Source organism: Streptomyces sp. NPDC006332 (assembly GCF_040612855.1).
Classification (GTDB): domain Bacteria; phylum Actinomycetota; class Actinomycetes; order Streptomycetales; family Streptomycetaceae; genus Streptomyces.
Genome location: NZ_JBEXRA010000037.1, coordinates 1 through 97,475 on the forward strand (window position 1 = coordinate 1; position 97,475 = coordinate 97,475).

Sequence of the window (97,475 nt, forward strand, 5' to 3'; positions counted from 1 at the left end):
GGCAGGGCTTCGGTGGGTACCGGCGCGAGAGCAGGATCGGTCAGCCACGGCGTCACCGATCCGCCCGAGACCGGAACGGACCAGATGGTGCCCTTGAGGCTGTCGGCGATGTAGAGGGTGCGTCCGGCGACGGCCAGCCCGTTGGGGCCCGAGTCGGCGGGCAGCGCGGCGACGCGCTGCGGGGTGCCGTCCGCACGCAGCTTGTACACGCCGTTGCGGTCCGCGTTGCCCGGGGCCCACAACGCGTAGTAGACGGTGCCGTCACTGCCGCGGGCGTTGCCGCTGATCGCCTCGCCCACCTGCCCGGTGACGAGCACCGGGCGCTCTCCGGAGGCGGAGATGCGCATCAGCTCCGGACCGTGGGTGCGCTGGCACACCGCGCAGCTGCCGAGCATGGACAGGGTCACCGAGCCGTCGGGGTTGGCCGTGATGTTCTCGGGGATCTCGCCGGCCGCGAAGTCGAACGTCGCCGCCGTCCGTACGTCGCTCACCACGGAGCCGCGATACGTGTGTCCCGTCCCTGCGGACGCGGACGGCGCCGAGACCAGGACGGCCGCCGTCGCGGTGACCGCCAGCGCGATGCCGACGTTCTTCTTCAGGAAACGCTGTGCGCTCGATGCGCTGCGCCGGGCCGTGTGCCGCTGTTGCATGGCTCTCCTCGGTAAATCAACGAGTTACTGATCAGTGGACATTCGGGAAGATCGGAGCTGCCGGTGACGGCGTCTGCATCAGAGGCACTCGGGGGAAAGGCCACGCTTTTGAGGCCGGGCCGGGATATCAGGCGGGCGGGCGATTGTTCTTGCGGATCTGCTTGCCGAAGGCTCCCGCGGGGACGAGTCGGCGCCCTGCGGTGACGCGGGGCCGGCGGTGCAGCGCGGCTTCGGCCTCTCGCCGGTGGCCGCGTGACGATCACCTGGGCGACGGCGGCGGGGGCGTTGCCCTTCTCCACCGCGTCCGCGATCATCTCGCCGAAGACGCGCCGTCGTGTTCGGGCGGGTTCGGGCACGCGAAAGGTGGGCCTCAGTTCGGCATCCGGTTGAACCTGCGGACGATGCGGTCGAAGATCCGGGCCGGAAGGACGCGGTGGAACACGCTGATGCCTGCGGCCGTCGTGCCGGCGGTGCGCCGCAGTTTCGGCTTCTTGTCGGTGGCCGCCGCGACGATGACCTTGGCCACGGTGGCGGGATCGTCGCCGCCGCTGGTGTTCTTCGCCAGCACCTCGTCGAAGGTGCGCCGTCCCGACGCGTAGAGCGCCAACGGGGTGTCGCCCTGCACGCTGTGGTCCCCGAACGGGGTGTTGATCGGGCCGGGCTCGACGAGCAGGATCCGCACGCCGTGCTCGCGGACCTCGTGGTCCAGCGACCCGGAGTAGCCCTCGACCGCGTGCTTGGTCGAGGTGTAGATGGACATGAACGGGCTGGGGACGAACCCGCTGAGGGAGGAGACGTTGATGACGCGTCCGCGCCGCTGGGTGCGCATGTGCGGCAGAACCGCCTTGGTCATCCGCATGATGCCGTAGACGTTGACGTCGAAGACCTCCTGCGTCCGGGCGACGGAGAACTCCTCGGCGGCGCCGTTGGCGCCGACGCCGGCGTTGTTGACCAGGACGTCGATGCGCCCGAACCGGTCGATCACCTGCTTGACCACGGAGGCGACCGATTCGTCGCTGGTCACGTCGAGGTCGAGGTAGGTCACCCCGGCAGGCGGGGTGACCCGCGCGGTGTTGCGAGCGGTTCCGATCACCTCGAAGCCCGCCGCGGCGAAGGCGAGGGCTGTCTCCTTACCGACCCCCGATGACGCACCTGTCACGAGCACTACCTGCCGAGTTGCCGCCATCACGAGCTCCCTCAATTTTGACGTACGTACGTATGTCTTACGCTCGTATGTCTTACGTTCATACGATCATACGGGGGTGGTCGGTCGATGGCAAGTGGTCACGCCCGGCGATCCGAGAAAGGTCTGAGCCGGGTCAGCACCGGCATCGTGTACGGCGAGGCATCCCACCCCTCGCCGTACGCGAAGTACGGGAAGTGTCCGAAGTGATCGCAGTACCCGAAGTGCCGGGCGCCCCCGGTGTACGGGCCGTCAGTGGGCGATCACGGGAATCTTCGCCTCGTCCTCGGCACCCTCGCCGGAGGCCGGACCGACTTCCGGCCTGCCGGTGTTGATGAAGGTGTAGGCGATCGTCGCGGCGAGCACGAGGATGCCGACGGCGAACCAGATCGCGTTGGTGTAACCGTGCACCTGGCCCTCCAGCTGGACCAGCTGCTGCTGGGCCTGGGAACCGGCACCGCCGATGTGGTCCTTGATGTACGCGGTCGTCGCCGAGGCGGCGATCGTGTTCAGCAGGGCGGTGCCGATCGCGCCGCCGACCTGCTGCGAGGTGTTGACCATTGCGGAGGCGACACCGGAGTCACGCGGCTCGACACCGTGCGTGGACAGGGAGAGGGCGGGCATGAACGCCGTACCCATGCCGAGGCCGAGGAGCACCAGCCCCGGCAGGATGACACCGGCGTACGAGGTGCCGATCTCCAGCTGGGTGAGGAAGAGCATGCCGGTCCCGGCGACCAGGAAGCCCGGAGCCATCAGCAGGCGCGGGGGAACCCGGGTCAACAGGCGGGTGCCGATCTGCGTGGAGCCCACCATCAGGCCGCCGATCAACGGCAGGAAGGCGAGGCCGGTCTTGACCGGCGAGTAGCCCAGCACGAGCTGCAGGTAGTAGGTCAGGAAGAGGAACAGGCCGAACAACGCGATGATCGCCAGGCCGAGGGAGAGGTAGACGCCTCCGCGGTTGCGCTCGGTGATGACGCGCAACGGCAGCAGCGGGGCCTTGACCTTGGACTCGGTGAAGACGAACGCGGCGAGCAGCACCGCCGCGGCGACGAACAGGCCGACGGTGGTGGAGTCGCCCCAACCGGCGGACTCGGCGCGGGTGAAGGCGTAGACGAGCGTGACCAGACCGAGGATGGACAGAACGACGCCCGGGATGTCGAGCGGCGAGCGGTTGCGGCTGCCGGACGGCTCACGGATGACCAAGTACGCACCCGCGGCCGCGATGACCGCGAACGGGATGTTCACGAAGAACGTCCAGCGCCAGTCGAGGTACTCGGTGAGCAGGCCGCCGAGGATGAAGCCCACGGCGCCGCCGCCACCGGCGATCGCACCGTAGATGCCGAACGCCTTGGCGCGCTCCTTGGGCTCCGTGAACGTCACGGCGAGCAGGGAGAGAGCGGCGGGCGCGAGCAGTGCGCCGAACGCGCCCTGGAGGGCACGGGCGCCGAGCATCATGGCCTCGTTGGTGGCCGCGCCGCCGAGCGCGGAGGCGACGGCGAAGCCGATGAGACCGGCGACGAAGGTGCGCTTGCGGCCCCAGAGGTCCGCGATCCGGCCGCCGAAGAGCAGCAGACCGCCGAAGGCGAGAGCGTAGGCGGTGATGACCCACTGGCGGTTGCCGTCGGAGATGCCCAGGTCCTGCTGTGCGGACGGCAATGCGATGTTCACGATGGTGGCGTCCAGCACGACCATCAGCTGGGCGAGCGCGATGAAGCTGAGCGCTTTCCAGCGGTTGGAATGGGAGTCGGCTGCCGCCTTGGCGGTGGCCTGAGCTGTTTCAGACATGGGGATACCCACTTCGGGACTTCGTGGTGAAAAACGATGAGAGAAGTTCACAGCGACAAAGCTGGAGACGAAGAGCGAGACAGCGAGACAGGGTCAGGGACGGCTCGTCATCGTCGACGGCTGAAAGCGTTGTACGAGGTGGTGACTGGTTACGACATCGATCTGACCGACCCCGATCAGTCACCCTCGGCGCATGTCTTCCACGGTCACGGCCTATCCGGGCACTACGGAGCGGGCGCGTGCCCGCAGACCGTCCAGGAACATCTGCAGATGACGGTGCACGAAGCGGTCGATGCCCTCGCGGTGCCTGGCAGCGGCCCGGTGAACTGGCTGACGGTGACCTTCAGATCGCCGGACTCCACATCGGGGCGCAACTGCCCGGCCTCTCGGGCGCGCTGCATCATTTGCCCGACCAGTTCCATCAGCCGCTCGCGTGCGACGAACAGGTCGGGGTGGTCCTGGTCAAAGTTCACCGCGAGCATCGGACACAGCGCGTCGATCCGCTCGTCCGCCGCCATGTGCCCGAAGCCGCTCAGTGCCCGACCACGCGTCTCCTGGTGGCGTCCACGGCTACTCGGCTCCACCCACCTCGGGGCAGTCCGGAGCCTGCACCGATATCGGAGCGGTCACTGTCTGCAGGTCTCAGCCGGGGAGCTTGTTGCTCTTGCGGATCTGTCCGTCGAAGACCCCGGTGGGGAGGATGCGGTGCGCCGCGCTGAGGAGCCGGGCGCTGCGGCCGGCGGTGTAGCGCACCTGCGGCTTGGAGTCGGTGGCGGCCGCGACGATCGTCTTCGCGACGGTGGCGGGGTCGTCGCCGTCTTCGTTGACCGCCAACGCCACCTGGTCGGCGATACGCCGCTGCTCCGCATAGATCTGCATGGGCATGTCGGGTGCGACGGTGTTCGCCTCGAATGAGGATTTGGTACCGCCCGGCTGGACGATGAGGGCCCGGACGCCGTGTTCGCGGATCTCGTGGTCCAGGGACTCGGTGTACCCCTCGAGCGCGTGCTTGGACGCCGAGTAGTTGGCCATGTAGGGCGCGGGGAGGAACCCGAGGACGGACGAGATGTTGATGATGCGCCCGCTTCCCTGGGCGCGCATGTGCGGGAGGACGGCCTTGGTCATGCGCATCACACCGAAGACATTGATGTTGAAGAGGCGCTGGGCCTGGGCGAGAGAGTTTTCCTCGTCGGCGCCCGAGGAGCCGATGCCCGCGTTGTTGACCAGGACGTCGATCCGCCCGAACCGCTCGATCACCTGCTTGACCGCGGCAGCGACCGAGTCGTCGCTGCCTACGTCGAGGGCGAGGAACGTCACGCCGTCGCGACGGTCGGCTGCCGATGTCTTCCGGCTCGTTCCCACCGTCTCGAAGCCCGCTGCGGCAAGCGCGAGGGCGGCCGCCTTTCCGATTCCGGTGGACGCGCCTGTCACGAGTGCCACCGGCCGAGTTGTCGCCATCACGAGCTCCCTTGATTTTGAATTACGTACGTATGTCTTACGTTCGTACGACCATACGGATCTCGTCGGTCGATGGCAAGGGGGCGCGTCCGGTGATTCGAGAAGGGAGCGGGAAACGTGGGGTGCAGTACGGGAAAGACCACGAGTAGACGGCGAGCCGGAACCGCCGGCTGACGTCTGCGCACTCGCCACCGGCACCGGCACCGGGTGCGGGAAACCGCGCGGGAACGCTTTCTGGGGACTCGAACTCGAAGGGCTGCCCAGGTTCGTCACCCTCGACTCAGCCACGACCGCACCAGCGGCCCGCTGAATCCGTTTCCTTCGCGCAGGTCATCGGTGCCGCGCCGACGGCAACACGGCCTATTTTTTTCCTGCTTCGGCTCCCCGAACCATCGGCGGCGAACGCGCCTTGTCTGCAGAGGGTGCGCCGCCTGAGACACCTTGGGTCTGAGACGCCCATACAGGTCACATAACGCCGTACGTGGCCTCGCTTGATGGCAGCCATGCAGGATGTGTCGTACCGCTCGGCGGGAAGGCTCGACTCGGCGGGGTGGCGAGGCGGTGCGACACGGTCCGGGTCTGCTGTGTGGACGCGGTTGTTCTGGTTGGCCTCCGCCGGTGCTCTCCGTGGCTACTTCTGGGTGTCCTGTGGTGTGTCGGCGGTCTGCAGTGTGGTGATCCATTGGGTGACGACGGTGTCGATGAAGGCGTCGGTGACCTGGCCGCGGTCGAGGAAGAGGCGGGCGAGGACGGGTCCGTACAGGAGGGTGAACTCGTCTTCGCTGATCTGGATGCCCGCGGGCTCCAGCAGCTTGTTGAAGCCGGCGTGGCGGTCCTCGCCGATGCGGACGAGCGCCTGGGCGCTGTCGGGGTCGTGGTCGGCCTGGGCGGTGACGGCTAGGGCGGCGGTGCGCACGGCCGGCACGCTGACTCCGGCGCGCAGACTCTTGAGCCAGGCGGTGGCCACCTTCCGCACGTCGCTGCCCGGTTGGGGGTAGGTGCCGAGGTCGGGGCCTTCGAGGATGAGGTCGAAGAGGAGTGCGGCTCGGGTGGGCCAGTGCCGGTAGAGGGTCTGGCGGGTGACGTCCGAGCGCTCGGCCAGCAGGGCGTAGGTGAGCCCGGCCGGTCCGACCTGGGGCAGCAGTTCCCGTGCGACGGCCAGGACACGGTTGCGGGTGCGCTGCACGCGCGGGTTGCTCTGGGTCGGCTGTCGGCGATGGAGGGGCTGCTTCATGCCGGCCACTCTACCGGCACATCATACGGCGCGTGTGATTGAGGTCACAAGTCTAAATCATACGGTGCGTGTGATACAACTGAAGGGCAATCACACGCACCGGATGATTCTCGTGTGTCGGCGCATTCGAAAGGCAGACCGCCATGTCACCTCGCACCCTGACCGCACCCACGTTCTCGCGCACCCGCCTCGGCTCCGGCCCCGGCCTGCTCCTCGCCCACGGCGCCGGCAGCAGCCTGGCCGGCACCTACGGCCCCGTCCTGGAAGCCCTCGCCGCCCGCCACACGATCGTCGGAATCGACTACCCCGGCAGCGGCGACACCCCCCGCTCCACCACTGCGCTGTCCGTCGACGACCTCGCCGACCAGCTCGTCGCCGCCGCCGACGCAGAGGGCCTGGACCGCTTCGCCGTGTCCGGCTACTCCCTCGGCGGCCCGGTCGCCATCCGAGCCGCCGCCCGCCACCCCGAACGCGTCACCGCCCTCGTCCTGACCGCCGCCTTCCCGCACCGCGACAACCGGCTCGCCCTCGCCTCCTCGATCCAGAGCAAGATCGCCGCAACCGGCGACCGCCAACTGCTCGCCGAATTCCTCCTCATGACAGCCCTGGGTACCCAGGCACTGGAGTCGATGCCGTCCGAGCACCTGCAGCAGACCCTCGGCTACACCGCCGCCTCCATCGCCGACGGCAGCGCCGAGCAGGCCGACCTCGTCAGCCATGTCGACGTCCGTGACGACCTTCCCCGCATCACGGTCCCCACCCTGGTCGTCTCGACCACCGACGACCGCCTCGTCTCCACCGACCTGCACCGCCACCTCGCCGAGACCATCCCCGGCGCCCAGCTCGCCGAAATCGGCACCGGTCACCTCCCGATGCTGGAGCGCACCGAGGAATGGCTGCAGCTCATCACCGACTTCCTCGACAACCACCACGCCTGAACACACACCCCGAGCGGCGCCACGCAGCGAGCGGCAGCCCAGCCCCTCACCCGGACCCGCCCCGGTCCCTGATCACTTGCAACTCCGCGGGTTCGCACACCCGCTTCCCCCTCGATCTCCAGGAGAACTCATGCTCAGCTTCGGCCACCTCGACGAGTCCACCCAGTTCCGCGACCAGCAGAAGGAAAAGGCCGGCCCGGTCACCATCATCAACACCTTCGTCGCCCCCGAAGGCAAGGAGGACGAGGTGGTGGCCGCCTGGACCGACGACGCCGAGTACATGAAGAAGTCGGGTCACCTGCTCTCGGTGCAGCTCTACCAGGGCATCGCAGGCAGCCGCCTGTTCACCAACGTCGCAGTCTGGCGATCCACCGAGCACCTCCGTGCCGCACTCGGCACGCCGGAGTTCGCCTCCCACCTGGCGGGCTACCCGGCCGGCACCGTCGCCTACCCGCACCTCTACCAGAAGTTCGCCGTCGAAGGCATCTGCGAAGGCGAATGACCACCGCTACCCGATTTCCGGGCTGCCGTTCGCCACGCACACACGTATAGCGACGAATAGCCCTTTGGTCTGCAGACAAACTCACCCCGATGACACACGCTGATCTGTTTCCTTTGACCGACCGGCCGGTGCGCAAAGCATTCGGCCTGGTCGGCGCAGAGACGACGCAGCAGCAGGATGTACGCGAAACGACTGGCCGATGTGGAATGGAAGTTCATCGATCCATGCTGGCCGATCGGCGAGTATGGCCCATACTCCGAGCGGTTGCGGCAGCAGTTCCAGGGTGTTATCTAGGCTTTCAAAACCGGCGGACAGCGGCAGGAGATGCCGAATGAATTAGACGCCTAGTCGACCGTCCTAGCCAACAGGAGCGACGGTTGGCCCTCGTCCTGCCCCAATTTCGAAAATACTTCACGACACAGAACGTAAAGTCTTCATTAGTACCTCCTTGAAAACTGGAGGCTTCCCGTGCGTAATATGGGCAAATTCGTAGCTACGGTCCTGATGGCGACAGCCGTCGTTATCGCACTGCCCGCCGCCGCTCAGGCCGCAGTCCCATCGGTGAAACTCCGGATCTGCAACGATACGAGCAGGGAGCTGTGGGTGAGCATCAGGGGATTGAACCAGAACTCCCAGACCAGCTTCTACAACTTCGACGGAATACTCCGCTCCGGCACCTGCAAGACTGCCGACTGCTACTGGTGGGCGGCGATCGACCAGAACGCGGAGATCCGCTGGTGGACGTCGGGATCTTCCATCAGTAAGTACACCAACTACACCGTCCAGTCGAACTTCCCGAACGGTTCCACGCAGAGACACAGGATCACGACCCTGCGACGGCCAACGGCACAGGTTGCGCCTGAGCGTGAGGTCCGCCGGGTCAGGGAATGTGCGGCTGGTCGGCCGGGGCTCGGGCGTCGCGGTACAGCTTGAACGCGACTACGTAGGTCGGGCCCGCCTCGCACTGCGAGGCCGGCCCGACCTCGCTGACGGAGTAGGCGTAGGCGGGTGGGCCGGTGTACGCAACTCCCTCACCCCGCCCATCACCTCCCTTCGCGGCCCGCGGGAAGGAGGCGGGCTTGGCCTGCCGGGCGGTGGCTGCCGACCTCCGGCCCACATGTGCGGTCGCGGTGCCGTCCTCGCGGTCCCCGGGGTCGTCGAGCACGATGACCCCGCCGTCGTGCGGAGCGGTCGCCGGTTCCTTGCGTACCAGGTCAAGCAGTCCATCTTTTGACCTGCTGGGTCTGTGCTTTGGCCTAGTGGTTTTCGGTTGGTCCGACAGCCCTGTACCGCCGTCCACTGTGTGCCTGTTGCCTCCCTGGGGCATCGCGGATGGGCAGTCAGGATCGCTGGAGGACGTTTACCGCGAGCACGGACTTGATCCGGACAGCGTCGTCCGCGCAGCCCTCGACCTGACCTACCGATCCCCAAGCGCCTGCCTGACATCAAACGCTTGACATCAATCCACTAGATTGATTATCTAGTACTTGCCAAGGCCCTTAGGTCATCGCTGAAGTCATTCGCGCTGGCGCGCCCCTGCTGCCACATGGCGGCCCTTCATCGCGCCGAGCGCAACGTCCGTCACCTGCCCATCACCCTCGGGGTGCTGCTCGGATGCAGGCGGTCGTAAGAAAGTGGGAGAAACCATGACCAACAACACTCCAACGATCACGCGTGACGGAGTCATCGGACAGGACGGGAGCGAGGTGGTCACCGTTGACCAGGCCACCGGGGTCGAGTTCGCCCGGTACCCCGTGGCCGGCAAGGAAGAGGCCGCCGCGGCTGTCGCTGCCGCACGCTCGTCCGCCGGGCCCTGGTGGGACCTCGGATTCGAGGGCCGTGCGGAGCGACTGCGCGCATGGCGGCGGGAGATAGCCCTAGGCGGCGAGGAGGGGGCCGCCCTCATCCACGCCGAAAACGGCAAGCCCCTGGACGAAGCCCGCGTTGAAGTGCTCGGGATTCTGGAGCACGTGCAGTACGCCGTCGAGAACGCCGAGCGCGTGCTGGGCCGCCGGGACGTCCCCGCCAGCCCCACCGTGCCCAACCAGCGAGCTTGGGTCGAATACCAGCCCTACGGCGTCGTCGGTGTCATCGGTCCGTGGAACTTCCCCCTGCTCACACCGGGGGCCATCCTGATCGAGGCGGTCGCGGCCGGAAACGCGGCCATCCTCAAGCCCAGCCAGATCACGCCAGGCGTCGGGGAGTGGCTCGTGCGGACCTGGCAGCGTGCGGTCCCCGACCTTCCGAACGTCCTCCAGTGTCTCAACGGGTTCGGGGCCACCGGCGGAGCGCTCATCGAGGCCGGTCTGAACAAGCTCGCGTTCACCGGCAGTGTCGCCACGGGCAAGACGGTGGCCGCCCAGTGCGCGCAGACCCTGACCCCCGTTCTGCTGGAACTCGGCGGAAAGGACGGCGTCGTCGTTGCCGAAGACGCCGACCTGGACGAAGCCGCCAAGCATGTGGTCTGGGGCGCCATGCAGAACACCGGACACGGCTGCATCAGCCTCGAGGTGGCCTACGTCGTCGAGTCGGTTCACGACGAGTTCGTCGAGAAGATCAGCGACCTCGCCAAGCAGGTACGCGTCGGCAGCGACGAGGACGCGGAGATCGGTCCGGTTCCCCTGCCCACCCAGATCCCGATCATCCGGGAGCACATCCAGGATGCTCTCGATCGCGGCGCGACAGCCGCCGTCGGCGGCATCGAGGCAGTGGGGGAGCGCTATGTCACTCCCACCATCCTCGTCGGCGTGAGCCCCGACGCCCTGGCGGTGACCGAGGAGACGTTCGGACCCACGCTCGCCGTCGTCAAGGTCACCGACACCCAGGAAGCCATCGCGCACATCAACGCCAGCCGCTACGGACTGGGCAGCGCCGTCTTCAGCCGCGACCGCGGCGAAGCCATCGCCCGTCAACTCCGCGTCGGAATGACCAGCATCAACGACGCCCTGGTGTTCTCCATCAACCCCGCCGTGCCCTTCGGCGGTCGCGGCGACAGCGGCTACGGGCGCAAGCAGGGAGAGGAAGGACTCCGGGAGTTCGCCTACCCGCACTCCTTCACCGCCAAGACCGGCCCCGCCCAGTTCCCGGCCACCACCTTCGGCAGGCCCGCTGGCGCGATGGCGGGAGCCCTCGCCGGCGTACGCGACAGGATCCTGGCCGAGGGCGGCAAGTAGCCTGCCTGACCAATCGGCGGCCAGAAGCGCACAGGCCGGTCCGTCATCCCTCCCGCCACCAGACCTGTTGCTGACTGACGGCAACGAGTCCGCGAGGGCGGCGCCCGCCTCGGACACGGTCGTCCGACCCAACCCTTCGACAGCGCGAGAGTCACCGGTCCACCAACGAGGGAGAGCGGACATGTCCGACGAAGACCCTTTCCGAGTCGCGACTCCACCAGTCGAGCCCGCCGAGGCCTCCCGGCGAAGATTCATCGCCGCGACCGCTGCTGCTGGAGGGGCTGCTGTGGTCGGCGGTCTGGTCGCGGGGCAGCCCGCGTTCTCCGCCGGGGCGGCCAGTGGCCGTGCCTCCACGGCGGTCGGTGGCTCGAAGAATCATCGGAATGCCAAGAAGGAGAAGAAGATGCGCGTTGTGGCCGTGGAAGAGGCGTTCTCGATTCCTGGAGCGATCCGGCAGGAGGCGGCGATCCGTCAGCGCATGGACGTGCCGGAGGCGATCAAGCAGGAGTGGTTTAGGCGTCTGGATGATCTGACCGAGCTGCGGCTTGCGGACATGGACGCCAACGGCGTCGATGTCCAGGTCCTGTCGTATTCCACGCCGGGTCTGGAGGTGATCGAGGATCCGGCGGAGGCGGTGGCTGTCGCGCGGCGGGTCAACGATTTTCTGGCCAAGGCGGTGGCCGGCCATCCGGACCGGTTCGCGGGTTTCGCGGTTCTTCCGTTGCAGGATCCGAAGGCCGCGGTCGTGGAGCTGCGCCGGGCGGTGGAGGAACTCGGGCTCAAGGGTGTGCTGTACAACGACCATGTGCGGGGTCATTACCTGGACGAGCCGCAGTTCAGGCCGGTGTGGGCGGAGCTGGAGCGCCTGGGTGTGACGTTGTATCTGCATCCGGCTGTGATCCCGGCCGACAACTGGCGTGTCTTTGACGGGTATCCGGTGCTGGTGGGGCCGTCGTGGGGCTGGACGGCGACGACGGGTGCCCATGCGCTGCGTTTGATCTATGGCGGGGTGTTCGACGAGTTCCCGCGCGCGTCGGTGATGCTGGGGCACATGGGTGAGCTGCTGCCGTTCCAGATGGCCCGGCTCGACAGCCGCTACGACCAGGTTCCCGCTGAGCACCGGTTGCAGCATCTGCCCTCGTACTACCTGCGCAACAACGTGTACGTCACGACCAGCGGAGTCATGTCGCATGCCGCGCTGCTGGGAGCCGTCCATGCCGTGGGCGCCGACCGGGTGCTGTTCTCCATCGACTACCCGTTCGAGTCCAGCGCCGAAGCGGTGGCGTTCCTGCGTTCCGCCCCGTACGCACCGGCCGACCTCGCGCGCATCGCGCACGGCAACGCCGACCGCGTACTGGGACTGTAGGCAGCCACGATGCCGAAAGCAGTGCGATTCACGGAGTACGGGGGCTTAGACGTACTGAACGTGGTCGACGTCGAACGGCCCGAGCCCGGTGCACGGCAGGTGCTCGTCAAGGTGGTGGCCGCCGGGATCAACCCGGGGGAGGCCGTGATCCGGCGGGGGTTCTTGCACGACAGGTTTCCGTCGACGTTTCCGTCTGGGCAGGGCAGCGACCTGGCCGGGATCGTCGAGGAACTCGGCGCGGGAGCCACGGGATTCGCCGTCGGTGACGAAGTGATCGGCTTCACCCACAACAGGGCCAGCCACGCCGAGTACGTGATCGTGGACGATGACCACCTCACCCCTCGACCCGCGGGTGTCCCGTGGGAACAGGCCGGCGCGCTCTACGTCGCCGGTACCACGGCGTACGCGGCGGTAAACGCCCTCAGCGTCAAGCGCGGCGAGACCGTCGTCGTCTCCGGGGCCGCCGGCGGGGTGGGCTCACTCGCCGTACAACTCGCCCGACACGCCGGAGCCACCGTCATCGGTCTGGCGAGCGAACCCCACCACGCATGGCTTGCCGGGCACGGAGTGATTCCGGTGACCTACGGCGCGGGCGTCGCCGACCGCGTCCGCACCGCGGCGTACGGCACGGTCGACGACTTCATCGACACCTACGGCTCTCCCTACATCGAACTGGCGCTGGAACTCGGCGTACCCAGTGGACGGATCAACACGATCATCGACTTCGCGGGCGCGGCGAGGCACGGCACCAAGGCGGAGGGCAGCTCGGCGGCATCAAGCGCCTACGTACTACGGGAGCTCGCCGCGCTGATGGCCGATGGGGATCTGGAGATCCCCATCGCAGGCGTCTACCGGCTCGACGAAGTCCGGGAGGCCTTCCGAGAGCTGGAGCACCGACACACGAACGGCAAGATCGTTCTCAGGCCCTGACGGTCCGCCATCGGCCGGCTGCCACCGCCTCGTGCGAGCGAGCCGTCAAACCAAGCACATCCCTGAACGGAGCAAGACCGTGGCTAAGTCGTCACCACACGAGATCCGCACGCGGTGGTCCTCCAAGGACTCCGCCGATCAGTTCACCGTCGACAACCCCGCGACCGGCGCGCCATTGGCCGTCGTGCACGGCGCCGGCGACAAGGAAGTCGATCAGGCCATGCAGGCGGCCTACGACGCGCACTTCTCCTGGAAGGCCCGCACCGCCCGCGAGCGCGGCAGCTGGCTGCGGAAGATAGCGCAGGCGGTGCGCGAGCACGCCGACGAGATCGCGGCCCTGGAGTGCAGCGACAACGGCAAGCCCCTGACCCAGGCGCGCAACGGGGACGTGAACGCGGCGATCGGGATCTTCGAGTTCTTCGCGAGCCTGTGCGACTCCATGCCGGGCCAGGTCAATGATGGCGGAAGTCTGCTGGATATCACGGTGCTCGAACCCTACGGTGTCGTCGCCGCGATCGTGCCGTTCAACTGGCCGCCGATTCACACCGCCAGCAAGCTGGCCCCGGCACTGGCTGTCGGCAACGCGGTGGTGATCAAGCCGCCGGAGCAGGCACCGCTCTCATCCATGCGCATGGTGGAGATCATCCAGTCCGTCCTGCCCGACGACGTGGTCCACATCATTCCTGGCACCGGCTCGATCGGGTCGCGGCTGGCCGGCCACCCGCTCGTCGGCAAAATCTCGTTCACCGGGTCACCCACCACCGGCGTCTCGGTCATCAAGACCGCGGCCGACAACCTGACGCCGACTCTGATGGAGCTCGGTGGCAAGGACCCGTTCATCATCTTCGAGGACGCGGACCTCGACCTGGCGCTGCCGTGGGCGATCGAGGGCGGTCTCTACAACCAGGGTGAGGCTTGCACCTCGGCATCCCGGGTGCTGGTACACACCGACATCTACGACGAGGTCGCGCGCCGCTACGGCGACGCGGTGAAGCGGCTCCGCGTCGGCAACGGCGTCGATCCCGGCACGCACATCGGCCCGATGGTGTCCGCCGCCCAGCGCAAGCGGGTGCTGGACTACATCGACATCGGCGTCCAGGAGGGCGCCACGATCGCGGCGCAGGCGCCTCTCCCCAACGACCCCGAACTGGCGGGCGGCTTCTACGTCGCGCCGACACTGTTCACCGGCGTACGCCCGGACATGCGCATCGCCCAGGAGGAGATCTTCGGCCCGGTCATCTCGATGATCCCCTTCCACGACGAGGACGAGGCCGTGAGGATCGCCAACGGGACCGACTTCGGCCTGGTCGCCGCAGTGTTCACGCCGGATTCCGAGCGCGCGCTGCGGGTCAGCCGCGCCCTGCACACCGGGTTCGTCTTCGTGAACAACTACAACCGGAACTTCACGGGCACGCCGTTCGGCGGAGTCGGTGCGAGCGGCTACGGCCGGGAGACCTCGGCGCAAACCCTGCAGGAGTACGGCTACAGCAAGAACATCCGCCTGGTCTCAGGGATGGGTGAGATGCCGCGCTGGGCTCCGTCCTTCGAAGTCACCGGACGAGCCCAGTGAACAAGCTGCTCGGTTCGAACTGGTCCGGATGCCAAGGGCTGCCCTGGGAGCACGCACTCAACACGCGATTCTTCCAACGGAGGGGCCCGGAAGATCGCGGACACGGCCCGCTGACCAGACGCAAGATCAACTAACTTCGCAACAGTCCTGCGCGGGCGTTGCGGCCGGGACTGCCCCGTTGGGCCGGGCAGACGGAAAACCAGATGCATGACGGCCGCGGGCAGGTGCCCGCCAACCGTCGACGCTGTGGAAGCGGTACTTCGGCACCTTGGCTGGCTTCAGTTCGAGGGCGTCAGCGTGGCATGCGAAGCGCTCAGATGTGAACGAGTGGCCGCGTTCGGATCGGAATGCTCTGGTCCGGTAGGCGGGGCTGCCCGCAGTCATGGAGTGGAGCGCGGTCGTCGACGGCTGTGCTGACGGAAGGACAGGAAGCATGACGTTGGTCAATGGGTGGGTGGATGTTCACGCGCACTTCTTGCCGCCGCTCACGGAAGAGCAGCGGCTCAAGCAGTGGGAAGGCCTGCGAGCGATGCGGTTCCTGGCGACGCAGCCGTATGGCTGGAGTCCGGAGTCCGCCTTGGATTACATGGACCGGACCGGTGTCGCCATGCAGCTGCTCAGCAACATCCACACCCCCTCCCTGCAGGCATTGCGTGATTCCAACGACTACGGAGCGAAGGTCGTCGCAGACCATCCGACCAGGTTCGGATTGTTGGCAGCACTTCCCACCGACGATCCTGAGGCGGCGCTGGCCGAGATCGAACGGGCCCAATCGGACCTGCACGCTGACGGATACGCGGTGAGCGCCCGGTACAACGGGGTGTTTCTCGGTGACGAGAGCCTGGAACCGGTGTGGGCCGAGCTGAACCGCCGCCGTGCCGTTGTCTTCGCCCACCCGAATACGATCGCGCCGGCGCAACTCGGCCTCCCTGCCGTCTTGATGGACGTGGCGTTCGAGACCGCCCGGAGCGTTGTCGACATGCTCTACGCCGGGGTCTTCCGCCGTTACCCTGACCTGACTGTGATCCTTGCCCATGGCGGTGGAGCGCTGCCTGCGATGTCCGGACGGCTGGGGCAGTTGGGGGCGGAGCCCTGGGTGCCCAACTCGCAGAACGTCACCCGGGATGAGATCCGCGAGCATCTGGCCAGGCTGTACCTGGACACCGGCAACGCGGGAGCCGACGCCAGTCTCGCGCCGGCGCTCGCCATGGTCCCGCGTGAACACCTGGTCTACGGCTCCGACAGCGGCGCGCCGTGCAATACGGACGAGACGTTGGCGGCCAATATTCGGGCGCTCCGTGACTCCCGCGTGCTGGTCGAAGGCGAGGCCGACCAACTCGGCCATCGGGGCTGGGACCTGTTCCCGACTGCCAGCCGCCGCGCCGGCAGAAGCTGAACCGCTGGTCCAGCCGCCTGCCGCCTGTCGCCGGAAACGGGGAGCGGACCCGCTGCGTCCTGGGCAGGAGAAAACCCGTCTGGATTGCTGCCGTCCCCGCACCCGACTCCGGCCCGCCCAACGCGTGAGCGGGGGCGACTCTACACCTCGGACTCCTTGTGCGCGGTCGGAAAGGTCACGGGAACTCGACGACGAGCGGCCGGCCAGGTGGCGGCTCGGCATGGCGCCGCCGTGTCGCAGCTCGGCCTGGCCTGGCTGCTGGCCTCCTCGCCGACGACCCTGGCCATTCCTGGCACAGGCTCTCTGTCACACCTGCAGGACAACATGGCCGTCCCTGGGATCACCCTTAGCGAGGAAGACCTCGCCAGCCCCTCCCGACACCGAGGGCTGTCGAAACGCCTCGGGGGCAACCGTCACCAGAATCGCCGTGATGACGGGTGTGAGCGCAGCGAACTGCGTCAGGGCCGTGGTCATCGGCTCCTCATCATCCAGCATTGCGTGACGGAGCGTCAGCTACGCCTGGTAGAGCGCGGAACGAATGGGCCCAGTGCGCCGCACGTGCCGGGGCGCCAAGTGTGGCGTCAGCGGGTCGCACTCCTCGGTGGCCGGATGCCTGCTGCGACCACCTCGGAGCCGACGCGGACGGAAAGTACCGCAGGTGGGCGCGTAGTACCGCGGTACCACGCGGAGGGCGCAGATCAGCCTCCCGGTACCACCGGGCCGGGGTGATTCGGCACTTAGCGTTGCCAGTGAGGCGTCGAAGTGACGGACGCCGGAGCCCGACAGAAAGAACGCGAATGATCGACGCACGGCAGTTGACCAAGAAATACGGGGAGAAGACGGCCGTTGACGGGCTGGACTTCGTCGTGAAGCCGGGCACGGTGACGGGCTTTCTGGGGCCCAACGGGGCGGGCAAGTCCACGACCATGCGGATGATCGTCGGCCTCGACGCCCCGACGAGCGGCTCCGTCACCGTGAACGGCCACCACTACGCCGAGCACCGGGCACCGCTCCAGGAGGTCGGCGCCCTCCTGGAGGCGAAGTCGATCCATCCGGGCCGCTCGGCGTACAACCACCTCAAAGCCCTCGCGCTGACCCATGGCATTCCGGGCCGCCGGGTCGACGAGGTCATCGGCCTCGCCGGGCTGGGCAGCGTGGCGAAGAAGCGGGCCGGTGCCTTCTCCCTCGGCATGGGCCAGCGGCTCGGCATCGCCGCGGCCCTGCTGGGCGATCCGCAGACCGTGATGCTGGACGAACCGGTCAACGGGCTGGACCCGGAGGGCGTGCTCTGGATCCGCAACCTCCTCAAGGGCCTCGCCGACGAGGGCCGGACCGTGTTCGTGTCCTCGCACCTGATGAGCGAGATGGCCCTGGTCGCGGACCACCTGATCGTCGTCGGGCGCGGCCGGCTGCTGGCCGACACGACCGTGGCGGACCTGATCCGCGAGGCGGGCGGCGACACGGTGAAGGTGGCGACGCAGGACCCGGCGCGGCTGCGGGACGTCTTGGCCGGGCCGGGCGTCGACGTCACCGGCCAGGTCGGCTCCGAGGAGCTCCAGGTGACCGGGCTGACCGCCCGCGAGATTGGGCTGAAGGCGGCCGAGCACGGGATCGCCCTGTTCGAGCTGAGCGCTCGGACCGTATCGCTGGAGGAGGCTTTCATGGACCTGACCAGGGACGCCGTGGAGTACCACGGCTCCACGACCGGGATCGAAACCCTTGAGGCCGTCGGGAGGACCGCATGAGCACCCTCACCGCAACCGCCGAGGAACCCCGGACCACCCCCGCCCGGCCCGTCTACCGGGTGACCGGACGGCGCGTGCTGTCCTCCGAGTGGGCCAAGCTGTGGTCTCTGCGCTCGACCTGGATCACCTTGGGTCTGGGTCTGCTGTTCGTGGTGGCCTTCGGCTTGATCGCCGCGAGCCGCTACAAGTCGGGGATCGACTCGGGCAATCTCGACTCGGACTTCGCCGATTCGACGACCGTGAGTCTGTCCCTCTTCGGTACGAACTTCGCCCAGCTGGCCCTGGGCGTCCTCGGCGTGCTGGTCACGGCGGGCGAGTACTCGACCGGCATGATCCGCTCGACGCTGGCGGCGGTGCCCCGCCGACTGCCCGTGCTGTGGTCCAAGGCGGCCGTGTTCGGGCTGGTCGCGCTGGTGGTGGGGACGCTGGGTGGGTTCCTCACCTTCCTGATCGGGAGCGGAATCGTCTCGGGCACGCCCGCGGCCATGAGCCTCTCGCACCCGGGTGTCCTGCGGAGTCTGCTGGGCGCCGGGCTCTACCTCGGCCTGGTCGGGGTGATCGGCACCGCCCTGGGCGCAATGCTGCGGTCGGTGGCCGGCGGGATCTCGGTCCTGGTGGCCTCCCTGATGCTGATCCCCGGCCTGATCTCCCTGCTGCCCAGCTCCTGGCAGGACGGCATCAGCCCCTACCTGCCGTCGAACGCGGGGCAGGCGATGTTCTCCCTGACCCACGACTCCACGACCCTGTCGCCGGGCGCCGGGCTGCTGGTGTTCCTGTGCTGGACCGTGCTGGCGTTGGGCGGCGCGGCGTACCGGCTCGTGCGCAGTGACGTCTGACGCCCGCACCATGGACAGGTGACGTCCGTGACCACCGATGACATCAGCGGGATGGGACCGCTGGTCGCCCGACTTTCCCGGGGCGGCCAGCGGCTGCGCCATGCCGACCGGACACATCCCTGGGTCCTGGACACCGCGGTCGTCGTCCTGGTCTTCCTGATGTTCTGCCTGCCCGACCTGATCCACGACGGCGTCGGTGACGCCGACAGCCCGCCCCGTGTCCGGGTCGCCTTCACTCACCTGCCCATCGCGGGAATGCTGGTCCTGCAGGTCGGTCTGGTACTGCCCCTGCTGTGGCGGCGGCGCAAGCCCGTGGTGGCCTTCGGTGTCATCGCCGTGGTGTTCGTCCTGCAGTGGTCCCTGGGTGCCGCGATGCGCGCGGACATCGCCCTGTTGATCGCGCTGTACAGCCTGGCCCTGCACGGGCGGCTGCGGCAGCTGCCCTGGGCCTGTGCGGTCACGGCGGGCGCCATGGTGCTGGTCGCGGTGCGCGCCTCCGCGGCCGTGTCCGTGTGGGAGGCGCTGTTCTTTCTGCTGAGCACGGCGACCGCAGCCCTCGCGCTCGGCCTGATGGTCCGCATCCGCCGGGCCCAACTGGCCGGACTGCGCGAGCGGGCGGCCCGGCTGGAGATCGAGCGCGACCAGCGCAGCAGACTGGCCACGGCCACCGAACGCACCCGTGTCGCCCGCGAGATGCACGACATCGTCGGCCACAACCTGTCCGTCATCATCACCCTCGCCGACGCCGGCGCATACGCCAGTGACCTCCAGCCCGCGCGGGGCAAGGAGGCCCTGCAGCTCATCGGCGACACCGGCCGACAGGCCCTCGGCGAGCTGCGGCGGGTGCTCGGTGTGCTGCGCGAGGCCGCGGGCGGGCCCCCGGACGGGCCCGAACTCAGCCCGCAGCCAGGCGTCGTGGACATCGGCGCGTTGTGCGCCACAGTGCGCTCCGCCGGGCTGGAGGTGGTCTACCGGACCTCCGGGGAGCTGGACGCCCTGGACAGCGGGGTGCAGCTGACGGTGTACCGCATCGTCCAGGAAGCCCTCACCAACACCCTGAAGCACGCCGACTCCGGCACCCGGGTGCACTTGGCGATCCTCGTCGAGGACAGCCGGCTGACCATCCGGGTCCAGGACACCGGCCCGGCCGCACCGTCCGGACCGCCGAACGAGGAAGGACACGGCCTGGTGGGCATGCGGGAGAGAGCGGCCCTGTACGGCGGCACTGTCAGCGCGGGACCGGCGGACGACGGAGGGTGGAGCGTCGAGGCCGTCCTCGACCTCACGCCGGGAAGCGGCGGTGACCGGTGACCACCGTGCTCATCGTGGACGACCAGCCACTGCAACGCTACGGCTTCCACCTGCTCCTGGACTCCGTCCCCGAGACCGACGTCGTCGGTGAGGCCGCCCACGGCGCCGAAGCGGTCCGCAAGACGGCCGAACTGCGCCCGGACGTCGTCCTGATGGACGTCCGTATGCCGGGTATGGACGGCATCGAGGCCACCCGCCGCATCGTCGCCGCCGGCGGTCGCTCACATGTCCTCGTCCTCACCACCTTCGACCTCGACGAGTACGTCCACGCGGCCCTGCGGGCCGGCGCGAGCGGGTTCCTCCTCAAGGACGCGCGCCCCGAGGAACTCCTCGCCGGGATCCGCGCGGTCGCCTCCGGCGACGCCGTCATCGCGCCCGCCCTCACCCGCCGCCTCCTCGAGGAGTTCGCCCAGTACGTCCCCTCGCACCGCTCCGACCCCGCCGAGGACCCGAGACTCACCTCGCTGACCGAGCGTGAACGCGAGATCCTCGTAGCGGTCGGCAAAGGCTGGACCAACGGGGAGATCGCCACGCGGTTCGTGCTGTCCGAGTCCACCGTCAAGACGCACGTCGGCCGTGTCCTGGCCAAGATCGGCGCCCGTGACCGCATCCAGGCCGTGATCTTCGCCTACGACCACGGCCTCGCCCGTCCCACTGTGGAGTGAAGCGACGGGCGGCGGCCTGGAGGAACGTCGTTGGCCTAGTAACTCAGCGCCGATTGCAAGGTGCCTTGTGTTGTGCCACCGGTGACCACAGGGGCTCCTGGCTGGGGCCCGGTGGGCACAGCACTCCTTCTCCTGGGGCGGGGGCGGTCTGCCGGGTGTCTAGACTCACGTGAGATGGGGTGAACTCACGGGAGGAGTCGGGATGCCGCGGAACCGCCAACAGATTCCCCGGGAGGAGCGCACGGGTGATCTGCTAGCCGCGGCCACTGAGCTCTTTCTGGCGAAGGGCTACGACAAGACGACGATGGCGGACATCAGTTCCGCCGCCGGCGTGGCCCGGGGCAACGTCTATTGGTACTTCGACTCCAAGGACCACATCTTCGCCGCCGTCATCAACCGCATGCTCAGTCGCGAGATCCGCATCCTGAACGAGGAGCAGGCCGGTGCCGACCCGCTGAGCCGCCTGGTGCGCGGGCTGTCCGACATGCGCTATTCCCGGCCGTTGCACCAGGCCATGCACGACCGGCTTCCCCATTCCGAGGCAGTTCGCGAGGCCCACAACACCTTCCTGAAATGGATCGTCGGCCTGGTCGACGAGTTCATGGCCGAGCGCGGCCTCGACGACACCCCTGACATCGATGCCGAGCTCGTCCGCGATGTCGCGATCGCCGTCTTCGAAGGGGCGCACGTACCCAACGACTGGAACAGACCGGCCCACGAGATGATCCGGTTTCTGCTGGAGTCCGTCGTGGCCAGAAGTTCAGCGACCAAGGGGCGCAAGCGCTGAGCGCGGTACCTCAGACGAGGTGAGTCCCGGCTCCTGCTGGTACCACCTGCCCTGCACCGGCCGCATTGGCCTCCTGGGACGGTAGCGTCGCCCCGCGGAGCATGTCGAGCACGGCTACAGGATCCACGGGAGCCTGCCGACCCCGCCAGCCGACGTGGCCGTCCGGGCGGACGAGGACGAGTGGCCGCTCGTACAGCTCCGCGGCAGCTGGATCGGCGAGGCGCAGCACTGTCAACGGCACACCACACCCGCGGGCGGCCTGCACCAGCGGCGTCGGGTCCGCGGAGCCCGAGACCACGAGCGTGAACCCGCGTCCGAAGTGGTCGAGCACCGACGTGCCGTCGGGCAGCCAGACGTGCGGTGCGCGGCAGCCGGGCCACGTCGACGGCACGTACTCGTCCGGCTCGTCGGGCGGCTCCGGACTGCCGTCAGGCAGGCAGATCGGGGAGCCGCTGTAGCGGTAGCCGAGCTGGACCCCCGTGCAGCGGAACTCCTTGGCCCGGGACCGGCGGATCTCCTCGCCCAGCTCGCGGCGGAGCCGTTCGCCCTCCGCGTCCATGCGGTCGAGCACCGGATCGGGGACGAGTTGCGCGTCGGCTCTCCAGTTGCTGGAGGCTTCCGTGACATTGCGGACGGCGATCGGCCGCCGCTCCTGTTCGTAGCTGTCCAGGAGCGCCGGGCCTCCCCATCCCTGCAGGGTCGCGGCGAGCTTCCAGCCGAGGTCCACGGCGTCGCCGATCCCGGTGTTGGCGCCGAAGCCGCCCTTGGGCCACAACAGATGCCCCGCGTCGCCCGCGAGGAAGACCCGCCCGTCACGGTAGGTGCGGGCCACGACGCAATGTCCGCTCCAGGGCTGTGCCGCGAGGATCTCCACGTCGATCGGCGCACCGGCGGCCTCGTGCACCCAGGCGACCGCGTCGTCGAGGTCGGGCTCCTCGTCCAGGTAGACCGAGAGCCGCCATTCGTCCACGCCGTTGACGACAGTGATGTAAGGCCTGCGTGCCGATGACAGGGTGTGGATCTGTACCGCGGGGCCGCCCAGCCGCTCCCGCAGCAGGTCCAGTAGCTGCGGCGCACGGAAGTGCACAGCGAAATTGTGCCCCTGGGCGAACATGCCCTCGAACTCGATGCCGAGCGCTCGGCGGATGCCGCTGCGGCCTCCGTCGCAGGCCACCAGGTACGCGCCGGCGAGCGTCTCGGTGGCGCCGCTCGCCACGTCGCGCACCACGGCCCGGACGCCCTCCAAGTCCTGCTCCATCGTCTCCAGGCGAGTGCCGTACCTGATCTCGACGCCCGGCAGTTCGCTGGCCGTGCGGGCGAGCAACGGAACGAAGGAGAACTTGGACAGGAACGCGGGACCCTCCGGCGTCAGCGGGGTGTACACGCCCGCGGACTGGTTGCTGACCCCGTAGTCGAATTCGGTGAGGACGTGTCCCGTGGCGGAGGTGGCGAACACCGTGCGGTGCGGGTAGTCCGGGGGCGGTGCGGACTCCGTGCGTGCTTCTTCCGCGCAGCCCCAGCGGCGCAGGTGTTCCATGGTGCGCGAAAAAATCGCCTCGCCTGCGGGAAAGGGCACGTGGCCGTCGCCCTGATCGATCACGGTGACCGGTATACCACGCCATCCCAACTCGGTCGCGAGGGCGAGGCCTACAGGCCCTGCTCCCACGACCAGGACGCGCCGGGATGCGGCTCTCTCGTGCTGATCGGACATTGAAGATCTGCCTTCCTGAGTAAGGGTCGGAGCGTTAATGGCCCCATCTCTTGAACCGGGGTCAGAGTTACACGAGCATGTCGTCATAGGGAAGACCTGGAAAAACACAAGACTTCTGACCGCTCGTGTGCGGTGCTAAGCTCGTCTTGGGTTCAAGAGAGAGGGAGCGTCTTGGTGACTCCCACTGAGTGCAGCGATGCCGGGAGCTGTCGCCTGGCTCTGGTTGTCGGATACCACCACGACTTCGACGGAGGCCGGGCCTCTGCCGGGATCGACCTGCTCGCAGACGGCGGAGCGTCCACGTGACTGCCGATATGCGGCAGCCCGATGGTGCTTAAGTCCTGGACCGCGGCGAGCGGTGCATCACGCGCCGTACCTCAAGGCCGTTGCGCCCCAAAGATTGACGGGCAAGGAGGCCCTCACGATGACGACGACCCCTCAGGCCGAGACAGGGGCCGGCGGGACGCAAGCCGTCGCGCTGCAGCTCACAGAGCTGGTGCTCAAGACCGCGCGCTACGACGACATGGCTGCCTTCTACAGGCACGTCCTCGGGCACGGCCCGTTCTACGAGCGGATCCCCGACCCGGACGCCCTGCCGCGCCCCGCCGGCATGCCCGAGCGGGCGGTCGACGTCCGGCTGGGCTTCTTCCGCATCACGGACGCCCCGCACAGCCAGGTGTTCGCCCTGTTCGGCGTCGAAAGCCTGAGCGAGACGGAGTCCTCCGGACCCGGTCTGCACCACTTCCAGTTCGGCGTCAGCGCCCTGGGCGACCTCATCTCCCAGCACGGACACATGGCCTCCATCGGAGTGCGGCCGCACCGTGCGGCCAACCACGGCCAGGCCACCAGCTTCTACTACCGCGACCCGGACCGGAACATCGTGGAGTTCTCCTGCCCCAACTTCGCCACCTTCGAGGAGGAGGTGGCCTTCATGTCCGGGCCCGCATTCGCCGCAAATCCCTCCGGGCTGGAACTGGACCCCGACCGCTTCGCCGCCCGCTACCGTGCCGGCGATCCCGAGCGCGAGCTGCTACGTCTCGACAACCGGGCGGTGGCCCTGTGACCAGGCTCGTCAGCACGGTCAAGGGAATTGGCAGGCTGGAGGACGACGGCGAGAGCATCGCCTTGCTCGACGTCGACACGACCGACCTCGGTACGGCTTTGCAGGGCGGCCTCGACCTCGGCGCCCTGGTCGTGGCCGCGGTCCGCGACCGTGCGCCTACGACGCAGATCCAGCTCCTCGCTCCCGTCCCCCGGCCCTCGAAGATCTGGGCGGTGGGCTACGCGTACGCCGACCACCGCACCGAGGTGGACTACAACGGCGCGGCGGAGGAGCCGGTCGTCTTCCTGAAGGCGCCGTCATCGGTCATCGGCACGGGCGAACAGATCCGCTTCCCGAAGGCGGCCCCCGACGAGGTCGACTACGAAGGCGAGCTCGCGGTCGTCATCGGCCGACGCGCGACCGACGTGTCCGAGGCGGAGGCGTACGCCTTCGTCGCCGGCTTCACGATCGTCAACGACGTCAGCGCCCGTGACGTGCAGAAGGGCCGGATCCCCGGCCGGGCGGCAGATGTCACCGCCGCCAAGAGCTTCGACACCTTCACCCCCATGGGGCCCGCCCTGGTCACACTCGACGAATTCCCCGACCCCGACGACCTGCACTTGCGCACCTGGGTCGATGGCGAGCTGCGGCAGGACGCACGCACCTCGCAGCTCATCCACCCTGTTCCCGCGCTGGTCTCCTATCTCTCTCGGCAGACGACCCTCGAACCCGGCGACGTGATCAGCACCGGAACCCCCGCCGGTGTCGGCCACAAGCAGGGACTCTTCCTGCGGTCCGGCACCGAGGTGCGTATCGAGATCGAAGGCATCGGCACCCTCGGCAACATCTGCGCTTGACGGACAGGGCGCTGCGAGGCGGCATTCCAGCCGGAGAAATGCCGCCTTCATCACACGATTCCGGCAGGCTACGGAGGCCATGACATGAGTACACAAGCCGAGGACAGCTTCGGCGGCGGAGACCCCTGGAAATACATCCAGCCGTGGGACGAGGAGCGTTTCGGCTCGGTAATCCACGACGTCGACCAGCGGGTGAAATGGGAGATGGCCATGGCCATCGCCGGTGGGCTGCCGTACATCTGGCAGGAGCTGGCCCGGCCGATCTCCGAGATCGTCTACGGTCTCCTCGAACTCCGTGCCGGAGACCGGGTTCTGCTCATCGGTGAGGGCATCGCGCCCGCCGGATGGGTCGAGGACATGCAGGCCATTGTGGGGCCGGACGGCGTCATCGACACCGTGGAGATCATCAAGGACGGACGGAACGCCGTCCTGGGCAAGGTCCCCGGCCGGAACGGCCAGATCGGCTGTTGGCGCTGGTCGTACACGGACGCGGTGGACGATGAGGCATACGACTGCGTCGCCGTGTTGCAGGCCACACAACACTCCGACGACTGGCACGAGACGGCCGCGGACCTGCTGCGAGTGATGAAGCCCGGCCGACGCATCGTGCTGGCCGAAGCGGTCCTCAAGGGAACGACGTTCACCTCCCGTATCAACTCTGACGTCCACCTTCGGCAGTGGTTCGACAAACTCTTCGCGCACGTCCCCGTGGACGACATCCCCTACTACTCCGGAGAGCAGATCCGCGAGGCGTTCGGGGACAAGGTCGACAGCCCTCAGCTGATGGAATGGAAGGGCATCGAGATGTACTGGGGCCGAAAGAGGTGACCACTGCCACAGGCTTGGGGCAAGGGGCTGCGGCACGCGTTCCCACCCCGTCACCAGAGTCGATCCACCCCTTCACCCAAGGACAAGGAGGTCCCCGTGAGTGTCGTTGAAGACGTCATGGTTCTGGGCTCCGACCATCCGTTGCGCAGTATCGTCCGCGACGAGCACCTGCTGCTCTCGCCGCCGCATCCCCCGAAGGTGCCCGTCAAGTTGTGGGGGGAGCACCCACCGCTGACCGTGGTGCACTATCCGCAGCAGTACGAGCCGGAGGCGTTCGCCCCGCCGCGCGGTGTCTACGAGAACGATGAGATCCGTGTCGAGTGGCAGAAAATGGACGGCCGGCAGCCGTTCTACCACCGCAACTGCGACGTCGACGAAATCTCCTACCAGATCGGCGGCGAGCGGACGCTTATGTCCGAGCTCGGTGTGATCGAGTTCCAGACCGGCGAGTTCTCCCGCATCCCGCGCGGCGTCGCCCACGACAACTACGGCCGCGAGGACAGCCACTTGCTGTTCTACATCCCCGCACCGGTCACCGAACTCGCAACGGCCCAGCGGGAGTCAGAGGCCATGATCCCGCCGTTCCCCGGTTGGCAGCCCGGCGAGACCAACGAGGCGATCACGCAGTGCATGGCCGCGGCGGGCCACGACATCACCGTCTTCGGGGCCGACGAACAGCTCCTGCTCGAGCAGGTGCACCAGGAGGACCGGCGGATGACGGTGCTGCGGGCCGATCCCGGTCAGGACGTGACCTGGTTGTATTCGACCGATCGCATCCGCCTCGGCATGGTCACCACCGTTCCTGGCGGGCAGCGCCGCTACCGGCGCACCCTCGATGCCGACGAGATCCAGTACCAGGCCCATGGTCACCGCACGCTGATCACCCAGCGGGGCATCGTCGACCTCGAGCCGGGTGATTTCGTGCGCATCCCGCTCGGCATCTCCCACAGCAGCGTCGTGACCGAGCCCGGTGACTACGTCAGTCTTCTCTCGCACCAGGAACTGCCCCAGGTCGCCGAGACCGCGCGTACGGCGGACGCGTACACGCCGGAACGGCTCCCGAGCCTCACCGTGGAGGTCCGCTGATGGCCACGATGCTTGCCCTGCGTGCGCACCAGGGTGCCGAAGCACTCGTCCTGGAGGAGGTGCCCGTCCCCGACCCGGGTCCGCTCGACGTGGTCGTGAAGGTCGCCTCCGCCGGCCTGGCGCCGGGCATCATGCGCCTGCTGCGGATGGGAGCGCTCAAGCACCTGCCCACCACACTCGGCCACGAGGCCGCAGGCGTCATCTCCGCCGTCGGCCGCGACGTCACCGGCCACGCGGTCGGCGACCGGGTGCGGGTGCACCCCCTGCTGAACTGCCGTGAGTGCGAGTACTGCCGTACCGACCGGGACATGATGTGCGCCCAGCAGGCCATGCTCGGCCACGCCGCCTTCGGCGATGCTCCGATGCCCCTGTACGAGCAGTACCACAACGGCGGACTCGCGGAGTACGTCCGTGTCCCGCACTGGCTGATCGATTCCCTGCCGGACTCCGTCGGCTTCGACGTCGCGGCCAAGGTCCAGGACCTGGCCAACGCCGTGCGCGCACTCAAGTGCGCCGACCTTCCGGAACGGGCCACGCTCGTGGTCACCGCCGCGACAGGCACCATGGGAACCGCGACGGTCAAACTCGCGGAGCACTTCGGTGTTGCCCGTCTGATCCTCGTCGGCCGCGACGCCGACCGTCTCCACCGCGTCGCCGGACTCGCCGGCGACATACCGGTCGGCGTCGTCGCACTCGACGAACTCCCCGAGAAATGGCCGACCGACGGCACCCTCACCCGTCGGCTGCGTAAGCTGGCACCCGAGGGCGCCCATGCCGTCATCGACTTCATCCCGGAGGGTCCCGCCCTCGGCCAGACGATGGCCGCCATGGCCACCGGCGGCACCCTCGTGCACATGGGCGGCAACACCACCCCGCTGGCGCTGCCCCCCATCGCCCTGATGATGCACTGCTGGCGCTTCGTCTCCACGCGCGCCTACACCCGCCAGGACGCCACGGACGTCCTGAGTCTGCTGGCGACGGGAGCCCTCACGGCAGACGAACTCATCACTCACCGGTTCCCGCTCACCGAAGCGCTCAAGGCCATGGACGCGATACAGCAACGCGTCGACGACCCCATGTGGATGACCGTCATCAATCCCTGACCCGACGCACCAGCGCGTCACGGCTCCGCGGAGTCGGCTCACAACAGCGGGAGGAAGCCGGAAAGTGTCCGAATCAGAAGCCGTACGCAGCAAGGAGCCGCCCCTGATCGCGGTGATCGGGGCGGCCGGGCTCTGCGGTACATACGTGCTGGAGGCCGCCCTGCGAGCGCCGTTCCGGGTCCGGGCCATGGTGCACGGCCCGGCAGGGCGGGACCGAGTGGCTGCCCTGGGCGTGGACGACATCGTCGAGGCCGACCTGGAGAAGCCGGACACCGTCCGTCAGGCGCTGGAGAGCGCCGACTTCGTGTTCATGATTCCGCCGGCGTTCCACCCGGAGGAAGACGTGCTCGCGATCAGGGCACTTGAGGCGGCTGAGCACGCGAGCGCGCGCCGGTTCGTGTACCTGTCCGTCCTCCACCCGCACACCCCCGGGCTGCGCCACCACCTGCGCAAGGCGAACGCCGAGGCCGCCGTGCGGGCCTCGGGGCTGAACTGGACGATTCTCCAGCCCTCGATGTTCGCGCAGATCGTCCTGTCGACGTGGGGGAGGGCTCCGGCCGGCCCCGTCCAGGTGCCGTTCAACGTCGACAACGAGTTCTCGTTCATCGACTTGCGTGACCTCGGGGAAGCAGGCGTCAAGGTGCTCTCCGAGCAGGGGCACGACTCGGCGACTTACGAAGTAGCCGGACCTGCCCAGACGTTGGCCGAAGCGGTGCGCGTCGCCGGGCGGGCACGAGGCGTGGACCTGGAGGCGCGGACGGTGCACTGGGCGGACGCACCGCTCCCGCCGGGAGTGGCGGACTCCGCGTCCCAGGCCTCGGACATGCGCGCCATGTGGCAGGACTACGACCGGCACGGCCTGCGCGGGAACAGCAACGTCCTGCGGATGCTACTCGGCCGGGAACCCACATCCTTCGCGGAAGCGGCCACCGCGTTCGCCGCGCGAGGCTGAGCGTTCTCGACGCAGTCGGGGACCTCCCAGGTGGAGGGAAGACACCTCTCGGGTTCGCGCTCCAACCGGGTGCCAGGCGGCGGACGAGGGTGGCAGCGGCCGTGCTTTCGGGTGCCTACGCCTTTAATTGCGCGGGGAGCTGACAGGCCGTAGGCCGTGGAGGACGACGTCGACGATCTGTTCGGGCAGTCCATCCGGGAGGTCGGGGTCGTGGCGTATGAACGAGCGGATGAGCAGAGGGCCGACGAGCATGTCGATGGCCAGTTCCAAGTCGACGTCCTGACGGAGTTCCCCGTTCAGCCGGCCTCGCCGGAGGACCTTCAGCCCGAGGTCGCGCCGGGGGGTGATCACGCCGGCGTGGTAGGCGGCCCAGATTTTCGGGCTGCTTCTCATCTGGGTGTGCGCGTTGTGCAGGATCGCCGACGAGCGGCTGGCCAGAGTGCGTTGGCGCAGTGACTCCAGCAGAACGACCAGATCGCCCCGCATCGACCTACCGGGGAGTTCTCGTTCGGCGGGCTCGGCGGCGCGGATGACATCGACGAAGAGATCCTCCTTGTCGCTCCAGCGGCGGTATATGGCTGCCTTGCCGACGCCGGCGGTGCGAGCGATGCGCTCGACGGAGAGGTCGGCCAACGGGACGCCGTCCTCGAAAAGCTTCATCACGGCTTCCAGGATGGCCTGTCCCACGGCCTTGCTGCGGGGACGACCGCGGATGGAACCGCAGGACGGCGGACGGCTTTCGGCATGGCTCATGGCTTTCCGTCCTTTCGCTCGCGGCGCACCGGTGCACGTCGCGCGGTCCGCGTGGTGACTCCGCCTGCGTCGACGCACCGGATCCGGAAGTGGCATCCGCTGGACGGCCGGGCCTGGTTCAGGGATCGAGTATCGATGGCGAGGGCGTCGGGGTTCAGTTCCTCGACCAGACGGTGAATCGTGTTCCTCGTCGTCCGGGGAGAGCGGCGAGGTCGCTTCCCGTTCGATCTCCCTCGCGATCGACGTGGCACGAGCGGCCGCCGTGTCCGTCGGCGGTCGCAGGCGCATGCTGCGGCGGCTGGTCGGATGCGGTTCGCGTCGCAGCAGTTCTCGCTCGACGAGTTGGTTCACTGCGGCTCCCATGGACTGGGCCGTGATGCCGGAGCGGCGCGCCGCACGCACCGTGCGCAGCCTGGCCCGACCGGCCGCAGCGGGAGAGGGCGTTCGGCCTGCCCGCATCGCCGCCCTCGCCGACACCACCTCGTCCGCGGCAACGTCCCCGTACTGCCCGGCACGGTGGTGGTCACCGTCGTCTCAACCTGTTACTGGAGAGCGCCTGAACGCACACCACGGGTGGGGCCGCGCAGCGAGCAGCGGTGGGGCCCCACGACTTCCCACGAGTCCCACGGCAGGTGAGGGCATGACCCTCACCGTCGCCCAACTCCTCGCCTTCAGCGCGGGCCTCATGGACCCGCGAGCACGTGGCGACAGAGTGGAACAGTGGCGCCGGCCGCAGCGTCCCCGAAGGTCAGGACTCCGCCCTGGACGCCTGGCTCACCGAGGAGACCGCCTTTGGCGAGGGTGGCAACCGGCCCACACCGGGAGTATCAGGGCAGGAGGATGACTTTTCCGGTCTGGCGCTGGCTTTCCAGGTATGCGTGGGCCTGCGCCGCTTCCTCCAGGGGGTAGGCGCGGTCGATGATCGGGTTGATCTTTCCGGCCGCCAACAGTTCCAGACACAGCTGCTGGTCCCGCAGGGTGGCGCCGCGCACGCTGGCGATTGTCACCTGCTGGCCGATGAGGGCGAGTGCGTCCAGCTCCAGCCGGGATCCCTGGTCGGTCGGTGTGCCCAGCACGATGACCGTGCCACCGAGCCGTGTGCAGGAAAGCGAGAGCTGGAAGAAGTCATTGCCTCCGACACAGTCCCAGACGGCGTCGGCGCCCAGGCCGTGGGTCAGCTCTCTGACCTGTGCCGGGAGTCGGGGATCGGTGGAGTGCAGAATGTGGTCGTAGCCGAGCTTCCTGAGCGCTTCGTCGCGGTCCGGCTTGGTGGTGGTGCCTATGACGGTGGCTCCGCTCAGCTTCGCCAATTGTGCGCAGGCGATGGCCATCCCGCCGCTGGCGCCGGTGATGACCACTGTGTCGCCGGGACCGACGGGTGCTTGCCGCGCGCAGTTGAGTGGGGTGGTGTAGGTCCACATGGTGGCTGCGGCCGTCTCGTAGTCGACGCCGTCGGGGATGGGCAGGATGGCGTCCTGGCGGCGCACGACGTACTGGGCGTATCCGCCGAAGACCTGGTGTCCGGGGTAGGCGGTGTCGATGCACAGGTTTTCGAGCCCGCGGACGCACAGGGCGCAGATGCGGCAGGGCGGGTGCGGAAGCTGCACCGCCCGGTCGCCGGGGTGCCACCGCGTGACGTTCTCGCCGGTGGCGACGATCTCACCGGCCGCGTCCCGGCCGAGCTGGAACGGCAGGGGCCACGGTGGCCGTCCCGGGAGAGGCTGCGGCAGGTTGCCCGCGCGGTACCGGAGATCCCAGCTGTTTACGGCCGTGGCGTGTACGCGCATCAAGATGTCGTCGGGGCCGACCTCGGGCATCGGCGCCTCGATGTACTTGAGCACCTCGGGGCCGCCGTGTTCGAACAGGCGGACCGCCATCATGGTCTGTTCCACTCTCACGTTCCTTCAGATCGTTACGCGGTTCATCGCAGGCCCGGAGCAGCCGCCCGCACCACCCGCCCGGTGACACCGGGTGCGAGCGGATCACGGCCAGGAGGCTCATCCGGGGGCGGACCGGCAGACCGACCAGTCAGGTGGCCCGTTGTGTGGCCTGGCCGTGGTGGTCGGTGCGGGTTGGCAGACCGCCTCAGTTCTTGACTGCGAGTCATGAGAAAGGACCGAGCCTATCTGGCTTCAGTCACTGGTGTTGACTGGAAAGTACCCTAGAGCTAGCTTGGCTCCAGTTCAAGAGAGGGGAATGGGTCACAGCCCCACGTCACCCGGAGTGCTCTGGAGCGACAAGAGGCGACATCTCCGCTGTCCAGATGCTGATAGTCAGGTGAGATACAGGGGCACGCGCCAGCGACCCGCCGAGATGACCGTCTGACCTCGTTGGGTCTGGCCCCGGCCCAAGAGGGCCCACTCGCGCTCGGGTCCGGTCGCTACGCGGCCCCGCCGACTCTGCGGGCCGACCACGACCAGCCAGCAGCGATCAGCCGGTCCAGCCCACCGCCTGCCTTCCGCCGTGCCTTCAACGGCTATGACTCGAAGGGCCATGGGCCACTCGCGAACGACGCGCCCCCGCGCGGAGTGCAACAGCTATTGGCGCGGCCCTGACCATCATTCGCGCGCCCCAGAGGGAGAGTGGACATGCCTGACGACCGTTCCTTCCAAACGATGACTCCGCCCGGAGAGCCCCGCACCAAGCCTCCTGCCGAGTCCACCCGGCGAAGATTCATCGCCGCGACCGCCGCTGCGTCGGGAGCCGCCGTGGTTGGCGGTCTGGTCGCGGGATCGCCCGCGCAGGCAGCCGGGGCGGCACCCGGCAGCCGTGTATCGACGACGGTCGCCGGTGTCCGGGGAGCCGACCCCAAGCAGCAGCCGACGCCACACCCGACGACCCGACCCGGGGGTGGCTCGAAACACCACCCCCATACTCCGGAGGCAAAGATGCGCATTGTGGCCGTGGAAGAGGCGTTCTCCATTCCTGGAGCCATCCGGCAGGAGGAAGTGATCCGCCAGCACATGGCCGTGCCGGAGGAGATCAAGCAGGAGTGGTTCCGGCGCCTGGACGATCTGACCGAGCTGCGGCTTGCGGACATGGATGCCAACGGCGTCGATGTCCAGGTTCTCTCATATTCCACGCCGGGCGTGGAAGTGATCGAGGATCCCGCGGAGGCGGTGGCCGCCGCACGGCGGATCAACGACTACTTGGCCAAGGCGGTCGCCGCGCATCCGACCCGCTTCGCGGGCTTCGCCACCCTTCCCTTGCAGGACCCGAAGGCCGCGGTCGCGGAACTGCGCCGGGCGGTGGAGGAACTCGGGCTCAAGGGCGTGCTGTACAACGACCATGTCCGAGGGCACTACCTGGACGAGCCGCAGTTCAGGCCGGTGTGGGCGGAGCTGGAGCGCCTGGGTGTGACGCTGTATCTGCATCCGGCTGTCATCCCGGCCGACAACTGGCATGTCTTCGACGGGTATCCGGTGCTGGTCGGACCGTCCTGGGGCTGGACCGCGACGACGGGTGCCCATGCGCTCCGTTTGATCTACGGCGGCGTGTTCGACCAGTTCCCGCGCGCGTCGGTGATGCTGGGGCACATGGGTGAGCTGCTGCCGTTCCAGATGGCCCGGCTCGACAGCCGCTACGACCAGGTGCCCGCCGAGCACCGGTTGCAGCACCTGCCCTCGTACTACCTGCGGAACAACGTATACGTCACGACCAGCGGAGTCATGTCGCATGCCGCGCTGCTGGGAGCCGTCCATGCCGTGGGCGCCGACCGGGTGCTGTTCTCCATCGACTACCCGTTCGAGTCCAGCGCCGAAGCGGTGGCGTTCCTGCGCTCCGCACCGTACGCACCGGCCGACCTCGCGCGCATCGCGCACGGCAACGCCGAGCGAATTCTGGGGCTGTGAGGAGCCACCATGCCAAAATCAGTCCGATTCGCCGAGTACGGGACATCGACGTAGGTCCGACGTGTGGACCGCTTCCGGGCCGGCGTCGGTTGGGCTCTGGGCGCCGGCACCCAGGAAGAAGCCGAGCAGGTTGATGTTGTCCTCACTGCCCGTGGTGGAGGCCCAGCCCGGCTACAGACCCAGGGCATCCAGTGCATGCCGCGCTGGGCGGTCATGGTGGCGAAGTAGCTCAGAGTGGACGACTTGTCGCCGTTCTTGGTTCCGGAGTTGGTGAAGCCCGCGGCGAGCTTGTCCGTCCAGGCCTGCGAGTACCAGCGCTTGGTGCTCGCCTGGGCGAAGGCGTGGAAGGCGGCGGAGGCGGTGCCCATGTAGGTGGGGGCACCGAAGACGATAGCGTCAGTGGCGTCCAGCTGCGCCCACTGCTCGTCGGTGATGGTGTCCACGGTACGGAGACCACTCCGGCGGCGGCTTCCGCTGCGCCACGGCTTCTGCGATGACGGCCGTGTGGCCGTAGCCCGAGTTAAAGGCAATGGCGACCGGAATGAGACATGGTGATGAGGGCTCCTCGAATGCCTTGCTCGCTACGTGACCAAGCCTCGCATTGGAAGAGCGCGCTGTGAGGGGAAGGGATTTCCCCTGCAAGCCATTCTCCGGGTAACCGAATTTCCCCTTCAGGGGTGACGGACAGACATGGCTGGACGCAGCAGACGCGTGGAGTCCTCGACCGTGGGCTCCTCGGCGAGGGCTGTGCGCGCCTGGGTGACGAGCTGTTCCATTCCCACGATGCGCATCCGCCGAGTCGGCAGTTACTAGCAGGGTCAGGATGTTGACGGAGCCACTTCGCCCGTCAGCTTCGCTTGGAACACGCCCAGGCGAGGGTCTGGACCGGTGTGGGGGTGAAGTGGGGGCGGCGTTGCAGACCAGGACGTCGAGGCGCCCCTCGGCCGCGGTGCGCCGCGGCAGGTCGACAGCCTGTGGGGCCGCCTGCTTCGCCCTGCAGGGCGAAGGGCCGCCGTCGGCGGCCTCGATGTCCTTGACGACCTGCTCGGCCGATTGACGGTCCGAGAAGCAGTTGACGGTCGTGCGATACCCACGGGTCGTGAGCGCCCACGAAGTCGCCGCGCCTATTCCCGGCCGCCGCCGCTCACCAGCGGCGTCGGCCTGGTCTTTGTGTTCACGTGTTCCTCGGCGTAGCGAAACGATGGGTGTTGCAACTAATACGTCCAAGCGGAGCGCTCCTTTCGCATCGTCCGGGTTCCGACCGCCCGAGACGTGGGGGTGAGCCCAGGTCCCGGGCGATCGGAGAGGGGATCGAGGGCTCAGCCGATACGCGCGGGCGTGTGCAGAACCCTCGCGTGTCCGACGCGGCGGGTCGGACCGGTGAGGTGAAGGGCGCCGGTGAGCCTGATGTCGGTGCTGGAGGTGCCGACCATGACGGTGATCTCGCCGGGTTCGACGATGCGGTGCAGGTCGGGTCCGGTGTAGGCGAGGCGGTCGGCGTGCAGACGGAAGGTGACCGCGCGCTGCTCGCCGGGGGCGAGGTGGAGGCGGGCGAAGCCAGTCAACTGGGTGACGGGGCGGGGGAGTTGGGCGATCGGATCCGCAGTGTAGAGCTGGACGACTTCGGAGCCGGGGAGGTCGCCGGTGTTGCGGACCAGGCAGCTGATCTCGACCTCGCCGTCGGTGAGAATCTCCTCGGCGCTCAGCGCGAACCCGTCGTAGGCGAAACTCGTGTAGGACAGTCCGTGCCCGAAGGGGTAGGCCGGGGTGGGGTCGAGGTTGCTCACGCCCTGGGTGTTGCCGCCGAGCGGGGCGTGCAAGTAAGTGCCGGGCTGGCCGCCCGCCGTCCGCGGGACCTGCACTGGCAGCTTGCCCGACGGGTTGATGCGCCCGGAGAGCACTCCGGCCAGGGCGGGGCCGCCCTCTTCGCCGGGGAAGAACGCCTGGACGACGGCGGCCGCGCGGTCGGCGTAGGCGCCGAGTGCGTACGGGCGGCCGGAGACGACGACAAGGACGACCGGGGTGCCGGTGGCGAGCAGGGCCTCGACGAGTTCGTCCTGGACGCCGGGCAGGGAGAGGTCCTCCGCGTCACAGCCCTCGCCTGAGGTGCCGAGGCCGAAGAGGGCGGCGCGGTCACCGACCACGGCGACGCAGACGTCCGCCTGCCGGGCCGCCGCCACCGCCGTGTCGAACCCGCTGTGGTCGATGGCCTTGACCGGGCAGCCCTGTTCGTACGCGATACGGATGCCGGGCAGCTCCGTCGCCAGCGCGTCCAGCAGGGTGCGGGCCTCGATGCCATTGTCGTGGCCCGGGTGATGGGGCAGGACGTGGTTGGGGAAGGAGTAGCAGCCGAAGAAGGCGTTGGCGTCGCCGGCGCACGGGCCGATGAGGGCGAGGGACCCGGTGTCCGGCGCCAGGGGGAGGTGTCCGTCCCGGTTGTCGAGTAGCGCGATGCCCTGCTCGGCCAGCTCGCTGGCGATGGCCCGGTGCGTCGGGGGGTCCAGGTCGATGGGGCCGTCCGCGGTGGTGTCCGGGTCGAAGCCGACGTCCAGCAGGCCCAGTTCGATCTTCTGGCGCAGCACGCGTCGTACGGCCCGGTCGACGAGGTCCTCGGAGACGGTGCCCTCACGGACGAGTTCGGCGAGGGGTTCGCCGTAGCAGAGGGTGTCGGGGAGTTCGACGTCGATGCCCGCGGCGAGGGCGCGGGCTCCGGCCTCGCCCTCGGTGGCGGCGATGCGGTGCATGGTGCGCAGGAAGGCGATGGACCAGTAGTCGGAGACGACCGTGCCCTCGAATCCCCACTCCTCGCGAAGCAGCCGGGTGAGCAGGGAGGGGTCGGCCCCGGCCGGCATCCCGTCCACGTCGGCGTACGAGTTCATGACCGAGCGGGCGCCGCCTTCACGTATCGCCGTCTCGAACGGCGGCAGGATCACGTCGGCGAACTCCCGCGGGCCCATGGAGACGGGCGCGTGGTTGCGGGCGCCCTTCGAGGCGGAGTAGCCGGCGAAGTGCTTGAGGGTGGCGACGATCCCGGCGCCCTCCAGGCCGCGCACATAGGCAGTCCCGATGGTGGCGACCAGGTAGGGGTCCTCGCCGAGGGTCTCCTCGACGCGCCCCCAGCGGTAGTCGCGTACGACGTCGAGGACGGGGGAGAGGCCCTGGTGGACGCCGACCTGGCGCATGCTCGTGCCGATGGCGTGGGCCATGCGTTCGACGAGGTCCGGATTGAAGCTGGCCGCCCAGGCGAGCGCGGTGGGGAAGACGCTGGCGTGGTGGGTGGTGAAGCCCGTCAGGCACTCCTCGTGGGCGATGGCGGGCAGGCCCAGTCGGGTGCTGTCCATCAACTCACGCTGCAGGGAGGCGAGTTGCCGTGCTCCCTCGCTCGGATCGACCGGCTTGGTGCCGAACGGGCGGGTGAGGTGGCCGAGTCCGTCCTTCCTGGCCTCGGTGAAGTTGGTGTGGCGGGCGAAGACGTCCTGCATCGGGGCGACGTTGCCGCTGACGCGTTCGACGCCGGGCCAGGCGCTGCCGAGCTGCGCGAGCTTCTCCTCCAGGGTCATCTCCGCGAGCAGGGCCTCGACCCTGTCGTCACGCGGGCAGGCCGGATCGGCCCAAGGTGTGGTCATGATGCGTTCCTCGGGGTGGTGTGGGGCGCGGCGGATTCAGGAGTGGGCGGGCGGCGGCGCGGTCGAGGCCCGCACCACCAACTGGGTGGCCAGCTCCACCCGGTGGCTGTCCAGGGGCTCGCCGGCGGCGAGGCGCAGCAGCGTGCGCAGCGCGGCACGGCCGATCTCGATGAACGGCTGCCGGACGGTGGTCAGGGCAGGGGCGGAGGTGCGGGCCGCGGCGGTGTCGTCGAAACCGACGACGCTGACGTCGTCCGGTACCCGCAGCCCGTGGACGCGGGCGGCCTCGATGACGCCGAACGCCTCCAGGTCGTTGCCGGCGAACACGGCGGTGGGCGGCTCGTCCAGGGCGAAGAGTTCCAGGGCGGCCTGGTAGGCGGGTTCGAACCGGAAGGCACCCCGCTTGATGAGGCGGGGGTCGGGCGTGAGGCCGGCCCCGGTGAGTGCGGCCTGGTAGCCGTGCAGGCGGGCGGTGTTGCAGACGGCGTCGTGCCGCCCCTCGATCATCGCGATCCGCCGGTGGCCGAGCTTCAGCAGGTGCTCGGTCGCCGCCATGCCGCCGCTGAAGTTCGTCGCGCCGATGCTCGGAATGCTCTCGTCCGGCACGTTCATCGGGTCGATCAGCACCACGGGGACGCCGTGGTGCGCGAACTGCGCCCGCTGCCGAGCGGTCAGCTCCGACGTCACCAGGATGACGCCCTCCCGCCCGGCGTTCGTGATCTTCCGGGCCCAGGCGGCGCCCAGCGGGTCGTCGGGCGCCGTACCGATGACGACATCGACTCCGGCCTCGGCCGCGGCCTCCGTCACACCCTGCGTGATCACGAGGTTGTTGGGGTTGACCAGCTCGTCGAAGGTCAGGTCGATCGTGCGCACCGGTGACTGCGCACCGCCCGGCCCGCGAGCCACGTAGTCGTGCTCGACCAGCAGCCTCTCGATGCGCGCCCGGGTCTCGGGCGAGACGTCACTGCGGCCGTTGACCACCTTGGAGACCGTGGCCACCGAGACCCCGGCCGTCTCGGCGATACCGGTCAGGGTTGTCCGCTCGACGGCTCTCTTCGCCATGCTGGTCCTTTCGCTGGTTTACGGGGAAGGTAGCGCAACCTTTCGCGAGGTTCCAGCGCTGGGGGAAGGCAAAAATTCCTCGACACCTATGTCTTGACCGGCGACAGCCCCGCGCCTAATTTGTCGGCCAGAAAACGCAGAGGTTTCGAAAAATTTCGAGCCGCGCTCTCCGCTCCGCATCCGACGAGCCAGACGAGCCGTCCCGCGCGATCGAACCTCTGACGAGCCGAAGGAGCTCATGATGACCCCGAGAATGCCCTCCCGTGTCCTGATCACCGCCTCGGCGGCAGCCCTGACCCTCACCCTCTCCGCCTGCGGCAGCAGCGGGCGCACCGCGGGCGGCGGCGGAGCCGGAACGCTGGCCTGGGCGCTGACCCAGGGCTCAGAGGCGACCTTCCGGGCCTCGGCCACGGAGTGGAACAAGGAACACCCGGACAGCGAGATCACCTACCAGTACTTCCAGAACGACCCCTACAAGCAGAAGCTGCGGACGGCTGTCGGTGCCGGCAACGGTCCCGTGCTCTTCGAGAACTGGGGCGGTGGCGGGCTGAAGAGCTACGTGGACGCGGGCAAGGTCGCCGAGCTCACCTCCGATCTCGACGCCAACCCCGAGTGGAAGAACCGCATCTTCCCCTCGGTGCTGAAGTCCGCGACCTTCGACGGCAAGGTCTACGGCGTTCCCGTCAACGGCGTGCAGCCCGTGGTGCTCTACTACAACAAGGAGCTGTTCGAGAAGGCCGGCGCCCAGCCGCCGAAGACCTGGGACGACCTGCTGGCCCTGGTGAAGAAGCTGAAGGCCGAGGGCATCGCCCCCATCTCCATGGGCGGCGCGTCCAAGTGGCCGGACCTGATGTGGCTGGAGTACCTCGTCGACCGCGTCGGCGGACCCGAGACCTTCGCGAACATCGCCGCCGGCAAGAAGGGCGCCTGGTCCGACCCGGCTGTCCTCAAGGCCGCGGAGATGATCAAGCAGCTGGTGGACGTCGGCGGCTTCGCCAAGGGCTTCACCTCCGTCTCCGCCGACACCGGCCAGGCCGAGGCCCAGCTGTACACCGGCAAGGCCGCGATGATCCTCCAGGGCAGCTGGGGGTACGGCAGCATCAACAGCGGCTCGCCGAAGTTCGTCTCCGAGGGCTACCTGGGCTGGACCGGCTTCCCGGCCGTCGCCGGCGGCAAGGGCGACGCGACGAACATCGTCGGCAACACGGCCAACTTCTTCTCCCTGTCCGCACAGGCGAGTGCCAAGGAGAAGAAGGCAGCGGTGTCGTACCTCAAGGACGGCGTCTACAACGACACCTACGTCGACAACCTCCTCAAGAACGGCGACGTGCCGCCGGTGAAGGACCTGGACACCAAGCTCAAGGCCACCGACAACGCCGACTGGACGACGTACGTCTACCAACTCGCCCGCGACGCCAAGAGCTTCCAGCTCTCCTGGGACCAGGCCCTCACCCCTGAACTCGGCAACGACCTGCTCACCCACCTCGACCAGCTCTTCCTCGGTCAGATCAGCCCGCAGCAGTTCTGCGCGCAGATGGACAGGGCGGCGGCGAAGTGAGCACCGCCAAGGTGTCCCCGTCGGCTCGGCAGGGCGGCCCGCCCTTCCTCATGGCCCTGCCCGCCCTGCTGCTCTTCGCCCTCTTCGCGCTCGTCCCGATGGCGATCGTCGTCTACCTCAGCTTCACCCGCTGGGACGGACTTGGCAGCCCGGCGTGGGCGGGAGCCGACAACTGGCGTACGGCACTGACCAGCGACGTCACCCGGCACGCCCTGTGGCTCACCACCAAGATGATGGTGTTCTCCTGGATCGTGCAGACCCCGATCAGCCTCCTGCTGGGCATCTTCGTGGCCGGCAAACAGCGCTACCGCGCCCTGCTCGCCGTCTTCTACTTCGTCCCGCTGCTGATCTCCACGGCCGCCATCGCCGTCATCTTCAAGAACCTGCTCGATCCCAACTTCGGCCTGGGCGCGGCTCTGGATCTGCCGATCCTCGGACAGGACTGGCTGGGTGACCCCCAACTGGCCTTCTACGCCGCCGTGTTCGTCATCGCCTGGCAGTTCGTGCCCTTCCACACGCTGCTCTACCAGGCCGGAGCCCGGCAGATCCCGGCATCCCTGTACGAGGCCGCCTCGATCGACGGCGCGGGCCGGCTCAAGCAGTTCTGGCACATCACCCTGCCCCAGCTGCGTTACACCATCGTCACGTCGTCGACGTTGATGGTCGTCGGCTCGCTCACCTACTTCGACCTCGTCTTCGTGCTCACCGGCGGCGGCCCCGGCTACGCCACCCGCATCCTGCCGCTCGACATGTACATCACCGGCTTCCAGAGCAACGAGATGGGCCTCGCCAGCGCCATCTCCGTGGTGCTCGTCCTGGCAGGACTTCTGCTCTCCCTCGCCCTTCTCCGGTTCTCCGGCTTCAGCCGGATGCGCAGCCAGCAGGCAGGAATGTGATGTCCGCGCTCTCCCACGCCCCGTCCACCGGCTCCTCGGCCCGCCCGACACCGACGACCGCGGGGACACCCGGCCGTCCGGCCCGGCTGCGCGGCACCAACCCCCTCGGCGCCCTGGGCGGTGTGCTCTGGCTGGTGGTCGTCCTCGTCCCGGTCTACTGGGTCGTCGTCACCAGCCTGCGCACCCGCGAGGGCTTCTTCGACGCCAACCCGCTCGCCCTGCCGACCAGCCCCACCCTGGACAACTACCGCCTGGTCCTCGACAGCGGCTTCACCCACTACCTCCTCAACAGCACCCTGGTCACCGTCGGTGCGACGCTGCTGACCCTAGCCGTGTCATTCCTTGCCGCGTACGCCATCGTCCGCGGCACCAGCCGCGCGCTGCGCTGGGCGTTCAGCGTCTTCCTGCTGGGACTCGCCATCCCGCTCCAGGCCACGATCATCCCGGTGTACTACCTGATCGCCAAGGCGCAGATGTACGACACCCTGCCCGCGATCGTGCTCCCCTCGGCGGCCTTCGCGATCCCGCTCACCGTGATCATCCTGGTCAACTTCCTGCGCGACATCCCCGACGAGTTGTACGAGTCCATGCGCGCGGACGGCGCCGGCCACTGGCGGATGCTCTGGAGCCTGGCCGTGCCGCTGTCCCGCCCCGCCCTGATCACGGTCACGATCTACGACGCCCTCAACGTCTGGAACGGCTTTCTCTTCCCGCTGATCCTCACTCAGAGCCCCGACAAACGGGTCCTGCCGCTGTTCGTGTGGAGCTTCCAGGGCGAGTTCACGATCAACGTCCCCGCGATCCTGGCCGCGGTCGTCCTGTCCACGCTGCCGATCCTCGCCCTCTACATCCTCGGCCGCCGCCAGCTGATCAGCGGGCTGACCGCCGGTTTCGGCAAGTGAAGGAGGGCCGTACGTGACGCCACCTGGCTGTACGGCACTGACCGGATCCGTCTCGACTGGTCACCACCACGCCCGGCGACGAGCGCCGTCCCCGTTGCGCCCTCGGTGCCGAAGGTCCGGTACCGGGCGGGCGAGCGCCGCACCTGATCATCCGGCGCGGCACCATCGACCTTGAGCCCGGCGATTTTCGTACGCATTCCACTCGGTACCTCCCACACCAGCGTGGTGGCCGAGCTCGGCGACTACGTAAGTCGCCTCACGGCGGGAGTTGCCCAGGTCGCCAAGACCTCTCGCACGGCCGAATCCTTCACAGCGAACGGCTCTCGAACCTCGATCTGTGGAGGCCCAACGACGACGATGCTTGCCGTACGATCCCACCACGCTCCGAAGTACTCGTGCTTGAGGACATCTCCGTCCTTGAGGCCGGTCCGCCCGACGTGGTCAGGACGGATTCGGCGGCGAGAGGCGTGGGGCGGTTTCCGTTCGGTTCAGCCTCCGGCCGTCGACGGTCCGCGCCGCTGAACACTCCCATTTCGCCGGTGCGTTCGGAGCCGGGCCGGTTCTTCACCTCGATGACGTGGACCAGTAACTGATCGGCAAGCGCTCGCGGGAATCACCCTTCATCGGCTTCGGGATCAGTGCAACTTCTTGACGTGTCCAACGTCACATGAGTACCGTCCTGGCAATTCACCCGACTTGAAACGATTCAATCCATGGGGTTGCCGTGCTCCGTAAACGCTCGCTCGCCTTTCACCTCCTCAGAGGCTTCGTTGTGTTGGCCGTCGTGGCAGGTGTGTCCACTCTGCGGGAGCCCGTGTCCTCCGCGGCATCGGCGCCGGACGCGCCGTTCACCGTGCAGGCGCTGACCGTCAACGGCCGGGTGAACCCGCTGGGCATCGGTGACGAGGAGCCCGTCCTCGGATGGCAGTTGGCGTCTTCCCGGCGGGCGGCGTCGCAGAGGGCCTACGAGGTCCAGGTCGGACACAGGCCGGGCTCGACGGACGTGTGGTCGTCCGGCAAGGTGGCGTCGGGCCGTCAGGTCGGCGTGCGGTACAGCGGGCCCGCCCTGAAGGCGGGCACCCGTTACCACTGGCGCGTTCGGGCCTGGGACGACAAGGGAGTCGCGAGTCCGTGGAGCGCGACCGCGTACTTCGAGACCGGCCTGCTGGCTTCGGCCGACTGGGGCGGCGCCCAGTGGATCACCCGCCCCGCGGCTCCGAGCGAGCTGGACAAGTGGACCGACTACACCGCCACGATCGAGTTCAAGCTCGACAGCAACGCCTTCGGCATGTTCCTGCGTGCCCCGGATGTGAGCAACGGGTACATGTGGCAGTTCAACGTCACGGGCCCGACCCCGATGCTGAGGCTGCACAAGCAGGTCAAGGGCAACTACACCGTGGTTGAGGAGGTGGATCTCGCGCCCTACGGCTTCACCGACGCGAGCCTCCTCGCCGACCGGCACACCGTCCGCTACGACGTGACGGGCACCACCATCAAGACGACCCTCGACGGCAAGCTGGTCAACACCTTCACCGACTCCACGTTCACGAAGGGTTACGTGGGTTTCCGCACCCACGCATGCTGTGGTGAACGCGGCACCGTCTACGGCGCCGTCGTGACCGGCGCCGACGGCGGCACGCTGCTGGACACCGACTTCGCGTCCGGTCGCAACCCGTTCACCGGTGGTGAGATCGTCGACTCCGCCCTCGTCGTGTCCGGCACCACGGACGCCCTCTACGCACCCGCGTCCCGGCCGCTGCCCCTGCTGCGCAAGGACTTCGCGACCAAGGTCGGCAAGAAGATCGCCTCCGCGCGCGTCTACGCGTCGGCACTCGGCCTGTACGAGCTGGAGATCAACGGCAAGCCGGTCGGCGACCAGGTGCTCGCCCCGGGCTGGACGAACTACGAAAAGCGCATCCAGTCCCAGACCTACGACGTGACGCAGCTGATCGACAGCGGCGACAACGTCATCGGCGGATCCCTGGCGGACGGGTGGTGGGCCGGCAAGGTCGGGCTCGGCTGGACCCACCAGTACGGCGACACCCCCGCTCTCGTGGCGAAGATGCGCATCACCTACACCGACGGCTCCGTCCAGTGGATCGCCACGGACGGTTCATGGAAGGCGTCGGACGGGCCCTTCGTGAAGGCCGACCTGCAGGACGGCGAGACGTATGACGCGCGTCTGGAGCCTTCGGGCTGGAGCCGGCCAGGATTCGACGACGCGCAGTGGGAGCCCGCCGCGAGCCTGGACTCGCGGACCGCACTCCTGGTCCCGCAGAGCGACGAGCCGGTGCGCCGGACCCAGGTGCTCCAGGCCCGGAAGATGACCGAGCCCACCGCCGGGACCTACGTCTACGACCTCGGTCAGAACATGGTCGGCGTGTCACGGCTGAAGCTGACCGGCTCCGTCGGCCAGACAGTCAGGATCCGCTACGCGGAGGTGCTCAACAAGAACGGCACCCTCTACACCGACAACTTCCGCAGCGCCAAGGTCACCGACCGCTACACCTTCGCCGAGACCGGAACGGTCACCTACGAACCCACCTTCACCCAGCACGGGTTCCGCTACATCGAGATCACCGGGGCGAACCAGCCTCCCGCGCTCTCCGACGTCAGGGGAGTCGTGTGGGGATCCGACCTCCCCACCACCGGCACGCTGAAGACCTCGGACAGCATGCTCAACCAGCTGGTGAGCAACATCTCCTGGAGCCAGCGGGGCAACTTCCTCTCCATCCCCACCGACACCCCGGCCCGCGACGAACGTCTGGGATGGACGGGAGACATCAGCCTGTTCGCGCCGACGGCCAACTACCTGGTCGACACTCGCGCGTTCCTGTCCCACTGGATGGCGGACGTACGCAACTCCCAGTACGCCAACGGCGACCTGCCGGCGGTCGTACCGACCCCTCAGGGCCAGTTCGGCGACAGCGGTGTCGGGTGGTCCGACGTGATGATCACCGTGCCGTACTCCGTGTGGCGCTCGTACGACGACACCCGCATCCTGCGGGAGAACTACCCCGCCATGCAGAAGTTCTTCCAGTTCGTGCGCACCAGCGCCGGACCGGACCTCCTTGAGCCCGGCCGCACCACCTTCTTCACCAACGACTGGCTGAACCTGGACGACCCGACCGAGCAGGGCATCCTGGGCACGGCCTACTACGCCGAGAACGCCCGCATGATGGCGGAGATGGCCAATGCCCTGGGCGATGACGCGGCGGCGTCCGACTACGGCAAGCTCTCCGCCGACATCCGCGACGCCTTCACCAAGGCCTATGTCGCAGCCGACGGCACCGTCAAGGGCAACTCCCAGACCGGGTACGCGATGGCCCTGGCCATGAACTTGGTCTCGGATCCGGCGCTGGTCGACAAGGTCGGTGAGAAGTTCGTGGCCAAACTGGCGCTCACCGACTACCACCTGCGGACCGGCTTCATCGGCACGCCGCTGCTGCTGCCCGCGCTGAGCAGGATCGGCCGGGACGACCTGGCCTACAAGATGCTGCTGCACAAGGACTACCCGTCCTGGGGCTACGAGGTCGCCAACGGTGCCACCACCATGTGGGAGCGCTGGAACTCCATCATGCCCAACGGCGACTTCGGCCCTGTCGACATGAACTCCTTCAACCACTATGCCTACGGCGCCGTGGGTGACTGGATGTTCCAGAACATCGGCGGCATCTCCGCGCTCGAACCCGGCTACAAGCGCTCCAGGATCGCCCCGGTGCCGGGCGGAAATCTGACGGAAGGCACCGGAAGCCTCACCACCGTCTACGGCAGCCTGTCCTCGCGGTGGAGCACCAGCAACGGCGCCCTCCATCTGAAGGTCAAGGTCCCGGTCAACACCGTCGCGGAGGTCCACATACCGGCGACGAGCCGGTCGGCTGTGACCGAGGGCGGCCGACCGGCCGAGAAGGCCAAGGGCCTCCGGTTCCTCAGGATGGAGAACGAAGCTGCGGTGTTCGAGGTCGGCTCGGGAACCTACGATTTCGCCGCAGACACCCTGGCAGGCCTCTCGTAGAGGGGCTGCCCGGCTTCACGGTTCCGGTCACGATCAGTGACCGGAACCGTGATTGCTGCTGGCGGCATTCTCCTGTCCTTCCCGGCGGCAGGGGAGCGTTGCTCCACTATGTCAGCACCTGGCGTGGGCACGGTCTCGGTCGCGACGAAGCTCGACGGAACATCACCGCCGCTGCGGGCCCAGCCGGCTGTGCCTCGTCGCCCATCTGCGGTCATCGGGCCGGGCTCGTCATCACGCAGGGCCCGGCGGCCGGTTGGTGGGTCGGCCGAGTCCGGTCTCGTAGGCGCAGACGACTCCGAGTTGCTCAGCCCTGTCAGTCGGTCCAGCCGGGCGGCGGAGATCAGCTCGGCCGGGGGAGGTACCTCAGTGGGAAGCCGCTCGCTCCGGCGCGCAGCATTCTGTGGCTGTACTCGTCGATGCGGGGTCGTAGGTACGGTGTGCGGTTCCCTGCGGGATGACGGCGCCGGCGTTCACAGACTCTGACCGATCTCCCGCACGGCTGCCAGCAAGGGTCGGGACAACTCCGCCAGGCTCGCGCGCGTGCACCGGACCGACGGAGCCGCGACCGCCACGGCGGCCACGGCGGTGCCCGTGCGGTCGCGCACGCATGCGCCGACGGCGTGCACGCCGCGCTCGCTCTCCTGCAGGTTGATCGCGTAGCCGGCCCGCCGTACGGACACCAGCTCGTTGAACAGGCGCTCCACGTCGTCGGAAGCGTCGGCTCGCTCGCCGGGGAGCCCGTTGGGGTAGAGGGCTCGCAGTCGGTCCGCCGGCAGCGCGGCGAGCAGGGCCTTGCCGCCCGAGGTCACATGCGCGGGCAGCAGGGTGCCGGTGCGGTAGCTGACGCGCAGCGCCTGGGGGCCCTCCACGCCGTCCAGGAAGCGGGCCGCGTTGCCTTCGAGCACCATCAGGTGGGTCGTCTCGCGGACGCCGTCCGCCAGCCGTTGCAGGTGAGGACGGGCGATGGTGATCAGGTCCGGGGGAGGGGCCGTCTGGCTTCCCCTGATCGCCTGGAGAGCCGGGCCCGGCCGGTAGACCTTGTGGCGGTCCTGCGCCGCGAATCCCTCGAAGACGAGCATCGCCAGGATCCGGTGCGCGGTCGAGCGCGCGACACCGAGCCGGTCCGCGACGTCCATCACCCGCAGCTCGTCGAGCTCGTGCAGCAGCCGTACGACGCGCAGGGCGTTGCCGGCGGCGCTCACCGGATACGACGGACCGGGCGCTACTGAATTCTCCATAGCGGAATCCTACCCTTCAAGGATTCCGATGAGGGGAAACATCGGCGTAGCGTCAGGAAACAGCGCCGCAGGATGCGCGCTTGTTACGGCGGTCGCCGAACACACGACGTGGAGGTTTCCGTGACCGATACCACCAGCGAACAGACCGAGCGCAAGCTGCTCGACGAGCTGTACGCGGACTTCGAGGACGCGGGTCTGATCCCGCTGTGGACCCAGGTGGACGGCCTGATGCCGATGTCGCCGCAGCCCGCCGCGGTGCCGCACCTGTGGCGGTGGGCGGAGCTGCTGCCCATCGCACAGCGCTCGGGAGAGCTCGTGCCGGTGGGTCGTGGCGGCGAGCGCCGTGCCATGGCCCTGTCCAACCCCGGACTTCCGGGCCTTCCTTACGCCACTCCGACCCTGTGGACCGCGATCCAGTACCTGGGCCCGCGCGAGGTCGCCCCCTCGCACCGGCACAGCCAGGGAGCCTTCCGGTTCGTGCTCGAAGGCGAAGGCGTGTGGACCAATGTCGACGGGGACGCGGTGGCGATGCGGCGCGGTGACCTGCTGCTCACGCCGAGCTGGGCCTTCCACGAGCACCAGAACGTCACCGACGAGCCGATGGCCTGGCTCGATGGTCTCGACATCCCGCTCGTCTCCAAACTCGACGGCGGCTTCTTCGAGTTCGGCCCGGATGAGCTGTCCACCCGCGAAACCCCCGAGCGATCGCGCGGCGAACGGCTGTGGGGACAGCCCGGACTGCGCCCGATCAGTCGGCCCGACCAGCCCAACTCCCCGCTCAACGCCTACCGCTGGGAACACACCGACGCCGCCCTGACCGCCCAGCTGGAACTGGAGGAGGAAGGCGTTCCCGGCGTGATCGAGCCCGGGCACGCCGGGATCCGCTTCTCCAACCCCACCACCGGCAGGGACGCCCTGGTCACGATGCGCACCGAGATGCGCCGACTGCGGGCCGGTACCCAGACCGTCCCGGTACGAACCGTCGGCTCCGCGGTCTGGCAGGTGTTCGAGGGCGAGGCGGTCGCCCGCGTCGGCGACAAGGTCTTCGAGATCGCCAAGGGGGACCTGTTCGTCGTCCCGTCCTGGTGCGAGGTCTCGCTGTCGGCCCGTACCCAGGTCGACCTGTTCCGTTTCAGCGACGAGCCCGTCTACGAGGCCCTGGGCCTCGCCCGTACCTCCCGAGGAGAACACAAGTGAAGCTCGCCACCATCCGGGTCAACGGCACCACGCGCGCCGTCCGCGTCGACGAGGACAAGGCCGTGGACCTCGGCGAGAACGACCTGGTGGCCTTCCTGCGCCACACCGACTGGGCTGCGCGCGCCGCGGACGCCGACGGTGAGACGTACGAAGGCGCCCTGGACTACGCCCCCGTGGTCGTCGCGCCGGAGAAGGTCGTATGCGTCGGCCTCAACTACCGCACCCACATACTGGAGATGGGCCGCGAACTCCCCTCGCACCCCACACTCTTCTCCAAGTTCGCGCGAGCGCTGGTCGGCGCCTACGACGACGTGACCCTGCCGGCCTCCTCCACACAGATGGACTGGGAGGCCGAACTGGGCGTCGTCATCGGTGCCGAGGTCCGGCACGCCGACACGGAGCAGGCGCGGGCCGCGATCGCCGGGTACACCGTGCTCAACGACGTCACCGCCCGCGACTGGCAGTACCGCACCACTCAGTGGGACCAGGGCAAGACCTTCGAGGCCACCACTCCCATCGGACCCTGGCTGGTCACGGCCGACGACCCCGCGGCGTCCGCCCAGGGCCTGAGCCTGACCTGTGAGGTCGACGGCGACACGGTCCAGAAGGCCGACACGGGCGACCTCGTCTTCGACCCGGCCACTCTCGTCGCGTACCTGTCCGAGATCGTCACGCTGGTGCCCGGCGACGTCATCGCCACCGGTACTCCGGGCGGGGTCGGCCACGCCCGCAAGCCCGCCCGCTATCTGCAGGACGGTACGCGCCTCGTCACCCGGATCGAGGGCATCGGCGAGACCCGCAACACCTGCCGCCGGGAGACTCGGTGAGCCAACGCCCGGCAGTGATGCTGGAGCAGGCGGCCAAGGGCACGGCGGCCTTCGAAGCCGCCGTGCACCGGCTGACCGGCCCGGGATTCACCAGGGCCTCTTACCTGCCGGGCTGGAGCAGGGCCCACCTCGTCGCCCATGTCGCCCGCAACGCCGACGCGCTCGTCAACCTGCTGATCTGGGCGCGGACCGGTGTCGAGACGCCCATGTACGCCAGTGGCGACCAGCGGGCGCGTGAGATAGAGGAGGGCGCCCGGCGGCCGGCCGCGGAACTACGGGCAGCACTGCTCGCGGCCGACGGCCGTCTTGCCGCGGAACTCGCCGCACTGCCCGCAGAGTGCTGGGCGGCGACGGTCCGCACCGCGCGAGGGCGTGAGGTGCCCGCCTCCCAGGTGGCCTGGATGCGGGTGCGTGAGGTGTGGGTTCACGCCGTCGACCTGGACATCGACACCACCTTCGACGATGTGCCGCACGAGGTGTGCGACGCGCTCCTCGACGACGTGACCGCCTCCTTCCTGGCCCGCCCCGACTGTCCTCCCGTCGAACTGCGGGCCGAGGACGCCGACCGCACCTGGCTCCTGGGAGCGCCCGGCGGCGCGGAGCCGGTCGTGGTGAGCGGTGACCTGACCAGACTGGCCGCCTACGCGACCGGGCGTCCCGTGCCCGGCCCCCTGCACCCCGCCGACGGCGGTTCCGTACCCCAACTGCCCGCGTGGCTGTGAGCGCGAAGGAAAGATCATGAAAGTTGCCTGCATCGGTGCGGGACCCGGAGGGCTGTTCTTCGCCACACTGCTGAAACGGAGCCTGCCCGGAGCCGAGGTCGTGGTGTTCGAACGCAACCGCCCCGACGACACGTTCGGCTTCGGGGTGGTCTTCTCCGACGCCACCCTCGACGCCATCGACGCCGCCGACCCCGTCCTCAGCGAGGCACTGGACAAGCACGGCAGGCACTGGGACGACATCGAGGTGCGGGTACACGGCGCCCGGGAACGCGTCGGAGGCATGGGCATGGCGGCGGTCGTACGCAAGACGCTGCTGAGCCTGCTGCAGGAACGGGCCCGCGCCGAGGGCGTCCAGATGCGCTTCCAGCACGAGGTCCGCGATCCCGCCGAACTGGACGACTTCGACCTGGTCGTCGTCTGTGACGGCGCCAACAGCCGCTTCCGCACCCTGTTCGCCGACGACTTCGGACCGACCGCCGAGGTGGCGAGCGCGAAGTTCATCTGGTTCGGCACCACCTACATGTTCGACGGGCTCACCTTCGTCCACCAGGACGGCCCCCACGGTGTCTTCGCCGCCCACGCCTATCCCATCAGCGACTCGCTGAGCACTTTCATCGTCGAGACCGACGCCGACTCCTGGGCCAGGGCCGGACTCGACGCCTTCGATCCGTCGACCCCGCCGGGCGTGAGCGACGAGAAGACCAAGAGCTACCTGGAAGACCTCTTCCGCGAACAGATCGACGGACATCCGCTGGTCGGCAACAACTCCCGCTGGGCCAACTTCGCCACCCGCAAAGCCAGTTCGTGGCGCAGCGGGAAGTGGGTACTGCTGGGCGACGCGGCGCACACCGCCCACTTCTCCGTCGGGTCCGGCACCAAGATGGCCATGGAGGACGCCGTCGCCCTCGCCGAAGCCCTGGGAGAGGCCCCGCACAGTGTGCCGGAGGCACTGGAGGCCTACGAGTCGCGCCGCCGACCCAAGGTCGAGAGGATCCAGAACTCGGCGCGGCCCAGCCTGTCCTGGTGGGAGCACTTCGGCCGCTACGTCCGTACGCTCGACGACCCGACACAGTTCGCCTTCCACTTCCTCACCCGCAGCATCCCGCGCGGCAAACTCGCCGTGCGCGACACGGCGTACGTGGACCGCGTCGACGGATGGTGGCGGCAACGCCACGAGACACCGCCCTTGGAGACACCGTTCCGTGGCGGGCCTTTCCGGCTTCCCTCACGCCGTGTCACGGCCGGCGACGATCTCCTGACCGGGGCCGACGGCACAGCGATCCCGATGCTCCCCTTCAGCGGTGAGCCGTCGAGCGCGGGCGTGTGGATCGACGCCCCGGACAACGAGGAGGGAATGCCGCTCGCCCTCGACCAGGTGCGGGAGGCGGCAGAGGCAGGCGGCCCGCTCATCGGCGTACGCGGCGGTACGACGCTGACCCGTGTGCTCGTCGCCGAGGAGGCCAGGCTCGCGCACGGCCTGCCCGCCGCGGTCATCGGCCCCTACGACGGCGACACCGCGACCACGCTCCTGCTGTCCGGCCGGGCCGACCTCGTCGGAGGCGTCAAGTGACCGCCCTGGAACCGCTGTTCGCACCCCGAGCCATCGCCGTGCTCGGTGCCTCCGCCACGCCCGGAAAGCTCGGCGCGGCGATGACCGACTCCCTCGCCTCGTTCCCCGGACCGGTGCTGAAGGTCAACGCCGGCCGGCCTGATCCCGACCGGGGCTTCTTCCCGACCGTCGCCGAGGCCGCCGCGGCCCACGGCATTGCACCCGATCTGGTGGTGACCTGTATCCCGGCCGCCGCCACCGCCGGAGCCGTCCGCGACGCGGTCGGCGCGGGAGCCCGTGCCGCCCTGGTGTGCGCGGGCGGTTTCGCCGAAGCGGGCGGCGACGGTGCGCTGCACCAACAGGCCCTGGCCGAGGTGGTGCGGGACACCGGCATCCGTGTCCTCGGACCGAACACCTCGGGCTTCCTCGCCCCCCACCGGCGGCTCACCGCCAGTTTCGTCCCGGGTGTGGGCGACCTGGAACCGGGTCCGGTTGCGGTAGTGGCTGCCAGCGGCGGGGTGAACCACGCGCTGGCCTTCGCCCTCGCCGAGGCCGGCGTCGGCCTGCGCCTCGGCGTCGGCCTCGGCAACAGTCTGGACGTCACCCAGGCCGACGTTCTGAACCACCTCGCCGAGGACGACGGCGTGCGCGCCGTCGCCCTGCACGTGGAGACCGCCGCGGAAGGCCGCCGCCTCACCGAGGCGGTACGGCGCCTGACCGATCGTGTCCCCGTGGTGGCCCTGGTCGTGGGCCGAAGCGACATCGGCGACTTCGCCCGCTCCCACACCGGCGCCCTGGCCACCTCATGGCGCGTGACCAGGACGGCCCTGCGCCAGGCTGGAGCCGTCCTCGTCGACGACGAACGCGACCTCGTGGACGCCGTCACCGCGCTCAGCCGCGTACGGCTCCCGGCCAACCCACGCCCGGGCATCGGCCTGGTCACCGCCCAGGCTGGACCCGGACTGCTGCTCACGGACGACCTGCGCTCCCACGGCATCCAGGTCCCGCCCCTGGTCGAACGGACGGTGAAGGAGCTGCGCGAGCTGCTCCCGGCCCTCACCTACCTGAACAACCCCGTCGACACCGGCCGCCCCTCGCCCGCGCTCACGCAGGTCGTGGAGCGGGTCTCGGAGGATCCCGGCATTGACGTCACCGCCGTGTACGGGCTGCTGGAACCCACCGCCGTGGACCTCCCGGCCGTGCTGGCCGCCGCCCGCACGGCCACCCCGCTCGTCGCCGTCGTCGGCGGACCCGTGGAGCAGGCACGGCGGACCCGCCGAGAACTCGGCGAAGCCGGCATTCCCTGCGCGGCCACACCGGCCTCCGGATCGGTCATGGTGCGTGCCCTCGTCGAGGACGCGGCTGCCCGCACCCGGCTGGACGCCGTCGTCACTGCCTCCGAGGCTCTCACCCTGCCCCCGCTGGGCCCGGTCGACGAGCACACCGCCAAGGACGTCCTCGCGGACCTGGGCGTCCGTACGCCCGCACGGCGCGTGTGCGCCGACCCCGCCGCGGCGCACGCGGCCCTCGACGAGCTCGGCGGACCGGTCGTCGTGAAGATCCTCGACGCGGAAATCCTGCACAAGACGGAGGTCGGCGGGGTCCAGGTCGGGATCCGCACGCACGAGGAGCTCGACGAAGCCCTCGCCCGTATGCCCACGAGCCCCGCGCTGCTGGTCGAACAGATGGCCCCCGCGGGACCCGAACTCATCGTCGGCGTACGCCGCGACCCGGTCTTCGGCCCCGTGCTGGCTCTCGGCGCCGGGGGAACAGCCGCCGAAATCCTGGGCGACGTCTCCCTGCGCCTCGCGCCCCTGTCCGCGAACGAGGCGCACGCCATGCTCGACGAACTCGCCACCCGAGCGATGTTTCTCGGCGCGCGGGGCGCCACCCCGGTCGACCGCGCGCGACTCACCCACGTGCTGCAGGCTTTGGCCTCCCTCGCCGCCGACGACGCCGTGACCGAGTGCGAGATCAACCCTTTGCGCGTCCTGCCCGACGGCGACGTCGTCGCGCTCGACGCTGTACTGCTGCTGCGTGACCCCCGGGATCAAGGAGGATCCAATGACGCGTGAGGGATTCGTGCCCTGGCCCAAGGAGGCGGCCCACCGCTACCGCGAGGCCGGGTACTGGCGTGGCAGGCCGCTCGGCTCGTACCTCCACGAATGGGCCGAGACCTACGGCGACACAGTGGCCATCGTGGACGGCGACACACGACTGACGTACCGCCAACTCGTCGACAGGGCAGATGGATTGGCATGCCGCCTGCTGGACAACGGTCTCAACACAGGTGACGCGATGCTCGTCCAGCTGCCCAACGGCTGGGAGTTCGTCACCCTCACCCTTGCCTGTCTGCGGGCCGGAATCGCTCCCGTGATGGCGATGCCCGCCCACCGCGGTCACGAACTGCGCTACCTGGCCGCGCACGCTGAGGTCACCTCGATCGCCGTACCGGACCGACTCGGCGACTTCGACCACCAGGCCCTGGGCCGGGAGGTCGCCGAAGACACCCCGAGCGTACGGCTGTTGCTCGTCGCGGGTGGCACGGCCGGCACCGACGCCACGGACCTGCGCGCCCTGGCCGAACCGGCCGACGACCCGGTCGCCGCACGGGCCCGGCTCGACCGGATCGCCCCGGACAGCGGCGACATCGCCGTCTTCCTGCTCTCCGGCGGCACGACCGGACTGCCGAAGCTCATCACCCGCACCCATGACGACTACGAGTACAACGCGCGCCGCAGCGCCGAGGTCTGCGGCCTCGACTCCGACACCGTCTACCTGGTGGCACTGCCCGCCGGACACAACTTCCCCCTGGCCTGCCCCGGCATCCTGGGCACCCTCATGAACGGCGGCCGGGTCGTCCTGGCCCGCACCCCGGAACCCGGCAAGGTGCTGCCCCTGATGGCCGCCGAGGGTGTGACGGCCACCGCCGCCGTGCCGGCCGTCGTCCAGCGCTGGATCGACGCGGTGGCCTCCGGCCGCCACCCCGCCCCGCCCGCACTACGACTGCTGCAGGTGGGTGGCGCCCGCCTCGCGCCGGAGGTCGCCCGCCGCGCCGAACCCGTGCTCGGCGGCACCCTCCAGCAGGTGTTCGGCATGGCGGAGGGACTGCTGAACTACACGCGCCCCGACGACCCCGACACCATCAAGATCGAGACACAGGGACGCCCCATGTGCGTCGACGACGAGATCCTCATCGTCGACGCCTCCGACAACCCCGTCCCGCCCGGCGAGATGGGCGCCCTCCTCACCCGCGGCCCGTACACCCCCCGCGGCTACTACCGGGCCGCCGAGCACAACGCCCGTGCGTTCACCCCCGACGGCTGGTACCGCACCGGCGACGTCGTCCGGCTGCACCCGTCGGGCAATCTCGTCGTCGAAGGACGGGACAAGGACCTCATCAACCGGGGCGGCGAGAAGATCTCCGCCGAGGAGGTCGAGAACCTCATCTACCGCCTGCCCGGTGTCGCCCGCGTCGCGGCCGTCGCGAAGGCCGACCCCGACCTGGGGGAGCGGGTGTGCGCGGTCGTGGTCGTCGAGCCGGGGACCCACTTGAGCCTCGAGTCGGTCCGTGCCGCCCTCACCGCGATGCAGGTGGCGCGATACAAGCTCCCCGAAGACCTGCTGGTCGTGGACGAGTTGCCGCTGACGAAGGTCGGCAAGATCGACAAGAAGCGTCTGCGGGACGCCGTCCGTGGCAAGGCGGGCTCCGTCGAGGCGGTGTGACGGCGCTCGCCGCCGTGGAGGGTGGGCCGATGACGTCGAGGTGACGCTCCCACTTCCCGAGAGGGAGGCGGGCGGCTTTACCGGCTCTCTGGCGGTACCTGGAAAAACAGCTCCAGGTACCGCCTTTCCGTCGGCCCGTCCCGGCCGTCGGACCAGAAGCGGGACGCGCCCCCGCCTGGTGAGCAGCGACATGCGTCCTCGCGTAGCTTTTCTCTGCGCGGACCAGGCCGAGCACTTCGAGAACCGGCTGGTCGGTCAGAGGAGGCAGTTCGGTGTCATCGGCGCGAGCCGCTGGCTGCCCCCCTGCCGAGCGCTCCTCGGTTGGCCGAGCCGGTGCGGTCGGCCGCCGACAGAAGCGAGGCCCTGCACCGGTACGAGGAGAGTCCCGCAGGCGCGGGCCAATCGGGCGGTCGGCTTCATGGAAGCTTCATGTACTCAGTGCTACGTGCTTTATGGGGCGGCTGTTGTCTGGCGGTCATGCACGTATTCCTCGTCCCGCCGATAGACAGTGTTGATCACCCTGCTGTGTGGCACCTGACCACGGCAGGGTGCACCGCGCTGTCCGGTTCCGATGCGATGCGCCACCCGGCAGCCACGTGGCGGGGCGAGCCCGCGAGCGACGCCGCCGACCCTGCCGGCGCTGCCCCCGCACGCGTGAGCGCCGCAGGATCGAGCTCTTCGGCGGTGTCCGGCCCGGCCGAGGACGACTGATCCGCTCGCGTCCCCCGATCGGCCTGGACCGTCGCCCGCTCGCCCAGGGAGACGGCGGTCTTCAGGTCGGGGGAGAGCACCGCAGTCCCGCGCAGGTCCAGCACGGCCCGGCGCCGTGACGCGCGCACATACGACCTGACTTGCACCCAGAACGAAGAGGAGAACCGGATATGAAGCATCGACGGAACATCTCGCGTCGAAGGATGATCGAAGGGGCATCGGCCGCGGCGCTCGTCACGGCGGCTGCGGCCACGGTGCCCGCTGCCATGGCCAGTCAGGAGTCGGCACCGTCCGGTCCGGGACTGCCGAAGGGCAACTGGCGTATCGACACCCACGCGCACTACAGCCCCGACGTGTACAACGACTACCTGAAGCGCTACGGCCTCCTCGGCGCGATCACCGGGGCGTACGGTCCCTGGTCGGTCGAGCGGCACCTGGCCTTCATGGACCAGTACCGGATCCAGGCCAGCGTCCTGTCGTTCGGCGACCTCCAGGTCACCGTCGGCCCGGTCGACGACCGGCGCGCCACCGCCCGCGCGGTCAACAACTGGGCCCGCGACCTCGTGCAGAGCCGCGGTGACCGGTTCGGGATCTTCGCGGTCACCCCAATGCCCGACATCGAGGGCTCGGTGGCCGAGGTGGATCGCGCGCTCGGCGAACTGGACCTCGACGGGATCTGCCTGCTCACCAACTACAAGGGCGTGTACCTGGGGGATCCTTCCTTCAAGCCTCTGTACGAGATCCTCAACGACCGCCATGCCTACGTCTATGTCCACCCGACGGGTCCGGAGAACAACCCGGCTCCCAAGCTCTGCTTCGGCCCCGACATCCCGGCCGGCAACAACGTCTTCGAGTACAACTTCGACGCGACCCGTGCGATGACGAGCCTGATCTACAACGGTGTCCTGCGGGACTACCCGAACATCCGCTGGCACTTCACGCACTGCGGCGGGGCACTGCCGTTCCTGGCCTTCCGGCTCGCGACCCGGCACTCGGCCTTCCCGCCGTTCAACGAGGTGCTGCCGGAAGGGCCTCTCAAGTACATCAAGCGGATGTTCTTCGACAACGCACAGGCGTTCACCGCCGCGCAGTTGGAGCCGCTGTCGTCGCTGGTGCCCGACGACCACATCATGTTCGGCAGTGACTGGCCGGCGACCCGCCACCTCTACGCGGCCGACAACGTCGAGACGATGCCCTTCCTCAAGGGCAGCCTGCCGAATCTCAAGGCAGGCGACCCCGAACCGACCGTCGACGAGATTTACAGCCGGCGCCAGCGGATCGCGCTCGAACGGACCAACGCGCTTGAGCAGTTCCCGAAGCTGAAGGCGCGTATACGCCGCGCCGGTTCGCGCTGAACCGCGCTCCCACCGCGGCCCACCCTGCCGCTGCTCCGCCGAGGGGCGCGGCCGGGGACCTGCGTAAAATGCCGGGGCCGGTTGACGGGGGAGGCCCGTGGGACGGAGCGGGGTGCGGTGGAAGGTCAGCCGACGCACCGTGATCCATTTCCCCGCGCTGGTCCTGTCAAGCGGAGACCAGCCCGCACCCCGTCGCCGGCCGCGACGGACACCGTACGCTGGCCGCATTCGAGGCCCTCTGCCTTGATGCTGCCGGTCACCCCGCGGCCAAAGCGGCCGTCCCCCTCCCACCTCGGCGATGGAAGCGAGCACGATGAGTACGCAGCGGGTTCTGGTCGTCGATGACGAGCCCAAGATCCGCATGACCGTGCGCGGCTACCTGGAGGCGGACGGATTCCACGTCATCGAAGCCGCGGACGGGCCGTCCGCCCTGCAGGCGGTCACCCGCGACCGGCCGGACCTCGTGGTGCTCGACGTGATGCTTCCGGGCCTGGACGGATTCCAGGTCCTGCGCCGCATCCGGGAGGCGAGTCAGATCCCGGTGATCATGCTCACCGCCCGGGACGAGGAGGTCGACCGGCTGATCGGCTTCACCACCGGCAGCGACGACTACGTCACCAAGCCGTTCAGCCCCCGCGAACTGGCACTGCGCGTGCGCGCCATCCTGCGGCGCACCGACCACCGGTCGGAGGCGGACCCCGAGGACGGGGTGCTGCGCTTCGAGGGACTGACGGTCGATCCCGAGACACGGACCGTCGTGCTCGATGCCGACCGGACGGTGGAGCTTTCCGCCCTCGACTTTGATCTCCTGTTCGCGATGGCCCGTTCCCCCGGGCGGGTCTTCACCCGGCGCGGTCTGCTGGCCCAGGTGTGGGGCGATGACTTCTTCGGTGACGAGCGCGTCGTGGACGTGCACATCCGCACTCTGCGGCGCGCGCTGGGCGACGACGCGGGCGCACCCCGGTTCGTGGGGACCGTCCGCACCATCGGCTACCGGTTCATCGGGCGCCCTGCCTAGCGGCCAGGAAGGACACCGACGCATGCCTGCCTCCCGCTTTTCGGCCTACCACAGGTCTCGTGCGCGGCTGCGCCGAATCAAGGAGCGTCTGTCGCTGCGCAACCGGCTGGTGCTCTCGCACGTCATGGTGCTGCTCCTGGCACTGGCGGCCATGGCGGCGATCAGCGCGCTGATCGAGGTGTGGCTCGGTTTTGACGACATCGAAGGCGACGTGGTCCTGCAGGTCGGCCTTCTGTTCGGAGGGGCCGCGGCTTTCTCGGCGTCCGTCGCCCTGTCCCGGTTTCTGCTGCGTCCGCTCGACAGGGTGCGCGCCGCCACGCGTCGACTGGCCGAGGGACACTACGACGATGTCCTCGAACTTCCCAGTGAGCCGGACCTGGCAGCGCTGGTCCAAGACGTCAACAAGCTGGCGGCCGCCCTCGCCGACACCGAGCGCCGCCGCGCCCGGCTGATCTCTGAGGTCGCCCACGAGATGCGCACCCCGATCACCATTCTTCGCGGCCAGATCGAGGGCATCGCCGACGGCATCTTCACCCCCGACGAGGCGATGTTCGCCTCCCTCGCCGATGACCTCGACCGACTGCAGCGCCTTGCCGGTGATCTCTCCAGCTTGTCACGCTCGGAGGAGGGCGCCTTCGACCTCCACCGCAAGTCCACCGACGTGGCCATGCTGGCTCGGAGCACAGCCGAGCGACTGCGCCCCCAGTACGACGACCAGGAGGTCACCCTCATCGTTGAAGCAGGCGGACCCGTCGTCGCCTTCTGCGACCCGGACCGGATCACGCAGGTCCTGGTGAACCAGCTCGGCAACGCACTGGCCGCGTCCGATCCGCACGGGCAAGTGGCGCTGTCCGTGCACGCTGAACCGTCGCCCGGGCACCACGTGATCGTCCGCGTTATGGACGACGGCATCGGCATCGCTGAACACGACCTCGAGCGCATCTTCCACCGCTTCGAACGCCTCGAACATCCCGGCAGACCCGCTGCCGCCGGCGGCAGCGGCATCGGACTGACCATCGCCCGCGGCATCGCCCGGGCTCACGGCGGAGACATCACCGCGGCATCCGACGGGCTGGGCAAGGGAGCAACGTTCACCTTGCGGCTACCGCAGGCAGGCGTCCCCGGAACCGGCCGGACTCCGGCCTCCAGCTGACTCCATCGATTCCCCCGAGCGGCGGTGATGAGCAGGGCGCGGTCGCGAACGGCACCGAGCCATGCGCGTCCCGCAGGACCCCGGTCGGCGACGCCCGGATCACGTGGGCAATGGGGGCCACGACCACGAGCGGCGCCCGCCGGTCCCGCACTTCCCCTGCTCAGGCGTTCGGCGTCCCGGTGGGAGAGGCGACACGCTGGGCGTCGACACTCTCGATCGAATCCTGCACGTCGGGGCGCTTGATCGCGAGATAGGCGACCAGGACCACGAACAGCACGAGCCCTCCGAAGGTGACCGCGCCTGACCCGAGGCCGATACCACCGCCCCCTTCACCGCCGTCGTGGACTGGCTTGAGGAGCCAGTCGGCCACCGAGGCACCCAGCGGCCGGGTGAGGACGTATGCCGCCCAGAAAGCCGTCACCGAATGGAGGGTTCCGCGGCGGTGGAGGACCCACGGAACCACGATGGCGACGCCGAACAACGCCATCGAGCCCACAAAGCCGAGTCCCAGGGTGCTGGCTGTCAGGTCACCCGCCGCGGTGCCCAGAGCGAAGCTGCACATGACGGTCAGCCAGTAGAAGGTCTCCCGGCGCCGCGTCGTGATGCTGTGAACCGAGAGCGTCCCTTCTGACCGGTACCAGAGTGCGAGTACGGCAGCGGTGGCAGCGGCGTAGCCGGCGGCCACGAGCGGCAGAGGTACGCCCACGACGAAGGCCACGATGTCGGCTTCGGCGGTGCCGAACACGGCGACGCCCAGGACCGCGGTCCAATACGGGACCGCTCGGTACCGGGAGGTCCGGAACTGCCACACGAAAGCCCCGACGACCGTGACAGCGGCAACGATCAGCGTGATCCAGTGCCCGCCCAGAAACATAAAGTCCGAGGCCGACTCCCCCAGACCGGTCGTGAGCAACTTGGCGACCCAGAAGATCGCGGTGAGCGCGGGAACCTTGGCGTAGGGGTATCCGGTACGGCGCGCCTGGCTGGCCTCAGTCATGAACGCCCCCGGGGAGAGCAGAGGTGGAACCGCCGGGAACAGAGCCGCCCCCACCGCTCGGCCCCAGGAACCCGGTCACCGTCCCAGGCGTTATCGAGAAGTCCAGCCGAGCCACGGCTGTCCTGTCCCCGAAGCGTTTGGCGAGTTGCCGTACCTTGATCATCTGCTCGTCCTTCGAACCGGGCCACCGCCGTTCGGTGCCCTGCAAGGACGCTAGGTGCGGCAGTCGAGCAGACCGTGGTACCGCGGTAGGAACCCCGTTCCATCAGGTGGTACCGCGGTACAACGCTGTGCGCTTGCTGTCCTGTCGGCCCGGATGGTCTCGACAGCCCCCCGAGGATCAGGCCAGTCCAAGAAGCGCTTCGGCGTTGCCGGCCAGGATGCCCTGGGTGTCCTCTGCGTCGAGGCCGGCCCGTTCGATGTAGGCGACGGTGTCGAGGTAGTGCTCGCCACCCTGGTACGGGAAGTCGCTGCCGAGGACGAGCCGGTCCGCGCCAACTGCCGTGACCGCGGCGCGCAGTGCCGCCTGGGAACTGTGGGCGACGGTGTCGTACCACATCCGGCGCGCCGCCTCGCTCGGCGGGAGAGGAGCATCAGGTGCCTCGAAGTGGGCAAGGTTGTCCCACCGTTCCAGCAGCATGGGCAACGCGCCGCCGAAGTGGGAGTTGAGGATGCGCACATGGGGGTAGCGCGTGATGAACCCACGGGTGATGAGCTGGGCCGCTACGACGGTGTCCTCCACGGGCGCGCCGACCATCCAGGTGAGGTTGTGGTCGGTGATCTGCGGCGAGGCGACGCCGTCGCCGGCGGGGTGGAGGTACATCACGGTGTCGCGGCGGTCGAGTTCCTGCCACACCGGTGCGAAGGCCGGGTCGGTGAGGGCTCGGCCGGCGGCCGAGGTGGTCAGGGCCACGCCCACGACACCCGGCGCGTCGAGGACGCGGTCGAGTTCGGCCAGGGCCGCGTCGACGTGCGGCAGAGGAAGCACGACGAAGGCCAGGAAGCGGTCGGGGTGGCGGTCCACCAGGTCGACGTACCGGTCGTTGATCATGCGTGCGGCCGCCGCGGCCTGATCCGGGTCCGGCAGTGCGCCCGTCAGTGGGGAGGCGGAGATCACCTGCCGGTCCACACCGGCCCGGTCCATCAGAGAGAAGCGGGCCTCGAGTTCCTTGTCTGTGTCGTCGGCCCCGAGCCCGCGCTGGCCGCGGGTGGTGGTGACGCCGGAGTCGGCCAGGAAGTCCAGGTAGTCGCTGGGGTAGACGTGCGCGTGTGTGTCGATGCGCATGAAGGGGTTCCTCAATCGTCGAGGGAAGGGGAAGGGGGGCGGATGCGGGTTTTGCTGGTGCAGGGACGCCGCTACGAAGGCTTCCGGTACGGACTGGAACACGCTCGGCGCGGAGTCGCCCTGGTGGTGTGCCGCGACAGCTTTTCGGCCGCCCTCAGCGAACTGTTCGCCGAGAACCTGGCCACTGGGTGGGCCGGGAGAAGGAGCGGTGCAGGAAAGCGGCTTGGCGGAGTGGACAGGCCGAGCTACTTGTCTACCAGGGACATGTGGTGCTCGTTGTAGCGGTTTCCCTGTACCCCTATGCGGCTGGCGAGTTCGTTCAGGTCGGCCAGTTCGTCGGCGGAGAGGGGCAGTTGGGTCGCGCCGATGTTCTCCTCGATGCGTGCGGTGCGCCGGGTTCCGGGGATCGGAACGATCGACGGATGCTGCGCGAGCAGCCAGGCGAGCGCGACCTGGCCCGGTGTGGCGTCCTTGGCCTGCGCAAGCCGTGTGACGTGGTCGACGAGGGCTTGGTTCGTCGCCCGGTTCTCGGCTGTGAACCGTGGAATGTTCGTGCGGACGTCGTCGGCGGTGAAGGGCGTGGTGGCGTCCACAGTCCCGGTCAGGAACCCCTTGCCGAGCGGGCTGAAGGGCACGAATCCGATGCCGAGTTCCGAGCAGGTCGGCAGAACCTCATGCTCGGGGTCCCGGGTCCAAAGCGAGTACTCGCTCTGTACTGCCGTCACGGGGTGGACCGAGTGGGCGCGGCGGATGGTCCGCGCACTGGCTTCGGAAAGCCCGAAGTAGCGCACCTTGCCTTCCTGTACGAGCTCTCCCACGGTTCCGGCGACGTCTTCGATCGGCACGTCCGGATCAACGCGGTGCTGGTAGAAGAGGTCGAGTGTTTCGACCCTGAGCCGTTTCAGGGAGGCCGTGGCGACGGCGCGGATCTGCTCGGGCCGGCTGTTGAGTCCGGCGGAGGCGCCGTTCTCGATGCGGAATCCGAACTTGGTGGCGATCACTGCCTGCTCCCGCACTGGAGCGAGGGCTTCTCCGAGGAGCTCTTCGTTGACGTAGGGGCCGTACACCTCTGCGGTGTCGAAGAACGTGACTCCGCGGTCGAGGGCGCTACGCAGTACGGCGATCATGTCGGTGCGATCGCCGGGGTTGGGGCCATAGCTCTGGGACATTCCCATGACCCCGAGACCGATGGCGGAGACATGCAGGTCGCGTCCGAGTGTTCGGGTGTGCATTCTTCCTCCTCGTTGCTGGCAAATACCGGTGGGTGGGCCAGGCCATGGGCAGGCCGCCGCCGCATCCGATGTCGTCGTGGATTGCTTTTCCTTCGCATGTCGAGCCCGTCGACTTACGTGTTACGTGCAGGGCGGGACGACCATGCCGACGTGCACTGCGCGACAGCGCGTCGCAGGCCGCCACGACGTACTCACATGGGTGCTCCGCCTCGACGGCGATCAACGCGAGTACCTCCTGACCCCGGCGGGCAAGATCGCCCCGCTCACGGCCGCCGCGACCGGCCATCGTGCCGACGACGTCGGGAGCGTGATCGCGCTGAGGGCCGGCGTACCGCGGTTCACGGCGTTGTGCGCGGAAACAGGCGCTTGGCGTTCGCGGTCGTGAGCGATCGCCATGTTGTGTCCTGCGCCGGTGGTTCGGCCTCGTCGATCGCCGCGATGTGGGCGTCGGCCAGCGGCGCAGGCGTCCAGCAGTAGTCGCTGCCGAAGAGCACGCGGTCAGGGTCGACGAGCTTCAGCAGTGCGGGGACCTGGCGTGGGAACGCTGTGCCCGCCATGTCGTAGTACAGGCCGCGGAGTTGCTGCACGGCGTCGGGGCTGGGCGGCTGCCGCGCATGCAGGAACAGGCTCATGAACTCGTTGATGCGGTCGGCCAGGACGGGAATCGAGCCGCCGCAGTGCGGGACGATCACCCGCATGTTCGGGTGACGCGTCAGGACGCCGGCCATCACCAGGTCCGTGACGGTGCGGGCCGTGTCGAAGATGTACTCGACCATCGGACGCGGTCTGCCGAGCGCCGACTGCTCCCAGCACACAGGGGAGGTGGGGTGCAGGAAGACCACGGCCCGCCGCCGGTCGAGCTCCGCGAACACCGGGTCGAGGCGCTGGTCGCCCAGGTACACCCCGTGGGTGTGAGTCAGCAACGCCACGCCGTCGGCGTCGAGTTCGTCGAAGGAGAAGGCGATCTCCTCCAGCGCACCGTCGACGTCCGGCAGCGGAAGCGACACGAAATTACCGAAACGGCCCGGGTGGTCCTGGGTCAGTTCGGCGGTGTACTCGTTGACGCGCCGGGCGAGGAGGCGGGCCGCCTTGTCGTCGCCGAAGTGCACACCGGGGGAGGACATGGAGAGCATTGCGGTCTCGATGCCGTTGCGGTCCATCAGATCGAGATGGGCTTGCACGGACCATGACGGCCAGCCGCCCATGCCGTCGGGGTGGGCGTGGCCCGCCGCTGTCGCCTGCTGGACGTAGAAGTCTGGGAGGAGGTGGGCGTGGACGTCGATGAGGCTGGAGGACATGGCAGCGGGATTCCTTCTCGTGGGGATCGCGTCGTCAAGGCAGTTACCGCAATCGGCCTACTCCACCTGCTCGCCTCCGGCCAGCCGGACCTCTTCGTTGTCCAGGGTGGCTTGCAGACGGCGGAGCACAGTGTCGTCGATCTGCGACTCGTCGCGCAGGCGGACGACAATCGCACGCTTTGTGGCGATGAGGGCGAGACGGAGGTCGGTGTAGTGGCGGTTGTGGAGCAGGGCGGGATCGTCGTCGGTGCCGGCGCCCCTTGCTCGTGCGGTCGCCAGGTTGGCCTCGTACTCCTGGCGCAGCCACTCCATGACCTTGGGGGTGGTGCCCAGTTCGGCCGCGAGTCGGGGTAGCGCCTTGATGGCTTCCTCGGTTGCCATGGTCTCGGCGAGGATCTGCTCCTCGTCGACGGAGGTGTCGCGGGGCAGCCTGGCCCAGCGCACCACGCCCGGCAGCAACAGCCCCTGCACCACGAGGGTCACCACGATGACGCCGGAGGTGACGAACACGATGAACGCCCGGCCGGGGAACGGCGCACCCGAGTCGAGGGTCTCCGGTACGGAGAGCGCCACGGCCAGCGACACCGCGCCCCGGAAGCCCGCCAACCCGCTGACCACGCGGGCTCGGTCACTCATTCTCCGCAGCCGCTGCTCGGGACGCCGGTCGATCAGGCGGATCAGGTAGGCGGACGAGAACAGGAACGCGAACCGGACCGCGACCAGGACCACGCTGATCGCTCCGATCGCGATCAGGGCATCCTGGAGGTCGGAGCGGCTCAGGTGACGGAGTGCGTATTGCAGTTCCACCCCGACCAGGACGAACAGCGCGCCGTTGATGATGAATGTGGCCAGTGGCCAGAAGGCCAGTGCCTGGCGACGGTGATCGGCACGGATGAGGCTCGGAGCCACCTGGGCCATGATCAGGCCGCTCACGACGACCGCGAGGACGCCGGAGGCATGGATCTGTTCGGCCAGCAGATATGCCGTGAACGGCGCCAGAATCATGACGAGATTGCCCAGCAGGGGATCGTCCAGCCGGCGCCGCAGATTCATGTTGACCCAGGCGACCGCCACTCCGACCGCGGCCCCTCCGCCGTAGGCCAGCAGGAACAGCGCTCCGACGTGCGGCAGGGTGAGGTGCTCCTCGCCGACGGTGATACCGACCGCCAGGCCGTAGATGACCAGTGCAGTGCCGTCGTTGACGAGGCTTTCCGCGCGCAGCACAGTGATCTGACGTCGCGGGAGAGAACCGGCCAGCGCGCCGACCGCTGTGGCGTCGGTGGGAGCCACGGCCGCGCCCAGCGCCCACGCCGGCCCCCACGGCAGTCCCAGCGCGTGCCCGGCGACCGCCACGGCCCCTGCGGTGAGGATCACCAGGACCGTGCTCAGCAGGACGATGCCGCGCAGGTTACTACGAATCTCCCGCATCGACGTGGTCAGACTCTCCCAGTACAGCAACACGGGAAGGAAGAGCAACAACACCACTTCGGGCGGGAGTTGGGTCTGGCGAACGGCCGGGACGAGGCCGATGATCGCGCCCACGACGAGCAACACGACGGGCGGCGCGACGCGGAGGCGCTGCCCCAGGACGTTGCCCACCAGCACGGCCGCACCCAGGACGACGACGAGTTCGAGACCGAGCATGGTGCTTACTCCTGTGCGGGACTGGCTGTCGGTGGTGGCTCAGCGGCTCCCACCGGGAGCGTCTTGGTCATCGGGGCACCAGTCGCAGTGTCGTGGCGCGCGCCGCGACCATGGGGTTGACGTATGCGCCGCCGAAACGGCCGTACTTGGTCCGGTACGCGGTGTCGACGCGGTCGTTGATCTCGGAGTCCGCTACGTGGACGAAGGTGACGTCCTTGTCGACGCCGCCGGAGCGGATGCGCCCCTCGTGGCCGGCGCGGGCCGTGCGCCACCAGCCGCCGTCCGTCCCGCGGAAGGAGCGGACGTACAGGTCGTCGCCGGCACGGACGACCCAGATCGGCACCGGACCTCGCAGAGTGTTGTCACCGCGGCGCGGCGCCATCTCCAGCTCGTCGGCCGCGGCGATGCGGTCGAGCTCGTCGTTCGTCCATTGCGTCATCGGTGTTCTCCGGTCGAGGAGGCGGCGAGCGGGGCGGACATGCGGGAAATCCGGAGGCCGAGCAGGGCATAAGGCGGTGCCGCTGTGATGGAGGGTGCCGGAAGACTCGTGGTCAGTTGGGAGTTGTGGTGAGCGGCTCACCGAGGTAGGTGCGGGTGACGCCGAGGGAGTCCTCGAAAACGCGATAGTCGTTGATCATTCCGTCGGCGACGGTGAAGCGCATGATCATCTCGCTTTCGAGTACCTGTCCTGAGGGGTGGAACCGGGAGGTGTACCGGCCCGGTGCAAAGACCCGTCCGTCGGCCTCCACCACGGTGCCCAGCTCGAATGAGAGTGGCTCGACGGCGGCGAAGAATGCGGTGAGGGACTGCCGGATCTCCTGCGGACCGGTGCGGCTCCCGGCCCAGGGGGTCAGGGCCTGATCGCCCGGAATCGTCCAGGTCGCCTCGGGTGTGAAGTGGGAGAGGACGCGCTCCATGTCGCGCGTGCCGAAGGCCTCGAAGTACGCCTCGACGGTGGCGATCGCTTCGCTGATCATGGCTGTCGGTCCGTTCTGTCCGGCGGCTGCGACGGGCCGGCGGCCGAGCCGCCGCCCGTCGGGTCGGCGGTGGTGGGCGCCGTCGACCGGCGCCCACCATGGCCTGGGCTGCAGGTCACGGGCGCAGCAATGCCTTGATGGCGCGGCGCTCGTCCATGGCCTTGTAACCTTCTGCGACCTCGTCCAGGGGCAGGGTGAGGTCGAAGACCTTGCCCGGGTTGATGCGACCGCCGACGACGCGGTCGATCAGGTCGGGAAGGTAGGCGCGCACGGGAGCGGGGCCACCGCGCAGACCGACGTGGGAGAAGAAGAGCTCCTGGCCGTCGATCTGCACATCGTGCGGCATGCCGACGAAGCCGACGTTGCCGCCGGGGCGGGTGGACTGCAGGGCCTGGTGCATGGACTGCTGGGTACCGACGCATTCGAGGACGGACTCGGCGCCGATGCCGTTCGTCAGTTCCTTGACGCGGGCGACGCCTTCCTCGCCGCGTTCGGCGACGATGTCGGTCGCGCCGAACTCCAGCGCCAGCTTCTGCCGGGACTCGTGCCGGCTCATGGCGATGATGCGCTCGGCGCCCAGTTCCTTGGCGGCGATGACACCACACAGGCCCACCGCGCCGTCACCGACGACCATGGCGGTCGAACCAGGCCTGACCTCGGCGGCCTTGGCGGCGTACCAGCCGGTGCCCATGACGTCGGAGAGTGTCAGCAGGCCAGGGATCAGCTCCTCGGCCGGCTGCTCCGGGGTGGCGACCAGAGTGCCGTCGGCGAGAGGGACGCGGACGTACTCGGCCTGGCAGCCGTTGGGGAAGTCCCGGTGCATGCAGTTGGTCTGGTAGCCGGCCTGGCAGTTCGGGCAGGTGTTGTCGGATGCGATGAAGGAGCCGATGACGAACTGGCCGGGCTTGACGGTCGATACGTCGCTGCCGACCTCCTCGACGATGCCGACGTACTCGTGGCCGATCGGCTGCGGCTCGGTGACCGGGTTGATGCCGCGGTAGCTCCACAGGTCGGAGCCGCACACACAGGTGGCGACAGTGCGGATGACCGCGTCCGTGGGCGCCACGATCTTCGGCTCTGGGGCGTCCTCCACCCGGATGTCACCGGACGCGTGGATGATGGTTGCTCGCATGATGGCTTCCCAGCTCTTGTCGGGTCTGTCGTGGCGTCAGGGGTGGGTGCGGGTGCTGACGCGCGGGCCGTTGTACTCGTCGTCCGGGACGTGTTCGAGCCAGGTGGTGTCGTCCGTCTCCCACAAGGCGAGATGGACCATGAACTGGTCGGGCGCGGCACCGTGCCAGTGCTCCTCACCCGGGGGGCGTGTGGATGACGTCGCCGGGATGGGCCTTGAGAATGTCGCCGCCACGGGACTGCACCAGGGCGATGCCTTCGACGATGTGGAGGGTCTGGCCAAGAGCGTGGGAGTGCCAGGCGGTACGGGCTTCGGGGGTGAATCGGACCATGTTGGCCCGCATCCGCGAGGGGTCCTCACCGCGGTGGATCACGTCCGCGTAGGCGTCGCCGGTGAACCACTCGGCCGGGAGCTTCATGGTGGGAGGCCGCTTCAGCAGTTCCATGGTGTGTCGTTCCTCTGGTGTGGTGCTGCCACCGGACCGCGCGGCGGTGTGGGGAAAGAGCCCGTGATGTGGGGTACGGGCGGGCGGAGGAGCATCAGCCCGACTGGTCGGACTTCTCCACGATCTCCTTGAGCTGGGTCATCGCAGTCATGGCATTGGGCCATCCGGCGTAGAAGGCCAGATGGGTGATGACCTCGATCAGTTCGTCCTTGGTGACACCGTTCTCCAGCGCCTTGCCGAGGTGGAAGCCGAGCTGGTCGGCCCGGTACAGGGAAGCCAGAGCCGTGACGGTGACGAGGCTGCGGTCGCGCGGGGACAGACCCGGCCGCTCCCAGATGTCGCCGAACAGGACGGTGTCGGTCACCTCCGCGAGCTTGGGGGCGAACTCCTGGATGGCAGGCGGCGCGAACTTCTTCCGTTCGGACATGAGGTGGTGCTCCTGGCGTGGTTTCGGGTGGGGGACACGCTGCCCGGCCGTCGACCGGGGCTGGGCGGGTTGCTGACCGAGGACCGAGGCGAGGGCAGGAGGAGTGGTGGCACTCGCGGCTTTCGAGGCGTTCTGGCACGGGCGCCAGGGCTGTGGGGCCACCGGTGAGCGCCAGCGCGTTGCCGAGGAAGGGGACATCCGTCCGCACTGTCTCGCCTCGCTTCCTCCGCCTTCCACGGGAATACTGGATATCGGTGACATTCGGGAAATCATTCTTTCCGGCGGTCACGTCACCGACCCTGTCACTTTCCCAGGAACCTGCAAGGGGAGAATTCCATCCGGGGAACCCGTTATCCAGGGGAGAAATCCTTACCCCCCTGCCGGCGGCCGAGCGATGCCACACTGGCGTCATGGCCAGCGACGCGCATCTGAACGAGCTGGGAGAAATCCTCAAGACGCGGAGGGCCGAGCTGACTCCGCGCGCCGTCGGTCTGCCCGATACCGGTGGCCGACGTGTGCCCGGTCTGCGCAGGGAGGAGGTCGCCCTGCTCGCCGCCATCAGCACCGACTACTACACACGGCTGGAGCAGGGCCGCATCCAACCGTCTGCGTCAGTGCTGGCCGCGCTCGCCCATGTGCTGCGCCTGTCCGATCGCCAACGTGACCACTTGTTCGAGCTGGGCGGCCGACAACGGGCACGACACCGCCGTCCGGCCGCGCAGAAGGCACATCCGCAGTTGCGCCGCCTGCTCGACGATCTCACCTCGAGTCCAGGCATGGTGATCGGCCGCCGTATGGACATCCTGGCGTGGAATCCGCTCGCCGTCGCCCTGTTCACCGACTTCGCGAAGGTGCCGGAAGGCAGGCGGAACTGCGTCCGCATCCTCTTCACCGATCCCTCCATGCGGACGCTCTACGCGGACTGGCGAGCCGTCGCCCGTGACTGCGTGTCCCATCTGCGCAGGGAGGCCGCCAAATACCCCGAGGATCCGCAGTTGATCAACTTGGTCGGCGAACTCTCCGTGGAGGACAGGGAATTCGGTCAATGGTGGGGCAGTCGTCGAGCGCCGTCGCGCAGGGCGGGCGTCAAGAGGTTCCGCCATCCCCTCGTGGGCGAACTCGTCCTGGACTGGGACACCCTCGTCTGTGCTGGCGATCCCGATCAGGAACTCGTCCTCTGGACGGCGGAGCCGGGCACGCCGTCGTACGACGGTCTGCGCGCCCTCGCCTTGCGGACCACCGGTCGGCCCGACGGGCTCACGGCCGGTCAGCCCGGCTGATACGCCCATTACCTCGGCCCCGCCGCTTTGTGAAGGACAGACGGCAGACCCGGGAGAAAATCTTCCCCCTTACATTTCGTCTGAATACTGCGACACTCGCTGCTATGTACATTAAAGTGCAATTGTCTGAACTGGGTGAATTCCTCAAGGTGTGCCGGGCCCGACTCAGCCCGCGGACCGTCGGTCTGCCCGAGTCCGGGACGCCCCGGCGAGTGCCCGGGCTACGCCGTTCTCAGCTGGTGCGGACACAGGTGTAGAGCTGATCTGCGCGAGGAGCGCGCCCTGATGCACTGCGGGCAGCCCGGCGTACACCGTGGTCATGCGGCGGCGGTCCTCGTCGTCCAGCAAGGACAGGAAGCGGCCGGTAGTCGTTCCGGCCGAGCGTGCCACCCCGACGACATTCAGGGTGAACTCGCCTTTCTGCAGCGCCGGAACGCTGGCGGCGTCGATGCGGATGGTCACCTCGGTGCTCGGCTGGACGGGGTGGCCAGGATCGGTGGTGGCCAGCTCCTCAAGCGCGGCGTCGTCGAGTTCTACTTCAAGGCGGCGCTGCATCGCGGCGGCATGGGCAAGCTTGATGAGTCCGCCGTCACGGTCGGGCCGTGGGGAGGGCGCCGGCGCGGAGGTGGACCCGAGGTAGCCGGGTGGGTATCCGAGCGCGTCGATGGCATCCACTACGGGGACGACCGCCTGTGGCCCGTAACGCTCAAGGAATCGGCTGTGCCACTCGGTCCATCCGGTCAGCGCCGCACGGGGTGCGAGACGGGTGAGTGCCTTGGCCGCTGCTGCCGCCTCCTGGGCCACCGTCTCCGGGACGACCAGGTCCCAGTCCACCCGCAGGTCGCGTGCGGTCTCGGGGGCCTCGTACAACTCTGCTGTCTCAGCGGGTGTGAGGTGCTGCGTATGTGTGCGGAGGGTGGCGAGCGGGTCAGTGGTCGTCATCGCCGGGCGGAGGCTGCTGATCAGGAATCGTTGCCTGACCAGGCCCGCAAGTAGGTTCTCGACGGCGGCGAGCGGCGCGGTCGGGAAACTGGCCGAGAGCTTTGCGGTGAGGTCGCCCCACAGGATCGGAGTCCGCGCGCCGTCCAGGGCTGTGCGGACCGGTCCGGTCACGCGTATCTGCACGTGTTCGGAAGCGCCGTCTCGTGTGCCGCGTGGGCGGTGCTCGATCACCACGTACCCGTCTCGCTCGACGGCGAGGCTGGACGTGACCAGCTTCAGATGGGGCTGTAGTCCGCTGTGCTCCTCGAACCGGTCGATGAGCGCCGTCGTCCATGCCGCGTCGGGTCTGGCGGATGCCTGGTGCCCGGTGCCCACGTGCAGCGCGGGGGCGGCGCCTATTCGCGCGGCCGCGACCCCGGCGAACAGACCGAACGGGGTGGCGCGCGTGCGGGCCCGCAGCAGGTACCGCAGCACCGAGAGCACCGTGCGGCGTACAGCAATATCCGGCAGCGGCCGGTCGGCGCAGACCTGGTCCACTCGAGTGGCGAGGTCCGGGCTGGCGGCTTCGACGGCGGTCGCGAAGTCGGCTGCCTGCCAGGTCTGTTGCAGCCACGCACGCCACGACACCGTGTTCGCCGATGGGCCGGTCAGCTCGGGCCAGACCAGCTGGCGGTCGGAGTCCAACACCGCCGCCCGCACCACTGCCGCATCAACGTAGCGATACACACACCCCTCCTGTGGCCGAGCGGTTCCCGGCCACGCCAATCAATCAGGCGCGGCCGGGCACCGCGATCAAGCGGTCTGTGCTGTTACGGGCAGCTGGTGCACGCCGACTGACACGACGAGCCGCAGCCGTCGTTCGTCAGACGGATGAGCTGGTCCGCTGCGGGGCCGCCCTCGACGATCGTGATGTCCAGGTCGAAGCCGTCCTGTCCGGACGCCCCCTGTACGGCGACCGGCTGAGCAACCGGGCGCTCCATCTGAACGGTCATACATGCCTCCTTGGCAGTGAGTGATGGTGCAAGGAGCCGAGGCCCGAGAGTGGGCCCCGGAGTCTTAGTGCCAGGACACGGCGACGATGCCGTGCCGCTTCAGCACGCTGTTCTCGGGCAGAGTCGACGGGGCGGGACCCGGCAGGAACCGGATCGTTGCAGCTCCCCTGCGGCGGTGGTCCTGGGCCCAGCACCGCAGCAGGTTCAGGTACTCGTCAGCGAGGACCTCGGCCTGCGGGCCGTGAGCGACCACGCCGCTCTCGAACCCGCCGCTGTCCTCGTTCTCGCGGCGGGTGCGGTACGCGATGCTGTCCTCGCTGACCAGTGCCGGCACACCGAGCAGGGTCGATGCGTCCACGAGCCCGCTGTCGACGATCTCCTTGGACGCGTGCAGTCGGGCCGCGCTCGACAGATGGAGCGTGAGGTACAGCTCCAGCTCGTCGGGCAGGTCGTAGGCCGCCCCCGACCAGAATTCCCGCCCGGGAGTGTCCAGGGCGTGAGTCAGCGCCTTCGTGTTGAGGGGGACCCGCTCGTCGTCGGTCTGCACCACGACGCCCTCACGCAGCAGCGCCTTGCGTTCCTTGGCGGCTCCCCGCCCTGCATGGGCACGAAGCGCGCCAGACGGTAGGAGCGGCTGACCAGACCCTCGCCCTCGCGGTCGAACGCGATTGAACGAGTCGTGCCGCGTACAGTCAGCGGGACGATGAGCCTGCCCTTCTCGGCAAGCTCACTGATCCACGACGGAGGGATGTCCCACGCGGCTACGGTGACGATGATCCGGTCGTACGGCGCACCGTCAGGGACACCGGCCTCGGCATCGGCTACGACCGTCTTCACCTGGTCGTAGCCGGCATCGTCTAGGCACAGACGGGCGCGGTCGACGATGTCACGGTCGATGTCGACGGTGGTGACCACTCCGTCGCTGCCCACGAGTTCCTGGATGAGCGCGGCGTTGTAGCCGCCGGAACCGATCTCCAGGACCTTCATGCCGGGCTTGATCTCGGCCTGCTCCAGCATCACGGCCTGGAGGTGGGCGGCGGACATGACGCTGAGGTCCAGGCCGTGCTCGTCCTTCCTGACCGGCACGGTGTGGTGGAGGTCGTAGGCGAGTTCGAGAGGTGCGTCCGGCGCGAATCGGTGCCGGGGCACCGCGGCGAAGGCAGCGGCGACCGACTCGGACTTGACCGCGTCCTGGTCATGGAGTGCGCGGACCATGTCCGCACGCAGCGCGTCTGGATCGCGAACCGTCGAGTCTTCAATGGCAGTCATCCGATTACCTACTCCTATTGGGTAGTTGTTGCTTGTGGCAGCCCAGCTCGGCTTGGTGGTCAGCGAGGACGCAAACCACGGCTCCGTACCTTGAGAACGGATTCGCGCAGCCGGGCGGTGCGGTTGTCGGGGTTCAGCTGAAAAGCGGCCCGAGAGATCGTCACGCTGCTCTCCCTTCCTCTCGCTGAGCTGGTTCGCGTGGGGAGAGGCCCGGTAGGAGGAAGGGCCCTTCCCCACACGCGTTGTCCGGCACCCAGCCGTCTTGACCCGGTTGCCGGGTGGTCCACCCGCCCGTCGCCGACAACGGGCGGGCAGTTGAGGGGGCCGGCTACCTGTCGCCCGCGCCGGGTCGAGCTCTGGTTACTCAGCAGTTGTTGCGCCCTCGTCGCCGTAGAGGCTGTCGGGGGTATAGGCCCGGACGTGTCGATCCGCAAGAGAGCCCTGGGTACTCTGCGGGGTCGGGTTGGCTGCTCTTGGTGTCCCGCTTGATCTGGGCCTTCGCGGCCTTGACGGTGCTCTTCTTGTTGGTCCTCACGCGGTGCGTACTCTTTCTGCTCGCTTCTTAGACGGCGGCTGGATGCCGCTCCATGAAGTAGGCGTTCGACTGTCGCTTGAGGCGGTCCAGGCACGGCTCACACGCGTAGAACGGGGCATGTTGCCCGTCCCACTGCACCGGGCCGAGCCAGATCACCGAAACTCCGTTGCGCTCGCACCCGAGCCAGCAGTCATCGATGACCCATTGCCGCTCCACGGGACGGCCTCCTCCTCTTTGGGTTCGTAGGTGTTCCGGAAGCCTGCCTCGGGGTGTCTGACAGCCCGGAGAGCAGGACCTCCCTCCCCGACGGGGGTCTTCCGGGGGCAGGGCGGCGGCTCATATCGCGCGCAGCTGCGCCCGCCGCTCCTCGGCGAGAGCGGCGCAGGTGTCCGTGTGGAGATAGCCGTGGATGCCGCCGCTCGAATCGCTCGTGTACAGCGCACGCTCGAACGACTCCCCGTCCACGATCGGCTGGGAGCACGCGCCGCACACCCGCCGCCCTACGGCCTCCTCGATCTCGTCCTGGCCGGTCGGCGGACCGAGCGGGCCTGGGTTCTCGAACAGCGTCAGTAGCGCGCGAGAGATGACCGCGAGGTCCTGCGCGTGGCACGCCTGCGTGGCCGGCGACTTGCCGGCGCTCTCCTCGAGGAGGTGATGAGCGCGCACGATGACGTAGATCGCCGTACGACGAATCTCTCCTCGCATACGGGCCGCGATGGCAGTGACCTCCGGGACGAGGAGCTGCACATGCCCTCGCAGCCGGCCGAGGAGGATCTTCATCTTCACAAGTTCCGGCGGGCAGGTGCCCCATACCTCGAGGCCGACCGTGTACGTCTCGCGGATGGTCTGCGCGTCGACCGGCGCGGGCTCCGCTCTGGAGGTCTTCGGAGCGGTCACGACTCCCTCCGCGTCTGGGCATTGTCGCTCGTCTCTTGACTGCGGATCAGGAAGTTCGCCCACACGTCCTTGCCGCCCGTGAACTCGGAGCAGCCGCAGTCGTCGGCGAAGGCCGTGACGAGGTGCAAGCCCCGACCATGCTCGGCGTCCGCTGCTTCGTTGGAGAGCTTGGGCAATGCCGGATCGAAGTCACGCACGCATACGCTCAGCACCCCGGTCAGGCGCGTGATCGTCAGCCGTGCATTCCTCGTCCCTGTGCTGGCGACGGGCCGTGTGTGCTTCTGGACGTTGGTCAGCAGCTCCGTAACCGTCAGGGTCGCATTGCCGATCAACCCGGGCAGACCCCACAGCTTCAAGTGGGCCCGCACGACGGTTCTGATGATGGGCACGGCCTCCGGGGTCACGTCGAGGTCTATCTCCAGGTTCCCCGGCTTGCTGCGCGTCGTCGCGCGTACGCCGGTTGCTGGCACGAGGGCCACTTCCAAGAGGTTGGCCATCACAGATCCACTTCGGGCTGGCGGAATCCTCACATTTGAGGTTTGACTGCGGTGTGTACTGGGGTGGAACCGGTCGGCAACCATTCAGTCAGGCCGCGAGACCCGCGTGCAGATCCGGATGCGGAGAGCTGAGATATCCGCATCACGACCAAGGGACCGAGATGCCGCAGCCCGAGAAAGTGCTCAACCCAGACGGCTCGCCACAGGAGTGGTTCGGTGCGGAACTGCGGTACTGGCGCAAGCGACGCCCGGGTCTCGGCGCCGCGCAGTTAGGGCCGATGGTGCAGGTCAGCCCGGATGTGATCTCGAAAATCGAGAAGGGTCAGTACAAGTGTCAGCGGGACCTCGCCGAGCGCCTCGACGCCGTTCTGGAGACCGGCGGAGTCCTCACGCGCGCCTGGGGGATGGTCTTCGGCGATGCGGATAAAAAACTGCGTGAAGCGGATAGAGCACGGAGGGGCGCGGTGGAGGGAACCATTCAGGTCCACCAAAGCCGCATGCTGGAGTCCTCAACCCCGCTACCCGGAAGCCTGCCGCCCGTGGACCGACGCGCCTTCCTGGCTGCCACCAGCCTCGCCGCATTCGCCCCGATAGACCTCGCCCGACTCGTAGCCCCAACGGCACCGCCCGAACTCCCGAAGCGCATCCGTCCGAAGGAGCTTCAAGAGCTGCGCCTTATCGCTGACGGCATCCACCGCTGGGACAACGCACAAGGCGGAGGCGGCATGCTCGGCGACTTCGCCAGCCGCAGCATGGAATGGGCGGTACGGCTGCTGTCCGTCGACTGCCCGGCCACGCTGCGCTCGGAACTTCTCGGCAGCGTCGCGCGGCTGGGCATCGTGGTCGGCGCAACTCACTTCGACGCCTACGCCCACGATGACGCCCGGGTCGCCTTCAAGGTCGCATCCGAGTGCGCGGAGGAGTCCGGCGACTGGTGGCTGCGGGCAAAGACGTTCTCTTTCCTGTCCCGTCAGGCGAGTTGGCTCGGCGATCCGGATGAGGGACTGACGTACGCGGAGAAGGGCCTCGTCCGTTCCGACCGGCTCACCCCGACCATCCAAGCCATGCTGCACAGCGCCCGCGCCCGCGCCTTCGGGAAGATGCACGACGTACAGGGCACCTTGGCCGCAGTCGGTGCAGCTGACGATGCCTTCGCCCACTCGAACCCGGCCGAGGATCCGCCATGGATGGGCTACTACGACGAGGCACAGCACCACGGCGACACGGCGCATGCGCTCTGGGACCTGGCCATGCATGCCGACCAGGACCCCGGGCGGGCAGCGCAGCGATTCACGACGGCGGTCGCTGGACACACCGACGACTACGCCCGCTCGCGCGCGATCTCGGCGACGAAGCTGGCGTCGTTGGTCATGGCGAAGGGAGACCCGATGCAGGCCATCCACATTGGCCACAAGGCTCTCAACGACGTCGGCCAGCTCACCTCGCGCAGGGCAGCCGACGACCTCAAGGAACTCCGCCGACTCGCCGGGCAGCACCGCACGCTGGAAGAGGCGGCGCACCTGCGCCAGCGGATCACGGCTACCTTGCAGGCATGACGATCTCGGCTGTCCCCGCCCGCGCCGTACTTGAAGAAGCCTGCGCCCTCGCAGGCTTCAATCCCGCCGGCGCCGAGCCGATCCGCATCGCCGAGAACGAGATATGGCGCCTTCCCGGCAAGGTGGTTGTCCGCATCGCGCGCGCCGGCCAGTGGAAGGCGGCGGTGCGTGAAGTTCGGGTGGCCCGGTGGCTCGCTGACAACGGGGTGCCTGCTGTCCGTGCGCTGCCGGTCGAGCAGCCGGTCGAGGCCGTAGGTCGCCCTGTGACCTTCTGGGTCGAGCTGCCGCCGCATGAGATCGGTACTGTCCGAGACGTCGTCGCGCTGCTGAAGCAGCTCCACCCGTTGCCCGTGCCGGACTTCCCCCTCGACCGGCTCTCCCCGTTCGTACGGGTCGCCGAGCGGATCGAGGCCGCGACGTCCCTGTCCAAGGACGATCGCGAGTGGCTGCGAGGCCGGCACGCGGAACTCGGTGAGTGGTGGGAGCACAGGCCAGCGGGCCTGCCCGAGTGCGTCGTACACGGAGACGCGTGGGTCGGCAACGTCCCGCGCACCGCAGACGGGCCTCTACTGCTCGACTTCGAGCGGGTCTCTATCGGACCGCCGGAATGGGATCTTGTCTCCACCGCAGTCAAGATGACGACGACCGGCGCAGTCACGCGAGCCGAGTACGACGAATTCTGCACGCTGTACGGTACGGACGTCACACAGTGGGAGGGGTACGAACTCCTCGCCGGCGCCCGCGAGCTGCGCATGACCACCTACGCGGCCCAGCATGCCGCAACGCGGCCGGAGTGGCAGGCCGAGGCCCAGTACCGCGTCGACTGCCTACGGGGCCGGACAGAACCGCGCCCTTGGCACTGGAAAGGGATCATGTAACGCCATATCCCTCGTCAGCACCGAGAGCGCCGCTGGGCGCTGGAGATGATCCACTCTCCTGGCCGCCCACGCTGAGTGCCTCGACTGTACCCGGCACAGGATCGCCCGCACGGGTGCCACGTCGTGCCGCTCGACGGCACCCTCGCCCGCGCCCGGCGCCGCACCGCGAAATGCAACAGGCGTTAGCCAGGCACCATCTTCCCTCAGACAGTCGTGCGCGACCGGGGTTCGGTGCCGACCTCGGTCAGCTGATCACTGCAGCGCAGCAGCGGTACGGGACCATCGGCATCGCACGTATTGGTCACCGTCCGAGATGTCGGCCGGATCCACGGCGGGGATCGCCAAGGGGCGAGTGGGTATGCGCGACGAGGCTCTGGCATTCGCCCACGGCAGACGAGAAAGTGGCCCACGGGACTGGAACCCTGTTCGGGGTCATGTCAACGTACAACGACCCGGAAAACACCAGGTCAGCCGCGGGGCGAGGCATGGAAGGGGCCGGCCTGCAGAGGAGCTGGCCGCTATGTGCAGTACGCATCCCGCGCTGCTCGGTCCCACGACCGCGTCCCGCTCCGAGGAGGTCCACCTGTCGAGTCCCGCCTTCCGATTCGCCCCCATCAACGCGCCCTATCCCGCTCGGCGCCGCGAACGCCTGGACTGCCCAGGAGACGGAGGAATTTGGCGCCCTTTCCAAGGCTCTGCCTCTCTGCGTCTGTGCGCCAGGATTGATTGGCGAGGATCTGCTGTAACGCGGCTATCGCCGTGGCCGCGAGGTCCTTACGTACATCGCTCCGCACCGCAGTGCAGCAACGCGCCACGGCGCCTGGGCTGTTGGCGCTTGAGGGTGTAGGGGCCCGTAACCTCGACCGGCTCACCGGCGACAGGCTGCCCGTGCTCGTCGCGGATGGTGCACCCCCGGCTCTCCTCTCGTACCGCGTGGCCTCGTGACCGAGGCGGAAACAGGCGCGACGAGCAGGACCTTGTAGATCAGGGCGATACATAGCAGAAGATCCCCGGTTACCGAAACCGGGGATCTTCCAGAGCATTGATGGTGTTCGCATTCGGCTGTGCTTGGCGGTGGAGCCGTGGCGGACCCAGTTGGCAGAGCCGTACGCATTCGAGAGGAGATGCTGGGTGGCTGTTGCCAGCTGCTGCTACATCAATGACCACACTTTCATGCCCACGGCCACTGCTGCTCGCTACGCAAGGTCTCCTTCCGGACTGTTCGCTTGTGCGCCGTGAGGAATTCATGCGCTGTATCGATGCGCGCCTGGATTTCCGGCGTGAAGCCCTTCTCAATGCGAAAGTGATATTGCATGGCTCGTCCTCCGGCGCTGAAGCTCGCCGAGGTTCTCGCGGAGATCCGTATGAGTCCGTCGGCGTTCTACCGAATGCGCGCTCGCGGGGAAGCGCCGCGAATGATCAAGTTGCCCAATGGTGAACTCAGGTGTCGTCGTGCTGACCTGGATGCCTGGTGGGACAAGTGCGAAAGAGATTCTGATACTTGGCGATGAGTTACAACGTCCGCTTCTGGGACATACGAGAGCGCCCCGATCGGCGCAAGCCGTTTATGGTCCGGTGGACGGTCAATGGGCGTGAAAAATCAGAGTCATTCATGACCTACGGGCTCGCCGAGAGTAGGCGCGCAAAGCTGGTGACGGCGGCGCATGAAGGTGAGCCTTTCGATGAGCACACAGGGCTGCCAGCGTCCGAGCTGCGAGCTATCAAGCAGCGGACGACATGGTACGACCTTGCGCACGAATACCTCGACCAGCGGTGGGACCGCACGCCGGGAAACACCCGCCGCACACTAGCCGACGCATTCGCCACCATCACGCCTTCCCTTGTGCGCTCTGGCGTGACCTATCCGGAGCCGCGGGTGCTACGGCGAGCCTTGTACTCCTGGGCATTCAACAAGAAGGCATGGGGGAAAGAGCCAGTTGAGGAATGGCGGCAGGCGCTGGATCGGATGAAGCGGAACTCCCTGCCCGTCAGCACTCTCGCGGAAGCCGATGTGCTGCGACGGGCACTGGACGCCCTGTGTCTCAAGCTGGACGGCAAAGAGGCTGCGGCCAAGACGGCACGGCACAAGCGGGCTGCGTTCAACGAAGTCCTCAACATCGCTGTGGAGAAAGGCTACTTCACGGAGAATCCCCTCAGCGGGCTCAGGTGGAACGCTCCAGCGGTCAACGAGGAAGTGGACCCGGCTGCCGTCCCCAATCCCGCCCAGGTCGCGCGGCTGCTCACGGCGGTTGCCCAACAGCGCGGGCGGGGCCCTCACCTGGAGGCGTTCTTCGGCTGCATGTACTACGCGGCGATGCGGCCTGCGGAGGTCATCCATCTCCGGCTCGAACAGTGCCATCTGCCCGAGACCGGCTGGGGGATGCTCAACCTGTCGGGTGGCGTCGTAACCGCAGGCAAAGAGTGGACGGACGGCGGCTCGGTGCACGAGGTGCATTCCCTCAAGCGCCGCGCGGCTACCGCGACCCGGCCTGTGCCCATCCCGCCGCGGTTCGTACGTATGCTCCGCGCGCACATCGAACGCTTCGGCGTGGCGCCGGACGGCCGACTGTTCCGGAACCAGGCCGGCAACTACGTGGACGCTGCTGCATATGGCACCACGTGGGCGCGGGCACGGAAGTACGTCCTGACCCGTACAGAACTCGCGTCCAAGCTGGCCAAGCGGCCCTACGATCTCCGGCACGCCGGGATCTCGTTCTGGCTGTACTCCGGTGTGGACCCCGCCGAGTGCGCTCGTCGCGCGGGCCAGAGCATTGAGGTCCTCTTCCGCCACTACGCCAAGTTCCTGGACGGCGTCCGAGAGCAGGCCAACCGGCTCATCGAGCAGTCCATGCAGGAGTGGGACCGCGTCAGCCAGGGCGCGGAGTCTGAAGGCTGAGTGGGGGTTTGGTCCGTGACTGGTCCGGAAGTACTGGTCAGGAGCGGGACAGCGGTGGGAGGAACTGGGAGTTATGACGCAAGTCGGTCCTTACTCTGGGCCGGCCGAGGGGAAGGCGCCTGACGGGCAAAAGCCCAGGTCAGGCGCCTTTTCTCGTCCGTCTAGAAGAAGCCCAGCTTCTTCGGCGAGTACGACACCAGGAGGTTCTTCGTCTGCTGATAGTGCTCCAGCATCATCTTGTGCGTCTCACGTCCGATCCCCGACTGCTTGTACCCACCGAAGGCAGCGTGCGCGGGGTAGGCGTGGTAGCAGTTGGTCCAGACGCGGCCCGCTTGGATCGACCGGCCCGCGCGGTAGGCCGTGTTGATGTCCCGCGTCCAGACGCCCGCACCGAGCCCGTACAGGGAGTCGTTGGCGATTTTGATCGCGTCGTCGAAGTCGTCGAAGGACGTCACCGAGACCACCGGTCCGAAGATCTCCTCCTGGAAGATCCGCATGCGGTTGTCGCCCTCGAAGATGGTCGGCTGGACGTAGTAGCCGCCCTTCAACTCGCCGTCGTACTGGACGCGTTCACCGCCAGTGAGGACCTTCGCGCCCTCCTGCCGGCCGATGTCCAGATAGGAGAGGATCTTCTCCAGCTGGTCGTTGGAGGCCTGGGCGCCGATCATGGTGTCGGTGTCCAGGGGGTGACCCGGCTTGATCAGCTCGGTACGTGCCACGGCCGCCTTGAGGAACTCGGCGTAGTGGCCCCGCTGGATGAGCGCCCGGGACGGGCAGGTGCACACCTCCCCCTGGTTGAGCGCGAACATGGTGAAGCCTTCGAGCGCCTTGTCGCGGAAGTCGTCGTTCTGCGCCCACACGTCGTCGAAGAAGATGTTGGGCGACTTGCCGCCGAGTTCCAGGGTGACGGGCTTGATGTTCTCCGAGGCGTACTGCATGATCAGCCGCCCCGTCGTGGTCTCGCCGGTGAACGCCACCTTCGCCACCCGCGGGCTGGACGCCAGCGGCTTGCCCGCCTCCGCGCCGAAGCCGTTGACGATGTTCACCACGCCGGGAGGGAGCAGGTCGGCGATGAGGCTCATCCAGTAGTGGATGGAGACCGGAGTCTGCTCGGCGGGCTTGATGACGACCGCGTTGCCCGCCGCAAGGGCGGGGGCCAGCTTCCATGTGGCCATCAGGATGGGGAAGTTCCAGGGGATGATCTGCGCGACGACGCCCAGCGGTTCGTGGAAGTGGTACGCCACCGTGTCGTCGTCGAGCTCGCCGAGTGAGCCCTCCTGAGCGCGGATCGCTCCCGCGAAGTAGCGGAAGTGGTCGATGGCGAGCGGGATGTCCGCCGCCAGCGTCTCCCGGACGGGCTTGCCGTTCTCCCAGCTCTCCGCCACCGCCAGCGGTTCGAGGTGCGCCGCCATCCGGTCTGCGATCTTCAGCAGGATGTCGGAGCGTTCGGTCACCGAGGCCCGGCCCCAGGCGGGGGCGGCCGCGTGCGCCGCGTCGAGTGCCTTCTCCACGTCCGCCGCGGTGCCGCGCGCGACCTCCGTGAACGGTTGCCCGTTCACGGGGGACGGGTTCTCGAAGTACTGTCCGCGGGCCGGCGGCACGTACTCGCCGCCGATGAAATGGTCGTAGCGCGCCTGGTAGGAGACGATCGCACCCTCGGTTCCGGGCGCCGCGTATCGGGTCATACTGCTCTGCCTCCCTCACAAGCGCTGCCCGCCGTTGGGCAGCTGACAGCCCGAGGCTAGGAAGCGGGAGGTTGCAAGTACGTTGCGTGGCTCCCCGGTGTGAAGAGCTCAGATCGGGTGACCGAAGTCGCGGCGCCGGGGTCGCGTGAGCCGGGTGCCCGGGTCAGGGCGCCGCCGGACGTGGCCACGCGGCCGGCGCCGCCAACTCGGACTCCAGCGCCGCCAGACGCGCCCGCACCGCCGCCGTCGGCCGCACCGCGGCGAGCGCCCGCCATACGTCCAGGTCGTCCTCGCCCCAGGGAGCGTGCGCCCAGTCCGCCAGCAGGTCGGGATCCCCGCGGGCGATCAGCGCCGAACGCAAGCCGTCGGCGAGGCGCCGCCGCAGCCGCACCACCGCCGGTGCCTGCGAGCCCGGCAACAGCGGACCGGTGTACGCACTCGCCGCCGCCGTCACGGCGCCGCTCTCCAACCGCCGTTCGACGACGGCGACATCCGACTCGACCGGCACGGTGAACCGGTAGGGACGGGACGCGAGCAGACCCGGGCCCAGTATCCGGCGCAACCGGGCCAGTTCGGCACGCAGCGTCACCGGCGTCACCGACTCGTCCTCGTACAGCGCGCACAGCAACTCCTCGCCGCTCAGGCCCTCCGGACGGCGGGCCAGCAGCACCGCGATCTCGCTGTGCCGACGGCTGAGCCGGATCCTTCGCCCGCCGGCGCACAGCTGTGTCTCGTCACGGCCCAGCGCGCTGAGCTCCGGCGTGTCGACCGTCGGCTGCTCGGGCAGCAGCAGCGCCAGCTGGGACTCGGCGGCTCGCGCCACCGCCTGGACGAACCCCAGGCTGTGCGGATGCGCCAGGCCGTCCCCGCCGGTGATGTCGACGGCCCCGAGCACCCGCCCTGAGCGGGGGTCGTGCACCGGGGCCGCCGCGCAGGTCCAGGGCTGCACCCGCCGGATGAAGTGCTCGGCAGCGAACACCTGCACCGGCCGGTCCAGGGCGACCGCCGTGCCCGGCGCGTTCGTCCCCACGGCGGTCTCCGCCCACCGGGCACCCGGAACGAAGTTCATCCGGTCCGCCCGGCGGCGGGTGGCCGGATGACCTTCGACCCACAGCAGCCGGCCGCGCGTGTCGCACACGGCGAGCAGATGCTCGCCGTCCGCGGCGAACGTGCCCAGCAGTTCACGGAACAGCGGCATCACCCGTGCCAGCGGGTGCTCGGCCCGGTAGGCGCCGAGGTCACCGTCCGAGAGTTCCACGCTCGCGGTGCCGTCGGGCCCCACCCCTGCCCGTGCCGAACGCCGCCAGGAGTCGGCCACCACCGAACGCACCGGACGCGGCACGGTGCCTGCCTCCGTGAACGTCTCGTGCGCGCGCCGCAGCATCCGCACACGCTCGGCGGGGTCGGCCCCCGGCTCCAGGGCCACCCAGGGTTCGGACAACTCGGCCTCCCCGACAGGTGAACTCTCGGGGACATCGTCACTCCGGGTACGCGCGCGGACAACCGTTTCGACCGTGCTCTCGAACGGTGGGTCGGCACCGCCAGCGGTTGCGCCCCCTTCGGTCAGGCGAGGTCGACCAGTCTCATGTAGCGGTCCCAGTCCCAGGCGGGGCCGGGATCGGTGTGGTCCGCGCCCGGTACCTCGTAGTGTCCGATGATGTGCTCCCGGTTCTTGGGGATGCCGTAGTTCGCGCAGATCGCGGCCGTCAGCCTGGCCGACTGTTCGTACAGCGCGTCGGTGAAATAGGCGGGCTGGTCCACCCAGCCCTCGTGTTCGACGCCGATGCTGCGGGTGTTGTAGTCCCAGTTCCCCGCGTGCCAGCCGATGTCGGCCTCCCGGACGCACTGCGCGACATGACCGTCGGCCGACCGGACGACGTAGTGCGCGGACACCTGCCGCTGCGGGTCGCGGAAGATGGCCAGCGTGTCGGCGTAGGTCTCCTGGGTGACGTGGATGACCACGAAGTCGAGGGGATAGGAGTCGGGACGATGAGAGACCGTGTAGTTGGCCCCGACCGCCGGCTGCCATTCGGCCGACGGATAGTCGACGGCCCTGCCCTGCGCTCGGGCGAGCGCGTCGGGCAGCAGCGCGGTAGGGAGGGCGGCGAGGGCGGCGCCCTGCAACAGCCGTCGCCTGCTCGGGAACGGTCTTGCGCGTTCCATACGGAGTGCCTTTCGGAGGTGGGGGAGGTTCACTGGTGGGGCGAGGGGCGCGCGCTCAGCCTCGTGGCGTCGCCGCTGCCTGCCGAAGCAGGGCGTGCCCCCATCGGTGAGTTTCGCGCTCGGGCGGCCGTTGTTTGCGGATCTTGGCCACGCAGGCACAGTTGGTGTCGGTGCCCTTGCCGACCTGTGATCCCTCTTCAGCCGGACGCGGCAGCTGTGCACGGCCGCTGCGCCCCGCGTGAATCACGGTACGGCGCTTGCCGGTTGGGCAGCCGGACGTCGTCTGCCTCGGTGGACGACGGCACGGTTGTGGACAACTCGCTCACCCGGACGAGTGAAGCCGCCGTGCATCTGTAGGTGGGCCGGGCCTGCGCCCGTGAATCAGCCGCACCTGCGCCCGCGGGTGAGCTGGGCCTGCACCTGTGAATCAGCCGGGCCTGCTCCCATGAATCAGCCGGGCCTGGGCCAGCGAATCGGCAGGCCCTGCTCCCGCGAAGTCGCCCAGCCGTCAGGCCCGTTCGGCCACCACCGCCGGGTCGTCCAGCACCGCCCGAACCACCGAGTGCGCGGCCCCCAGCAACGGCCCCTCGGAACCCAGCCGGGACACGGACACCGGGCAGGCCGGCCCCGCCGTGCGCCTGGCCAGCTCGTCCCGCAGCGACGGCAGCAGCCAGGGCGCGAGCGCCGCCAGCGCACCGCCGAGGACGACGCCCTCGGGGTCCAGCAGGTTGACCGCCCCGGTGAGCGCTGTCCCGAGCGCCTCTCCCGCGCCGCGCAGGGCATCCCGTACGTTCTCGTCGCCCTGCGTGGCCCGCTGCGCGAGCAGCCCCACGCGGTCCTCGCCCGGTTCCAGACCGGCCGCCCGCAGCACCGCCTCCTCACCGGCGTACTGCTCCAGGCAGCCGCGTCCGCCGCACGGGCATTCCGGCCCGTCCGGATGGACCGGCACATGCCCCAACTCACCCGCGAAACCACGGGTTCCGTGCAGCAGGCGGCCGTCCACGACGACCGCGGCACCGATGCCGATCTCGGCGGACACGTGCAGGAAGTCACGCGGGGTGCCGCCGCCGAGCCAGAGTTCGGCGAGGGCGCCGAAGTTGGCCTCGTTGCCCACGGTCGGCGTGAACTCGGCGGGCAGCAGGGCGCCGAGGTCCGTGTCGTGCCAGTCGAGGTTCGGGGCGCGTACGACGGTCCGCGCGTCTCGTGCCACCAGCCCCGGCACGGCCACGGCCAGCCCGGCGGGCCACAGCCCCTCGGTCTCCGCCTCGGCGACGACCCGGCGCACCAGGTCGGTGAGTTCCGCGACCACCGGTCCGGGCGAGCGGCCCCGGTTCGTGCCGTACCGCACCGCCCGGGCCCGCACCTGTCCACGGAGGTCGACCGCGCAGACCGCGAGGTGGTCGACGCCGACCTCGGCGCCGATCCCGGCCGGTCCGCTTCCGCTGACCGCGAGCGCCGACCCCGGCCTGCCCACCCGGCCGGGCCGCTCGGGACCCAATTCCTCCAGCAGCCCCGACCGGATGAGTTCGTCGACGAGGCTCGACACCGCGGCACGGGTGAGACCGATGCGCGCGGCGACGGTGGCGCGGGACAGCTGCCCCTCGGCACTCACGGCGTGCATGACCCGGGCGAGGTTGCGCCGCCGCATGCCCTGCTGGGTGTCGGGCAGCGCACGCCCGGGCCCGCCCGGGTGGGTCTCGTGCAGCGGTGCGGTCATGCCTCCGTCAGTTCTCGGTCGATGGTGTCCGGCGGTGGCTGACGGCCGGACCGCGCACGTCGACTGTCGTGCGTGGCCAGGTGTCCGTCAGCTCGGGTCCGTCCCCCGCTCCAGCAGCGGGGCCGCGTCGGAGAGTACCCCGGAGATCCTGGCCAGGGCCGCCTCGTCCCGCTCCACCGCGTCGAGCACCGGCCCGGCAGCCGTGTTCCAGCGTCGGGCGACCGCTCCCGGGTCCTCGCCGGTCAGCAGGCCTGCCGCCTGGGCCGCCGCACCCAACGCGACCAGTTCCTTGGCCTCGGGCACCTGGACGGGACGCCCCGACAGCCTGCGGACGGTCTGCTGCCAGGCGGTGCCCCGGGCGCCGCCGCCGATCAGCAGCAGCGGGGTCGAACGGTCGGCGTCCTCGTCGAGGACCAGGTCGAGCGCGCCGAGCAGCGCGTGGACGGCGCCGTCGTACGCGGCCTGCAGGAGCTGGCCTCCGCTCGTGTCGTGTCGCAGGCCGTGCAGCAGCCCGGAGGCGTTCGGAAGGTTCGGGGTGCGTTCGCCGTCCAGGTAGGGGAGGAGGGTGACGTCCGTCGGCGCCACCGCCTCACGGTCGAGACCCAGCAGCGCGGCGACGCGGTCGACGGCGAGGGTGCAGTTCAGGGTGCAGGCCAGCGGCAGCCAGTCGCCGTGGGCGTCGGCGAAGCCCGCCACGGTGCCGGTCGGGTCGGTGGGGCGGCGTTTTGACACCGCGTAGACCGTGCCGGAGGTGCCCAGGCTCAGTACGGCGGTGCCGGGGCGCAGGCCGAGCCCGAGCGCGGCGGCGGCGTTGTCGCCGGTTCCCGGAGCGACCAGGGTCCCCTTGGCGAACGGCAGGTCGTGGCCGTCGCGCACGGTACCGGCCACTTCGCCGGGGCGGACCACACGAGGCAGCAGGGCGGGATCGAGCCCTACGTGGGTGAGGATCTCGTTGTCGTACGTCTCCGTCGCCGACGCCCACCAGCCGGTGCCGGAGACGTCGCCGCGATCGGTCGTGCCCTGGCCGGTGAGCCGTTCGGTGAGGTAGTCGTGGGGCAGCCGCACGGCCTTGGTGGCGCGGAGGTTCTCCGGCTCGTGCTCGGCCAGCCAGGCCCACTTCGTGACCGTGAAGGAGGCGGCCGGAACGGAGCCGGTGCGTTCGGCCCAGAACTTGGCGCCGCCGAGCTCCTCGGTCAGCCGGCGAGCCTGCGGCGCCGAGCGCACGTCGTTCCACAGCAGGGCCGGACGCACCGGTTCCCCCTGTGCGTCGAGCGTGACCAGGCCGTGCTGCTGCCCGCCGATCGACACCGCGGCCGCCTCGCGCGCGGCGTCCCCGCACTGACGCAGGGCCTCACCCAGCGCGTCCCACCACTGGCGTGGGTCGCTCTCGCGGCCGGCCCCGGAGGACACGGTGTGCGGGGCCTGTCCGCCGGCCACCACCCGTCCGGTCGACGCGTCGACGACCAAGGCCTTGGTGGACTGGGTGGATGTGTCCACACCGACGACGAGCGGACCCTCGGCTGCTGACATCGGGCTCTCCCTAAGTGCGGCTCATGTCTCTCACTGCGTTCTCGTCCCTGCCTGAGGACATCTTGTCCCTTCCCAGAGACGCGTCGGCATACTAATTTGTAAATCGCCATGACGAAATAGTCGGCGGCACACAGTCCGAGCGAGCAGCAGTCCCAAGCGACGAGCAGTCGCAGCAACCCAGCAGTCCCAAGCGACGAGCAGTCGCAGCAACCCAGCAGTCCCAAGCGACGAGCAGTCGCAGCAACGCAGCAATCAGTCGCAAGCACGCAGTCATCAGTCGCAAGCAACAAGGAGCCGCGGCATGAACTACCAGCCCACCCCCGAGGACAGGTTCACCTTCGGCCTGTGGACCGTCGGCTGGCAGGGACGGGACCCCTTCGGTGACGCCACCCGCCGGGCCCTCGACCCGGTCGAGTCGGTGCGGCGCCTGTCCGAGCTCGGTGCCCACGGTGTGACCTTCCACGACGACGACCTGATCCCCTTCGGATCGTCCGACACCGAGCGCGAGGCGCACGTCAAGCGCTTCCGGGAGGCCCTCGACGCGACCGGCATGAAGGTGCCGATGGCCACCACCAACCTCTTCACGCACCCCGTCTTCAAGGACGGCGCGTTCACCGCCAACGACCGCGACGTGCGCCGTTACGCCCTGCGCAAGACGATCCGCAACATCGACCTCGCGGTCGAGCTCGGTGCCGAGACCTACGTCGCCTGGGGTGGACGTGAGGGCGCCGAGTCAGGTGGCGCCAAGGACGTACGCGACGCCCTCGACCGCATGAAGGAGGCCTTCGACCTCCTCGGCGAGTACGTGACCGACCAGGGCTACGACCTGCGCTTCGCCATCGAGCCCAAGCCCAACGAGCCGCGCGGCGACATCCTGCTGCCCACGGTCGGCCACGCACTGGCGTTCATCGAGCGCCTTGAGCGGCCCGAGCTGTACGGCGTCAACCCGGAGGTCGGCCACGAGCAGATGGCCGGACTGAACTTCCCGCACGGCATCGCACAGGCGCTGTGGGCGGGCAAGCTCTTCCACATCGACCTCAACGGCCAGTCCGGCATCAAGTACGACCAGGACCTGCGCTTCGGCGCGGGCGACCTGCGGGCCGCCTTCTGGCTGGTCGACCTCCTGGAGAGCGCGGGGTACCAGGGCCCGAGGCACTTCGACTTCAAGCCGCCGCGCACCGAGGACCTCGACGGTGTGTGGGCGTCGGCCGCGGGCTGCATGCGCAACTACCTCATCCTCAAGGACCGTGCGGCTGCCTTCCGGGCCGATCCCGAGGTCCAGGAAGCCCTGCGTGCCTCGCGGCTGGACGAGCTGGCGCAGCCCACCGCGGCCGACGGCCTCAAGGGGCTGCTCGCGGACCGTACGGCCTTCGAGGGGTTCGACGTCGAGGCGGCCGCCGGGCGCGGGATGGCCTTCGAGCGGCTCGACCAGCTGGCGATGGACCACTTGCTGGGAGCGCGTGGCTGACGCACGCGCGTGCCGCCTTGAGCGGCTCCTCCCGAGGCCCCCGCGCGCAATGTGCCGGAATCATGCGGTCCATGGCATGAGTCCGTATCAACTTCCCCGCGGGGGCCACGACTTGACCGGTTCGGGGCGACTCTGGGGGTATGGGCATGCCGCCGATACCCCCTCGACCGCCCGGACCGCCGGACGACACCCCGCCCCCGGGCGGCGGTTTCGGACCGCCACCTGATGGCTACGGCCATGACGAACCGCCTCCTGTCGGCTACGGCCACGACGAGCCGCCTCCTGTCGGCTACGGCCACGACGAACGGCCTCCTGACGGCTACGGCCACGGGCCGTCGAAAAGGCGGCGCGGCCCCCTCTACGCCCTGCTGGCCGTTCTCGTGGCCGCCGTGGCGGTTGTCGCAGTGGTCCTCATGGGCTCGGGGAGCGACGACGCGCCGGACGAGCAGCCGCCCGCCGGGAGCAGCGCCGGCACCAGCCGCTCTCCCTCAGCGTCGTTCAGTCTGCCGACGGGGGTGCCCAGCAAACTGCCCAGCGATCTGCCCTCGTGGTTCCCGACCGAGCTGCCGAGCGGCTTTCCCAGTGATCTCGAATCGCTGATCCCGTAGCCGATCGGACAGTCCCGAGTCGGACACCGGCGTCGTACCACGGTGTGACGTCCTCCCCGAGACCGCCGTACTCGGTGAGGCGGCGCACGGCGCCGAAGCCGTCCGCCTGACGGCTGAACTACGGCCCGACGTCGTCCTCATGGACATCCGCATGCCCGGCATGGACGGCATCGAGGCCACCCGCCGCATCGTCGCCGCCGGTGACCGCCTCCCGCATTCTCGTGCTGACCACCTTCGACCTCGACGAATACGTCCATGCCGCCCTCCGCGCGGGTGCCAGCGGGTTCCTGCTGAAAGACGTGCGCGCCCAAGAACTGCTCGCCGGGATCCGGGCCGTCGCCGCCGGTGACGCCGTGATCGCCCCCGCACTCGCCCGCCGCCTCCTGGACGAATACGCCGAGCACGTACCGGAACCTGTCGACGGCCCGGCTCAGGAAGCGAGGCTGCGCGCTCTCACCGACCGGGAACGCGAGATTCTGGTCGCCATCGGCAAGGGCTGGACCAACGGCGAGATCGCCGCCCATTTCGTCGTGGCCGAGTCCACCGTCAAGACCCATGTCCGACGCATCCTGGCCAAGATCGGCGCCCGCGACCGCATCCAGGCCGTGATCTTCGCCTACGACCTCGGACTCGCCGTCCCAAGACCGGTTGAGCGGCAGCCGCGGAAGTTGGGAGGGGAGCTCGGCGCGACGTCAGTCCGTGATGACCGCGTCGCGGTGGATCCACTCGGGGCTGGAGGCCGCCTTGTGCAGGAAGCCGGCGACGTCCGCGCGGCTGATCGTCGGGTTGCCCTTCATCGGAAGACGCTCCCCGACGAGATAGGTGCCCTTGGCGGGGTCCTTGGTCAGCATGGTCGGGTAGACCAGCGTCCAGTCCAGGCCGCTGGAGCGGATCGCCTTCTCGGAGATCTCCTTGTTCGCGTAGATGTTGCGCAGGAACGTGCTGTACATGACCTTCTGGGCGGCGCTCGCCGACCGGTAGGTGTCACCCACGCCGAACGAGGACAGCCAGACCAGGCGGGAGACGCCCACTTCCTTGGCCGCCCCGATCACAGCCGCGGCGGCGCGGGCGAACAGGTCGTCGGCGCGCACGGATGTGCTCCTGCCGAGAGCCGAGATGACGACGTCCTGTCCGATCATGGCTTTCGCGACGTCGTTGTGCGAGGTGGCGTCTCCGGCGACCACGTTGACCCGATCTGCCAGGTCGTACAGTGCCTCCGGCCTGCGGGCCAGGGCTGTGACCGTGTCACCGGCTTCGAGGGCCAGGTCGACGACGTGGCGACCGGTGGGTCCGGTCGCGCCGAGGATGAGCACATTCATGGCTTGGCGCCTTCCAGGGGGTCGGGGGTGTGGGTATGTCGCCTCCGCTACCGCAGATCATGTACGTGGCGGGCGTGGCGCGGGTCCCAAGCGGACAGCTGTCCGCTGCCATGAAGAACGTACCGGACAATTATCCGGTTAACAAGAGTGGGCCGCTTGGAGCGGCCGCTCGCGAGGTGCGGGGCAGGCTGATGCGGCTCGCGAGTGAGGGCGCGGGGGATGCGGGTGTGGGGGCGTGTCGACGCCGGCGCCCGGGGGGCCGTCCCGTTGGAGGCCGCGGATGGGCGGGCGGGGTAACCGGCGGCCGTGTCCGGGTGGGTGTGCCGCAGCCTTCTTGAGTTGCTGGTGCCTCGCTCGGGGCGGGCACCAGCGCCGCTGGTGAGTGTTGCGTCCGAATCCCGAGAGTGGGGCGAGGTCCGGCTCAGTCCTTGATCGTGGCGAGGATGAGCGCCCGCAGCTGTTCTGTGATGTGGTCGAGGGGCTGGGTGCTGCGCTTCGCGCGGCACATGGCCACGCTCCCCTCGACGGCGGCGACCACGAGCGTGGCGAGCTGAGCCGCCTGGTCGGGCTCGGCGCCGTGCTCCCGCAACGAGGTGGCGAGCAGGTTCTCCCACGTGGTGAAGACGTCGGCGGCGGCCGTGAGGGCGGCAGGTGTCTCGTCAGCGGGCGGCTCCTCGATGGAGACGGCGAGTACGGGACAGCCGGCGCGGAAGTCGCTGTCGACGACGATCTTGCGCCACAGGGCGAGAAAGGCCTGGAGGCCGACGACCGGACCCGCCGCCAGCTCCTTGCGCAGGCAACGCGCGGTCCACTCACCCGTGAAACGGACGGCTTCGGTGGCCAGTTGTTGCTTGCCCTCGGGGAAGTAGTGGTACGTCGACCCGAGCGGGGCCCTGGCGTGCTTGGCCGTGTCGCGGATGCTCGTCGCGTTCAGGCCGCGCCGACTGATCATGTCGGCCGCACCGGTCACGATCCGCTCGCGTGCCGACGGGCTGGGCTTGGTCACCTGCACGGTCCCTTCTGATGCCGCTGGATATAACGACCGTCATAGTCTAGCGTGGTCGCCGTCTATGACGACCGTCATAGACCTGTGTCCTCGCACGACCAGGAGAGATGTCCATGCCGATGATCCGTCTCACGGCCCCGGCCGGTGCCCTGACCGAACAAGGCCGCGACAGCGTCCAGCGGGACCTCGCCGCCGTGCTGCTGCGCTGGGAGGGCGCGCCTGACACCCCGTTCTTCCGCGCCCAGGCCTGGAGCTACCTGGTCGAACTGCCGCACGGCGCCCAGGTCACGGCCGAGGACGACGCGCCGCGCTTCCTGGTGGAGGTCACCGTCCCGCAGGCCGCCCTCTCCGAGCGCCGCAAGGCCGGTCTGGTCGAGGAGGCGACGAAGACCGTTCTCGCCGCCGCCGGCCTGGCCGCGGACGACGCCCTGCGGGTGTGGGTGCTGGTGCACGAGCAGCCGGACGGGACCTGGGGCGCCGGCGGGTCGGTCGTCCGGTACGCCGACCTGGTGGCCCTGGCGAAGGGGCAGCGGGACGATGCGTGAACTGACCTACGTCGCCAGGCGCACCGTCGAGTGGCGTGAGGCGCCCGACCCCAAGCTCCGGTCGGACGGGGAGGCGATCGTCGCTCCGGTCGCCGCCACCCCGTGCGACGTCGACTCGTCCATTCTGGCCGGCCATGGCTTCGTCGAGCCGCCCTTCGCCCTCGGCCACGAGTGCGTCGCCAGGGTCGTCGAGACCGGCGATTCGGTGAGCGCGGTAACCCCCGGCGACCTGGTCGTCGTTCCCTGGTCCATCAGCTGCGGCAGCTGCGACCGCTGCCGCGCCGGGCTGACCGCGCACTGCGCCGCCGTGCCCTACATGGCGATGTACGGCGCCCCTGTCGGTGGCACCTGGGGCGGGCTCTTCTCCGACCTGGTCCGCGTGCCCTACGCCGACGCCATGCTCGTACCCCTGCCCACCGGCCTCGACCCGGTCGCCATGGCCTCCGCCAGCGACAACTGGTCCCTGGCCTGGCGCCTGGTCGCCCCCCACCTCAAGGCCCGCCCCGGAGCGCGAGTGCTGGTCGTCGCCCGCGGCAGCATCGGCCTGTACGTCTGCGACATCGCCCGCGCCCTCGGTGCCTCCACGGTGCTCTACGTCGATCCGGAGCCCGAACACCGCGAGATCGCCAGGGGGTTCGGAGCCTCCACGGCTGAAGCGATGGAGCCGATCCCGCAGGCCTTCGACATCGCGGTCGAGGCCACCGGCCGCGTCGACCAACTCGCCCTGGCCGTCAAGTGCTTGGCCCCGGAAGGGATCTGCGAATCGGCGGGCAATCACTTCCGACCCGGCGAACTGCCCCTGCTCGACATGTATCTCACCGGCGTCACCCTGCGCATCGCGCGCGACAGCGTGCGCGCCCATATCCCCGACGCCCTCGCACTCGCGGCCTCGGGCCAGGTCGCTCCCGAGAAGGTCGTCTCCCATGTCATCGACTGGGAGGACCTGCCGACCGCGCTGCCGGAGAAACACCTCAAGCCTGTCTTCGTCCGAGCCGAGGACTGAGGTGAGCGTCTTCCCTCGGTGCGACACAAGCGACGGTGATTGATCACGCGGGCGCGACGGTGATCGTGCAGAGCCTCTTGGTGGCCCGGGTCAGCGCCACATAGAGATCTCTTTCCCCGCCGGGGCGGGCGCTGACGATCTCCTCGGGACTCACGACGACGACCTCGTCGAACTCCAGACCGCGTGCTTCGGACGCCGGCACGATGCGCGCGCGCTCGGCGATCCCCGCGCTCGTCAGCTCCTCCAGCCTAGATGCCGCGCAGATCACCCCGAGGAGCTCACCAGGGTGAGCGGCGGCCTGGGTCCGCACCTCCGAGGCGACCGTGGCGCCCAGCGCGTCCGGCCGCGTCGGCACGGTGCGGGGAGCCTCACCGTGACGCAGGGACCGGGTCGGCGTCTGGTCCGGAGCGATCCGTAGGAGAAGATCCCGGGTGGTACCCAAGATCTCCTGAGTGGTGCGGTAACTGACGGTCAGGGTATGGAGGTTGAAGCGCGGGCCGACGTGGGGGCCCAATGCCTCCTTCCAGTCACGTGCCGTCGTGGCCGGGCCCGCCTGGGCGAAGTCGCCCACCAGCGTCATCGCCTTGCCCGGGCATCGCCGTACGATCATCCGCCACTGCATGGCGGTCAGTTCCTGTGCCTCATCGACGACGACGTACCCGTACGTGCGCTGCGGCGGGCCGTCGATCAAGCTCGCCGCCTCGTCCAGGAGCGGCACGTCGGCATCGGTCCACGAGTCCTCCGTGGTGCGCAGCAGTCGCGACCGCTCGTCTGCGGTCAGCCCGGGCAGGTGCTCGGCGAGAGTGTCGGGGCTTGTCAGCAGGGCACGTACGAGTTCGCCGGGCACCAGTCGCGGCCACAGCGTTTCCACCGTGCGGTCGACGTGGGCGTCGTCAAGGAGGCCGGCCCGGACGGCTTCCGCGTCGAATTCATCGGCAGGTCCCGCGGCGGGTGCGTCGTCGTGGCCGAGCCGGCGCAGGTCGGACGCCGCCGCGCCGTCGAGGTCCATGCCGGTCAGCGTGGCGACCTCGTCGTCGATCTGCTCCAGGATGTCGCCGGTGCTGCGCTCCAGCGCGTCGGTGAGGGCATCGACCAGGAGTTCTTTGAACACCTGACGCGCGGGGTTGTGTCCCGACCCGCTCGCCAGGGCGGCGTCTCGCGCCGTGGCGACAATGTCGTCCGGCAGGCGAACCGTTTCCTGTCCGATCCGCACGGTGAAGCCGCCGCTCGGAGCCTGATGACCGCGCACCAGGCCGGCCAGTGCGTCGGCCATCGCCGAACTGCCCTTGAGCCGCGCTCCGTCGAGCGGCTCCGCTCTGTCCGGTAAGACGCCCGCCAGTTCCTGGCAGGTCGCCAGGACGACATCGTTCTCGCCGAGCGAGGGCAGGACCTGGGAGATGTATTCCAGGAACCGCGCGTTCGGACCGACCACCAGGACACCGTGCTCGGCCGCGCGCGGGAACGCGTAGAGCACATAGGCCGCCCGGTGCAGAGCGACCACCGTCTTGCCGGTGCCGGGGCCGCCCTGGACCACTGACACTCCGCGGTGCGCAGAGCGGACGATTGCGTCCTGCTCGGCCTGCAACGTCGCGACCGCCGCCTGCATCCGACCCGTACGCCGCGCTGAAAGGGCCTCCATCAGGGGCCCGTCACCAACGACATCCGCATCCGTTGGAGCGGAGCCGTCCAGCAACTCGTCGCTCACCGCGGCCACCGTGCGCTCCTCCAGGCGGAGGTGGCGGCGCCGCCGCAGGCCCATCGGGTGGACCGGCGTCGCTTCGTAGAAGGGCCGCGCCGCGTGCGCACGCCAGTCCACCAGGAGGGGCAGGTCCTCCTCGTCGGTCTGTATGCCGATCCGGCCCATCCGCAGGACGGTGCCGTCGGCTCGGTCGATCCGACCGAAGACCAGCCCGTTCTCGGCTCCGCGCAGCCGACCGATCTCCTTCGCCAGACGTTCAGCGGTGACTTCCCGCTCGTGCGCCTCGCTCGCACTCTCGGCCGGGACCTTGAGCACATCCGCCAGGCGTGCCTCGGCCTCGGAGATCCGCCCGCTGAGCAGCTCGTACAGCGTGGAGACGTGAGCTTGTTCCAACTCGACCTGGCCCGTGGCGGGGTCGTTGACCTGCGACAACAAGAGGCTCCTCTGGAAAGCGGGTTGAGTCGGTACCCGTCAGTTCGCGGCGGACTCCTGGCCGCACTCGTCGTATTCTTCAAACTTGACTACCGAGCTGGAGTCGCCGAGGGTACAGCACTTCGAAGACTTCCCGGCAAGTTGTGCACCGTGATCCGTGTCACTCCACCGCGAGGTGGCATCAACCCCCCTGCCGCGCGGTGCTGGCCCCCGCGTGCACACGGGGGGTGTCCTCATGGTCGCCGCATGTCATGAAAACGTACGTTTCCTCAGGTCAGCGCGTTTCCCTGAGAGAGCCGGAGCTCCGACATGCCCCAGAACACGCCAGCCCTCGCACTCCGCGTACGGGACACGTCCGGCCCGCCGCCCGGCTCGAGCGAGTTCACGCCCCTGCTGCGCGCGGTCAGGAGCCAGGGCCTCCTCGGGCGGCGGCACGGCTGGTACGCGCGCGTCATCGCCCTCAACGCGCTCGCCCTGACCGGGGTGGTCACGGGCATCGTCCTGCTCGGCGGCTCCTGGTGGGTCCTGCTCCTCGCCCCGGTGCTCGCCGTGTTCGGCGCACGTACGGCCTTCATAGGTCACGACGCCGGGCACGCGCAGATCACCGGCGACAGAAGGGTGAGCCGCCTCATCGGCCTCGTCCACGGCAACCTGCTGCTCGGGATGAGCTTCTCCTGGTGGAACCACAAACACAGCCGGCACCACGCCAACCCCAATCACATCGACAAGGATCCCGACGTCGCCGCCGACGTCCTCGTGTTCACCGGCGAGCAGGCGAAGGAACGGACCGGCTTCAGGCGCCTGCTCACCCGGCACCAGGCCTGGCTGTTCTTCCCGCTCACCCTCCTCGAAGGGATCGCCCTGAAGATCCAGGGCTTCAAGGACCTGCGCCGCCAGTCGCCCGGGGAGCGCCGGGGGGAGGCGGTGCTGCTGGTCAGTCACCTCGTCGGCTACATGACGCTGCTGCTCGCGGCCATGTCGCCCGGGCAGGCCCTCGCGTTCGCCGCCCTCCATCAGGCCCTCTTCGGGCTGCATCTGGGGCTGTCCTTCGCACCCAACCACAAGGGCATGGAGATGCCGGACGCGGACGGCGACCCCTGGGGGCACCTGCGCCGCCAGGTGCTCACCTCGCGCAACGTCCGCGGCGGCGTCGTGACCGACTGGTTGCTCGGCGGCCTCAACTACCAGATCGAGCACCACCTCTTCCCCAGCATGCCCCGTCCGCATCTGCGGCTCGCCCAGCCCCTGGTGCGCGCCCACTGCGAGGAACTGGGTATCACCTACACGCAGACCGGGCCCGTCGACTCCTACCGGCAGGCTTTGCGCCACATGCACGAGGTGGGAGAGCCCCTGCGGGCCGGGTAGGGGTGCCCGTCAGGGATGTCTCAGGGGCGTCTCAGGGTCACGGTCCGGAACCGTGGGAGGCGCGGACCCGTTCTTCTGGACAGAGAGCGGCAGTGGCCGCGAAGGAGGCGACGCACATGTCGAAGAACGCGAAGATCGCCGCAGGAGGTGTGGCGGTCGGACTGATCCTGTTGATCTGGCTGCCCTGGTGGGCCTCGCTTCTGATAATCCTGGGCGTCCCCGCGGCCGCCTACCTCACGCTGGACCCCTCACAGCGGCGCAGGCTGCGCCGCGTGTCCCGCAAGGAGCTCGGCCGCTGACGACCCGCCGCGCCTGAGCGGCACCCCGGCTGCGAACAGATCGGCGCTCCTTATGAGCTCATAGACGGGACCCCCGTACCAACTAAGGCTTGCCTGAATTGGTTGAGGAACTCGGGTCGCTTCTCTCCCTGGCCGAGTCTGATGCCGAGCTCGACAGCGCTACGCAGACCCTCGGGCTCCAGATCTATCC

77 protein-coding genes and 10 pseudogenes are annotated in these 97,475 nt (G+C 68.8%); 47 read left to right on the forward strand and 40 right to left on the reverse strand.

The genetic code is table 11. The features are described from left to right. From ABZ027_RS28470 to ABZ027_RS28495, 6 genes and pseudogenes are all read right to left on the reverse strand, one after another. Positions 1-650: pseudogene (locus ABZ027_RS28470) on the reverse strand (hypothetical protein); the annotation flags it as partial. 370 nt (positions 651-1,020) lie between these two features. Beyond that, a complete protein-coding gene (locus tag ABZ027_RS28475; protein WP_356773277.1) occupies positions 1,021-1,836 on the reverse strand; it encodes an oxidoreductase in 816 nt (271 codons plus the stop codon). A 249-nt stretch (positions 1,837-2,085) separates the two neighbouring features. Next, a complete protein-coding gene (locus ABZ027_RS28480; protein ID WP_356773279.1) occupies positions 2,086-3,618 on the reverse strand; it encodes an MFS transporter in 1,533 nt (510 codons plus the stop codon). Positions 3,619-3,831: 213 nt separating this feature from the next. Beyond that, positions 3,832-4,173, reverse strand: a pseudogene (locus ABZ027_RS28485) (TetR/AcrR family transcriptional regulator); the annotation flags it as partial. A gap of 87 nt (positions 4,174-4,260) precedes the next feature. Then, positions 4,261-5,076 carry an oxidoreductase gene (locus ABZ027_RS28490; RefSeq protein ID WP_356773281.1) on the reverse strand — a complete coding sequence of 272 codons (816 nt, stop codon included), beginning with the start codon at positions 5,074-5,076 and terminating at the stop codon, positions 4,261-4,263. Positions 5,077-5,707: 631 nt separating this feature from the next. Beyond that, entirely contained in the window at positions 5,708-6,310 is a 603-nt protein-coding gene (locus tag ABZ027_RS28495) for a TetR/AcrR family transcriptional regulator (RefSeq protein WP_356773283.1), read from the reverse strand. A gap of 143 nt (positions 6,311-6,453) precedes the next feature. Between ABZ027_RS28495 and ABZ027_RS28500 the strand changes: the two genes are divergently transcribed. From ABZ027_RS28500 to ABZ027_RS28540, 9 genes and pseudogenes are all read left to right on the forward strand, one after another. Continuing rightward, positions 6,454-7,248 (forward strand): alpha/beta fold hydrolase, encoded by a 795-nt coding sequence (locus ABZ027_RS28500; protein ID WP_356773285.1) that lies wholly within the window; start codon positions 6,454-6,456, stop codon positions 7,246-7,248. A 130-nt stretch (positions 7,249-7,378) separates the two neighbouring features. Then, entirely contained in the window at positions 7,379-7,750 is a 372-nt protein-coding gene (locus ABZ027_RS28505) for an antibiotic biosynthesis monooxygenase family protein (protein WP_356773287.1), read from the forward strand. Between the two features lie 477 nt (positions 7,751-8,227). After that, on the forward strand, positions 8,228-8,683 hold the full coding sequence (locus tag ABZ027_RS28510) for a hypothetical protein (protein ID WP_356773289.1): 456 nt from the start codon (positions 8,228-8,230) through the stop codon (positions 8,681-8,683). A gap of 713 nt (positions 8,684-9,396) precedes the next feature. Continuing rightward, the gene (locus tag ABZ027_RS28515; protein ID WP_356773291.1) at positions 9,397-10,923 is read left to right on the forward strand and encodes an aldehyde dehydrogenase family protein; all 1,527 of its coding nucleotides are present in this window, start codon (positions 9,397-9,399) and stop codon (positions 10,921-10,923) included. A gap of 181 nt (positions 10,924-11,104) precedes the next feature. Further along, a complete protein-coding gene (locus tag ABZ027_RS28520; protein WP_356773293.1) occupies positions 11,105-12,289 on the forward strand; it encodes an amidohydrolase family protein in 1,185 nt (394 codons plus the stop codon). 9 nt (positions 12,290-12,298) lie between these two features. Next, complete coding sequence (locus tag ABZ027_RS28525; protein WP_356773295.1) at positions 12,299-13,219, forward strand: NADP-dependent oxidoreductase; 921 nt, start codon at positions 12,299-12,301, stop codon at positions 13,217-13,219. 31 nt (positions 13,220-13,250) lie between these two features. Beyond that, positions 13,251-14,789 carry an aldehyde dehydrogenase family protein gene (locus tag ABZ027_RS28530; protein WP_356773297.1) on the forward strand — a complete coding sequence of 513 codons (1,539 nt, stop codon included), beginning with the start codon at positions 13,251-13,253 and terminating at the stop codon, positions 14,787-14,789. Between the two features lie 433 nt (positions 14,790-15,222). Beyond that, positions 15,223-16,185, forward strand: coding sequence for an amidohydrolase family protein (locus tag ABZ027_RS28535; RefSeq protein WP_356773299.1), 963 nt, complete (start codon positions 15,223-15,225; stop codon positions 16,183-16,185). Between the two features lie 204 nt (positions 16,186-16,389). Beyond that, a pseudogene (locus ABZ027_RS28540) lies at positions 16,390-16,551 on the forward strand (aldo/keto reductase); the annotation flags it as partial. Here ABZ027_RS28540 and ABZ027_RS28545 read toward each other — a convergent pair. Beyond that, positions 16,492-16,659, reverse strand: coding sequence for a hypothetical protein (locus ABZ027_RS28545; protein ID WP_356773301.1), 168 nt, complete (start codon positions 16,657-16,659; stop codon positions 16,492-16,494). The pseudogene ABZ027_RS28540 and the gene ABZ027_RS28545 overlap by 60 nt on opposite strands. 323 nt (positions 16,660-16,982) lie before the next feature. On the opposite strand from ABZ027_RS28545, the gene ABZ027_RS28550 reads away from it, so the two are divergent. The 5 genes from ABZ027_RS28550 to ABZ027_RS28570 all read left to right on the forward strand — a co-directional run bounded on the left by ABZ027_RS28550 (position 16,983) and on the right by ABZ027_RS28570 (position 21,529). Then, the gene (locus ABZ027_RS28550; RefSeq protein ID WP_356773303.1) at positions 16,983-17,930 is read left to right on the forward strand and encodes an ATP-binding cassette domain-containing protein; all 948 of its coding nucleotides are present in this window, start codon (positions 16,983-16,985) and stop codon (positions 17,928-17,930) included. Further along, positions 17,927-18,766, forward strand: coding sequence for an ABC transporter permease (locus tag ABZ027_RS28555; RefSeq protein WP_356773304.1), 840 nt, complete (start codon positions 17,927-17,929; stop codon positions 18,764-18,766). The genes ABZ027_RS28550 and ABZ027_RS28555 overlap by 4 nt, the downstream gene beginning before the upstream one ends. A gap of 27 nt (positions 18,767-18,793) precedes the next feature. Next, positions 18,794-20,077, forward strand: coding sequence for a sensor histidine kinase (locus ABZ027_RS28560; protein ID WP_356773306.1), 1,284 nt, complete (start codon positions 18,794-18,796; stop codon positions 20,075-20,077). After that, positions 20,074-20,742: a response regulator transcription factor gene (locus ABZ027_RS28565; RefSeq protein ID WP_356773308.1), complete on the forward strand. Its 669-nt coding sequence runs from the start codon at positions 20,074-20,076 to the stop codon at positions 20,740-20,742. The genes ABZ027_RS28560 and ABZ027_RS28565 overlap by 4 nt, the downstream gene beginning before the upstream one ends. 202 nt (positions 20,743-20,944) lie before the next feature. Continuing rightward, positions 20,945-21,529, forward strand: a complete 585-nt coding sequence (locus ABZ027_RS28570) for a helix-turn-helix domain-containing protein (RefSeq protein WP_356773310.1) — start codon at positions 20,945-20,947, stop codon at positions 21,527-21,529. Positions 21,530-21,539: 10 nt separating this feature from the next. On the opposite strand, the gene ABZ027_RS28575 is transcribed toward ABZ027_RS28570, so the two are convergent. Then, complete coding sequence (locus ABZ027_RS28575) at positions 21,540-23,327, reverse strand: FAD-dependent monooxygenase (RefSeq protein ID WP_356773312.1); 1,788 nt, start codon at positions 23,325-23,327, stop codon at positions 21,540-21,542. Between the two features lie 337 nt (positions 23,328-23,664). Between ABZ027_RS28575 and ABZ027_RS28580 the strand changes: the two genes are divergently transcribed. The 6 genes from ABZ027_RS28580 (at position 23,665) to ABZ027_RS28605 (ending at position 29,108) form a co-directional block, all read left to right on the forward strand. Continuing rightward, positions 23,665-24,303, forward strand: coding sequence for a VOC family protein (locus ABZ027_RS28580; protein WP_356773314.1), 639 nt, complete (start codon positions 23,665-23,667; stop codon positions 24,301-24,303). Next, positions 24,300-25,139 carry a fumarylacetoacetate hydrolase family protein gene (locus ABZ027_RS28585; RefSeq protein ID WP_356773316.1) on the forward strand — a complete coding sequence of 280 codons (840 nt, stop codon included), beginning with the start codon at positions 24,300-24,302 and terminating at the stop codon, positions 25,137-25,139. Before ABZ027_RS28580 ends, ABZ027_RS28585 begins: the two co-directional genes overlap by 4 nt. Before the next feature lie 84 nt (positions 25,140-25,223). Continuing rightward, a complete protein-coding gene (locus ABZ027_RS28590) occupies positions 25,224-25,967 on the forward strand; it encodes a hypothetical protein (protein WP_356773318.1) in 744 nt (247 codons plus the stop codon). 96 nt (positions 25,968-26,063) lie between these two features. Then, positions 26,064-27,053: a hypothetical protein gene (locus ABZ027_RS28595; protein WP_356773320.1), complete on the forward strand. Its 990-nt coding sequence runs from the start codon at positions 26,064-26,066 to the stop codon at positions 27,051-27,053. Beyond that, on the forward strand, positions 27,053-28,156 hold the full coding sequence (locus tag ABZ027_RS28600) for an alcohol dehydrogenase catalytic domain-containing protein (protein WP_356773322.1): 1,104 nt from the start codon (positions 27,053-27,055) through the stop codon (positions 28,154-28,156). Before ABZ027_RS28595 ends, ABZ027_RS28600 begins: the two co-directional genes overlap by 1 nt. A 64-nt stretch (positions 28,157-28,220) precedes the next feature. After that, positions 28,221-29,108 (forward strand): NmrA family NAD(P)-binding protein, encoded by an 888-nt coding sequence (locus ABZ027_RS28605; RefSeq protein WP_356773324.1) that lies wholly within the window; start codon positions 28,221-28,223, stop codon positions 29,106-29,108. 123 nt (positions 29,109-29,231) lie between these two features. On the opposite strand, the gene ABZ027_RS28610 is transcribed toward ABZ027_RS28605, so the two are convergent. From ABZ027_RS28610 to ABZ027_RS28620, 3 genes and pseudogenes are all read right to left on the reverse strand, one after another. After that, positions 29,232-29,861 carry a TetR/AcrR family transcriptional regulator gene (locus ABZ027_RS28610; RefSeq protein WP_356773420.1) on the reverse strand — a complete coding sequence of 210 codons (630 nt, stop codon included), beginning with the start codon at positions 29,859-29,861 and terminating at the stop codon, positions 29,232-29,234. Positions 29,862-30,161: 300 nt separating this feature from the next. Next, positions 30,162-30,320, reverse strand: a pseudogene (locus ABZ027_RS28615) (MarR family transcriptional regulator); the annotation flags it as partial. 368 nt (positions 30,321-30,688) lie between these two features. Beyond that, positions 30,689-31,753: a zinc-binding dehydrogenase gene (locus ABZ027_RS28620; RefSeq protein ID WP_356773326.1), complete on the reverse strand. Its 1,065-nt coding sequence runs from the start codon at positions 31,751-31,753 to the stop codon at positions 30,689-30,691. A 996-nt stretch (positions 31,754-32,749) separates the two neighbouring features. Here ABZ027_RS28620 and ABZ027_RS28625 point away from each other — a divergent pair. Continuing rightward, entirely contained in the window at positions 32,750-33,712 is a 963-nt protein-coding gene (locus tag ABZ027_RS28625; RefSeq protein ID WP_356773328.1) for an amidohydrolase family protein, read from the forward strand. Between the two features lie 51 nt (positions 33,713-33,763). Here ABZ027_RS28625 and ABZ027_RS28630 read toward each other — a convergent pair. From ABZ027_RS28630 to ABZ027_RS28640, 3 genes and pseudogenes are all read right to left on the reverse strand, one after another. Further along, positions 33,764-34,255: pseudogene (locus tag ABZ027_RS28630) on the reverse strand (flavodoxin domain-containing protein); the annotation flags it as partial. Between the two features lie 776 nt (positions 34,256-35,031). After that, positions 35,032-37,338 (reverse strand): glycoside hydrolase family 3 N-terminal domain-containing protein, encoded by a 2,307-nt coding sequence (locus ABZ027_RS28635; RefSeq protein ID WP_356773330.1) that lies wholly within the window; start codon positions 37,336-37,338, stop codon positions 35,032-35,034. Positions 37,339-37,374: 36 nt separating this feature from the next. Beyond that, complete coding sequence (locus tag ABZ027_RS28640) at positions 37,375-38,400, reverse strand: LacI family DNA-binding transcriptional regulator (protein WP_356773332.1); 1,026 nt, start codon at positions 38,398-38,400, stop codon at positions 37,375-37,377. Positions 38,401-38,638: 238 nt separating this feature from the next. Here ABZ027_RS28640 and ABZ027_RS28645 point away from each other — a divergent pair, with 238 nt between their 5' ends. The 4 genes from ABZ027_RS28645 (at position 38,639) to ABZ027_RS28660 (ending at position 45,771) form a co-directional block, all read left to right on the forward strand. After that, a complete protein-coding gene (locus tag ABZ027_RS28645; protein ID WP_356773334.1) occupies positions 38,639-39,958 on the forward strand; it encodes an extracellular solute-binding protein in 1,320 nt (439 codons plus the stop codon). 50 nt (positions 39,959-40,008) lie between these two features. After that, entirely contained in the window at positions 40,009-40,854 is an 846-nt protein-coding gene (locus ABZ027_RS28650; RefSeq protein WP_356773422.1) for a sugar ABC transporter permease, read from the forward strand. After that, a complete protein-coding gene (locus tag ABZ027_RS28655; RefSeq protein WP_356773335.1) occupies positions 40,854-41,756 on the forward strand; it encodes a carbohydrate ABC transporter permease in 903 nt (300 codons plus the stop codon). The genes ABZ027_RS28650 and ABZ027_RS28655 overlap by 1 nt, the downstream gene beginning before the upstream one ends. Positions 41,757-42,570: 814 nt before the next feature. Next, entirely contained in the window at positions 42,571-45,771 is a 3,201-nt protein-coding gene (locus ABZ027_RS28660) for a family 78 glycoside hydrolase catalytic domain (protein ID WP_356773337.1), read from the forward strand. Positions 45,772-46,241: 470 nt separating this feature from the next. Here ABZ027_RS28660 and ABZ027_RS28665 read toward each other — a convergent pair whose 3' ends face one another. Further along, positions 46,242-47,009 (reverse strand): IclR family transcriptional regulator, encoded by a 768-nt coding sequence (locus tag ABZ027_RS28665; RefSeq protein WP_356773339.1) that lies wholly within the window; start codon positions 47,007-47,009, stop codon positions 46,242-46,244. 120 nt (positions 47,010-47,129) lie between these two features. Here ABZ027_RS28665 and ABZ027_RS28670 point away from each other — a divergent pair, with 120 nt between their 5' ends. The 9 genes from ABZ027_RS28670 to ABZ027_RS28710 all read left to right on the forward strand — a co-directional run bounded on the left by ABZ027_RS28670 (position 47,130) and on the right by ABZ027_RS28710 (position 59,267). Continuing rightward, on the forward strand, positions 47,130-48,206 hold the full coding sequence (locus ABZ027_RS28670) for a cupin domain-containing protein (RefSeq protein ID WP_356773341.1): 1,077 nt from the start codon (positions 47,130-47,132) through the stop codon (positions 48,204-48,206). Further along, positions 48,203-49,033: a fumarylacetoacetate hydrolase family protein gene (locus tag ABZ027_RS28675; RefSeq protein ID WP_356773343.1), complete on the forward strand. Its 831-nt coding sequence runs from the start codon at positions 48,203-48,205 to the stop codon at positions 49,031-49,033. Before ABZ027_RS28670 ends, ABZ027_RS28675 begins: the two co-directional genes overlap by 4 nt. Then, positions 49,030-49,755, forward strand: a complete 726-nt coding sequence (locus tag ABZ027_RS28680; protein ID WP_356773345.1) for a maleylpyruvate isomerase family mycothiol-dependent enzyme — start codon at positions 49,030-49,032, stop codon at positions 49,753-49,755. The genes ABZ027_RS28675 and ABZ027_RS28680 overlap by 4 nt, the downstream gene beginning before the upstream one ends. 16 nt (positions 49,756-49,771) lie before the next feature. Then, on the forward strand, positions 49,772-51,325 hold the full coding sequence (locus ABZ027_RS28685; RefSeq protein WP_356773347.1) for an FAD-dependent monooxygenase: 1,554 nt from the start codon (positions 49,772-49,774) through the stop codon (positions 51,323-51,325). Next, a complete protein-coding gene (locus tag ABZ027_RS28690) occupies positions 51,322-53,379 on the forward strand; it encodes an acetate--CoA ligase family protein (RefSeq protein ID WP_356773349.1) in 2,058 nt (685 codons plus the stop codon). The genes ABZ027_RS28685 and ABZ027_RS28690 overlap by 4 nt, the downstream gene beginning before the upstream one ends. Beyond that, positions 53,369-55,030: a (2,3-dihydroxybenzoyl)adenylate synthase gene (locus ABZ027_RS28695; RefSeq protein ID WP_356773351.1), complete on the forward strand. Its 1,662-nt coding sequence runs from the start codon at positions 53,369-53,371 to the stop codon at positions 55,028-55,030. Before ABZ027_RS28690 ends, ABZ027_RS28695 begins: the two co-directional genes overlap by 11 nt. A gap of 881 nt (positions 55,031-55,911) precedes the next feature. After that, positions 55,912-57,096, forward strand: a complete 1,185-nt coding sequence (locus ABZ027_RS28700) for an amidohydrolase family protein (RefSeq protein ID WP_356773353.1) — start codon at positions 55,912-55,914, stop codon at positions 57,094-57,096. A gap of 313 nt (positions 57,097-57,409) precedes the next feature. After that, positions 57,410-58,114: a response regulator transcription factor gene (locus tag ABZ027_RS28705; protein WP_356773355.1), complete on the forward strand. Its 705-nt coding sequence runs from the start codon at positions 57,410-57,412 to the stop codon at positions 58,112-58,114. A gap of 22 nt (positions 58,115-58,136) precedes the next feature. Next, on the forward strand, positions 58,137-59,267 hold the full coding sequence (locus ABZ027_RS28710; protein WP_356773357.1) for a HAMP domain-containing sensor histidine kinase: 1,131 nt from the start codon (positions 58,137-58,139) through the stop codon (positions 59,265-59,267). A 160-nt stretch (positions 59,268-59,427) separates the two neighbouring features. Here the strand turns inward: ABZ027_RS28710 and ABZ027_RS28715 are convergent, their stop codons facing one another. From ABZ027_RS28715 to ABZ027_RS28765, 11 genes and pseudogenes are all read right to left on the reverse strand, one after another. Further along, on the reverse strand, positions 59,428-60,264 hold the full coding sequence (locus ABZ027_RS28715; protein WP_356773359.1) for a hypothetical protein: 837 nt from the start codon (positions 60,262-60,264) through the stop codon (positions 59,428-59,430). Positions 60,265-60,304: 40 nt separating this feature from the next. Then, positions 60,305-60,427: pseudogene (locus ABZ027_RS28720) on the reverse strand (ABC transporter ATP-binding protein); the annotation flags it as partial. 177 nt (positions 60,428-60,604) lie between these two features. Further along, on the reverse strand, positions 60,605-61,549 hold the full coding sequence (locus tag ABZ027_RS28725; RefSeq protein WP_356773361.1) for an amidohydrolase family protein: 945 nt from the start codon (positions 61,547-61,549) through the stop codon (positions 60,605-60,607). Between the two features lie 245 nt (positions 61,550-61,794). Further along, positions 61,795-62,781 carry an aldo/keto reductase gene (locus ABZ027_RS28730; RefSeq protein WP_356773363.1) on the reverse strand — a complete coding sequence of 329 codons (987 nt, stop codon included), beginning with the start codon at positions 62,779-62,781 and terminating at the stop codon, positions 61,795-61,797. A gap of 338 nt (positions 62,782-63,119) precedes the next feature. After that, complete coding sequence (locus tag ABZ027_RS28735; protein ID WP_356773365.1) at positions 63,120-64,079, reverse strand: amidohydrolase family protein; 960 nt, start codon at positions 64,077-64,079, stop codon at positions 63,120-63,122. Positions 64,080-64,136: 57 nt separating this feature from the next. Continuing rightward, a complete protein-coding gene (locus ABZ027_RS28740; protein WP_356773367.1) occupies positions 64,137-65,723 on the reverse strand; it encodes a Na+/H+ antiporter in 1,587 nt (528 codons plus the stop codon). A 67-nt stretch (positions 65,724-65,790) separates the two neighbouring features. Continuing rightward, the gene (locus tag ABZ027_RS28745; RefSeq protein ID WP_356773369.1) at positions 65,791-66,162 is read right to left on the reverse strand and encodes a DUF2255 family protein; all 372 of its coding nucleotides are present in this window, start codon (positions 66,160-66,162) and stop codon (positions 65,791-65,793) included. 112 nt (positions 66,163-66,274) lie between these two features. After that, positions 66,275-66,700 carry a nuclear transport factor 2 family protein gene (locus tag ABZ027_RS28750; protein WP_356773371.1) on the reverse strand — a complete coding sequence of 142 codons (426 nt, stop codon included), beginning with the start codon at positions 66,698-66,700 and terminating at the stop codon, positions 66,275-66,277. A gap of 115 nt (positions 66,701-66,815) precedes the next feature. Beyond that, complete coding sequence (locus ABZ027_RS28755) at positions 66,816-67,832, reverse strand: zinc-dependent alcohol dehydrogenase family protein (RefSeq protein ID WP_356773373.1); 1,017 nt, start codon at positions 67,830-67,832, stop codon at positions 66,816-66,818. 36 nt (positions 67,833-67,868) lie between these two features. Beyond that, positions 67,869-68,277 (reverse strand): annotated as a pseudogene (locus tag ABZ027_RS28760) (cupin domain-containing protein). A 94-nt stretch (positions 68,278-68,371) separates the two neighbouring features. Continuing rightward, on the reverse strand, positions 68,372-68,704 hold the full coding sequence (locus ABZ027_RS28765; RefSeq protein ID WP_356038828.1) for a carboxymuconolactone decarboxylase family protein: 333 nt from the start codon (positions 68,702-68,704) through the stop codon (positions 68,372-68,374). A gap of 410 nt (positions 68,705-69,114) precedes the next feature. Between ABZ027_RS28765 and ABZ027_RS28770 the strand changes: the two genes are divergently transcribed. Next, entirely contained in the window at positions 69,115-69,984 is an 870-nt protein-coding gene (locus ABZ027_RS28770; RefSeq protein ID WP_356773375.1) for a helix-turn-helix domain-containing protein, read from the forward strand. 104 nt (positions 69,985-70,088) lie between these two features. Then, positions 70,089-70,229: pseudogene (locus tag ABZ027_RS28775) on the forward strand (transcriptional regulator); the annotation flags it as partial. Between the two features lie 43 nt (positions 70,230-70,272). On the opposite strand, the pseudogene ABZ027_RS28780 reads toward ABZ027_RS28775, so the two are convergent. From ABZ027_RS28780 to ABZ027_RS28805, 6 genes and pseudogenes are all read right to left on the reverse strand, one after another. Next, positions 70,273-71,652 (reverse strand): annotated as a pseudogene (locus tag ABZ027_RS28780) (lantibiotic dehydratase family protein); the annotation flags it as partial. Positions 71,653-71,735: 83 nt separating this feature from the next. Beyond that, entirely contained in the window at positions 71,736-71,918 is a 183-nt protein-coding gene (locus ABZ027_RS28785; protein ID WP_356773377.1) for an FxLD family lanthipeptide, read from the reverse strand. Between the two features lie 64 nt (positions 71,919-71,982). Further along, complete coding sequence (locus tag ABZ027_RS28790; protein WP_356773379.1) at positions 71,983-72,468, reverse strand: hypothetical protein; 486 nt, start codon at positions 72,466-72,468, stop codon at positions 71,983-71,985. After that, entirely contained in the window at positions 72,420-73,187 is a 768-nt protein-coding gene (fxlM, locus tag ABZ027_RS28795; protein WP_356773381.1) for a methyltransferase, FxLD system, read from the reverse strand. Before fxlM ends, ABZ027_RS28790 begins: the two co-directional genes overlap by 49 nt. Before the next feature lie 871 nt (positions 73,188-74,058). Next, positions 74,059-74,619 carry a DUF6415 family natural product biosynthesis protein gene (locus ABZ027_RS28800; RefSeq protein WP_356773382.1) on the reverse strand — a complete coding sequence of 187 codons (561 nt, stop codon included), beginning with the start codon at positions 74,617-74,619 and terminating at the stop codon, positions 74,059-74,061. Continuing rightward, a complete protein-coding gene (locus ABZ027_RS28805) occupies positions 74,616-75,116 on the reverse strand; it encodes an ATP-binding protein (protein WP_356773384.1) in 501 nt (166 codons plus the stop codon). The genes ABZ027_RS28800 and ABZ027_RS28805 overlap by 4 nt, the downstream gene beginning before the upstream one ends. Positions 75,117-75,277: 161 nt before the next feature. Here ABZ027_RS28805 and ABZ027_RS28810 point away from each other — a divergent pair, with 161 nt between their 5' ends. The 4 genes from ABZ027_RS28810 to ABZ027_RS28825 all read left to right on the forward strand — a co-directional run bounded on the left by ABZ027_RS28810 (position 75,278) and on the right by ABZ027_RS28825 (position 80,446). Then, entirely contained in the window at positions 75,278-76,672 is a 1,395-nt protein-coding gene (locus tag ABZ027_RS28810) for a helix-turn-helix transcriptional regulator (RefSeq protein ID WP_356773386.1), read from the forward strand. Continuing rightward, positions 76,669-77,550 (forward strand): aminoglycoside phosphotransferase family protein, encoded by an 882-nt coding sequence (locus ABZ027_RS28815; protein ID WP_356773387.1) that lies wholly within the window; start codon positions 76,669-76,671, stop codon positions 77,548-77,550. Before ABZ027_RS28810 ends, ABZ027_RS28815 begins: the two co-directional genes overlap by 4 nt. Positions 77,551-78,863: 1,313 nt before the next feature. Next, positions 78,864-79,061, forward strand: coding sequence for a helix-turn-helix domain-containing protein (locus tag ABZ027_RS28820; protein ID WP_356773389.1), 198 nt, complete (start codon positions 78,864-78,866; stop codon positions 79,059-79,061). After that, complete coding sequence (locus tag ABZ027_RS28825) at positions 79,058-80,446, forward strand: integrase (protein ID WP_356773391.1); 1,389 nt, start codon at positions 79,058-79,060, stop codon at positions 80,444-80,446. The genes ABZ027_RS28820 and ABZ027_RS28825 overlap by 4 nt, the downstream gene beginning before the upstream one ends. Before the next feature lie 161 nt (positions 80,447-80,607). Here the strand turns inward: ABZ027_RS28825 and ABZ027_RS28830 are convergent, their stop codons facing one another. The 5 genes from ABZ027_RS28830 to xylB form a co-directional block, all read right to left on the reverse strand. Beyond that, positions 80,608-82,131 carry an aldehyde dehydrogenase family protein gene (locus ABZ027_RS28830; protein WP_356773393.1) on the reverse strand — a complete coding sequence of 508 codons (1,524 nt, stop codon included), beginning with the start codon at positions 82,129-82,131 and terminating at the stop codon, positions 80,608-80,610. Between the two features lie 163 nt (positions 82,132-82,294). Next, complete coding sequence (locus ABZ027_RS28835) at positions 82,295-83,572, reverse strand: GAF domain-containing protein (protein WP_356773395.1); 1,278 nt, start codon at positions 83,570-83,572, stop codon at positions 82,295-82,297. Between the two features lie 122 nt (positions 83,573-83,694). Then, entirely contained in the window at positions 83,695-84,294 is a 600-nt protein-coding gene (locus ABZ027_RS28840) for an N-acetylmuramoyl-L-alanine amidase (protein ID WP_356773397.1), read from the reverse strand. 508 nt (positions 84,295-84,802) lie between these two features. Continuing rightward, positions 84,803-86,011, reverse strand: coding sequence for an ROK family transcriptional regulator (locus tag ABZ027_RS28845; RefSeq protein ID WP_356773399.1), 1,209 nt, complete (start codon positions 86,009-86,011; stop codon positions 84,803-84,805). Between the two features lie 87 nt (positions 86,012-86,098). After that, entirely contained in the window at positions 86,099-87,541 is a 1,443-nt protein-coding gene (xylB, locus tag ABZ027_RS28850; RefSeq protein WP_356773401.1) for a xylulokinase, read from the reverse strand. Positions 87,542-87,842: 301 nt separating this feature from the next. Here xylB and xylA point away from each other — a divergent pair, with 301 nt between their 5' ends. The 3 genes and pseudogenes from xylA to ABZ027_RS28865 all read left to right on the forward strand — a co-directional run. Beyond that, positions 87,843-89,009, forward strand: a complete 1,167-nt coding sequence (gene xylA, locus ABZ027_RS28855) for a xylose isomerase (RefSeq protein ID WP_356773403.1) — start codon at positions 87,843-87,845, stop codon at positions 89,007-89,009. A gap of 146 nt (positions 89,010-89,155) precedes the next feature. Beyond that, positions 89,156-89,617 carry a hypothetical protein gene (locus ABZ027_RS28860; RefSeq protein ID WP_356773405.1) on the forward strand — a complete coding sequence of 154 codons (462 nt, stop codon included), beginning with the start codon at positions 89,156-89,158 and terminating at the stop codon, positions 89,615-89,617. A gap of 52 nt (positions 89,618-89,669) precedes the next feature. Beyond that, a pseudogene (locus tag ABZ027_RS28865) lies at positions 89,670-90,252 on the forward strand (response regulator transcription factor); the annotation flags it as partial. Between the two features lie 57 nt (positions 90,253-90,309). Here the strand turns inward: ABZ027_RS28865 and ABZ027_RS28870 are convergent. Further along, on the reverse strand, positions 90,310-90,936 hold the full coding sequence (locus ABZ027_RS28870) for an NAD(P)H-binding protein (RefSeq protein ID WP_356773406.1): 627 nt from the start codon (positions 90,934-90,936) through the stop codon (positions 90,310-90,312). A gap of 421 nt (positions 90,937-91,357) precedes the next feature. Next, positions 91,358-91,942 carry a TetR/AcrR family transcriptional regulator gene (locus ABZ027_RS28875; RefSeq protein WP_356773408.1) on the reverse strand — a complete coding sequence of 195 codons (585 nt, stop codon included), beginning with the start codon at positions 91,940-91,942 and terminating at the stop codon, positions 91,358-91,360. 113 nt (positions 91,943-92,055) lie between these two features. Here ABZ027_RS28875 and ABZ027_RS28880 point away from each other — a divergent pair, with 113 nt between their 5' ends. Continuing rightward, a complete protein-coding gene (locus ABZ027_RS28880) occupies positions 92,056-92,487 on the forward strand; it encodes a tautomerase family protein (protein ID WP_356773410.1) in 432 nt (143 codons plus the stop codon). Further along, on the forward strand, positions 92,480-93,490 hold the full coding sequence (locus ABZ027_RS28885; RefSeq protein WP_356773412.1) for an alcohol dehydrogenase catalytic domain-containing protein: 1,011 nt from the start codon (positions 92,480-92,482) through the stop codon (positions 93,488-93,490). The genes ABZ027_RS28880 and ABZ027_RS28885 overlap by 8 nt, the downstream gene beginning before the upstream one ends. A 43-nt stretch (positions 93,491-93,533) precedes the next feature. Here the strand turns inward: ABZ027_RS28885 and ABZ027_RS28890 are convergent, their stop codons facing one another. After that, positions 93,534-95,621: an AAA family ATPase gene (locus ABZ027_RS28890; RefSeq protein WP_356773414.1), complete on the reverse strand. Its 2,088-nt coding sequence runs from the start codon at positions 95,619-95,621 to the stop codon at positions 93,534-93,536. 309 nt (positions 95,622-95,930) lie between these two features. Here ABZ027_RS28890 and ABZ027_RS28895 point away from each other — a divergent pair, with 309 nt between their 5' ends. Continuing rightward, positions 95,931-96,986, forward strand: coding sequence for an acyl-CoA desaturase (locus tag ABZ027_RS28895; protein ID WP_356773416.1), 1,056 nt, complete (start codon positions 95,931-95,933; stop codon positions 96,984-96,986). Positions 96,987-97,102: 116 nt separating this feature from the next. After that, the gene (locus ABZ027_RS28900; RefSeq protein ID WP_356773418.1) at positions 97,103-97,285 is read left to right on the forward strand and encodes a hypothetical protein; all 183 of its coding nucleotides are present in this window, start codon (positions 97,103-97,105) and stop codon (positions 97,283-97,285) included. Positions 97,286-97,475: the final 190 nt, after the last annotated feature.

Coding starts and splice junctions, on each gene's coding strand:
- ABZ027_RS28475 (WP_356773277.1), bottom strand. CDS start 1,836: ATGGCGGCAACTCGGCAGGTAGTGCTCGTGACAGGTGCGTCATCGGGG.
- ABZ027_RS28480 (WP_356773279.1), bottom strand. CDS start 3,618: ATGTCTGAAACAGCTCAGGCCACCGCCAAGGCGGCAGCCGACTCCCAT.
- ABZ027_RS28490 (WP_356773281.1), bottom strand. CDS start 5,076: ATGGCGACAACTCGGCCGGTGGCACTCGTGACAGGCGCGTCCACCGGA.
- ABZ027_RS28495 (WP_356773283.1), bottom strand. CDS start 6,310: ATGAAGCAGCCCCTCCATCGCCGACAGCCGACCCAGAGCAACCCGCGC.
- ABZ027_RS28500 (WP_356773285.1), top strand. CDS start 6,454: ATGTCACCTCGCACCCTGACCGCACCCACGTTCTCGCGCACCCGCCTC.
- ABZ027_RS28505 (WP_356773287.1), top strand. CDS start 7,379: ATGCTCAGCTTCGGCCACCTCGACGAGTCCACCCAGTTCCGCGACCAG.
- ABZ027_RS28510 (WP_356773289.1), top strand. CDS start 8,228: ATGGGCAAATTCGTAGCTACGGTCCTGATGGCGACAGCCGTCGTTATC.
- ABZ027_RS28515 (WP_356773291.1), top strand. CDS start 9,397: ATGACCAACAACACTCCAACGATCACGCGTGACGGAGTCATCGGACAG.
- ABZ027_RS28520 (WP_356773293.1), top strand. CDS start 11,105: ATGTCCGACGAAGACCCTTTCCGAGTCGCGACTCCACCAGTCGAGCCC.
- ABZ027_RS28525 (WP_356773295.1), top strand. CDS start 12,299: ATGCCGAAAGCAGTGCGATTCACGGAGTACGGGGGCTTAGACGTACTG.
- ABZ027_RS28535 (WP_356773299.1), top strand. CDS start 15,223: ATGACGTTGGTCAATGGGTGGGTGGATGTTCACGCGCACTTCTTGCCG.
- ABZ027_RS28545 (WP_356773301.1), bottom strand. CDS start 16,659: ATGACCACGGCCCTGACGCAGTTCGCTGCGCTCACACCCGTCATCACG.
- ABZ027_RS28550 (WP_356773303.1), top strand. CDS start 16,983: ATGATCGACGCACGGCAGTTGACCAAGAAATACGGGGAGAAGACGGCC.
- ABZ027_RS28555 (WP_356773304.1), top strand. CDS start 17,927: ATGAGCACCCTCACCGCAACCGCCGAGGAACCCCGGACCACCCCCGCC.
- ABZ027_RS28570 (WP_356773310.1), top strand. CDS start 20,945: ATGCCGCGGAACCGCCAACAGATTCCCCGGGAGGAGCGCACGGGTGAT.
- ABZ027_RS28575 (WP_356773312.1), bottom strand. CDS start 23,327: ATGACGACATGCTCGTGTAACTCTGACCCCGGTTCAAGAGATGGGGCC.
- ABZ027_RS28580 (WP_356773314.1), top strand. CDS start 23,665: ATGACGACGACCCCTCAGGCCGAGACAGGGGCCGGCGGGACGCAAGCC.
- ABZ027_RS28590 (WP_356773318.1), top strand. CDS start 25,224: ATGAGTACACAAGCCGAGGACAGCTTCGGCGGCGGAGACCCCTGGAAA.
- ABZ027_RS28600 (WP_356773322.1), top strand. CDS start 27,053: ATGGCCACGATGCTTGCCCTGCGTGCGCACCAGGGTGCCGAAGCACTC.
- ABZ027_RS28610 (WP_356773420.1), bottom strand. CDS start 29,861: ATGAGCCATGCCGAAAGCCGTCCGCCGTCCTGCGGTTCCATCCGCGGT.
- ABZ027_RS28625 (WP_356773328.1), top strand. CDS start 32,750: ATGCGCATTGTGGCCGTGGAAGAGGCGTTCTCCATTCCTGGAGCCATC.
- ABZ027_RS28635 (WP_356773330.1), bottom strand. CDS start 37,338: ATGACCACACCTTGGGCCGATCCGGCCTGCCCGCGTGACGACAGGGTC.
- ABZ027_RS28640 (WP_356773332.1), bottom strand. CDS start 38,400: ATGGCGAAGAGAGCCGTCGAGCGGACAACCCTGACCGGTATCGCCGAG.
- ABZ027_RS28645 (WP_356773334.1), top strand. CDS start 38,639: ATGATGACCCCGAGAATGCCCTCCCGTGTCCTGATCACCGCCTCGGCG.
- ABZ027_RS28650 (WP_356773422.1), top strand. CDS start 40,009: ATGGCCCTGCCCGCCCTGCTGCTCTTCGCCCTCTTCGCGCTCGTCCCG.
- ABZ027_RS28655 (WP_356773335.1), top strand. CDS start 40,854: ATGTCCGCGCTCTCCCACGCCCCGTCCACCGGCTCCTCGGCCCGCCCG.
- ABZ027_RS28665 (WP_356773339.1), bottom strand. CDS start 47,009: ATGGAGAATTCAGTAGCGCCCGGTCCGTCGTATCCGGTGAGCGCCGCC.
- ABZ027_RS28685 (WP_356773347.1), top strand. CDS start 49,772: ATGAAAGTTGCCTGCATCGGTGCGGGACCCGGAGGGCTGTTCTTCGCC.
- ABZ027_RS28695 (WP_356773351.1), top strand. CDS start 53,369: ATGACGCGTGAGGGATTCGTGCCCTGGCCCAAGGAGGCGGCCCACCGC.
- ABZ027_RS28700 (WP_356773353.1), top strand. CDS start 55,912: ATGAAGCATCGACGGAACATCTCGCGTCGAAGGATGATCGAAGGGGCA.
- ABZ027_RS28705 (WP_356773355.1), top strand. CDS start 57,410: ATGAGTACGCAGCGGGTTCTGGTCGTCGATGACGAGCCCAAGATCCGC.
- ABZ027_RS28710 (WP_356773357.1), top strand. CDS start 58,137: ATGCCTGCCTCCCGCTTTTCGGCCTACCACAGGTCTCGTGCGCGGCTG.
- ABZ027_RS28715 (WP_356773359.1), bottom strand. CDS start 60,264: ATGACTGAGGCCAGCCAGGCGCGCCGTACCGGATACCCCTACGCCAAG.
- ABZ027_RS28725 (WP_356773361.1), bottom strand. CDS start 61,549: ATGCGCATCGACACACACGCGCACGTCTACCCCAGCGACTACCTGGAC.
- ABZ027_RS28730 (WP_356773363.1), bottom strand. CDS start 62,781: ATGCACACCCGAACACTCGGACGCGACCTGCATGTCTCCGCCATCGGT.
- ABZ027_RS28735 (WP_356773365.1), bottom strand. CDS start 64,079: ATGTCCTCCAGCCTCATCGACGTCCACGCCCACCTCCTCCCAGACTTC.
- ABZ027_RS28740 (WP_356773367.1), bottom strand. CDS start 65,723: ATGCTCGGTCTCGAACTCGTCGTCGTCCTGGGTGCGGCCGTGCTGGTG.
- ABZ027_RS28745 (WP_356773369.1), bottom strand. CDS start 66,162: ATGACGCAATGGACGAACGACGAGCTCGACCGCATCGCCGCGGCCGAC.
- ABZ027_RS28750 (WP_356773371.1), bottom strand. CDS start 66,700: ATGATCAGCGAAGCGATCGCCACCGTCGAGGCGTACTTCGAGGCCTTC.
- ABZ027_RS28755 (WP_356773373.1), bottom strand. CDS start 67,832: ATGCGAGCAACCATCATCCACGCGTCCGGTGACATCCGGGTGGAGGAC.
- ABZ027_RS28765 (WP_356038828.1), bottom strand. CDS start 68,704: ATGTCCGAACGGAAGAAGTTCGCGCCGCCTGCCATCCAGGAGTTCGCC.
- ABZ027_RS28770 (WP_356773375.1), top strand. CDS start 69,115: ATGGCCAGCGACGCGCATCTGAACGAGCTGGGAGAAATCCTCAAGACG.
- ABZ027_RS28785 (WP_356773377.1), bottom strand. CDS start 71,918: ATGACCGTTCAGATGGAGCGCCCGGTTGCTCAGCCGGTCGCCGTACAG.
- fxlM (WP_356773381.1), bottom strand. CDS start 73,187: ATGACTGCCATTGAAGACTCGACGGTTCGCGATCCAGACGCGCTGCGT.
- ABZ027_RS28805 (WP_356773384.1), bottom strand. CDS start 75,116: ATGGCCAACCTCTTGGAAGTGGCCCTCGTGCCAGCAACCGGCGTACGC.
- ABZ027_RS28810 (WP_356773386.1), top strand. CDS start 75,278: ATGCCGCAGCCCGAGAAAGTGCTCAACCCAGACGGCTCGCCACAGGAG.
- ABZ027_RS28815 (WP_356773387.1), top strand. CDS start 76,669: ATGACGATCTCGGCTGTCCCCGCCCGCGCCGTACTTGAAGAAGCCTGC.
- ABZ027_RS28820 (WP_356773389.1), top strand. CDS start 78,864: ATGGCTCGTCCTCCGGCGCTGAAGCTCGCCGAGGTTCTCGCGGAGATC.
- ABZ027_RS28825 (WP_356773391.1), top strand. CDS start 79,058: ATGAGTTACAACGTCCGCTTCTGGGACATACGAGAGCGCCCCGATCGG.
- ABZ027_RS28830 (WP_356773393.1), bottom strand. CDS start 82,131: ATGACCCGATACGCGGCGCCCGGAACCGAGGGTGCGATCGTCTCCTAC.
- ABZ027_RS28840 (WP_356773397.1), bottom strand. CDS start 84,294: ATGGAACGCGCAAGACCGTTCCCGAGCAGGCGACGGCTGTTGCAGGGC.
- ABZ027_RS28845 (WP_356773399.1), bottom strand. CDS start 86,011: ATGACCGCACCGCTGCACGAGACCCACCCGGGCGGGCCCGGGCGTGCG.
- xylB (WP_356773401.1), bottom strand. CDS start 87,541: ATGTCAGCAGCCGAGGGTCCGCTCGTCGTCGGTGTGGACACATCCACC.
- xylA (WP_356773403.1), top strand. CDS start 87,843: ATGAACTACCAGCCCACCCCCGAGGACAGGTTCACCTTCGGCCTGTGG.
- ABZ027_RS28860 (WP_356773405.1), top strand. CDS start 89,156: ATGCCGCCGATACCCCCTCGACCGCCCGGACCGCCGGACGACACCCCG.
- ABZ027_RS28870 (WP_356773406.1), bottom strand. CDS start 90,936: ATGAATGTGCTCATCCTCGGCGCGACCGGACCCACCGGTCGCCACGTC.
- ABZ027_RS28880 (WP_356773410.1), top strand. CDS start 92,056: ATGCCGATGATCCGTCTCACGGCCCCGGCCGGTGCCCTGACCGAACAA.
- ABZ027_RS28885 (WP_356773412.1), top strand. CDS start 92,480: ATGCGTGAACTGACCTACGTCGCCAGGCGCACCGTCGAGTGGCGTGAG.
- ABZ027_RS28895 (WP_356773416.1), top strand. CDS start 95,931: ATGCCCCAGAACACGCCAGCCCTCGCACTCCGCGTACGGGACACGTCC.
- ABZ027_RS28900 (WP_356773418.1), top strand. CDS start 97,103: ATGTCGAAGAACGCGAAGATCGCCGCAGGAGGTGTGGCGGTCGGACTG.